Annotated in this window: 103 protein-coding genes, 5 tRNA genes, 1 pseudogene and 1 riboswitch (1 of these 110 cut by a window edge); of the genes and pseudogenes, 29 read left to right on the top strand and 80 right to left on the bottom strand. The window is 72.3% G+C overall.

Features of this window, described 5'->3' with window-relative positions:
• Nucleotides 1–1,045, bottom strand: partial view of a PucR family transcriptional regulator gene (locus ACIRQY_RS24550; protein ID WP_351787089.1) — the 5' portion only. It extends 509 nt beyond the left edge of the window; only the first 1,045 of its 1,554 coding nucleotides appear in the window; it begins with the start codon at nucleotides 1,043–1,045; its stop codon lies beyond the left edge, outside the window.
• Nucleotides 1,046–1,176: 131 nt separating this feature from the next.
• Entirely contained in the window at nucleotides 1,177–3,651 is a 2,475-nt protein-coding gene (locus ACIRQY_RS24545; protein WP_403929214.1) for an ATP/GTP-binding protein, read from the bottom strand.
• 242 nt (nucleotides 3,652–3,893) lie between these two features.
• Between ACIRQY_RS24545 and gabT the strand changes: the two genes are divergently transcribed.
• Nucleotides 3,894–5,228 (top strand): 4-aminobutyrate--2-oxoglutarate transaminase, encoded by a 1,335-nt coding sequence (gene gabT, locus ACIRQY_RS24540; RefSeq protein ID WP_351787095.1) that lies wholly within the window; start codon nucleotides 3,894–3,896, stop codon nucleotides 5,226–5,228.
• 99 nt (nucleotides 5,229–5,327) lie between these two features.
• Entirely contained in the window at nucleotides 5,328–6,077 is a 750-nt protein-coding gene (locus tag ACIRQY_RS24535; RefSeq protein WP_403929211.1) for a phosphatase PAP2 family protein, read from the top strand.
• Here ACIRQY_RS24535 and ACIRQY_RS24530 read toward each other — a convergent pair.
• The 8 genes from ACIRQY_RS24530 to ACIRQY_RS24495 all read right to left on the bottom strand — a co-directional run bounded on the left by ACIRQY_RS24530 (nucleotide 6,028) and on the right by ACIRQY_RS24495 (nucleotide 15,823).
• Nucleotides 6,028–7,827 (bottom strand): chitinase, encoded by a 1,800-nt coding sequence (locus ACIRQY_RS24530; RefSeq protein ID WP_403929208.1) that lies wholly within the window; start codon nucleotides 7,825–7,827, stop codon nucleotides 6,028–6,030. The genes ACIRQY_RS24535 and ACIRQY_RS24530 overlap by 50 nt on opposite strands.
• Nucleotides 7,828–8,054: 227 nt before the next feature.
• Nucleotides 8,055–8,525 (bottom strand): hypothetical protein, encoded by a 471-nt coding sequence (locus ACIRQY_RS24525; protein ID WP_403929206.1) that lies wholly within the window; start codon nucleotides 8,523–8,525, stop codon nucleotides 8,055–8,057.
• 113 nt (nucleotides 8,526–8,638) lie between these two features.
• The gene (locus tag ACIRQY_RS24520; protein ID WP_403929203.1) at nucleotides 8,639–10,057 is read right to left on the bottom strand and encodes an NAD(P)/FAD-dependent oxidoreductase; all 1,419 of its coding nucleotides are present in this window, start codon (nucleotides 10,055–10,057) and stop codon (nucleotides 8,639–8,641) included.
• Nucleotides 10,058–10,095: 38 nt separating this feature from the next.
• On the bottom strand, nucleotides 10,096–10,890 hold the full coding sequence (locus tag ACIRQY_RS24515) for an ABC transporter permease (protein WP_351787110.1): 795 nt from the start codon (nucleotides 10,888–10,890) through the stop codon (nucleotides 10,096–10,098).
• Nucleotides 10,890–11,822 carry an ABC transporter permease gene (locus tag ACIRQY_RS24510; RefSeq protein WP_351787113.1) on the bottom strand — a complete coding sequence of 311 codons (933 nt, stop codon included), beginning with the start codon at nucleotides 11,820–11,822 and terminating at the stop codon, nucleotides 10,890–10,892. Before ACIRQY_RS24510 ends, ACIRQY_RS24515 begins: the two co-directional genes overlap by 1 nt.
• Entirely contained in the window at nucleotides 11,819–12,967 is a 1,149-nt protein-coding gene (locus tag ACIRQY_RS24505) for an ABC transporter ATP-binding protein (protein WP_403929200.1), read from the bottom strand. Before ACIRQY_RS24505 ends, ACIRQY_RS24510 begins: the two co-directional genes overlap by 4 nt.
• A gap of 43 nt (nucleotides 12,968–13,010) precedes the next feature.
• On the bottom strand, nucleotides 13,011–14,258 hold the full coding sequence (locus tag ACIRQY_RS24500; RefSeq protein WP_403929197.1) for a PotD/PotF family extracellular solute-binding protein: 1,248 nt from the start codon (nucleotides 14,256–14,258) through the stop codon (nucleotides 13,011–13,013).
• Between the two features lie 50 nt (nucleotides 14,259–14,308).
• Nucleotides 14,309–15,823, bottom strand: coding sequence for a gamma-aminobutyraldehyde dehydrogenase (locus ACIRQY_RS24495; RefSeq protein WP_403929194.1), 1,515 nt, complete (start codon nucleotides 15,821–15,823; stop codon nucleotides 14,309–14,311).
• 175 nt (nucleotides 15,824–15,998) lie between these two features.
• Here ACIRQY_RS24495 and ACIRQY_RS24490 point away from each other — a divergent pair, with 175 nt between their 5' ends.
• Nucleotides 15,999–16,547, top strand: coding sequence for an NADAR family protein (locus ACIRQY_RS24490; protein ID WP_403929191.1), 549 nt, complete (start codon nucleotides 15,999–16,001; stop codon nucleotides 16,545–16,547).
• Nucleotides 16,548–16,619: 72 nt separating this feature from the next.
• On the opposite strand, the gene ACIRQY_RS24485 is transcribed toward ACIRQY_RS24490, so the two are convergent.
• Nucleotides 16,620–17,318, bottom strand: a complete 699-nt coding sequence (locus ACIRQY_RS24485) for a DUF4190 domain-containing protein (protein WP_403929189.1) — start codon at nucleotides 17,316–17,318, stop codon at nucleotides 16,620–16,622.
• Between the two features lie 75 nt (nucleotides 17,319–17,393).
• On the opposite strand from ACIRQY_RS24485, the gene ACIRQY_RS24480 reads away from it, so the two are divergent.
• The 6 genes from ACIRQY_RS24480 (at nucleotide 17,394) to ACIRQY_RS24455 (ending at nucleotide 23,156) form a co-directional block, all read left to right on the top strand.
• Nucleotides 17,394–18,425: an adenosine deaminase gene (locus tag ACIRQY_RS24480; RefSeq protein WP_403929186.1), complete on the top strand. Its 1,032-nt coding sequence runs from the start codon at nucleotides 17,394–17,396 to the stop codon at nucleotides 18,423–18,425.
• A gap of 19 nt (nucleotides 18,426–18,444) precedes the next feature.
• Entirely contained in the window at nucleotides 18,445–19,134 is a 690-nt protein-coding gene (locus ACIRQY_RS24475) for a glycerophosphodiester phosphodiesterase (protein ID WP_403929183.1), read from the top strand.
• Complete coding sequence (locus ACIRQY_RS24470) at nucleotides 19,131–19,916, top strand: SAM-dependent methyltransferase (RefSeq protein WP_351787133.1); 786 nt, start codon at nucleotides 19,131–19,133, stop codon at nucleotides 19,914–19,916. Before ACIRQY_RS24475 ends, ACIRQY_RS24470 begins: the two co-directional genes overlap by 4 nt.
• Nucleotides 19,916–21,106 carry a sensor histidine kinase gene (locus ACIRQY_RS24465; RefSeq protein ID WP_403929179.1) on the top strand — a complete coding sequence of 397 codons (1,191 nt, stop codon included), beginning with the start codon at nucleotides 19,916–19,918 and terminating at the stop codon, nucleotides 21,104–21,106. The genes ACIRQY_RS24470 and ACIRQY_RS24465 overlap by 1 nt, the downstream gene beginning before the upstream one ends.
• Nucleotides 21,103–21,825, top strand: coding sequence for a response regulator (locus ACIRQY_RS24460; protein ID WP_403929177.1), 723 nt, complete (start codon nucleotides 21,103–21,105; stop codon nucleotides 21,823–21,825). The genes ACIRQY_RS24465 and ACIRQY_RS24460 overlap by 4 nt, the downstream gene beginning before the upstream one ends.
• A 95-nt stretch (nucleotides 21,826–21,920) precedes the next feature.
• Complete coding sequence (locus ACIRQY_RS24455; RefSeq protein ID WP_403929174.1) at nucleotides 21,921–23,156, top strand: serine hydrolase domain-containing protein; 1,236 nt, start codon at nucleotides 21,921–21,923, stop codon at nucleotides 23,154–23,156.
• A 109-nt stretch (nucleotides 23,157–23,265) separates the two neighbouring features.
• Here the strand turns inward: ACIRQY_RS24455 and ACIRQY_RS24450 are convergent, their stop codons facing one another.
• Entirely contained in the window at nucleotides 23,266–24,429 is a 1,164-nt protein-coding gene (locus tag ACIRQY_RS24450) for a PotD/PotF family extracellular solute-binding protein (protein ID WP_403929332.1), read from the bottom strand.
• 143 nt (nucleotides 24,430–24,572) lie between these two features.
• Entirely contained in the window at nucleotides 24,573–26,009 is a 1,437-nt protein-coding gene (locus ACIRQY_RS24445; protein WP_403929172.1) for a gamma-aminobutyraldehyde dehydrogenase, read from the bottom strand.
• A gap of 205 nt (nucleotides 26,010–26,214) precedes the next feature.
• Between ACIRQY_RS24445 and ACIRQY_RS24440 the strand changes: the two genes are divergently transcribed.
• From ACIRQY_RS24440 to ACIRQY_RS24425, 4 genes are all read left to right on the top strand, one after another.
• The gene (locus ACIRQY_RS24440) at nucleotides 26,215–26,706 is read left to right on the top strand and encodes an Lrp/AsnC ligand binding domain-containing protein (protein ID WP_017235908.1); all 492 of its coding nucleotides are present in this window, start codon (nucleotides 26,215–26,217) and stop codon (nucleotides 26,704–26,706) included.
• Complete coding sequence (locus ACIRQY_RS24435) at nucleotides 26,703–28,064, top strand: aspartate aminotransferase family protein (RefSeq protein WP_403929169.1); 1,362 nt, start codon at nucleotides 26,703–26,705, stop codon at nucleotides 28,062–28,064. The genes ACIRQY_RS24440 and ACIRQY_RS24435 overlap by 4 nt, the downstream gene beginning before the upstream one ends.
• Nucleotides 28,065–28,269: 205 nt before the next feature.
• A complete protein-coding gene (locus ACIRQY_RS24430) occupies nucleotides 28,270–28,998 on the top strand; it encodes an ABC transporter ATP-binding protein (RefSeq protein ID WP_403929167.1) in 729 nt (242 codons plus the stop codon).
• Complete coding sequence (locus tag ACIRQY_RS24425) at nucleotides 28,980–30,128, top strand: hypothetical protein (RefSeq protein WP_403929164.1); 1,149 nt, start codon at nucleotides 28,980–28,982, stop codon at nucleotides 30,126–30,128. The genes ACIRQY_RS24430 and ACIRQY_RS24425 overlap by 19 nt, the downstream gene beginning before the upstream one ends.
• A gap of 185 nt (nucleotides 30,129–30,313) precedes the next feature.
• Here the strand turns inward: ACIRQY_RS24425 and ACIRQY_RS24420 are convergent, their stop codons facing one another.
• The 10 genes from ACIRQY_RS24420 to rpsB all read right to left on the bottom strand — a co-directional run bounded on the left by ACIRQY_RS24420 (nucleotide 30,314) and on the right by rpsB (nucleotide 40,876).
• The gene (locus tag ACIRQY_RS24420) at nucleotides 30,314–30,961 is read right to left on the bottom strand and encodes a dihydrofolate reductase family protein (RefSeq protein ID WP_351787156.1); all 648 of its coding nucleotides are present in this window, start codon (nucleotides 30,959–30,961) and stop codon (nucleotides 30,314–30,316) included.
• Between the two features lie 82 nt (nucleotides 30,962–31,043).
• The gene (locus ACIRQY_RS24415) at nucleotides 31,044–32,069 is read right to left on the bottom strand and encodes an ABC transporter ATP-binding protein (RefSeq protein WP_403929161.1); all 1,026 of its coding nucleotides are present in this window, start codon (nucleotides 32,067–32,069) and stop codon (nucleotides 31,044–31,046) included.
• On the bottom strand, nucleotides 32,069–33,700 hold the full coding sequence (locus tag ACIRQY_RS24410; RefSeq protein ID WP_403929329.1) for an ABC transporter permease: 1,632 nt from the start codon (nucleotides 33,698–33,700) through the stop codon (nucleotides 32,069–32,071). The genes ACIRQY_RS24415 and ACIRQY_RS24410 overlap by 1 nt, the downstream gene beginning before the upstream one ends.
• A 38-nt stretch (nucleotides 33,701–33,738) precedes the next feature.
• A complete protein-coding gene (locus tag ACIRQY_RS24405; protein WP_403929158.1) occupies nucleotides 33,739–34,839 on the bottom strand; it encodes a thiamine ABC transporter substrate binding subunit in 1,101 nt (366 codons plus the stop codon).
• 65 nt (nucleotides 34,840–34,904) lie between these two features.
• A riboswitch (TPP riboswitch) is annotated at nucleotides 34,905–35,015 on the bottom strand.
• A gap of 29 nt (nucleotides 35,016–35,044) precedes the next feature.
• Nucleotides 35,045–36,157 carry a 23S rRNA (adenine(2503)-C(2))-methyltransferase RlmN gene (rlmN, locus tag ACIRQY_RS24400; RefSeq protein WP_351787164.1) on the bottom strand — a complete coding sequence of 371 codons (1,113 nt, stop codon included), beginning with the start codon at nucleotides 36,155–36,157 and terminating at the stop codon, nucleotides 35,045–35,047.
• Between the two features lie 167 nt (nucleotides 36,158–36,324).
• A complete protein-coding gene (locus ACIRQY_RS24395) occupies nucleotides 36,325–37,428 on the bottom strand; it encodes a phosphatidate cytidylyltransferase (protein WP_403929154.1) in 1,104 nt (367 codons plus the stop codon).
• Entirely contained in the window at nucleotides 37,428–37,985 is a 558-nt protein-coding gene (frr, locus tag ACIRQY_RS24390) for a ribosome recycling factor (RefSeq protein ID WP_351787170.1), read from the bottom strand. The genes ACIRQY_RS24395 and frr overlap by 1 nt, the downstream gene beginning before the upstream one ends.
• 94 nt (nucleotides 37,986–38,079) lie before the next feature.
• Nucleotides 38,080–38,847: a UMP kinase gene (pyrH, locus tag ACIRQY_RS24385; protein WP_351787173.1), complete on the bottom strand. Its 768-nt coding sequence runs from the start codon at nucleotides 38,845–38,847 to the stop codon at nucleotides 38,080–38,082.
• Between the two features lie 163 nt (nucleotides 38,848–39,010).
• Nucleotides 39,011–39,847 carry a translation elongation factor Ts gene (gene tsf, locus ACIRQY_RS24380; protein WP_351787176.1) on the bottom strand — a complete coding sequence of 279 codons (837 nt, stop codon included), beginning with the start codon at nucleotides 39,845–39,847 and terminating at the stop codon, nucleotides 39,011–39,013.
• 102 nt (nucleotides 39,848–39,949) lie between these two features.
• On the bottom strand, nucleotides 39,950–40,876 hold the full coding sequence (rpsB, locus tag ACIRQY_RS24375; RefSeq protein ID WP_351787179.1) for a 30S ribosomal protein S2: 927 nt from the start codon (nucleotides 40,874–40,876) through the stop codon (nucleotides 39,950–39,952).
• A 255-nt stretch (nucleotides 40,877–41,131) separates the two neighbouring features.
• Here rpsB and ACIRQY_RS24370 point away from each other — a divergent pair, with 255 nt between their 5' ends.
• Entirely contained in the window at nucleotides 41,132–41,764 is a 633-nt protein-coding gene (locus tag ACIRQY_RS24370; protein ID WP_403929150.1) for a M23 family peptidase, read from the top strand.
• A 210-nt stretch (nucleotides 41,765–41,974) separates the two neighbouring features.
• Here ACIRQY_RS24370 and ACIRQY_RS24365 read toward each other — a convergent pair whose 3' ends face one another.
• From ACIRQY_RS24365 to ACIRQY_RS24285, 17 genes are all read right to left on the bottom strand, one after another.
• Nucleotides 41,975–42,556, bottom strand: a complete 582-nt coding sequence (locus tag ACIRQY_RS24365; RefSeq protein WP_351787359.1) for a helix-turn-helix domain-containing protein — start codon at nucleotides 42,554–42,556, stop codon at nucleotides 41,975–41,977.
• A 53-nt stretch (nucleotides 42,557–42,609) separates the two neighbouring features.
• Nucleotides 42,610–43,446 (bottom strand): RNA polymerase sigma factor WhiG, encoded by an 837-nt coding sequence (whiG, locus tag ACIRQY_RS24360; RefSeq protein ID WP_351787185.1) that lies wholly within the window; start codon nucleotides 43,444–43,446, stop codon nucleotides 42,610–42,612.
• A 239-nt stretch (nucleotides 43,447–43,685) separates the two neighbouring features.
• A complete protein-coding gene (dprA, locus tag ACIRQY_RS24355) occupies nucleotides 43,686–44,825 on the bottom strand; it encodes a DNA-processing protein DprA (protein WP_403929326.1) in 1,140 nt (379 codons plus the stop codon).
• 482 nt (nucleotides 44,826–45,307) lie between these two features.
• Complete coding sequence (locus ACIRQY_RS24350; RefSeq protein WP_403929147.1) at nucleotides 45,308–46,921, bottom strand: YifB family Mg chelatase-like AAA ATPase; 1,614 nt, start codon at nucleotides 46,919–46,921, stop codon at nucleotides 45,308–45,310.
• A 1-nt stretch (nucleotide 46,922) separates the two neighbouring features.
• Complete coding sequence (locus ACIRQY_RS24345; RefSeq protein ID WP_403929322.1) at nucleotides 46,923–47,399, bottom strand: YraN family protein; 477 nt, start codon at nucleotides 47,397–47,399, stop codon at nucleotides 46,923–46,925.
• 270 nt (nucleotides 47,400–47,669) lie between these two features.
• Complete coding sequence (locus ACIRQY_RS24340) at nucleotides 47,670–47,978, bottom strand: DUF2469 domain-containing protein (RefSeq protein WP_005311352.1); 309 nt, start codon at nucleotides 47,976–47,978, stop codon at nucleotides 47,670–47,672.
• A gap of 55 nt (nucleotides 47,979–48,033) precedes the next feature.
• Entirely contained in the window at nucleotides 48,034–48,639 is a 606-nt protein-coding gene (locus ACIRQY_RS24335) for an NUDIX hydrolase (RefSeq protein WP_403929144.1), read from the bottom strand.
• Nucleotides 48,636–49,406 (bottom strand): signal peptidase I, encoded by a 771-nt coding sequence (lepB, locus tag ACIRQY_RS24330; protein ID WP_351787212.1) that lies wholly within the window; start codon nucleotides 49,404–49,406, stop codon nucleotides 48,636–48,638. Before lepB (ACIRQY_RS24330) ends, ACIRQY_RS24335 begins: the two co-directional genes overlap by 4 nt.
• Before the next feature lie 72 nt (nucleotides 49,407–49,478).
• The gene (gene lepB, locus ACIRQY_RS24325; protein WP_403929319.1) at nucleotides 49,479–50,420 is read right to left on the bottom strand and encodes a signal peptidase I; all 942 of its coding nucleotides are present in this window, start codon (nucleotides 50,418–50,420) and stop codon (nucleotides 49,479–49,481) included.
• Entirely contained in the window at nucleotides 50,353–51,372 is a 1,020-nt protein-coding gene (gene lepB / locus ACIRQY_RS24320) for a signal peptidase I (RefSeq protein ID WP_351787218.1), read from the bottom strand. Before lepB (ACIRQY_RS24320) ends, lepB (ACIRQY_RS24325) begins: the two co-directional genes overlap by 68 nt.
• On the bottom strand, nucleotides 51,365–52,147 hold the full coding sequence (lepB, locus tag ACIRQY_RS24315) for a signal peptidase I (protein WP_403929141.1): 783 nt from the start codon (nucleotides 52,145–52,147) through the stop codon (nucleotides 51,365–51,367). Before lepB (ACIRQY_RS24315) ends, lepB (ACIRQY_RS24320) begins: the two co-directional genes overlap by 8 nt.
• A gap of 69 nt (nucleotides 52,148–52,216) precedes the next feature.
• A complete protein-coding gene (gene rplS / locus ACIRQY_RS24310; RefSeq protein WP_053644504.1) occupies nucleotides 52,217–52,567 on the bottom strand; it encodes a 50S ribosomal protein L19 in 351 nt (116 codons plus the stop codon).
• A gap of 130 nt (nucleotides 52,568–52,697) precedes the next feature.
• The gene (gene trmD / locus ACIRQY_RS24305; RefSeq protein ID WP_403929138.1) at nucleotides 52,698–53,519 is read right to left on the bottom strand and encodes a tRNA (guanosine(37)-N1)-methyltransferase TrmD; all 822 of its coding nucleotides are present in this window, start codon (nucleotides 53,517–53,519) and stop codon (nucleotides 52,698–52,700) included.
• Nucleotides 53,516–54,145 carry a ribosome maturation factor RimM gene (rimM, locus tag ACIRQY_RS24300; protein WP_403929135.1) on the bottom strand — a complete coding sequence of 210 codons (630 nt, stop codon included), beginning with the start codon at nucleotides 54,143–54,145 and terminating at the stop codon, nucleotides 53,516–53,518. Before rimM ends, trmD begins: the two co-directional genes overlap by 4 nt.
• A 121-nt stretch (nucleotides 54,146–54,266) precedes the next feature.
• Nucleotides 54,267–54,506 carry an RNA-binding protein gene (locus tag ACIRQY_RS24295; RefSeq protein WP_014153811.1) on the bottom strand — a complete coding sequence of 80 codons (240 nt, stop codon included), beginning with the start codon at nucleotides 54,504–54,506 and terminating at the stop codon, nucleotides 54,267–54,269.
• Nucleotides 54,507–54,508: 2 nt separating this feature from the next.
• On the bottom strand, nucleotides 54,509–54,952 hold the full coding sequence (rpsP, locus tag ACIRQY_RS24290) for a 30S ribosomal protein S16 (RefSeq protein WP_351787233.1): 444 nt from the start codon (nucleotides 54,950–54,952) through the stop codon (nucleotides 54,509–54,511).
• A gap of 155 nt (nucleotides 54,953–55,107) precedes the next feature.
• Complete coding sequence (locus tag ACIRQY_RS24285; RefSeq protein WP_351787236.1) at nucleotides 55,108–55,701, bottom strand: hypothetical protein; 594 nt, start codon at nucleotides 55,699–55,701, stop codon at nucleotides 55,108–55,110.
• A gap of 406 nt (nucleotides 55,702–56,107) precedes the next feature.
• Between ACIRQY_RS24285 and ACIRQY_RS24280 the strand changes: the two genes are divergently transcribed.
• Entirely contained in the window at nucleotides 56,108–56,851 is a 744-nt protein-coding gene (locus ACIRQY_RS24280; RefSeq protein ID WP_403929131.1) for a class I SAM-dependent methyltransferase, read from the top strand.
• Nucleotides 56,852–57,133: 282 nt separating this feature from the next.
• Here ACIRQY_RS24280 and ftsH read toward each other — a convergent pair whose 3' ends face one another.
• From ftsH to ACIRQY_RS24250, 6 genes are all read right to left on the bottom strand, one after another.
• Nucleotides 57,134–59,062 carry an ATP-dependent zinc metalloprotease FtsH gene (gene ftsH, locus ACIRQY_RS24275; RefSeq protein ID WP_351787242.1) on the bottom strand — a complete coding sequence of 643 codons (1,929 nt, stop codon included), beginning with the start codon at nucleotides 59,060–59,062 and terminating at the stop codon, nucleotides 57,134–57,136.
• Nucleotides 59,063–59,434: 372 nt separating this feature from the next.
• Nucleotides 59,435–60,988, bottom strand: coding sequence for a signal recognition particle protein (ffh, locus tag ACIRQY_RS24270; RefSeq protein WP_403929128.1), 1,554 nt, complete (start codon nucleotides 60,986–60,988; stop codon nucleotides 59,435–59,437).
• A 99-nt stretch (nucleotides 60,989–61,087) separates the two neighbouring features.
• Complete coding sequence (locus tag ACIRQY_RS24265) at nucleotides 61,088–63,541, bottom strand: [protein-PII] uridylyltransferase (RefSeq protein ID WP_403929125.1); 2,454 nt, start codon at nucleotides 63,539–63,541, stop codon at nucleotides 61,088–61,090.
• Between the two features lie 74 nt (nucleotides 63,542–63,615).
• Complete coding sequence (locus tag ACIRQY_RS24260) at nucleotides 63,616–63,954, bottom strand: P-II family nitrogen regulator (protein ID WP_015036464.1); 339 nt, start codon at nucleotides 63,952–63,954, stop codon at nucleotides 63,616–63,618.
• Nucleotides 63,951–65,297 (bottom strand): ammonium transporter, encoded by a 1,347-nt coding sequence (locus ACIRQY_RS24255; protein ID WP_403929122.1) that lies wholly within the window; start codon nucleotides 65,295–65,297, stop codon nucleotides 63,951–63,953. Before ACIRQY_RS24255 ends, ACIRQY_RS24260 begins: the two co-directional genes overlap by 4 nt.
• A gap of 438 nt (nucleotides 65,298–65,735) precedes the next feature.
• Entirely contained in the window at nucleotides 65,736–67,229 is a 1,494-nt protein-coding gene (locus ACIRQY_RS24250) for a hypothetical protein (RefSeq protein ID WP_351787254.1), read from the bottom strand.
• Nucleotides 67,230–67,639: 410 nt separating this feature from the next.
• Between ACIRQY_RS24250 and ACIRQY_RS24245 the strand changes: the two genes are divergently transcribed.
• Nucleotides 67,640–68,290 carry a bifunctional DNA primase/polymerase gene (locus ACIRQY_RS24245; protein WP_351787257.1) on the top strand — a complete coding sequence of 217 codons (651 nt, stop codon included), beginning with the start codon at nucleotides 67,640–67,642 and terminating at the stop codon, nucleotides 68,288–68,290.
• 67 nt (nucleotides 68,291–68,357) lie between these two features.
• Here the strand turns inward: ACIRQY_RS24245 and ftsY are convergent, their stop codons facing one another.
• Nucleotides 68,358–69,581, bottom strand: coding sequence for a signal recognition particle-docking protein FtsY (gene ftsY / locus ACIRQY_RS24240; RefSeq protein ID WP_351787260.1), 1,224 nt, complete (start codon nucleotides 69,579–69,581; stop codon nucleotides 68,358–68,360).
• 231 nt (nucleotides 69,582–69,812) lie between these two features.
• Between ftsY and ACIRQY_RS24235 the strand changes: the two genes are divergently transcribed.
• Complete coding sequence (locus tag ACIRQY_RS24235) at nucleotides 69,813–70,784, top strand: LLM class flavin-dependent oxidoreductase (RefSeq protein ID WP_403929117.1); 972 nt, start codon at nucleotides 69,813–69,815, stop codon at nucleotides 70,782–70,784.
• 121 nt (nucleotides 70,785–70,905) lie between these two features.
• On the opposite strand, the gene ACIRQY_RS24230 is transcribed toward ACIRQY_RS24235, so the two are convergent.
• The 4 genes from ACIRQY_RS24230 to ACIRQY_RS24215 all read right to left on the bottom strand — a co-directional run bounded on the left by ACIRQY_RS24230 (nucleotide 70,906) and on the right by ACIRQY_RS24215 (nucleotide 77,124).
• Complete coding sequence (locus ACIRQY_RS24230) at nucleotides 70,906–72,336, bottom strand: sugar porter family MFS transporter (protein WP_351787266.1); 1,431 nt, start codon at nucleotides 72,334–72,336, stop codon at nucleotides 70,906–70,908.
• Nucleotides 72,337–72,477: 141 nt separating this feature from the next.
• The gene (smc, locus tag ACIRQY_RS24225) at nucleotides 72,478–76,020 is read right to left on the bottom strand and encodes a chromosome segregation protein SMC (protein ID WP_403929114.1); all 3,543 of its coding nucleotides are present in this window, start codon (nucleotides 76,018–76,020) and stop codon (nucleotides 72,478–72,480) included.
• Between the two features lie 212 nt (nucleotides 76,021–76,232).
• Entirely contained in the window at nucleotides 76,233–76,451 is a 219-nt protein-coding gene (locus ACIRQY_RS24220; RefSeq protein WP_015036455.1) for a hypothetical protein, read from the bottom strand.
• A gap of 391 nt (nucleotides 76,452–76,842) precedes the next feature.
• On the bottom strand, nucleotides 76,843–77,124 hold the full coding sequence (locus tag ACIRQY_RS24215) for an acylphosphatase (protein WP_351787273.1): 282 nt from the start codon (nucleotides 77,122–77,124) through the stop codon (nucleotides 76,843–76,845).
• A 207-nt stretch (nucleotides 77,125–77,331) separates the two neighbouring features.
• On the opposite strand from ACIRQY_RS24215, the gene ACIRQY_RS24210 reads away from it, so the two are divergent.
• Complete coding sequence (locus ACIRQY_RS24210; protein WP_403929110.1) at nucleotides 77,332–78,246, top strand: CAP domain-containing protein; 915 nt, start codon at nucleotides 77,332–77,334, stop codon at nucleotides 78,244–78,246.
• 156 nt (nucleotides 78,247–78,402) lie between these two features.
• Here the strand turns inward: ACIRQY_RS24210 and ACIRQY_RS24205 are convergent, their stop codons facing one another.
• A complete protein-coding gene (locus tag ACIRQY_RS24205; protein ID WP_403929107.1) occupies nucleotides 78,403–78,903 on the bottom strand; it encodes a YfbM family protein in 501 nt (166 codons plus the stop codon).
• 95 nt (nucleotides 78,904–78,998) lie between these two features.
• Nucleotides 78,999–79,583, bottom strand: coding sequence for a flavodoxin family protein (locus ACIRQY_RS24200; protein WP_403929105.1), 585 nt, complete (start codon nucleotides 79,581–79,583; stop codon nucleotides 78,999–79,001).
• A 128-nt stretch (nucleotides 79,584–79,711) separates the two neighbouring features.
• Here ACIRQY_RS24200 and ACIRQY_RS24195 point away from each other — a divergent pair, with 128 nt between their 5' ends.
• Nucleotides 79,712–80,095, top strand: a complete 384-nt coding sequence (locus ACIRQY_RS24195; RefSeq protein ID WP_351787285.1) for a helix-turn-helix domain-containing protein — start codon at nucleotides 79,712–79,714, stop codon at nucleotides 80,093–80,095.
• A 274-nt stretch (nucleotides 80,096–80,369) separates the two neighbouring features.
• Here ACIRQY_RS24195 and mutM read toward each other — a convergent pair whose 3' ends face one another.
• From mutM to ACIRQY_RS24150, 9 genes are all read right to left on the bottom strand, one after another.
• Nucleotides 80,370–81,233, bottom strand: a complete 864-nt coding sequence (gene mutM, locus ACIRQY_RS24190) for a bifunctional DNA-formamidopyrimidine glycosylase/DNA-(apurinic or apyrimidinic site) lyase (RefSeq protein WP_403929101.1) — start codon at nucleotides 81,231–81,233, stop codon at nucleotides 80,370–80,372.
• Between the two features lie 125 nt (nucleotides 81,234–81,358).
• Nucleotides 81,359–82,171, bottom strand: a complete 813-nt coding sequence (gene rnc, locus ACIRQY_RS24185; protein WP_403929099.1) for a ribonuclease III — start codon at nucleotides 82,169–82,171, stop codon at nucleotides 81,359–81,361.
• Between the two features lie 20 nt (nucleotides 82,172–82,191).
• A complete protein-coding gene (gene rpmF, locus ACIRQY_RS24180; RefSeq protein ID WP_015036448.1) occupies nucleotides 82,192–82,365 on the bottom strand; it encodes a 50S ribosomal protein L32 in 174 nt (57 codons plus the stop codon).
• 2 nt (nucleotides 82,366–82,367) lie between these two features.
• Nucleotides 82,368–82,988 (bottom strand): YceD family protein, encoded by a 621-nt coding sequence (locus ACIRQY_RS24175; RefSeq protein WP_403929096.1) that lies wholly within the window; start codon nucleotides 82,986–82,988, stop codon nucleotides 82,368–82,370.
• Between the two features lie 191 nt (nucleotides 82,989–83,179).
• The gene (locus tag ACIRQY_RS24170; protein WP_403929093.1) at nucleotides 83,180–84,253 is read right to left on the bottom strand and encodes a cell division initiation protein; all 1,074 of its coding nucleotides are present in this window, start codon (nucleotides 84,251–84,253) and stop codon (nucleotides 83,180–83,182) included.
• 110 nt (nucleotides 84,254–84,363) lie between these two features.
• On the bottom strand, nucleotides 84,364–84,843 hold the full coding sequence (gene coaD / locus ACIRQY_RS24165; protein ID WP_351787367.1) for a pantetheine-phosphate adenylyltransferase: 480 nt from the start codon (nucleotides 84,841–84,843) through the stop codon (nucleotides 84,364–84,366).
• A 26-nt stretch (nucleotides 84,844–84,869) separates the two neighbouring features.
• Nucleotides 84,870–85,454, bottom strand: a complete 585-nt coding sequence (gene rsmD, locus ACIRQY_RS24160) for a 16S rRNA (guanine(966)-N(2))-methyltransferase RsmD (RefSeq protein ID WP_351787300.1) — start codon at nucleotides 85,452–85,454, stop codon at nucleotides 84,870–84,872.
• Nucleotides 85,455–85,543: 89 nt separating this feature from the next.
• Nucleotides 85,544–87,733, bottom strand: a complete 2,190-nt coding sequence (gene recG, locus ACIRQY_RS24155) for an ATP-dependent DNA helicase RecG (protein WP_403929090.1) — start codon at nucleotides 87,731–87,733, stop codon at nucleotides 85,544–85,546.
• A 40-nt stretch (nucleotides 87,734–87,773) separates the two neighbouring features.
• Nucleotides 87,774–89,492, bottom strand: coding sequence for a DAK2 domain-containing protein (locus tag ACIRQY_RS24150; protein ID WP_403929087.1), 1,719 nt, complete (start codon nucleotides 89,490–89,492; stop codon nucleotides 87,774–87,776).
• 236 nt (nucleotides 89,493–89,728) lie between these two features.
• Between ACIRQY_RS24150 and rpmB the strand changes: the two genes are divergently transcribed.
• A complete protein-coding gene (rpmB, locus tag ACIRQY_RS24145; protein ID WP_003957616.1) occupies nucleotides 89,729–89,914 on the top strand; it encodes a 50S ribosomal protein L28 in 186 nt (61 codons plus the stop codon).
• Between the two features lie 149 nt (nucleotides 89,915–90,063).
• On the opposite strand, the gene thiD is transcribed toward rpmB, so the two are convergent.
• Together thiD and ACIRQY_RS24135 are read right to left on the bottom strand one after the other, a co-directional pair.
• Nucleotides 90,064–90,864, bottom strand: coding sequence for a bifunctional hydroxymethylpyrimidine kinase/phosphomethylpyrimidine kinase (thiD, locus tag ACIRQY_RS24140; RefSeq protein WP_351787309.1), 801 nt, complete (start codon nucleotides 90,862–90,864; stop codon nucleotides 90,064–90,066).
• Nucleotides 90,861–91,823: a thiamine-phosphate kinase gene (locus ACIRQY_RS24135; RefSeq protein WP_073819075.1), complete on the bottom strand. Its 963-nt coding sequence runs from the start codon at nucleotides 91,821–91,823 to the stop codon at nucleotides 90,861–90,863. The genes thiD and ACIRQY_RS24135 overlap by 4 nt, the downstream gene beginning before the upstream one ends.
• A 233-nt stretch (nucleotides 91,824–92,056) precedes the next feature.
• Between ACIRQY_RS24135 and ACIRQY_RS24130 the strand changes: the two genes are divergently transcribed.
• Nucleotides 92,057–92,290, top strand: a complete 234-nt coding sequence (locus ACIRQY_RS24130; protein ID WP_189949729.1) for an Lrp/AsnC family transcriptional regulator — start codon at nucleotides 92,057–92,059, stop codon at nucleotides 92,288–92,290.
• Between the two features lie 23 nt (nucleotides 92,291–92,313).
• Nucleotides 92,314–92,793, top strand: a complete 480-nt coding sequence (locus ACIRQY_RS24125; protein WP_351787370.1) for a DUF3515 domain-containing protein — start codon at nucleotides 92,314–92,316, stop codon at nucleotides 92,791–92,793.
• A gap of 33 nt (nucleotides 92,794–92,826) precedes the next feature.
• Here the strand turns inward: ACIRQY_RS24125 and ACIRQY_RS24120 are convergent, their stop codons facing one another.
• From ACIRQY_RS24120 to ACIRQY_RS24110, 3 genes are all read right to left on the bottom strand, one after another.
• A complete protein-coding gene (locus ACIRQY_RS24120; protein WP_403929083.1) occupies nucleotides 92,827–93,966 on the bottom strand; it encodes a D-alanine--D-alanine ligase family protein in 1,140 nt (379 codons plus the stop codon).
• A gap of 96 nt (nucleotides 93,967–94,062) precedes the next feature.
• Nucleotides 94,063–95,064, bottom strand: a complete 1,002-nt coding sequence (locus ACIRQY_RS24115) for an NAD(P)H-dependent glycerol-3-phosphate dehydrogenase (protein ID WP_351787315.1) — start codon at nucleotides 95,062–95,064, stop codon at nucleotides 94,063–94,065.
• Entirely contained in the window at nucleotides 95,061–95,813 is a 753-nt protein-coding gene (locus tag ACIRQY_RS24110) for a lysophospholipid acyltransferase family protein (RefSeq protein ID WP_351787318.1), read from the bottom strand. The genes ACIRQY_RS24115 and ACIRQY_RS24110 overlap by 4 nt, the downstream gene beginning before the upstream one ends.
• A gap of 117 nt (nucleotides 95,814–95,930) precedes the next feature.
• Between ACIRQY_RS24110 and cofC the strand changes: the two genes are divergently transcribed.
• Together cofC and ACIRQY_RS24100 are read left to right on the top strand one after the other, a co-directional pair.
• Entirely contained in the window at nucleotides 95,931–96,605 is a 675-nt protein-coding gene (gene cofC / locus ACIRQY_RS24105; RefSeq protein ID WP_403929079.1) for a 2-phospho-L-lactate guanylyltransferase, read from the top strand.
• A 10-nt stretch (nucleotides 96,606–96,615) separates the two neighbouring features.
• Nucleotides 96,616–96,825 carry a hypothetical protein gene (locus ACIRQY_RS24100; RefSeq protein ID WP_351787324.1) on the top strand — a complete coding sequence of 70 codons (210 nt, stop codon included), beginning with the start codon at nucleotides 96,616–96,618 and terminating at the stop codon, nucleotides 96,823–96,825.
• Nucleotides 96,826–97,072: 247 nt separating this feature from the next.
• Here ACIRQY_RS24100 and ACIRQY_RS24095 read toward each other — a convergent pair whose 3' ends face one another.
• From ACIRQY_RS24095 to leuC, 4 genes are all read right to left on the bottom strand, one after another.
• The gene (locus tag ACIRQY_RS24095) at nucleotides 97,073–97,780 is read right to left on the bottom strand and encodes an HU family DNA-binding protein (RefSeq protein WP_351787327.1); all 708 of its coding nucleotides are present in this window, start codon (nucleotides 97,778–97,780) and stop codon (nucleotides 97,073–97,075) included.
• 143 nt (nucleotides 97,781–97,923) lie between these two features.
• Entirely contained in the window at nucleotides 97,924–98,151 is a 228-nt protein-coding gene (locus tag ACIRQY_RS24090; RefSeq protein ID WP_351787330.1) for a hypothetical protein, read from the bottom strand.
• Nucleotides 98,152–98,255: 104 nt separating this feature from the next.
• Nucleotides 98,256–98,849 (bottom strand): 3-isopropylmalate dehydratase small subunit, encoded by a 594-nt coding sequence (gene leuD / locus ACIRQY_RS24085; RefSeq protein WP_351787333.1) that lies wholly within the window; start codon nucleotides 98,847–98,849, stop codon nucleotides 98,256–98,258.
• A 6-nt stretch (nucleotides 98,850–98,855) separates the two neighbouring features.
• Nucleotides 98,856–100,280: a 3-isopropylmalate dehydratase large subunit gene (leuC, locus tag ACIRQY_RS24080; protein WP_351787336.1), complete on the bottom strand. Its 1,425-nt coding sequence runs from the start codon at nucleotides 100,278–100,280 to the stop codon at nucleotides 98,856–98,858.
• A 140-nt stretch (nucleotides 100,281–100,420) separates the two neighbouring features.
• Here leuC and ndgR point away from each other — a divergent pair, with 140 nt between their 5' ends.
• Nucleotides 100,421–101,137 (top strand): IclR family transcriptional regulator NdgR, encoded by a 717-nt coding sequence (ndgR, locus tag ACIRQY_RS24075; RefSeq protein ID WP_317875038.1) that lies wholly within the window; start codon nucleotides 100,421–100,423, stop codon nucleotides 101,135–101,137.
• A gap of 126 nt (nucleotides 101,138–101,263) precedes the next feature.
• Here the strand turns inward: ndgR and ACIRQY_RS24070 are convergent.
• The 9 genes from ACIRQY_RS24070 to ACIRQY_RS24030 form a co-directional block, all read right to left on the bottom strand.
• Nucleotides 101,264–101,336 (bottom strand) — tRNA-Glu (locus tag ACIRQY_RS24070).
• Between the two features lie 42 nt (nucleotides 101,337–101,378).
• Nucleotides 101,379–101,450 (bottom strand) — tRNA-Gln (locus ACIRQY_RS24065).
• 14 nt (nucleotides 101,451–101,464) lie between these two features.
• A tRNA-Glu gene (locus ACIRQY_RS24060) sits at nucleotides 101,465–101,537 on the bottom strand.
• Nucleotides 101,538–101,621: 84 nt separating this feature from the next.
• Nucleotides 101,622–101,694: transfer RNA gene (locus tag ACIRQY_RS24055), tRNA-Glu, on the bottom strand.
• A gap of 45 nt (nucleotides 101,695–101,739) precedes the next feature.
• Nucleotides 101,740–101,811, bottom strand: a tRNA-Gln gene (locus ACIRQY_RS24050).
• A gap of 93 nt (nucleotides 101,812–101,904) precedes the next feature.
• Nucleotides 101,905–102,627, bottom strand: coding sequence for an HAD family hydrolase (locus ACIRQY_RS24045; protein WP_403929072.1), 723 nt, complete (start codon nucleotides 102,625–102,627; stop codon nucleotides 101,905–101,907).
• Nucleotides 102,628–102,653: 26 nt separating this feature from the next.
• Nucleotides 102,654–104,126, bottom strand: coding sequence for a glutamate--tRNA ligase (gltX, locus tag ACIRQY_RS24040; protein WP_403929069.1), 1,473 nt, complete (start codon nucleotides 104,124–104,126; stop codon nucleotides 102,654–102,656).
• Complete coding sequence (locus tag ACIRQY_RS24035; RefSeq protein WP_351787345.1) at nucleotides 104,119–104,913, bottom strand: fumarylacetoacetate hydrolase family protein; 795 nt, start codon at nucleotides 104,911–104,913, stop codon at nucleotides 104,119–104,121. The genes gltX and ACIRQY_RS24035 overlap by 8 nt, the downstream gene beginning before the upstream one ends.
• A 132-nt stretch (nucleotides 104,914–105,045) precedes the next feature.
• Nucleotides 105,046–105,258 carry a hypothetical protein gene (locus ACIRQY_RS24030; protein WP_366443903.1) on the bottom strand — a complete coding sequence of 71 codons (213 nt, stop codon included), beginning with the start codon at nucleotides 105,256–105,258 and terminating at the stop codon, nucleotides 105,046–105,048.
• 569 nt (nucleotides 105,259–105,827) lie between these two features.
• On the opposite strand from ACIRQY_RS24030, the gene ACIRQY_RS24025 reads away from it, so the two are divergent.
• From ACIRQY_RS24025 to ACIRQY_RS24010, 4 genes and pseudogenes are all read left to right on the top strand, one after another.
• A complete protein-coding gene (locus tag ACIRQY_RS24025) occupies nucleotides 105,828–109,904 on the top strand; it encodes a nitrate- and nitrite sensing domain-containing protein (RefSeq protein ID WP_403929065.1) in 4,077 nt (1,358 codons plus the stop codon).
• A 9-nt stretch (nucleotides 109,905–109,913) separates the two neighbouring features.
• Nucleotides 109,914–110,327 carry a roadblock/LC7 domain-containing protein gene (locus ACIRQY_RS24020; protein WP_030496942.1) on the top strand — a complete coding sequence of 138 codons (414 nt, stop codon included), beginning with the start codon at nucleotides 109,914–109,916 and terminating at the stop codon, nucleotides 110,325–110,327.
• Between the two features lie 159 nt (nucleotides 110,328–110,486).
• Nucleotides 110,487–110,891: a DUF742 domain-containing protein gene (locus ACIRQY_RS24015; RefSeq protein WP_017235980.1), complete on the top strand. Its 405-nt coding sequence runs from the start codon at nucleotides 110,487–110,489 to the stop codon at nucleotides 110,889–110,891.
• Nucleotides 110,872–110,938 (top strand): annotated as a pseudogene (locus tag ACIRQY_RS24010) (ATP-binding protein); the annotation flags it as partial. The gene ACIRQY_RS24015 and the pseudogene ACIRQY_RS24010, both read left to right, overlap by 20 nt.

Here is a 110,938-nt window from a genome sequence, read left to right as displayed (position 1 = left end):
GCTGGGCGCTCTCGGGCACGGTGAGGACGGCCTCCCCGGCGCGGGCGGCGGCGGCCTCCAGGTTCTCGGCGAGCAGCGGGAGCGGGGGTTCCCCGGCGGGTTCGGGCCCGGCGGACTCGGCGACGAGCAGCCGGAAGGGGGCGTCGAGGAGTCCGCCGTAGACATCGCCCGCGACCGCGCGGGCGTGGTCCGGCTGGCCCGCGAGCAGCATCCGGAGGATCGCCGCGCCGAGGCGCTGCTCGGCCGCCTGGAGGGAACGGGAACGTTCCGTCGTGAGGGTGAGCAGGGCGATGGCCGAGTGCACGGCGTACCGCTCGCCGGTGCCGAGGGGGGCGCCGGTGCCGACGGCGAGGGCGCCCCGGACGCGGCGGCCGGTGCCGAGCGACTGGAGTTCGACGCGGTCCTCCGTACCTCCGACGACGGCGCTGGCGGGCGCTGGGCGGTCCCGGAGCCGTTCCACGTCGGAGGTGAGCCGGGCGGCCCTGCGGGCGGCCCAGTCGGGTGAGACGGCGACGACGGTGCCGGAGGTGTCGTAGAGCGCGGCCCAGCCGTCGAGGTGTGCGGCGAGCCGGGCGACGACGGCTTCGGGCCCCTCGGCGAGGGCGGCCCTGGTCAGTTCGCGCTGTACCTCGAAACCGGCCGTGACGTCCCGGTACTGGTCGGCGGAGATCGCCGCTGAGACGGCCTTGCTGATGGCGAGGAACGGGGTCCTGCGGGGCACTTCGAGGAGCGGCAGGTGCTCCTCGCGGGCCGCGTCGAGGAGGGCGGGCGGGATCTCCTCGTAATTGACGCCCACGGCGAAGCCGAGTCCGACGACGCCCGCGCCGACCAGCCTGCGCACATAGCGGCGCATCGCCTCCAGGTCCTCCGCGTCGAGGGTGAGCGCGGTGGTGAGGAGGAGTTCGCCCCCCTCCATGTACGGGACGGGGTCGGCGAGCTCGCTGACGTGCGCCCAGCGGACGGGGGTGTCGAGACGGTCCGCGCCGGCCCGGACGACGAGCTTGAGCGAGGAGTGCTGGACCAGCGAGGCGAGGGTGGGCGGCATTGGGGACCGTCGGACCTTTGGGAGGGGGGCGCCGCTCAACCGAGCGGCGCCCCCGATTGTGCCAGGGCCGACGTCCACCCGCTCAGCCGAGCGGGCGGGCGCGGGTCCGGCCGGGGGTGCGGCCCGTCGGTTCAGTCCGTCAGCTCCACGAGCAGCGGCGGGGTGTGCTCCCCGCGTACGTGGGTGAGCGACAGGACGGCGTGGCCGGGCGGCACGGCGTGCGCGAGGTCGGACGCCGACCACCGCTGCCGCTCCACCTCCCGGACGGTGACGGCCTCGGTGGTGACGGCCTTGCCGGTGACGAGTTTGCGCAGGGCGTGGAAGGCGCGGGTCATCGGCTGGTCGGCGAAGACGGTGTGGTGGGCGGTCTCGGTGGTCTCCACCCGTTCGGTGCCCCAGGCCTCGGCGAAGGCCCGGCCGTCCCAGGTGGGCAGCCCGGCGAAGGCCATCCGGCAGCCGACGCCCGCGAGCAGCGGGCCGTGCAGCGGCTCGGGGACCTCCGCGAGGGTGCGGAGGGCCAGCAGGACGCCCGCGTTCTGCGGGCGGAGCCGCTGGAGGCCCCGGACGGTCCCGGCGGTCAGGGCCCCGGCGGCGTCGTCGAGGACCAGGCAGGCGAAGTGGCCCCGGCCCGGCCGGTCGCGGGTGACGGACTGGAACTGGGCGAGCAGCAGCCGGTTGAGCAGCCGTGCGGCCTCCTCGTGGCCGCCCTCGGGGAGGGCGATCCTGACCCGCATGGGGTGCTGGGCGACGGCCCGCAGCGAGAAGGGCCGGGTCTCGCGTCCGCCGCCGAAGAAGGCGGCGAAGACCGGCCGGTCGAGGGCGGCGAGCCGGTCGGCGAGCAGGGGGCCGACGTCGGTGGCGGTGCCGACCTGGCGGATGCGGGAGTCCAGTTCGCGGCGCATGGCCGGGTGCCCGTCCTCCGGGAGCAGGTCGAGCAGGGCCCGGAGGGTCTCGGGGCGGGCTTCGAGCAGTTCGCGCAGGACCGGGACGGTCGGGAAGCCGCCGTACGCGGCCCGGTAGGGGCCGATGAGCTGGGCGAGGACGGTGGCGGCGCGCCGGGTCTCGACGCCCTCCATGTCTCCGACGAGCCCCTCGGCGAGGAAGGCGGCGGCCTCGTCCGGGTCGGTGGCCCCGGCGTAGAGGTCCAGGTCGTAGCGGGAGGCGGGGTCGCCGAGGCGGACGACGACGTCGTACGCCTCGTCGGGGCCGAGCGGGGCGGCGGCCGGGCCTACGGCGACGACGGAGCAGGCGCCGGTGAGGGCCTGGAGGACCAGCGTCTCGACGACGGGTGCGACGAGGTGCCGGGTCTTGCCCGCGCCGGAGGGGCCGACGGCGAGGAGGGAGGTGCCGAGGAGGCCGGGGTCGAGGGCGAGCCCGGCGCCGTGGTAGGCGTCCGGGGTCCGCTCGGCGGGTGCGTACCGGCCGACGCGGACCTGGCCGAGGAGCAGGTCGTGGGTGGCGCGGCGGCCGGGCAGGTCGCGGGCGCCGGAGGGGTGCGCGGCGGCTCCCGCGCCCTCCTTGAGGAGGGTGTCGGTGACGGCGGCGCGGCGGGCGGGGTCGCGGCCCGCTTCGCGCCAGAGGCGCTGGACGCGGGCGCAGTCGACGTCGTTCATGCGTCCGGTGAGGAGTTCTCCGGCGAGCAGGTCGGCGGCGCGGTGGGCGCCCGCCTCGCGCAGTTCCGGCCATCGGGAGCGGGCCGTGTCCGGCGCGGGGGCGGGGGCCGTGGGCGGGGCGGTGGCGCGGCGGGCGCGCAGGAGGGGGAGCCAGCCGCCGACGCGGGCGAAGGGGCGGACGACGAGCGCGGTGACGGCGGCGTAGAGCGGATAGACGAGGAAGGGGGAGCTGAGGGCGTCGTAGCCGCCCGCGACGAGGGCGGCGAGGGAGAGGACGGGGGTGACGACGGGCAGCGGGTCCCAGCCGAGGCCGAAGAACTCGGGCCAGACGAACGTCAGGGTGATCAGGGCCCCGGCGGCGGCGACGGCCGCGCGGACGGGCGGGCTGAACCGGTCGAGGTAGAAGCGGACGATCCTGCCCCAGGAGCCGACGGCGGCGACGGCGCAGACGAGCCCGACGAAGACGGCGCCGCCGAAGACCTCGTGGGCCGCCTGTCCGTGCCAGTCGCGCGGGGTGGTGCCGAGGGAGTACCACCAGTCTCCGGGCGTGAGGGTCTTGAGCACGGCCCACATGTAGGGAAGGGTGCCGCGGCGGAAGGCCGACCAGATGAGCAGTCCGACGGCGACCGGGACGAGCATCCCGACGACGGTGACGGGGGAGAGCCGCCGGTCGGCGGCGGGCGGCGGCGGGACGTGCCGGAACCGCCAGATCCCGAGGCCTGCCCGGGGGCGCGGGGCGTCCAGCCAGTCGGCGGCGGGCGGGCGGGCGCCGGGTGCCCGGGGGGGCCTCGGCGGCGCGGCCGGGGCGCCGACGGGGAGGGGCGGGGTGACAGGGGGTGCGGGGGCGGGCACCACACCGGTCGTCGGGAGGGCGGGGGGCGCGGGGCGGGCCGGTGTCCGTCCGTCCCGCGACGGGCCCCCGGGCGGCCCTCCGGGTCGCGGCACCCCGCCCCCCTTCGTGTCGCGTGACTCGTACGTGCCGTCGGTCTCCATCTACCCCTGCCCCCTGACCAGCCAGGTCGCCGCGTCTGTGCCTTCGTCAATCTAGTGGGCGCGGGGCTTCCCGGAGGGGTTTCGGGGGCCCGTGCGGCGGGGGCGGAAGCGGAACCTTCATGTCCATCCCGGACAACGACACACCCGCCACCACTCCCGATCGGTGCATGCCCCGGGCCGTCTCCCGCGCCTAGCCTGCGGAGGAACCCGCCCGTGCGTCCAGAACATCCCAGGAGCCCCGCATGAACGCTGTCCCGCAGGAGCGGCGCGTCGTCACCGCCATCCCCGGTCCGAAGTCGCAGGAGCTTCAGGCCCGCCGTCTCGACACGGTCGCCGGTGGCGTCGGCTCCACGCTCCCCGTGTTCACGAAGCGGGCCGGCGGGGGCATCATCGAGGACGTCGACGGCAACCGTCTGATCGACTTCGGCTCGGGCATCGCGGTGACCTCGGTCGGCGCCTCCGCCGAGGCCGTGGTGCGCCGTGCCGCCGCGCAGCTCCAGGACTTCACGCACACCTGCTTCATGGTGACGCCGTACGAGGGTTACGTGGAGGTCTGCGAGGCGCTGGCCGAGCTGACCCCGGGCGACCACGCGAAGAAGTCCGCGCTGTTCAACTCGGGCGCCGAGGCGGTCGAGAACGCGGTCAAGATCGCCCGGTCGTACACCAAGCGCCAGGCCGTCGTCGTCTTCGACCACGGCTACCACGGCCGGACGAACCTGACGATGGCGCTGACGTCGAAGAACATGCCGTACAAGCAGGGCTTCGGTCCGTTCGCGCCCGAGGTCTACCGGGTGCCGGTGGCGTACGGCTACCGCTGGCCGACGGGTGCCGAGAACTGCGGCCCCGAGGCCGCCGCCCAGGCGATCGACCAGATCAGCAAGCAGATCGGCGCGGACAACGTCGCCGCGATCATCATCGAGCCGCTGCTCGGCGAGGGCGGTTTCATCGAGCCGGCCAAGGGCTTCCTGCCGGCGATCGTGAAGTTCGCCAACGACAACGGGATCGTCTTCGTCGCCGACGAGATCCAGTCGGGCTTCTGCCGCACCGGCCAGTGGTTCGCGTGTGAGGACGAGGGCATCGTCCCGGACCTGATCACCACCGCCAAGGGCATCGCGGGCGGTCTGCCGCTGGCCGCCGTGACGGGCCGCGCCGAGATCATGGACTCCGTCCACGGCGGCGGTCTGGGCGGCACCTACGGCGGCAACCCGGTGGCCTGCGCCGCCGCGCTCGGCTCCATCGAGACGATGCGGGAGCTGGACCTCAACGCGCGGGCCCGGCGCATCGAGGAGGTCATGAAGGCCCGTCTCACGGCGATGCAGGAGAAGTTCCCGGTCATCGGTGACATCCGTGGCCGTGGCGCGATGGTCGCCATCGAGCTGGTGAAGGACCCGGCGACCAAGGAGCCGTACGCGGAGGCCGCCGGTGCGCTGGCGAAGGCCTGCCACGCGGAGGGTCTCCTGGTCCTGACCTGCGGCACCTACGGCAACGTGCTGCGTTTCCTGCCGCCGCTGGTGATCGGCGAGGACCTGCTGAACGAGGGTCTCGACATCATCGAGAACGCGTTCGCCGGGATCTGATCGCGTACCGTCGGTCCGTGTGAAGACTCTGTGGGGGGCCGATGGCGGGATGCGTTTCCCGCTGTCGGTCCCCTCTTCTCTGCCGTACGGTTTCCGCAGATGAGAGAAACACCCCGGGCGGAGCCTCCCCAGCCCCGCCCGCACCGTGCGGTCACGCACACCACCGGGACTTCGGGTCCCGGAACTCCTCACCGATCGGATGGCCGCCCGCCCCACACCCCCCGGGGCGTGCGGCGGCCCGATCCTCACGGCCGTCCTGGAACCACCCCCCCTGTTCCAGGGCGGCCGGCTCTCTTCTCGGCGCTCGTCGCCCTCGCCCTCATGACCTGGCAGGTGCTGGTCCACGGCCCGCTGACCGGGCTGGACGAGCGGGTCTCCCGGGCCCTGGTGGACACGGTCCCCCGGCCCCTCTCGGAGCTGGCCTCCGACCTCGGGAACATGACGGTGGCCCTGCCCGTCCTCGGCTGCGCGATGGCGTACGCGGTGTGGCGCGGCCGTCGGGCCGCCGCCCTGTACGCGGGGCTCGCGATGGCGGCGGTGCCGCTCCTGGTGATTCCGCTGAAGGAGTGGACGGCCCGGCCGGGGCCGCTGGAGCCGTGGGCGCAGGGCTACTACCCCTCGGGTCATACGGCGACGGCCGCGGTGGCCTATTTCGGCGCGGCCTTCCTGGTCTCGAACCGGCTGGTCCCCGTCGCCGCCGTGCTGACGGCGGTGACGGGGACCGGTCTGGTGCTGCGCGGCTACCACTGGCCCCTGGACGTGCTGGCCAGTCTCTGTCTGAGCCTGCTGGTGCTGGGGGTCAGCTCCAGTTGTACGCGTCGAAGTTGTTCGAGAACTGCCACTGGTTGAAGCGGTCCCAGTTGATCGACCAGGTCATCAGGCCGCGCAGGGCGGGCCAGGTGCCGTGGGTCTGGTAGGTGCCGCAGTTGGTCTTCTTGGTGAGGCAGTCGAGGGCCTTGTTGACCTCGGCGGGGGTGGTGTGGCCGTTGCCCGCCTGGGTGGAGGCGGGGAGGCCGATGGCGACCTGGTCGGCGCGGAGGGCGGGGAAGAAGCGGTCGGCGTTGCCCGCGACGGGGAAGCCGGTGAGGAGCATGTCGGTCATCGCGATGTGGAAGTCCGCGCCGCCCATGGAGTGGTACTGGTTGTCCAGGCCCATGATCGGGCCCGAGTTGTAGTCCTGGACGTGGAGCAGGGTCAGGTCGTCGCGCAGGGCGTGGATGACCGGCAGGTAGGCGCCGGCGCGCGGGTCCTGGCCGCCCCAGGGGCCGGAGCCGTAGAACTGGTAGCCGAGCTGGACGAAGAAGGTCTCCGGGGCCATGGTGAGGATGAACTTCGGGCCGTACTTGGCCTTGAGGGTCTTGACGGCCTGGATCAGGTTGACGACGACCGGGCTGGTCGGGTTGCGGAAGTCGGTGTCACCGGTCTGGAGCGACAGGGAGTGGCCCTCGAAGTCGATGTCGAGGCCGTTGAGGCCGTAGTCGTCGATGATCTTCGAGACGGAGCTGACGAAGGTGTCGCGGGCGGCGGCGGTGGAGAGCTGGACCTGTCCGTTCTGGCCGCCGATGGAGATGAGCACCTTCTTGCCCGCGAGCTGCTTGGCCTTGATGGCGGCCTTGAAGTCGGCCTCGGACTCGACGGTGGGGCACTCCGCGACCGGGCAGAGCTTGAAGCGGATGTCGCCCGAGGTCACCGAGGTCGGTTCGCCGAAGGCCAGGTTGATGACGTCCCAGGAGGCGGGGACGTCGGCCATCCGGGTGTAGCCGGAGCCGTTGGCGAAGCTGGCGTGGAGGTAGCCGACGAGGGCGTGCGCGGGCAGTTCGGTACCGCCTCCGCCGCCGCTCGTCGTGGTGGCGTTCACGAGGGCGGACTTCGGGGACTCGCCCGCGCTGTTCGCGGCGGTGACCTGGAAGGTGTACGGGGTGGAGGCGGTGAGTCCGGTGACGGTGGTGGAGGTGCCGGTGACCGTCTGGACCTTGGTGGCGCCCTGGTAGACGTGGTACGAGGTGGCACCGGAGACGGCGGCCCAGGTGAGCGGGACCGTGGTGGAGGTCGGGCTGCCCGCCGCGAGGCCGGTGGGGGCGGTGGGGATCGTGGCCGGGTCACCCCCGGGGCCGTACAGGGAGAGGTCGTCGGCCTGGTAGGCGGGGGTGCCGTACCAGCCGTGGGTGTAGATGGTGACCGAGGTGGTGGCGGCGCCCGTGGTGAAGGTGGTGCTGAGCTTCTGCCAGTCGGGGGCGGAGTTCGTCCAGGTGGAGACGTCGGTGGTGCCGGTGCCGGTGGCGCCGAGGTAGACGTAGCTGCCGCGGACCCAGCCGCTGAGCGTGTACGTCGAGCCGGGCTTGACGGTGACGGTCTGTGAGCAGCGGGCGTTGTCGCTGCCCGCGGGGGTGGCCTGGAGCGCCTTCGTACCGCTGTGGGTGGGGGTGGCGACGACGGCGCCGCTGCCCGCCGAGCAGTTCCAGCCGTCGAGTCCGGCCTCGAAGCCGCCGTTGCGGGCGAGTTCGGAGTCGGCGGCCTGGGCGGTGGGGGTGAGCGCGGCGAGTCCGCCGGCGGCGAGGACGCCCGCGAGGAGCAGGGTCAGGGGTCTGGCGCGGTCCACAACTGCCTCCGGGTGGGGGGAATCGAGGTGCGAGCCCGCCACAGCATGGTCCAGACCAATCGAGTGGTCAAGACCTCTGTCCCCGGCGTCCGCACGGCGGACGGAGCGGTCCGCACACCGTACGGACCACGCGCCCGGCCGGGCCCGGAAGGGGCGGTCCGGGGCGTGTTCCGAAGCCCCGTCCACACCTGCCCTCCGGGCGGACGGCCCCCCTTCCGCGACACCCTTCAGGCGTCACGCCCCGGCCGCCCGAGCCGCCCCGCGGCCTCGTGCATCGCCATCTCCAGGAGGGTGGCGTCGGTGAGGGTGCCGGTGCCGTCCGGCGGCACCAGCCAGTGGACCCCGCCGGTCGCGCGACCGGGGTACGGCACCACGATCCAGGTGCCGGTGCCCGCGCCGCGCACCCCGGTGCCGAGCCAGCGGGCGGCGGTGCCGGGCGGCACGAAGAAGCCCGTCCGGGCGTCGCCGAAGTCCGCGAGGACCGGCCCCGGCCTGCTCACCAGACGCGTCAGCACATCGAGCGTGGGGCGGCCGAGCTCCCCCGGCAGGATCAGGACGTCCCAGCGCCTGCCGGCGGGCAGCAGCGCGACCCCGTGCGGGTTGCGCTCCCACTCCCACCGGCAGGCGTCGGGGTCGGGTGCGACCGATGCCAGCCATTCCACCGCGCTCTTGGTGCCCGAGGCCCCCGTACCAGTCATCGCAACGATCTCCTTCCGTGTGGACACGGTGTCCGTACGGAGAGAGCGGGCGCGGGGGCTTCTCTTACGCGACTTCAGCTACTCATCAGTTGTGATGTGGATCACAGGGGTGCTCAGCTGTCGAAGCCGAGGCCCACCCGGTCCATGGCCTTCAACCACAGATTGCGCTTCCCGCCGTGCTCGTCGGCGCGCGCCAGGGACCACTTGGTGATCCCGATGCCCGCCCAGGCGATCGGCTCGGGCGGGAACGGCAGCGGCTTGGAGCGGACCATCTCCAGCTCCGTGCGCTCGGTCCGCTCCCCCGCGAGCAGGTCCAGCATCACGTCCCCGCCGAAGCGGGTCGCGCCGACCCCGAGACCGGTGAAGCCCGCCGCGTACGCCACCCTGCCCTTGTACGCCGTACCGAAGAAGGCGGAGAAGCGGGAGCAGGTGTCGATCGCGCCGCCCCAGGCATGGCTGAAACGCAGACCCTCCAGCTGCGGGAAGCAGCGGAAGAAGTGCTCGGCGAGCTTGAGGTACGTCTCGGGGCGGTGGTCCATCTCGGCGCTGAGCTTCCCGCCGAACGGGTAGATCGCGTCGTAGCCGCCCCACAGGATGCGGTGGTCGGCGGTGATCCGGAAGTAGTGGAACTGGTTGGCGGAGTCGCCGAGTCCCTGCCGGTTCTTCCAGCCGATCGAGGCGAGCTGCTCGGGGCTGAGCGGCTCGGTCATCAGCGCGTAGTCGTAGACCGGGACGGTGTACGGGCGGACGCGCTTGACCAGCGACGGGAAGACGTTGGTGCCGAGGGCGACCTTCCGGGCGACGACCCGGCCGTACGGGGTGCGCACGCCCATGCCCGCGCCGACGGAGAGCAGATCGAGGCCCGGGGTGTTCTCGAAGATCCGCACGCCGAGGTCGAGACAGGCCCGCTTGAGGCCCCAGGCCAGCTTGGCCGGGTTCAGCATGGCGACGCCCCGCCGGTCCCAGAGACCGCCCAGGAAGGTCGGCGAGTCGACCTCGGCGCGCACCGCGTCCCGGTCGAGGAGCTCCAGACCGTCGGCGAGACCGAGCCGCTCGATCTCCTCGTACATCTCGTGCAGCTCGTCGACCTGGTACGGCTCGGTGGCGACGTCGATCTCGCCGGTGCGCTCGAAGTCGCAGTCCAGGGAGTAGCGGGCGACCGCCTCCTCGATGCCGTCGAGGTTGCGCTCGCCGAGCCGCTCCAGCTGGGGCAGCTCGCCCGGCCAGCGGGCGAGTCCGTTGCCGAAGCCGTGGGTGAGGGAGGCCGCGCAGAAGCCTCCGTTGCGGCCCGAGGCGGCCCAGCCCACCTCGCGCCCCTCGATCAGCACCACGTCACGGGAGGGCTCGCGCTCCTTGGCGAGGAGCGCGGTCCACAGGCCGCTGTAACCGCCGCCGACCACGAGGAGGTCGCACTTCTCGGTGCCCGTGAGGGCGGGCAGGGCGGCGGGCTTGCCCGGGTCTTCCAGCCAGAAGGGGACGGGCTGGGCGTCGGAGAGAGATTGGGCGGCGAGACGCATGGCGACTGGGGCCATGGTTTCCAACTCCTTCAGTGGCTGAGCTGCTTCATCGCTCAGGCCGTTGCTGTTTTCTTGCGCCGGTTCGTAATGATTTGCCCGGCCACCACCATCAGTACCGCGAGGACGAACATCCCGGTGCCGATGACGTTGATCTGAACGGGGGTTCCTCGCTGCGCCGAGCCCCAGACGAACATGGGGAAGGTCACGGTGGAGCCCGCGTTGAAGTTGGTGATGATGAAGTCGTCGAACGAGAGGGCGAAGGCCAGCAGGCCACCGGCGGCGATGCCGGGGGCCGCGATCGGCAGGGTCACCCGGAGGAAGGTCTGCGCGGGGCTCGCGTAGAGGTCGCCCGCGGCTTCTTCGAGGCGCGGGTCCATGGACATGACCCGGGCCTTGACCGCCGTCACGACGAACGACAGACAGAACGTGATGTGGGCGATGAGGATCGTCCAGAAGCCCAGCTGGATGCCCATGTTGAGGAAGAGCGTGAGCATCGAGGCGGCCATCACGACCTCGGGCATCGCCATCGGCAGGAAGATCAGCGAGCTGATCGCGCCGCGCGCCCGGAAGCGGTAGCGGACCAGGGCGAAGGCGATCATCGTGCCGAGGACGACCGCGCCGAGGGTGGCCCAGGCGGCGATCTGGAGCGACAGGGAGAGCGACTCGCACATGTCGGCGACGCCGCAGGGGTCCTTCCAGGCGTCGAGCGAGAACTCCTGCCAGGCGTAGTTGAAGCGGCCCTTCGGCCTGTTGAAGGAGAACGCCATCACCACGAGGTTCGGCAGGATCATGTACGCGAGCGTGAGCAGGCCCGCGATGACGACGAGGTTGCGTCGTATCCAGCGCATCAGACCAGGTCCTCCGTTCCCGCACGGCGGATGTAGACGGTGACCATGACCAGCACGATCGCCATGAGGATGAAGGAGAGCGCGGCGGCCGTCGGGTAGTCGAGGACCCGCAGGAACTGCGACTGGATGACGTTTCCGATCATCTTGGTGTCGGTGGAGCCGAGCAGTTCCGCGTTGACGTAGTCACCGGCCGCCGGGATGAAGGTGAGCAGGGTGCCGGAGACGACGCCGGGCATCGACAGCGGGAAGGTCACCTTGCGGAAGGTGGTCGCCGGGGAGGCGTACAGGTCCCGCGCGGCCTCGTGCAGCCGGCCGTCGATCCGCTCCAGGGAGGTGTAGAGGGGCAGGATCATGAAGGGCAGGAAGTTGTACGTGAGGCCGCAGACGACGGCCATCGGGGTGGCGAGCACCCGGCTGCCCTCGGTCCAGCCGAGCCAGCTGGTCACGTCGAGGACGTGCAGCGCGTTCAGGACGTCGACCACGAGGCTGTCGTCGGCCAGGATCGTCTTCCAGGCCAGCGTCCGGATGAGGAAGCTGGTGAAGAAGGGCGCGATGACGAGGACCAGCAGCAGATTGCGCCAGCGTCCGGCCTTGAAGGCGATCAGATACGCGAGCGGGTAGCCCAGCAGCAGACAGAGCAGGGTCGCGGTGCCCGCGTACAGCAGGGAGCGGACGAACTGCGGCCAGTACTCCCGGAAGGCGTCCCAGTAGGTCGGGAAGTGCCAGGTGACCTGGAAGCCCTGCTCCAGGGAGCCGGTCTGGACCGAGGTCGAGGCCTGGTAGACCAGCGGCAGCGCGAAGAAGACGAGCAGCCAGAGGATGCCGGGCACCAGCAGCCAGTAGGGGACGAGCCGCTTGCGGGTGGAGGGCTTGCGCGGCACGGGTTCCGCCGCCGGGTCCGCCGTCTCCTCGGCGAGGGTGGTCGCGCTCATCCGGCGTCCTCCACCGTCTCCACGCCCGCGTCGATGGCCTGGGCCGCGTCGAGCCCGAAGGTGTGCGCCGGGTTCCAGTGCAGGACGACCTCGGCGCCGGGGCGCAGCCGGGTGTCGCGCTCGATGTTCTGCTCGTAGACCTGGAGGCCGCTGCCCGCGGGGCCGTCCACCACGTACTGGGTGGAGACGCCGATGAAGGAGGAGTCGGCGATCCGGCCGGTGACCCGGTTGCGGCCGTCGGCGACGGTGGCCGCGTCGTCGGCGTGGGTCAGCGAGATCTTCTCGGGGCGGACGCCCACGAGCACCTTGCCGCCCTGGCGGACGGCGGTCGTACAGCGGTCACCGGGGACCCGGAGCCTGCTGCCGCCCGCCGTGACGAGGAGGTCGCCGCCGGTCTCCAGGACCTCGGCCTCGATGAGGTTGGAGGTGCCGAGGAAGTTGGCGACGAAGGTGGTCCGCGGGTTCTCGTAGAGGTCGGCGGGGGCGCCGAGCTGCTCGACCCGGCCGCCGTTCATCACCGCGACCTGGTCGGCCATGGTCATGGCCTCCTCCTGGTCGTGGGTGACGTGCACGAAGGTGATGCCGACCTCGGTCTGGATGCGCTTGAGCTCCAGCTGCATCTGACGGCGCAGCTTGAGGTCGAGGGCGCCGAGCGGCTCGTCGAGGAGGAGGACCTGGGGGTGGTTGATGAGGGCGCGGGCCACCGCGACGCGCTGCTGCTGGCCGCCGGAGAGCTGGTGCGGCTTGTGGCGGGCCTTGTCGCCGAGCTGGACGAGTTCCAGCATGTCGTCGACCTGCTTCTGCACGGACTTGACGCCGCGCCGGCGCAGCCCGAAGGCGATGTTCTCGGTGATGTCCATGTGCGGGAAGAGCGCGTAGGACTGGAAGACGGTGTTGACCGGCCGCTTGTACGGGGGGAGGTCGGTGACGTCCCGGTCGCCGAGGAAGACGGTGCCGGTGCTGGGGTCCTCCAGCCCGGCGATCATGCGGAGCGTGGTGGTCTTGCCGCAGCCGGAGGCGCCGAGGAGGGCGAAGAAGGAGCCCTGCGGGACGGTCAGGTCCAGCGGGTGGACGGCGGTGAAGGAGCCGTAGGACTTGCTGATCCCGGTGAGACGGACGTCGCCGCCGGTGTTCTTGTCAGTCATGGGTTGCGGTCCCAGGGGAGTGAGAGAGGTGGACGGCGTGGCCTCAGGCGCCGATGAGCTTGGCGAACTTCTCCTCGTACGCCGTCTCCTCCGCGCTGCTGAGCGAGCGGAAGGAGCGCGACTTCTTGGCCATGGCCTTGTCCGGGAGGATCAGCGTGTTGTCCGCGAGCTCGGGGTCGATCCTGGCCAGCTCGTCCTTCACCCCGTCGACGGGGCACACGTAGTTGATGTACGCGGCGAGCTGGGCGGCGACGGGAAGCTCGTAGTAGTAGTCAATGAGCTTCTCGGCGTTCGTCTTGTGCCGGGACTGCGCGGGGACGAGCAGGTTGTCCGTGGAGGTGATGTATCCGGCGGACGGGATGGCGTACCGGATGTCCGGGTTGTCGGCCTGGAGCTGGATGACGTCACCGGCCCAGGCGAGACAGGCGGCGAGGTCGCCCTTGCTGAGGTCCGAGGTGTAGTCGTTGCCGTGGAAGCGGCGGATCTGCTGGGTGTCGACGCCCTTCTGGAGGCGTCCGACGGCCGCGTCGAAGTCGGCGTCGGTGAACTTCCCGGGATCCTTGCCGAGGTCGAGCAGGGCCATGCCGACGGTGTCGCGCATCTCGGTGAGGAAGCCGACGCGGCCCTTGAGGGCGGGGTCGTCCAGGAGCTGGCTGACCGAGTCGACCTTCCTGCCGCCGGTCGCCTTCACGTTGTAGGCGATGACGGTGGAGATGCCGGTCCAGGGGTACGAGTAGGAGCGGCCCGGGTCCCAGTCGGGGCGGCGGAACTGGGCGGAGAGGTTGGCGTAGGCGTTGGGGAGGTTCGCCGGGTCGAGCTTCTGGACCCAGCCGAGCCGGATCATGCGGGCGGCGAGCCAGTCGGTGACGCAGATCAGGTCGCGGCCGGTCTCCTGTCCAGCGGCGAGCTGCGGCTTGATCTTGCCGAAGAACTCGACGTTGTCGTTGATGTCCTCGGTGTACTTGACCGCGATCCCGGTGCGTTCGCGGAACGCCGCCAGGGTGGGGCGGGACTTGCCGTCCTCGCCGATGTCCATGTACTCGGTCCAGTTGGAGAAGGCGACGGTCCTCTCCTTGGCCGACACGTCGGTGGACGCGGGCCCCTGGCCCTCCCGCTTGGCCGGCGGGATGCCGCAGGCGCTCAGCCCGGCGAGACCGCCGAGGGTGAGCGCCCCGACACCTCCGGCGCGCAGCACCGAACGGCGGCTGAGGGCACTCCGGCCGCTCGTCAGGCTGCGGCGTATCGCGGCCGTCTGCGCGGCCGACAGGCCGTCGGGCTCGTACTGCTCCATGCGCTGTGCCCTTTCGGGAGGTTGGTGCGTCGCCGGTCAGCGACGAGCTGCTATCGGTCCCCGAAGATCGTGCGGTGCCAGTCCTTGGCCGCCACCGCGGTGTTGTCGAACATCACGTGCTTGACCTGGGTGTACTCCTCGAAGGAGTACACCGACATGTCCTTGCCGTAGCCCGATGCCTTGCTGCCGCCGTGCGGCATCTCGCTGATGATCGGGATGTGGTCGTTGACCCAGACGCAGCCGGCCTTGATCTCCCGGGTGGCGCGGTGGGCCCGGTAGACGTCCCGGCTCCAGGCGGAGGCGGCCAGGCCGTAGGGGGTGTCGTTGGCGAGCCGGATGCCCTCGTCGTCGCTGTCGAAGGGCAGGGCCACCAGGACCGGCCCGAAGATCTCCGACTGCACGACCTCGCTGTCCTGCGGGGCTCCGGTGATCAGGGTCGGCCGGTAGTACGCGCCGTCCTTCAGGTCGCCGCCCGGGATCTCGCCGCCGGTGACGACGGTGGCGTAGGCGCGGGCGCGCTCCACGAAGCCCGCGACGGCGTCGCGGTGCCGGTGGCTGACGAGCGGCCCGAGGTCGGTGGCCGGGTCGAAGGGGTCGCCGAGGCGGACGGTCTCCATCAGTTCGGCGACCCGGGCGACGAAGGCGTCGAAGAGCGGGCGCTGGACGTAGGCGCGGGTGGCGGCGGTGCAGTCCTGGCCGCTGTTGATGAGGGAGGCGGCGACGGCGCCGTGCGCGGCGGCCTCCAGGTCGGCGTCGTCGAAGACGACGAAGGGTGCCTTGCCGCCGAGTTCGAGGTGGAGGCGCTTGACGGTGGCGGTGGCGATCTCGGCGACGCGCTTGCCGACGGGGGTGGAGCCGGTGAAGGAGGTCATGACGACGTCGGGGTGGCCGACGAGGTGTTCGCCGACGGTCCGTCCGGCGCCGCTGACGACGTTGATCACTCCGTCGGGGATGCCCGCGTCGGTGGCCGCCCGCGCGAACATCAGGGAGGTCAGCGGGGTCAGCTCGGCGGGCTTCAGGACGATCGTGTTGCCCGCGGCGATGGCCGGGAGGATCTTCCAGGCCGCCATCTGGAGCGGGTAGTTCCAGGGGGCGATGGAGCCGATGACGCCGATCGCCTCGCGCCGGACGTACGAGGTGTGGTCGCCGCTGTACTCGGCGGCCGACTGGCCCTGGAGGTGGCGGGCGGCCCCCGCGAAGAAGGCGGTGTTGTCGACGGTGCCCGGTACGTCGAACTCGGTGGTCAGCTTGAGGGGCTTGCCGCACTGGAGGGACTCGACGCGGGCGAAGTCGTCGGCCCGTTCGGCGAGGACGGCGGCGAAGCGGTGGAGGGCGTCGGAACGCTCTCCGGGGGTGGCGCCCGACCAGCCGGGGAAGGCCGCCTTGGCGGCGGCGACGGCGGCGTCGACGTCGGCGGTGGAGGCCAGCTCGTACGTGTGGACGCTCTCCCCCGTCGCGGGGTCGACCACGCTGTGCCGCTGACCGGAGGTTCCGGCACGGAGCCGTCCGCCGATGTACTGTGCGCCGTCCGCGAAGCGGTCCGTCACCTGGAAGCGGTTGCCCATGACGCTCTCCGTTGTCCCAGCTCGAATTGAGTGCCGATCCTGACATGGCGAAAGGGGGTCAACAAGTGATTCCGTTGTTGCCTTTTGGTTACGCGACGGAATCGGTCGACCATGTGTCGAGGCGGCCGGAAAATCTCCGTACGTATTGTCCGTGGTGAATGCCACACTGCCGTGCATGAGCGGTATCGAGACACTGACACAGCAGGTCAGCAGGGGTGAGCGGGTGAAGTGGCTGCACTTCTGGGGTCACCGTCCGCATCCGGACGGTCGCCTTTCCGCGAGCTGTCTGAGCCAGTGGTGGCCCGCGCCCTTCGTGACCGACGGTGTGGCGTACGCGACCGCCGAGCACTGGATGATGGCGGCCAAGGCCCGTCTCTTCGGGGACGCCGACGCCGAGCGGGCCGCCCTGGCCGCCCGTACGCCCGCCGAGGCCAAGGTCGCGGGGCGGCTGGTCCGGGGCTTCGACGAGGCCGTGTGGGAGCGGGAGCGCCTCGGGATCGTCGTCGAGGGCAGCGTCCACAAGTTCTCCTCGGACGAGGGGCTGCGCGCCTATCTCCTGGGGACCGGCACCCGGGTCCTGGTGGAGGCCAGCCCGATGGACCGCGTCTGGGGCATCGGGCTGACGGCCGACGACCCCCGTGCCACCGACCCGGCCCGCTGGCGGGGCCTCAACCTGCTGGGCTTCGCCCTGATGGAGGCACGGGAGCGGCTGCGGACGGAGTGATTCCCGCCGGTACGGGCCGGGGCCCCGCACCTGAGCAGGTGCGGGGCCCCGGCCTTCGGGCGCGGCCGTCGGTCAGTCGCCCCGCTCGATCTCCAGGACCGAGGCGTAGGGGTCGCCGCTGCCGGACTCCTCGAAAGTGCCCGGGTCCTGGACGACCGCCCAGACGATGAACGCCACGAAGACCGCGCTGACCAGGGTGCCGATGGAGCCGAGCACGATGCCCGCGATGGCCATGCCCCGGTTGGTCGCCTCGCCCCGGCCGGCCTTCTTCAGCCCGATGACGCCGAAGATCAGCGCCAGGATGCCGAGGACCATGCCCAGGCCGTACAGACAGAAACCGGCCACGGCGATGATGCCGAGCACCATCGAGGCCGTGCCCATGCCGTTGGACGGCTGCTGCGGCCAGCCGGGCTGGCCGGGGTAGCCGCCGCCGTACGGCGACGAGGTGTCCGGGTAGCCGGGGTAGCCGTATCCGGAGGCGGCGGGGGCCGCCGGGCTCGCGGCCGTCGGGTAGCCGTATCCGCCGGCGGCGGGCTCCGCCGCCGGATAGCCGTACGTGCCGGGCGCGGCCGCCGGGCCGCCGGGCGCCACCGGTGGCGGCGGCACGGCCGCCCCGGGCTCCGGCGTGACCGGCACGGACGTGACGGTCTGCTGGTCGTGGACCGGCGGGGGCGTCGCCGCCTTGCTCAGTTCCACCCCGTCACGGTTCGGCGGAGCCCACGGGTCCGCCGGGTCGAATCCGCCCCGCGACTGGTCTTGGTTGTCAGACATGGGCCTCCCCCATCATGGTCCCGCCATGCTAAGGCCTCCCCCCTGTGCGGGACCCGACCGGCCTACGATGATCGGATGACCGATCTCCGTCCGTTCATCGCGGGCCTCCCCAAGGCCGAGCTGCACGTGCACCACGTCGGCTCCGCCTCGCCCCGGATCGTCGCCGAGCTCGCCGCCCGGCACCCCGACTCGAAGGTCCCCACGGACCCGGAGGCGCTGGCCGACTACTTCACCTTCACCGACTTCGCCCACTTCATCGACGTCTACCTGTCCGTCGTCGACCTGGTCCGCACCCCCGAGGACGTCCGGCTGCTGACCTTCGAGGTCGCCCGGGACATGGCCCGGCAGAACATCCGGTACGCCGAGCTGACCGTCACCCCCTACTCCTCGACCAGCCGGGGCATCGACGAGCGCGCCTTCATGGCGGCCATCGAGGACGCCCGCAAGGCCGCCGAGGCCGAGTTCGGCACGATCCTGCGCTGGTGCTTCGACATCCCCGGCGAGGCCGGGCTCGTCTCCGCCGAGGAGACCGCGCGGCTCGCCACCACCGACGCGCTGCGCCCGGAGGGCCTGGTCTCCTTCGGTCTTGGCGGCCCGGAGATCGGGGTGCCGCGCCCGCAGTTCAAGCCGTACTTCGACCGTGCGCGGGCCGCCGGACTGCGCTCCGTCCCGCACGCGGGCGAGACCACCGGACCGCAGACGGTCTGGGACGCGATCCACGACCTGGGCGCGGAGCGCATCGGGCACGGCACCACCTCCGTCCAGGACCCGGCGCTCCTCGCCCACCTGGCCGAGCACCGGATCGCCCTGGAGGTCTGCCCGACCTCCAACATCGCCACCCGGGCGGTCGCCACCCTGGACGAGCACCCGATCCGGCGGATGGTCGAGGCGGGCGTCCTCGTCACGGTCAACAGCGACGACCCGCCGATGTTCGGCACCGACCTCAACAACGAGTACGCGGTCGCCGCCCGGCTCCTCGGCCTCGACGAGCGCGGTGTCGCCGCCCTCGCCAAGAACGCGGTCGAGGCCTCCTTCCTCGACGCCTCGGGCAAGGCCGTGATCGCCGCCGAGATCGACGCCTACACCGACGGGTGGCTGGCGCGCTGACGGCGGTGAGAATGGGGTCATGCGCCCTGTCACTGCCGTAGGCCATCGCGGCGACCCGTACCGCGTCCGTGAGAACACCCTCCGCTCGATCTCCTCGGCGATCGAGCGGGGGGCGGACGCCGTCGAGATCGACGTCCGCCTGACGAAGGACGGGGTGCCCGTCCTCCTCCACGACGACACCCTGAAACGGCTCTGGGGCCACGACCGGCGGCTCGCCGACCTCACCCGCGCCCAGGTCGCCGAGGTGACCCGGGGCGGCGTCCCGACCCTGCGCGAGGCCCTGCTCACCGCCGGGGACAGGCGGCTGATGGTGGACCTGCCGGGCGGCGACGAGAAGTCGGTGCGGACGATCGTCGGAACGGTCCGCGAGTGCGGCGCCGGGGAGCGCGTCTACTACTGCGCCGGGGCCGTCGCCATGCTCCAGGTGCGGGCCGCCGACCCGGCCGCCGAGATCGCCCTGACCTGGAACTCGCTCGTCCCGCCCCGGCCTGCGCTGCTGGACGCGGTCCGGCCGCGCTGGCTCAACTACCGCTTCGGCCTGGTGAGCGGGGAGCTGACGGAGCGGCTGCACCGGGACGGCCTGCTGGTCTCGGTCTGGACCGCCGACACCCGGCGCACCATGCGTAAGCTGATCATGAAGGGGGTCGACTCGGTCACCACGAACCGCGTCGACGCGCTGACCGACGTCCTGCGAAAGGCTCGCGCATGAAAGACCGCATCAGGACCGACATCGCCCACAACGCCCGGGTGTGGAACTACTGGCTGGGGGGCAAGGACAACTACCCGGTGGACCGCGCGGTCGGCGAGCAGGTCACCGGTTTCTACCCCAGCATCGGCGAAGTGGCCCGCGCGGACCGGGCGTTCCTCGGCCGGGTGGTGACGTTCCTGGCCGCCGAGGAGGGCGCCCGCCAGTTCCTCGACATCGGTACGGGTCTGCCGACCGTCGACAACACCCATGAGGTCGCCCAGCGTTCGGCGCCGGACGCCCGGATCGTCTACGTCGACAACGACCCGATCGTCCTCACCCACGCCCGCGCGCTCCTGACCAGCGCGCCGGAGGGCGTCACCGAGTACGTGGACGCCGACGCCCACGACCCCCGCGAGATCGTCGCGGCGGCGGGGAAGACCCTCGACTTCTCCCGGCCGGTCGCGGTGATGATGCTCGGCATCCTCAACTTCGTGCTGGACACCGACGAGGCACGGTCGATCGTCCGGACCGTGATGGACGCCGTCCCCTCCGGCAGCCACCTCGTCCTGACCCACCCCACCCTGGAGCCGGAGCTCGGCGGCGAGGGCAACAAGGCCGCGATGGCCTTCTGGAACGAGAACGCGACCCCGCCGATCACCGCCCGCAGCCGCGCCGAGTTCACCTCCTTCTTCGAGGGCCTCGACCTCCTGGAGCCGGGCATCGTCTCCTGCTCACGGTGGCGGAACGATTCCGCGGGGGCGCCCGTGGTGGCCCAGTTCGGCGCGGTGGGCCGCAAGCCCTAATGGACGTACGGGGGGAGGCGCGGGTCCGCCGGGAGCGGCTGCGCGCCTGGGGCGCGGCGAACCCCTGGGCGGTGGACCTGGGGATCGCGCTGCTGGTCCAGGCGGCCCTGACCATGCCTTTCGTGGTGCCGCGCGCTCCCGACCTCCCACCGGCGACCTGGGGCGCGTACGGGCTGACGACGCTCACCGCGCTGCCGTTGGTGCTGCGGCGCCGCGCACCGCTCCCGGTGCTCCTCGCGGTGCTCGCGGCGAGCGCCTCGTACGAGCTGGCGCTCGACGGGCCGGGGCAGCCGCTGCCGTACACCGGGCTCGTCGCGGTCTACACGGTCGCGCTGCTCGCGCCGCCGTGGCAGCGGCTCCTGACCACGGTCCTGCTGCTCGCCGCGGTGCCGGTGTCGGTGTGGCTCAACACCCGGTCGGCCCGTGAACTGACCTTCTCCCTCTTCGTGTTCGGCGCCGCCTATGTCTTCGGGCGGCTCCAGGACGCCCGGCAGCGCGCCCACCGGGTCGAGGCCGAGCGGGCCGCCGCGCGCGAACGGGCCAGGATCGCGCGGGAGATGCACGACATCCTGTCGCACGCGGTGAGCCTGATGGTGGTCCAGGCGGAGGCCGGTCCGGTGGCGGTGCGGACGGCGCCGGAGCGCGCGGAGGCGGCCTTCGACGCGATCTCGGAGACGGGCCGCGAGGCGATGGTCCAGCTGCGGCAGATGCTGGGGCTGCTGCGGGACGGCAACGGGGAGGCCGGTGGCGGCGCGGCCCCGCGCGCTCCGCAGCCCGGCCTGGACGGCGTCCCCGAGCTGCTGGACCGGGTCAGGGCGGGCGGGCTCGCCGTGGCGTACGAGACGGCGGGCGGGGTACGGGCGCTGCCCGCGTCCACCGGCGCCCAGGTGTACCGGATCGTGCAGGAGGCGCTGACCAATGTGGTCCGGCACTCCGGGGCGCGCCGGGCCGAGGTGCGGCTGGTCCACGCGGACGGCGTCCTGCGGGTCACGGTCACCGACGACGGGCGGGGCCCGGGGACGGGCCGGGCACGGCCCCGCCGGGGCGGTCCCGGGCACGGTCTCACCGGGATCGGGGAGCGGGCCGCCGCGCAGGGCGGGACGGCGGAGACCGGCCCCGGGCCGGACGGCCGGGGGTTCGAGGTGCGGGTGGTGCTGCCCGTGCCGTCCACGGTGGAGGCGGGGGCGTGAGGACGGTCCGGGTGGTGGTGGCGGACGACCAGGAGCTGGTCCGCAGCGGTTTCGCGATGATCCTGGACGCGCAGCCGGACATCGAGGTGGTCGCGGAGGCGGGCGACGGGGCGGCGGCGGTCGAGGCGGTGCGGCGGCACGCGCCCGACGTGGCCCTCCTGGACATCCGGATGCCGGGGACCGACGGGATCGAGGCGTGCCGGACGATCGCGGCCGGGTCCCGCTGCCGGACGGTGATCCTGACGACCTTCGACACCGACGCGTACGTGTACGAGGCGCTGCACGCGGGCGCGTCCGGCTTCCTCCTGAAGGACGTGCGGCGGGACGATCTGGTGCACGCGGTCCGGGTGGTGGCGGCGGGCGAGTCGCTGCTCGCGCCGTCGGTGGCCCGGCGGCTGGTGGAGCAGTACACCCGGGGGGCGGGCGCCGGGCCGCGCGGGACGGGCCCGGACCCCCGGCTCGATGTGCTCACGGGCCGGGAGCGGGAGACGCTGCTGCTGCTCGCACGCGGTCTGTCGAACGCGGAGATCGCGGCGGAGCTGGTGGTCAGCGACCACACGGTGAAGACGCACGTGGGCAACGTCCTGGCCAAGCTGGGACTGCGGGACCGCGTCCAGGCGGTGATCTGCGCGTACGAGACGGGGCTCGTCGCGGCGGGCTCTCCCCCGCCCGGGGGAGACCGGTCCCCGGGGTCCTCCCCCGGGCGGGGGAGGAACTGACCCCGGAGGACCGCCGGTGCGGGCGATCCGCGCGGGGCCCCCGGTCCGGAGGATGGAGCCATCGAGAACGACGGCCCACACCCACGGAGTTGACCATGAGGAAGTCCGTCCGCACGCTGCTCGCCGCCGCCCTGGTACTGGGGGTGGCGGCCGGTCCGGCGGTCGTCCCGGCCGTCGCGGCGGCGCCCCCGGGGGCCGGTCCGGCCGGGGCGGTGTCCGGCCCCGGTCCCGCCGGGTCGGTCCCGGCGCCGGGTCTGTCCGAGGCGATGCCGGCGCCGGGTCTGGCAGAGGCGATGTCGGCGGTCGTCGCGGGGCTCCCCCGCGCCGACGCCACGGCCGCGCTCGTCCGGGTCGGCGGCGCGGAGGGGGTCTGGCGGGGCGGGGCGGGCGTCCACGACCTGGAGTCGGGGGCCCCCGCCGATCAGGGGGCCCGGTTCCGGGCGGGTTCGGTGACGAAGGTGTTCACGGCGGCGACCGTGCTCCAGCTGGCCGCCGAGGGGCGGATCGGCCTGGACCGCACGGCCCGTTCGTATCTGCCGGAGCTGATCCCCGGCCGGTACGCCCGGGTGACGGTCCGCCAGTTGCTGAACCACACGCACGGCATCCCGGCCGCCGGGCTGCCGGGCACGACGGTGGAGGAGTGGTACGCCCACCGCTTCGACACGTACACGCCCCGGGAGCTGGTGCGTTCGGCGGTGGCGAAGCCGCGCGAGTTCCGGCCGGGCACCCGTCAGCACTATCTGAACATCGGCTACACGGTCGCGGGTCTGATCGTGGAGCGGGTGACCGGCGACGACTTCGAGGACCAGGTGGAGCGGCGGATCCTGCGCCCGCTGGGGCTGCGGGACACCTACCTCCCGCGCGGCGCGGCCGAGCTGGTGGGCCCGTACAACCACGGCTATCAGACGATGCGGCTCGACGACGGGACGACCGGGCTCCGTGACGTGTCCGTCTGGGGGACCTCGGAGGCGTGGGCGGCGGGCGATCTGGTCTCGACCACCGCCGACCTGGAGCGTTTCGTCCGGGAGCTGTTCGCGGGCCGGGTGGTGCGCGGGCCGCTCCTGGCGGAGATGTTCACCCTGCCGGGGGTCACGGACCTGACGACCGGCGCCCCCGCCGCGTACTCCGCCGGGCTGTCGATGAAGCGGCTGGGCGGGCGCGAGGTGTGGGGGAAGACGGGTGGCCGCTGGGGCTACAACACGGCCGTCGCCTCGACCCGTGACGGCGCGCGCACCCTGGTCTACAGCGTCAACTCCACGGACGCGAAGGGCCAGGACATGAACCGGACCGCGCTGGGCCTGATGGTGGCGGCGTACGGCCTGCCGGACTGATCACCGGCGGACCCGGTGGCGGGTCCCGGCCGGTCGCGGGCCGCCGGGGGCCGGGGCCGGCCGGTACGGGGTCCGTGAGGGGCGCCGGGCCGTACCGAGGCCGGGACCGTCAGAGGCCGACGATCGCGTTCCACTTCTTGGCGAACTCCTGGCGTTCGTCGGAGCGGATGTCCCGCATGATGGTGAGCCGGGAGCGCATGTCGGCGTCGGGGAAGATCAGCGGGTCCTCGGCGAGGGCGACGAGTTCCTCGTCGCCGGAGTCGGCGAGGACGTTCTGCGCGGCGGGGACCGGGCAGACGTAGTTGACCCAGGCGGCGAGTTCGGCGGCGACCTCGGGCCGGTAGTAGTGGTCGACGAGCTTCTCGGCGTTGCTCTTGTGCTGGGCGAGGTTGGGGATCATCAGGGACTCGGCCCAGAGTTCGGCGCCCTCCTCGGGGACGACGAACTCGATGTCCGGGTTGTCGGCCTGGAGCTGGATGACGTCTCCGGAGTACGCCTGGCAGGCCAGGACGTCGCCGGTGGAGAGGTCCTTGATGTAGTCGTTGCCGGTGAAGCGGCGGATGTGCTTGCGGCGGACGAGGCCCTCGATCCGCTCGCACACGGCGTGGAAGTCGTCGGCGGTCCAGCGGGTGACGTCGACGCCGTCGCCCTGCAGGAGCAGGGACAGGGACTCGTCGAGCCCGGACAGCAGGGTGACCTTGCCGCGCAGGTCGTCGGCCCAGAGTTCTTCGGTGGAGCGCAGTTCCCGGCCGAGCCTGCGGCGGTTGTACGCGATGCCGGTGATCCCGGACTGCCAGGGCACGCTGTGCAGCCGTCCGGGGTCGAAGGCGGGGGTGCGCAGCTGGGCGGCGAGGTTCTTCGCGACGTTCGGCTGGGCGGCGCGGTCCATCTCCTGGACCCAGCCGAGGCGGACGAAGCGGGCGGCCATCCAGTCGCTGATGACGATCAGGTCGCGGCCGGTCTCCTGGTGGTTCATCAGGGAGGGGCTGATCTTCCCGAAGAACTCGTCGTTGTCGTTGATCTCCTCGGTGTACCGGACGGCGATCCCGGTCTCCTCGCGGAAGGCGTCGAGGGTGGGGCGCTTCCTGGGGTCCTCGTCGTCGGTGTCGATGTAGAGCGGCCAGTTGGCGAAGTCGAGGGTGCGGTCCCGGGCGGAGAGGTCGCGTCCGGCGCGGGCGCCCTCCTCGACGTAGGCGGCGGGGACTCCGCACCCGGCCGCGAGCAGGGTGGCCCCGGCGGCGACGCTGCCGCGCAGCAGGGACCGGCGGGACATGTACTTCCTGGTCGCTCTCACCCGTGCAGCATCGCGGTGGTCCGTGGCCGGGGGCAATGGACGGTCCGTCGAGCGACGGAGCGCGGCCCCGACACCCTGTCGATCAAGGGGGTCGGGGCCGCGGTGACGGGCCGGGGCGGGGATCAGCCCAGGGACGTCATGACGTGCTTGATGCGGGTGTAGTCCTCGAAGCCGTAGGCGGAGAGGTCCTTGCCGTAGCCGGACTTCTTGAAGCCGCCGTGGGGCATCTCGGCGACCAGCGGGATGTGGGTGTTGATCCACACGCAGCCGAAGTCGAGGGCCTTGGACATGCGCATGGCGCGCGCGTGGTCCTTGGTCCAGACGGAGGAGGCCAGGGCGTACTCGACGCCGTTGGCGTACTCCAGGGCCTGGGCCTCGTCCGTGAAGGACTGGACGGTGATGACGGGGCCGAAGACCTCGTTCTGGACGATCTCGTCGTCCTGCCGGAGGCCGGAGACGACGGTGGGGGCGTAGAAGTAGCCCTTGTCCCCGACGCGCCGGCCGCCGGCCTCGACCTTGGCGTGGGCCGGGAGACGGTCGATGAAGCCGCTGACCTGCTTGAGCTGGTTGGCGTTGTTGAGGGGGCCGTAGAGCACGTCCTCGTCGTCCGGCTGACCGGTCTTGGTCTCGGACGCCGCCTTGGCGAGGGCCGCGACGAACTCGTCGTGGATCGACTCGTGGACGAGGACGCGGGTGGCGGCGGTGCAGTCCTGCCCGGCGTTGAAGAACCCGGCGACGGAGATGTCCTCGACGGCCTTCTCGATGTCGGTGTCCTCGAAGACGACGACGGGGGCCTTGCCGCCCAGCTCCAGGTGGACGCGCTTGACGTCCTTGGCGGCCGACTCGGCGACCTGCATGCCCGCGCGGACGGAGCCGGTGATGGAGGCCATCGCCGGGGTCGGGTGCTCGACCATGGCCTTGCCGGTCTCGCGGTCGCCGCAGACGACGTTGAAGACGCCCTTGGGGACGATCTGCCCGATGATCTCCGCCATCAGGACGGTCGACGCGGGGGTCGTGTCGGAGGGCTTGAGGACGACGGTGTTGCCCGCGGCGAGGGCCGGGGCGAACTTCCACACGGCCATCATCATCGGGTAGTTCCAGGGCGCGACCTGGGCGCAGACGCCGACGGGCTCGCGGCGGATGATGGAGGTCATGCCCTCCATGTACTCGCCGGCGGAGCGGCCTTCGAGGAGCCGGGCGGCACCCGCGAAGAAGCGGATCTGGTCCACCATCGGCGGGATCTCCTCGCTCGCGGTGAGGGCGATCGGCTTGCCGGTGTTCTGCACCTCCGCGGCGATCAGTTCCTCGGCGCGCTCCTCGAAGGCGTCGGCGATCTTGAGAAGTACCTTCTGGCGCTCGGCGGGGGTGCTGTCGCGCCAGGCGGGGAAGGCGGCCGAGGCGGCCTCCATGGCGGCGTCGACGTCGGCCTGCCCGGAGAGCGGGGAGGTCGCGTAGACCTCGCCGGTGGTCGGGTCGACCACGTCGATGGTGCGGCCGTCGGCCGCGTCGCGGAACTCCCCGTTGATGTAGTTACGCAGCCGGCGCAGCTCGGTGGTCACTTGCCACCCCTCCTGTCACGTTCTGTCGTCGCACGTCCCTGTGCGGTGTCCCGATGGGCGAGACACCTCAGCCTAGTGGTTCGGCTGACGCTTTCAACAGGCCCAACCCCCCGCTACTTCGGATTCAGTAGCTCAGAGGCCCTTGCGCAACGAATTACATCGATCTGGGGTTGCGAGACCGACGAGTCTCGGTGCACAGTGAGGTGTGGCCAGTCGAAGCACAGACTCCAGAACCGGAACCGGTTCGTCCCCGACGATCGACGCCGTCTCCCTGGCGATCATCGAACAGCTCCAGGAGGACGGACGCCGTCCCTACGCGGCGATAGGCAAGGCCGTGGGCCTCTCCGAGGCCGCCGTGCGGCAGCGCGTCCAGAAGCTGCTCGACCAGGGCGTCATGCAGATCGTCGCCGTCACCGACCCGCTCACCGTGGGTTTCCGACGGCAGGCGATGGTCGGCATCAACGTCGAGGGCGATCTGGATCCGGTCGCGGAAGCACTGACCGCGATGGCCGAGTGCGAGTACGTGGTGATGACCGCGGGCTCCTTCGACCTGATGGTGGAGGTCGTCTGTGAGGACGACGACCACCTGCTGGATGTGATCAACAAGCGCATCCGCACCCTCCCGGGCGTGCGCTCCACCGAGAGCTTCGTCTACCTCAAGCTCAAGAAGCAGACCTATATGTGGGGAACTCGATGACCCAGGACCTCTCCAAGACTGCCTACGACCACCTGTGGATGCACTTCACCCGCATGTCGTCGTACGAGAACTCGCCCGTTCCCACCATCGTGCGTGGTGAGGGCACCTACATCTTCGACGACAAGGGCAAGCGCTACCTCGACGGTCTCGCGGGTCTCTTCGTGGTCAACGCCGGACACGGCCGTGAGGAACTGGCCGAGGTCGCGTACAAGCAGGCCAAGGAACTCGCGTTCTTCCCCGTGTGGTCGTACGCGCACCCCAAGGCCGTCGAGCTCGCCGAGCGCCTCGCGGACTACGCTCCCGGCGACCTCAACAAGGTCTTCTTCACCACCGGTGGCGGCGAGGCCGTCGAGACCGCCTGGAAGCTCGCCAAGCAGTACTTCAAGCTCCAGGGCAAGCACACCAAGTACAAGGTCATCTCGCGCGCGGTCGCCTACCACGGCACCCCGCAGGGCGCCCTGTCCATCACCGGTCTCCCGGCCCTCAAGGCCCCCTTCGAGCCGCTGGTCCCCGGCGCGCACAAGGTGCCGAACACCAACATCTACCGCGCCCCGATCCACGGCGACGACCCCGAGGCCTTCGGCCGCTGGGCCGCCGACCAGATCGAGCAGGAGATCCTCTTCGAGGGCGCCGAGACCGTCGCCGCCGTCTTCCTGGAGCCGGTGCAGAACGCCGGCGGCTGCTTCCCGCCGCCGCCCGGGTACTTCCAGCGGGTCCGCGAGATCTGCGACCAGTACGACGTGCTCCTCGTCTCCGACGAGACGATCTGCGCCTTCGGCCGCCTCGGCACGATGTTCGCCTGTGACAAGTTCGGCTACGTGCCGGACATGATCACCTGCGCCAAGGGCATGACCTCGGGCTACTCCCCGATCGGTGCCTGCATCGTCTCCGACCGCATCGCGGAGCCGTTCTACAAGGGCGACAACACCTTCCTGCACGGCTACACCTTCGGTGGCCACCCGGTGTCGTCGGCGGTCGCCATCGCCAACCTCGACATCTTCGACAAGGAAGGCCTCAACCAGCACGTGCTGGACAACGAGGACGCCTTCTTCTCCACCCTGAAGAAGCTGCACGACCTGCCGATCGTCGGCGACGTCCGCGGCAACGGCTTCTTCTACGGCATCGAGCTCGTCAAGGACAAGGTCACCAAGGAGTCCTTCACGGACGAGGAGACCGAGCGCGTGCTCTACGGCTTCCTCTCCAAGGCGCTCTTCGAGAACGGCCTGTACTGCCGTGCCGACGACCGTGGCGACCCGGTCATCCAGCTGGCCCCGCCGCTGATCGCCGACCAGGGCACCTTCGACGAGATCGAGGGCATCCTGCGGTCGGTCCTCACCGAGGCGTGGACCAAGCTGTAGAGGTCCCCACCAGCGGGCGGCACGCCGCCCTCACGGCGTGACACCCCGGCCCGGGAGGCGTCCATCCGAGTGGATGGACGCCTCCCGGGCCGCGTGCCGTCCGTACGAACCGATCCGAATCCTTACGGTGCCCAGTGACCGACAGGCCCGTCCTTCGTTCCCCCGGACGGGGGGCACAGATCGGATCGACATCGAGGTGTACGCGATGGCCCCACCGGACAACGACGTGCTCTGGGCGCGCTCCCTGCACTGCGCCCTGGGCGGCACCGACGCCCTCGGCGACATCTCCCTCGGCGTCCGCGAGGGCGAGATCCTCGCCCTCGCCGGACCGCGCGGCAGCGGCAAGACCACCCTCCTGCGCTGCCTGTCCGGGCAGCTCGTCGCCCAGCGGGGCGAGGTCTGGTTCGAGACCTTCCCCGTCCACGCCCTGGGCACCGCCGACCGCGAACGGCTCCGCCGCGACCGCTTCGGCTGGATCGACCCCTCCCCCGGCCTCGTCCCCGAACTGACCGGCTGGGAGAACGCCGCCCTGCCGCTGCTGCTCCGCGGCGCCTCCCACCGGGCCGCGAGGAGCGCCGCCGTGGAATGGCTGGAACGCCTCGACATCGGCGACTGCGCCCGCAGGCGCCCACACGCCCTCAGCCACGCCGAGTGCCAGCGGATCGCCGTCGCCCGCGCCCTGATCACCACCCCCTCGGTGGTCTTCGCCGACGAACCCACCGCCGCCCTGCACCGCGCCGACGGCGCCCAGCTCCTGCGCACCCTGACGGCCGCCGCCCGCTCGCACGGCATCACCGTGCTCCTCGCCACCCACGACACCGAGGTCGCCGCCCTCGCCGACCGCACGGTCGGCCTCCTGGACGGGCGCCGCACCGACGGCCCGCCCCCGGCCTCCGGGGCGGAGGGCGTCGCCGCGTGCTCGCTCTCCGTCTAGCCCGCGGGTCCCACCCCCTCGTCCAGACCCGGCGGCTCCTCGTCGCCACCGCCGCCGCCGGGGTGGGCTTCCTGCTGCTCTGCACCCTCGGACACGCCGTCGGGCACCCCGACCGCTCGGGCGCCGCCGCCCTGCGTCTGCTGTGGTGCGCCCTGCCCCTCGCCGCCACCGTGCAGTTCGCCGTCGCGGTGGCCCGTACCGACCCCAGCACCCGCCCCAGGACCGGGCTGTCGGCCGTCGGCCTCGGCCCCGCCCGGCTCACCGCCATCGCCGCCGCCTCGACCGCCGTCGCCTGCGCCCTCGGCTCCGCCGTCGCCCTGCTGTGCTACCTGCACCTGCGCGGCGACCTCACGGGGCTGCCCTTCGACGGCGCCGCCGCGGAGCTCCTCGCCGCCGACCGGCCGCTGCCGCTCGCCGCCGCCCTCACCCTGCTGGCCGTCCTCCCGGTCGCCGCCGCCACCGCCGCCGGGCTCGCCCTGCGGCCCCGCACCGCGCCCGTCCCGCCGGAGGGCGCCGAACGGCCGCTGCCCACAGGACTGCCCTGGGGCATCGCCCTGGTCGCCGTCGGCCTCGCCGCCGAGACGTACGCGGGACGCGGCGGCGGCACGGGGCTCCCGCTGCCCGGCCGCTTCGACGGCAACCCGGCGGGCGTCCTGGCCGGCTGGGTCCTCACCGCCGTCGGCCTCGCCCTCGCGGGACCCGGCCTCGTTCACGGCTGCGGGCGGCTCCTCCAGGCCGTCCGGCCCGGCGCCGTCCGGCTCCTCGCGGGCCGGGTCCTCACCACCGAGTCCCACCGCCTCGGCCGCCCCCTCGGCGTGGTCGCCGCGGTCCTCTCCGGCACCTACGCGGGCGCCGCCCTGTACGCCTCGGGCCCGGCCTCCGGCGCCGTCGGACCGCTCACCGGTCTCGGCGCGGCCCTCGTCCTCGCCTGCACCACGGCCACCCTCCTGACCGCGGCCCTGGAGACCCGGCAGAGCCGGGCGGAGACCACCGGGGCCCTGCTCCGCACCGGCGCCCCGCCGAACGCCCTGCGCAAGGCGGCCCTGCTGAGGGCCGCCGCCCTCGTCGCCGTCTTCGCCCCCCTCACCTGGGCGGTCGCCGAACTGGCGGCGCTGCCGCTGAAGGGCTGACCCCACCGGGCCGCGCCGTGCCTGGCCGCGCCTTGTCTTACCTCCCCTTGCCTCGCCTCGCCTCGCCTCGCCGAGAAGGAGCCCCGTCGGGGACGGCGCCGACCGCGCCGCCCCCGACGGGGCTCCCGGCAGCCGTCCCGCTCCCGCCCGTGGCCTCCCCGCTCCAGCTACTTCCGCTGCTTCCCCTACTTCCGCCAGAACAGGTGGTGGGTCACCTCACCCCCCGGGCTCGGCACCACATCGCAGTGGTACCGGTCGTACAGCTCCTCCGGCGACTCCCACAGCCGCGACCCCGACCCCAGGACCACCGGCGACACCGCCACGTGCAGGGTGTCCACCAGGCCCGCGTCCAGGAACTCCCGGACCGTCGCCGCCCCGCCCCCGAGCCGGACGTCCTTCCCGCCGGCCGCCTCCCGCGCCATCCCGAGCGCCGTCTCCGGGTCGACGTCCACGAAGTGGAACGTGGTGTCGGAGAGCGTGAACGACGGACGCGGATGATGGGTCAGGACGAACACCGGGGTACGGAACGGCGGCTCGTCGCCCCACCAGCCGCGCCACCGCTCGTCCGGCCACGGCCCGCGCTGCGGCCCGAACTTGTTCCGGCCCATGATCTCGGCGCCGATGTTCCGGGAGTAGTCCCTGGTCAGATAGTCGTCGAGGCCCCGGCTGCCGCCCGGGTCGGTCCGCATCGGCCAGCTCGCCGTGGCCCCCGCCCAACGGAACATCGTCCCCGGGTCCGCGTGCCCGAAGGGCCGCTCCAGGCTCTGCCCCTCCCCCGCCCCGAACCCGTCCGACGAGACGTTGAAGTTCTGCACTCTGAGCAACTGCGCCACGGTTCTTCCTCCCGCGCGGTCGGCACGACGCCGACGGTCAGGAGACAGACTGCCCCGCCGCCCGGAACTCATCGCGCCCGGCTCACCCGTCCGGGCCCAGCACCACCACGTCCTCCACCCGGAACTCCACCCCGACCTCGGCGCCCTCCTCCGGCGCCTCCCGCAGCGGCAGCTCCGCCTCCAGCGAGGGCCCGTCCCCCGGACACAGCCGTACGGCCACCCGGCTGCCCCGGAACGTCCGCGAAGCCACCCGCCAGCCCACGCCCTCCGGCGCGGCCACGATCCGCACCCCGCCCGGCCTGACGAGGAGCCGCCGCTCCCCCTGCGGCGAGCCCTCGGGCACCGGCATCCTCCCCCACACGGTGTCCGCGGCCCGCCCGCTCACCCGCGCCGCCACCACGTTGTCGAAACCGAGGAACCGGGCCACGAACTCCGACGCCGGACGCGCCCACACCTCCACGGGCGCACCCGTCTGGGCGATCCGCCCGTCCCGCATCACCACCACCCGGTCGGCCAGCGCGAACGCCTCGCCCTGGTCGTGGGTCACCGCCAGGACCGTCGTGCCCAGCCGCCCGAACAACTCCCGCAGCTCCACCACGAGCCGCTCCCGCAGCCCCCGGTCCAGCTGCCCCAGTGGTTCGTCCAGCATCAGCAGCCGGGGGCGCGGCGCCAGGGCCCGCGCGAGCGCCACCCGCTGCTGCTCGCCGCCGGAGAGCGCGGCCACGGAGCGCCGCCCGGCGCCCGGCAGCCCGACGAGGTCGAGCAGTTCCGCGACCCGTTCCGCCCGCTCGGTCCGGGGGACGCCGTGCATCCGCAGGCCGAAGCCGACGTTCCCGGCGACGTCCCGCTGCGGGAACAGCTGGTGGTCCTGGAACATCAGGCCCACGCCCCGCCGGTGCACCGGCACCCCGTCCTGGTCGGCCCCGGCAAGCAGCACCCGGCCGCCGTCCAGCGGCTGGAGTCCGGCCACCGCCCGCAGCAGTGTCGACTTGCCGCTGCCGCTGGGCCCGAGCACACAGACCGTCTCGTGTTCGGCGACCGCCAGGTCCACCGCGTCGAGCACGGCCCGCTCCCCGAACCGTACGGTCGCCCCTTCCAGTCTCAGCATCAGAACTCCCCGGAGGTCCGGTCGTTCCGGAGCCGTTCGAGCACCAACAGGGACACCGCGCACACCACCATGAGGATCGTCGAGAGGGCCATGGCCTGGCCGTAGTTGAGTTCGCCCGGACGTCCGAGCAGCCGCGCCACCGCCACCGGCAGCGTCGGGGCGTCGGCGCGGGCGATGAACACGGTCGCGCCGAACTCGCCCAGCGAGACGGCGAACGCGAACCCGGCGGCGACCAGCAGCGCCCGCCACACCAGCGGCAGGTCCACCTCGCGCCAGGCCCGCCACGGCGACGCGCCGAGCACCGCCGCCGCCTCCCGCAGCCGCTCGTCCACCGCCCGCAGCACCGGCAGCATCGTCCGTACCACGAAGGGGACACCGACCAGGGCCTGTGCGAGCGGTACGAGGATCCAGCTGGACCGCAGATCGAACGGCGGCTCGTCGAGCGTGATCAGGAAACCGAAGCCGACGGTCACCGCGGACACCCCGAGCGGCAGCATCAGCAGGGCGTCGAAGCCCCGGACGAGCCGCGCGGCCCGCCCGGCCCGCCCGCTCCGCCAGGTCAGCGCCGCCGCCGCGAGCCCGCCGACGAGAACCGCGATGCCGGTCGCCGCCGCCGCGTACCGCAGCGAGTTCCCGATCGCCTCCAGCGGCGGGACGAGGAAGGTGCCGGACTCGTCCAGCGTGCCGAGGGCCCGGTAGTAGCCGAGGCCGTACCCGTGGGGTCCGGCGAAGGACCGCTCCACCAGCACCCCCAGCGGCAGCAGGATCAGCAGCGCGACCGAGAGCAGCACCCCGCCGAGCAGCGTCCACTGTCCGGCGCCGCGCGGCCGGCGCGCGGTCCGCTCCGGCGGTACGAGCCGCAGCGCCGTCTCCCGGCGCCGTACCGTCCGGGCGTGCACGGCCAGGATCAGGCCCACCGCCACGAACTGCGTGAGCGTCAGGACGGCGGCCGTCGGCAGGTCGAGCAGCCGCGCGGTCTGCCGGTAGATCTCCGCCTCCAGGGTGGAGTACGCGCCCCCGCCGAGGATCTGCACGATGCCGAAGGAGGTGAACGTGAACAGGAAGACCATCAGCGCGGCGGCGGCCACCGAGGGCACGAGGGCGGGCAGCGTCACCGTCCGCCACGCCGTCCACCGCGAGGCGCCGAGGACCCGGGCCGCCTCCTCCTGGCGCGGGTCCAGCTGCGACCAGAGCCCGCCCACGGTCCGTACGACCACGGCGTAGTTGAAGAACACATGGGCGAGGAGGATCGCCCAGACGCTGGTGTCGAGCCGCAGCCCCCACAGCTCGTCCGTCAGCCCGTTCCGGCCGACGAGCGCGAGGAACGCGGTGCCGACGAGGACCGTGGGCAGCACGAACGGGACCGTGACCACGGCCCGCAGGACGCCCTTGCCCGGGAAGTCGAAGCGGGCGAAGACGTACGCCCCCGGCAGCGCGACGAGCAGGGTCAGCGCCGTCGACGCCAGCGCCTGCCAGAGCGTGAAGCCGAGGACGTCGAGGATCTCCGGGCGGGCCAGGGTGTCCCCGATCCGGCCGAGCCGCCAGCTGCCGTCGGGCCGCAGTCCCCGGTCCACGATCGACACGACGGGCCAGGCGAAGAAGACCGCGAAGAACGCGACGGGCAGGGCCATCAGGCCCAGCCGCGTCACGTTCCCTCGGACGTCGCGCCCTACTTCACGGCCAGCGACGACCACTGCTGGATCCACCCGTCACGCTTCGCGGCGATCTTCTCCGGCGCCATCGTCTCCGGCTTGTCCACGACCACGCCGTGCTTCGTGAACAGCTCGGGCAGCACCGCGTCCGTCACCACCGGGTTGACGAACATCTGGAGCGGCATGTCCTCCTGGAACGTCTTCGAGATCAGGAAGTCGATCAGCGCCTTGCCGCCCTCGGGGTTCTTCGCCCCGGTCAGCAGCCCCGCGAACTCGGTCTGCCGGAAGCAGGTGCCGGTGGACACCCCAGTCGGCGCCACCTTCGGCTGCGGCTCCCCGTAGAGCACCTCGACCGGGGGGCTGGAGGCGTACGACACGACGAGCGGCCGGTCGCCCTTGGCCTGCTTGCCCCCGGCCGAACCGGAGAACTCCTGGTTGTAGGCCAGCTCCCAGCTGTCGACGGTCTTCACGCCGTTGGCCCTGAGCTTCGACCAGTAGCCCGGCCAGCCGTCGTCGCCGTACTTGGCGGCGGTGCCGAGCAGGAAACCGAGCCCCGGGGACGACCGCTCGGGGTTCTCCACCACGAGGAGGTCCTTGTAGGCGGGCTTCACCAGGTCGTCGAAGGTGACCGGCGGCGCCAGCTTCCTGTCCGCGAAGTACTTCTTGTCGTAGTTGACGCAGATGTCCCCGGAGTCGACCGGGGTCACCCGGTGCTCCTTGTCCAGCCGGTACGCGGCCGGGACCCGGTCCAGTCCCTTCGCCTCGTACGGGACGAAGATCCCGTTGTCGAGGGCGCGGGACAGCAGCGTGTTGTCGACGCCGAAGAAGACGTCACCCTGCGGAGAGCCCTTGGTCAGGATCTCCTTGTTCACCGCCTCGCCCGCGTCCCCGCTCTTGAGGACCTTCACGGTGAATCCGGTCCGCTTCGTGAACTCCGCCAGCACCTCCTTGGAGGCGTTGAAGGAGTCGTGGCTCACGAGGGTCACGGTCTTCGGCGCGGGCGCGCCGGACTTCCCCGCCGCCTCGCGGGCGTCGTCCGCCCCGCACGCGGCCAGCGTGGTGACGCCCAGCGCCGCGACGAGCGCGACGGCGGCCGCCTTCTTGGTGCTCACTGACATTCCTCCTGGGTGTGACCAGGAAGAGACGCGGCCCCGCCCACCCGGAGGTGGGCAGGGCGCAACAGCTCGAGTTACGACCGAACTTCCTACCCAGAATGACCTGGGCGAGGTTCAGAGGGTCTGCGGCCTGACGGTCACCGCACTCTCAGCGCTGTGGCGCTCCCCTGTCGGAATATGAAGATGTGTTCGACCTCAGAGTACAAGGTCAGCGCTCGGCGGCCGCCAGCTGTCCACAGGCGCCCTCGATCTCCTGGCCCCGGGTGTCCCGCACGGTCACGGGCACCCCGTGCCGGGCGATGGCCTCGACGAACGCCTTCTCGTCCTCGGGACGGGACGCGGTCCACTTCGAGCCGGGCGTCGGGTTCAGCGGGATGAGGTTGACGTGCACCCGCTTGCCCTTGAGCAGCCGTCCGAGGAGGTCACCGCGCCAGGCCTGGTCGTTGATGTCCCGGATGAGGGCGTACTCGATCGAGATCCGGCGACCGGACTTCTCCGCGTACTCCCAGGCGGCGTCCAGGACCTCCCGCACGTTCCAGCGGGTGTTCACCGGCACCAGGGTGTCGCGCAGCTCGTCGTCGGGCGCGTGCAGGGAGACCGCGAGACGGCACTTGAAGCCCTCGTCGGCGAAGCGCAGCATCGCGGGGACGAGCCCGACGGTGGAGACGGTGATCCCGCGCTGGGAGAGGCCGAGCCCGTCCGGCTCGGGGTCGGTCAGCCGCCGGATGGCGCCGACGACCCGCTTGTAGTTGGCGAGCGGCTCGCCCATTCCCATGAACACGATGTTCGAGAGGCGGGCGGGCCCGCCGGGGACCTCGCCGTCGCGCAGCGCGCGCATCCCGTCGACGATCTGGTGCACGATCTCGGCGGTCGACAGGTTCCGGTCGAGGCCCGCCTGTCCGGTCGCGCAGAACGGGCAGTTCATCCCGCATCCGGCCTGCGAGGAGATGCACATCGTCACCCGGTCCGGGTAGCGCATGAGCACCGACTCGACCAGCGTGCCGTCGTGCAGCCGCCAGAGCGTCTTACGGGTGGTGTCGTCGTCGCAGGACAGGTGCCGCACCACCGACATCAGGTCGGGCAGCAGCTCGCCGGCCAGCTTCTCCCGCGAGGCGGCGGGGATGTCGGTCCACTCGGCGGGATCGTGCGCGTACCGCGCGAAGTAGTGCGCCGACAGCTGCTTGGCGCGGAAGGGCTTCTCACCGATGGCGGCGACGGCTTCCTTCCGCTCGGCGGGCGACAGGTCCGCGAGGTGCCGCGGCGGCTGCTTGGCACCGCGCGGGGCGACGAAAGTGAGTTCTCCGGGGGTCGGACGGGCCACGACGGGCGTCTCCTCAGGACGACGAGGTCTGGCACCACCCGACGGGCGGGGAACCACGGCGGCACACTGCCGGAGCCGGGACCTCAGGATCACCCCCGCGGCAGCGGGGCGTACGAAGGGCTCGCGACGCGGTGCGCCACGAGCCCTTCCAGAGTACCCGCTGTCCGTCAACCCGTTCCGACGAAGAGCGCGAGCAGCAGCCAGACCACCGGCGCCGTCGGCAGCAGCGAGTCCAGCCGGTCCATGATGCCGCCGTGACCGGGCAGCAGCGTGCCCATGTCCTTGATGCCCAGGTCACGCTTGATCATCGACTCGCCGAGGTCGCCGAGCGTCGCGCTCGCCGCCACCGCGAGGCCGAGGACCAGACCCTGCCACCAGACGCCGTCGTCGATCAGGAACTGCATGCACAGCGCGCCCGCCGCCATCGCGAACGTCACCGCGCCGACGAGCCCCTCACGGGTCTTTCCGGGGCTGATCCTCGGGGCCAGCTTGTGCTTGCCGAACCGCCAGCCGATCGCGTACGCCCCGGTGTCGCTGACCACGGTCAGGAGCAGGAACGTGAGGACCCGCTGCGGACCGTCGTCGGCGGCGAGCAGCAGCGCCACGAAGGTCGCCAGGAACGGCACGTAGAACGCGGCGAACACCCCCGCCGTGACGTCCCTCAGATACCCCTCGGGGGGCTCCGTCATCCGCCACACGAGCACCGCGAGCGCCGTCAGGGCCATCGCCACCCAGGCGCCCTCGGCACCCCGGAGGTAACCGGCGACGACCATCGCCGCGCCACCGACCGCGAGCGGAACCAGCGGCGCCTTGATGGCCTTGCGCTCCTGGAGACGGGAGGTCAGCTCCCACAGGCCCACGACCACGGCGACCACGAGCACGCCGACGAACGCCGGCTTCCAGAACAGCGACGCGATGATGACGACGCCGAGTCCGACCCCGACCCCTATGGCAGCGCCCAGATCGCGCCCCGCGCTCTTCTTCTGCCGGGGCTCCGACGGCGGCCCGGACGGCGGAGGCGGGGTGGGGCTGGGCATGGGCTCCTGCGGGTGCTCGTGCGGCGTCTCGTCACGGAACAGGGGACCGCTCGGGTGAGCGGCCCCCCGGCCGTGATCGTCCTGGAATCCGCCGGCGGGAACGTCGGGCACGATGGGCATGGGGCGAGTCTGCGGTGCCCCGTGCCGATCGTGTGCGGGACCCGCCGGGACGGGCCCCTGGTCGGGTCCCCCACGGCCGGAACCGGCCGGGGCCCCCCAGGATGAGTCGTTCATCAGACCTCGAGCAGCTCGGCTTCCTTGTGCTTGAGCAGCTCGTCCACCTGCGCGCCGTACTTCGCGGTGGTGTCGTCGAGCTCCTTCTCGCCGCGGCGGCCCTCGTCCTCGCCGACCTCGCCGTCCTTGACGAGCTTGTCGATGGTCTCCTTGGCCTTGCGGCGGACCGCGCGGATCGAGATCTTCGAGTCCTCGGCCTTGCCCTTGGCGACCTTGATGTACTCCCGGCGGCGCTCCTCCGTCAGCTCGGGGAACACCACCCGGATGATGTTGCCGTCGTTGCTCGGGTTGACCCCGAGGTCCGAGTCGCGGATGGCCTGCTCGATGTTGCGCAGCGCGCTCTTGTCGAACGGGGTCACCACGGCCATCCGGGGCTCCGGGACGGAGAAGGAAGCCAGCTGGTTGATGGGGGTGATGGCGCCGTAGTAGTCCGCCACGATCTTGTTGAACATCGCCGGGTGCGCACGGCCGGTGCGGATCGCGGCGAAGTCCTCCTTGGCGACCACGACGGCCTTCTCCATCTTCTCCTCGGCCTCGAGGAGGGTCTCTTCGATCACCACTTGCTCCTGCGTGTCGTCGCGTTGGGTCCTGCACGGTGTACGACCGGCAGGGCTCTGTCCATCCCCTTGCGGGGGGTTTCCCCGGTTCGGGTCAGGCCCGGGTGCCCTGGTCGCTCACGAGCGTGCCGATCTTCTCACCCTTCACCGCGCGAGCGATATTGCCCGCGGTGAGGAGTTCGAAGACGAGGATCGGGAGGTTGTTGTCCCGGCACAGCGTGATGGCGGTGGCGTCCGCGATCTTGAGGTCGCGGGAGATCACCTCGCCGTACTCCAGCGCGTCGAACTTGACCGCGTCGGGGTTGGCCCTGGGGTCGGAGTCGTAGACGCCGTCCACGCCGTTCTTGCCCATCAGCAGGGCTTCGGCGTCGATCTCCAGGGCACGCTGGGCGGCGGTCGTGTCGGTGGAGAAGTACGGCATGCCCATGCCCGCGCCGAAGATCACGACGCGCCCCTTCTCCAGGTGGCGCACGGCGCGCAGCGGGATGTACGGCTCGGCGACCTGCCCCATGGTGATGGCGGTCTGGACGCGGGAGTCGATGCCTTCCTTCTCCAGGAAGTCCTGGAGGGCGAGGCAGTTCATCACGGTGCCGAGCATTCCCATGTAGTCGGAGCGGGCCCGGTCCATGCCGCGCTGCTGGAGCTCGGCGCCCCGGAAGAAGTTGCCACCGCCGATGACCACCGCGATCTCCGCGCCGTCGCGGACCACGGCCGCGATCTCACGCGCGACCGCGTGCACGACGTCGGGGTCGACGCCGAGGCCGGTACCGCCGGAGAATGCCTCTCCTGACAGCTTCAGCATGAAGCGGCCGGTCCTGCTACCGGTGCCGCTGTTGTCGCCCTGTACGGCGCCCTGGTTCATGGAGATCTCCTCGTGCACATACGAAGGAGGCCATTGCCTTGGGTCCTCGCGGTATCCCGTGCGGCAATGGCCTCCTCGTCAGATCTGCGGTCGTCCTGCGCGGGCGCGGACGACTGCTTCAGACCCTATCGGGGTCCGGTGTCCGTCGCGTTCGCGGACGGACTCAGATGCCGACCTTGATGCGGGTGAAGCGCTTCAGGGTGACACCGGCCTCGTCCAGGATCTGCTGGACCGACTTCTTGTTGTCCAGGGCGTACGCCTGGCCGAGCAGCGTGGCGTCCTTGAAGAAGCCGTTGACGCGACCCTCGACGATCTTCGGGAGCGCGGCCTCGGGCTTGCCCTCGGCGCGGGTGGTCTCCTCGGCGACGCGACGCTCGGTCTCGACGACCTCGGCCGGGACGTCCTCACGGGTGAGGTACTTCGGCGCGAAGGCGGCGATGTGCTGGGCGACACCCTTGGCGACGTCGGCGTCGGCCTTGTCGAACTCGACGAGGACACCGATCTGCGGCGGCAGGTCGGGCATCGTGCGGTGCATGTACGCGTAGACGAAGCCGTCGGCGTACTGCGCGAAGCGGTCGAGGACGATCTTCTCGCCGAGGTTGGCGTTGGCCTCGTCGACGTACGCCTGCACGGTCTTGCCGGCCTCGATCTCGGAGGCGAGCAGCGCCGCCAGATCGGCCGGGGCGGTGGCGGCGACGTGCTTGGCGAGCTCGGCGGCGACGGCCTGGAACTTGTCACCCTTGGCGACGAAGTCCGTCTCGCACTTCAGCTCGACGAGGACACCGGAGGTGTTGTCGTCGGCGATGAGGGAGACCACGGCGCCGTTCTCGGCAGAGCGGCCCTCGCGCTTGGCGACGCCCTTCTGACCCTTGATGCGCAGCGCCTCGACGGCCTTGTCGACGCTGCCGTCGGCCTCGTCCAGGGCCTTCTTGCAGTCCATCATGCCGGCGCCGGTGAGCTCGCGGAGCTTCTTGACGTCAGCGGCGGTGTAGTTCGCCATGAGTCTGTTTCTCTCTCGAAGTCTGAAAGATCGGGCGGGTCCACGGGTGGACGGCGGGGGCTTCGTGGGCCCCCGCCGTCACCACCCGAAGGTCCTGAAGGGTCAGGCCTGCTCGGCGTCGGCGGCCGGAGCCTCGACGGCCTCGACGGCGGCCGGGGCCTCGGTGGCCTCGGCGTCCGCGACCTTCTCGGTCTCGGCGGAGGTCTGGACCTCGGCGACCTCAGCGGCCTCGACGGTCTCGTCGGCCTTCTTGTCGCCCTCGAGCAGGTCGCGCTCCCACTCGGCGAGCGGCTCGCCCGCGGCCTTCTCGCCCGGCTTCGAGTCACCGGTCGCGGCACCGGAGCGGGCGATGAGGCCCTCGGCGACGGCGTCGGCGATCACGCGGGTGAGCAGGGTGACGGAGCGGATGGCGTCGTCGTTGCCCGGGATCTTGTAGTCGACCTCGTCGGGGTCGCAGTTGGTGTCGAGGATCGCGACGACCGGGATGCGGAGCTTGCGCGCCTCACCGACGGCGATGTGCTCCTTCTTGGTGTCGACGATCCAGACGGCGCTCGGGACCTTCTGCATCTCGCGGATGCCACCGAGGGTCTTCTCGAGCTTGGTCTTCTCGCGGGAGAGGACCAGGAGCTCCTTCTTGGTGAGGCCGGAGGCGGCCACGTCCTCGAAGTCGATCTGCTCGAGCTCCTTGAGGCGCTGCAGACGCTTGTAGACGGTCGAGAAGTTGGTGAGCATGCCACCGAGCCAACGCTGGTTGACGTAGGGCATGCCGACGCGCGACGCCTGCTCGGCGATGGCCTCCTGCGCCTGCTTCTTCGTACCGACGAACATGATCGAGCCACCGTGCGCGACGGTCTGCTTGACGAACTCGAAGGCGCGGTCGATGTACGACAGCGACTGGAGCAGGTCGATGATGTAGATGCCGTTGCGCTCGGTGAAGATGAAGCGCTTCATCTTCGGGTTCCAGCGACGGGTCTGGTGACCGAAGTGGACGCCGCTCTCCAGCAGCTCCCGCATCGTGACGACGGCCATGGCCATCTCCTTGGTTTTCTCGGTTGTTTTGTCCTGACGCCCCGGCGCGCCATGCCCACGAGGGACCGAAAGGCGCTGCCACGGCCGGTGAGGGCAGTGGCGGGGCGTGCGAAGTCGACCCGGTGACCCGGGTCGCCATAGGAAGTGTACGGGACCGGTGGAGCAGCGGGTGACGGCGCTGTCCACAACGGGTGGGCGGTCCACAGGAACCGCCGGGGCCCGGCGGAGGGCGGGACGGGACGGGAGCCTGGCTCCATGTCTCTCACCACCGCGGTCCTGACCCTCGCCCTGACCCTGCCCCTGCCCTCCGGGCTCCTGGGGCCCTTTCCCGGCCCGATGGGGCACGGCTCCGGCGCTCCCGGATACGGCTCCGGCACTCCGGGGTTCGGCTCCGGCTCTCCGGGGTTCGGCTCCCCCGGGCCCGGCTCCGTGTGGCCGGTGGGGCCTCCGCCTCCGCCGGTCCTGCGGGGCTGGGAGCCGCCGCCCGGTCCCTACGCCCCCGGCCACCGCGGGGTGGATCTCGCCGCCGTGGCGGGCACCCCGGTGCTGGCGCCGGTCGCGGGCACGGTCTCCTTCGCGGGCCCCGTGGGCGGCCGGGGCGTCCTCACCCTGACGCTGCCGGCGGGGGCTGGGACGGGGATGGGGACGGGGCCAGGGGTGCCCCCACTGCGCACCACGTTCTCGCCGGTGGTTCCCCTGGTGGCGGTGGGTGACCGGGTCGCTCCCGGCACTCCGGTCGCCCGGGTCGCCCCCGGCGCCCACTGCGCGCGGGACTGTCTCCACTGGGGCCTGCTGAGGGGCGAGCGGTATCTGAACCCGCTCGTCCTCATGGAACGCGAACCGTCCCGCCTGCTACCGCTCCCGCCCCTGCCCCCGTACGCCGACTGAGACCGATGGCAGGGATGCTCCTGAGAGGGATGGCTCGTGGGGCTGGGGGCTCACGGTGTGGTGCCCGGTGAAAGCTCCGGGGTCCTGTGGCTCTGGAGGCTCGCAACGGGACGAAGCCCCGTAATGCCCCGTGATGCCCCCTTGCCCCGGACGGCCCGGCCCGTCGATGGGCTCTCTCCCCGGAGGAGGGAGCGTCCGGTGCCGACCGGCTCAGGCCGCGGAGCCGCCGTCGGCGACCCCGTTGACTCCGTGCAGGGCCATGGCGACCGCCGCCTCGGCGATCTCCGTCGGATCCTCGGCCACGCCGAGTTCGATACGGCGGACGGCCGCGTCGACGACGCCCTGGAGGAGCATGGCACCGAGGCGGGGCTGCCGCTGGCCCAGCTCCGCGAGGGCCTCGACGATCATCGCGACGAGACCGCCGTGGGCGGCCCGGATCTTCTCGCGGGCTCCGTCGTCCAGCTCGCTGGCCGAAATGGCGACGACCGCGCGGTGACGCCGGTCGCCGACCAGTTCCAGCTGGGTGCGGACGTACGCCTCGACCTTGCCCTGCGGGGTCCCGGCACCGTCCATGGCCAGCTCGACCTCGGCGGCCCAGACGGGGAAGTCGACGGCGCACAGTTCCTCGACCACGGCCGCGCGCGACCGGAAGTACTCGTACACGGAGGAACGGGCCAGGCCCGTCCGCTCGGCGAGGGCGGGGAAGGTCAACGCCTCCGTACCACCCTCGGACAGCAGGGATCGCGCGGCGTCCAGGAGGGCGCCGCGCTGCATCGTCCGGTGCTCGGCCACCGAGGCCGCTCGAATCCTGGGCACGGGTCCACTGTACGACCGGCCGGCGGCGGTCAGCGTCCGACGTCGGCCAGCTTGGCCCGGAGCTGGAGGACGGACTTGGTGTGGATCTGGCTGACACGGCTCTCGGTGACGCCGAGGACATGGCCGATCTCGGCCAGGGTGAGGCCCTCGTAGTAGTAGAGCGTGACGACGGTCTTCTCCCGCTCGGGGAGCGTGTTGATGGCGCGGGCGAGCAGTCGGCGCAGTTCGCGGCCCTCGGCGACCTCGACCGGGTTGTCGGCGGCCGTGTCCTCCAGGGTGTCCATCAGGGAGAGCCGGTCGCCGCCCTCGCCGCCGACGTGCAGGAGCTCTTCCAGGGCCACGACGTTCGCCAGGGACAACTGGCTGAAAACCGCGTGCAGTTCCTCCAGCGTGATGTCCATCTCGGCGGCCACCTCGCTCTCCGAGGGGGTACGCCTGAGCTGGGCTTCGAGGGTGGCGTAGGCGCGCTCGACGTTGCGCGCCTTCTGGCGCACCGAGCGGGGGATCCAGTCGAGAGCGCGCAGTTCGTCGATCATGGCGCCGCGGATCCGGGTGATCGCGTAGGTCTCGAACTTGATGGCACGCTCGACGTCGAACTTCTCGATGGCGTCGATGAGGCCGAAGACCCCGGAGGAGACGAAGTCGGCCTGTTCCACATTGGACGGGAGGCCGACACTGACGCGTCCGGCGACATATTTGACGAGCGGCGAGTAGTGCAGGATCAGCTGCTCCCGCAGGCGCTCGTCTCCCGTGTCCTTGTACGACCGCCAGAGCTCGTCGAGGGAGGTCGGTGCGGGTGGTCGCACGGTGCCCCGGGCTGCTGGGGGCACCGCAGCGCGGTCAGACCCGGAGGTGTGCTGGGGCATGTGTTGCCTTGAGCCGTTCTGCTGTCGGATGTGCAGATGTGGGTGTCCTGGGGGGAATCCTGGTGAGCGTAGCGTGAGTGGGCCGTAGCGGTGAGCGAACGTCGGTGGATCGCGCCGCGCCGGGGGACCACCGTCGTTCATGCCTTCGAACCCGGGCCGTGGCGCGCGTCGGCCCTCCGGGTGCCGCCGAGAGAACTCGCTTGTTCATCTCCATCACCCTTTCACCCGAATGCTCCGGGTCAAGTACCGCCTCGCCGCGCGTTCGACGTCAGGGTGGCGGTGTTCGTCAACCGCCAGCCCTCCCCGTGCCGTTGCACGAAGCCCAGGGAGTGCAGTTCGTAGAGCCTGGCGAGGGTGTCGTCGGGGGCGGTCCCGGCCCGCCGGGCGATGACGGTCGCGGGAGTGGGTCCACCGGCGGGCACCGCTTCGAGGACCTGCCGGGCGGCGGGGGCGAGGAGGTCTCGGGGAAGGACGGGCCCCCGGCGTGTCGGGGCGAGCTGCCCCATGGCTCCCACGAGTTCGACGACCTCGTCGGCGTCGCTGACCAGGGTGGCCTCGCCCCGCAGGAGTTCGTGGACTCCGGCGGAGAGCCCGCTGGTGACGGGGCCGGGGACACCCATGGTGTGGCGGCCCAGACGCGCGGCGACGCGGGCGGTGACGAGGGAGCCGCTGCGGTGCCGCGCCTCGATGACGACGGTCCCCCGGGTGAGGGCGGCGATGAGCCGGTTGCGGAGGATGAAGCGGCTCGGCGTGGGATGACTCCCCGGCGGCAACTCCCCCACCACCAGGCCCTGTTCGGCGATACGATCGATGAGCTGCTGATGGCCCCGGGGGTAGGCGGTGTCGACGCCGCAGGCGAGGACGGCGACGGTGGCGCCGCCCGCGGCGAGCGCGCCCCGGTGGGCGGCGCCGTCGATGCCGTAGGCAGCTCCGGAGACGACGACCCAGCCCTGGCGGGCGAGGCCCGTGGCGAGGTCGGTGGCGGTGTGGGCGCCGTACGGGGTGCAGGCGCGCGCGCCGACCAGGGCGACCGACCGGAGGGCCCAGGTCCGCAGGTCGGCGGGGCCCCTGACCCAGAGGCCGAGGGGGCGGGTGTCTCCGAGGTCGTCGAGTTGACGCGGCCATTCGATGTCCCCGGGGACGACGAACCGGCCACCGAGCCGGTGCACGGCGTCGAGGTCACGGACGGGGTCGGCGGAATTGGCACGGATACGCCAAGACGCGACGCGTTTCGCCCCGGTCCCGGGGAAGGGGTCGTCGCCCGGCCCCGGGAACGCACCGCTCATGGCCGATGCCAGAGCCGATGCCAGAGAGGTGTGCGTGAGGGATGGGGCCCTGGTGGCACCGGCGGAACCTGCGGCATCCGGGACAGCCGGGATACCGGGGAGAACCGGGACAGCCGGGATACCGGGGAATACCGGGACAGCCGGAATAGCCGAAAGGCCAGTGGCACCGGGGACGCCCGGCCTCCCGGCGGCCTCCCGGGCCCTGCTGCCACCCGAGACGTCCGGGGCGCCGTAGGCATCCGAGACGTCCGGGGCGCCAGAGCTGCCCAGAGCACCTGAGCTGCCTGAGCCGCCTGAGCCGCCTGAGCCGCCTGAGGCATCCAAGCGGCCCGGGATGCCCGAGACATCTGCGGCGCCTGAGGCGTCCAGGGCGTCCGGGCCGCCCGTGAGGTACCGAGCGGTGTGGGGTTCCCGGTCCTCCCCGGCGCCGGGTCGGGCCGGTGTCCCGAGGAGGTGGGCGAGGAAGCCGATGGCTCCGTACCGGCGGAGCCATCGTCCCGCGTGTTCGTCGCCGGGCTCGACGGCCCGGCTGAGGGCGGCGCGGGCGAGCCGCTCGTCGGTGGAGGGCCGGAGGGTCATGAGCGCTCCCCCGTCGTGACGGGAACGCCCCGGGGGACGCCGGTGCGCAGTTCGAGGGCGAGGGCGACGTCCTGGTGGTCGGGCCGGTCGTGGCCCGCGAGGTCCGCGAGGGTCCAGGCGACCCGGAGGACCCGGTCGATCCCCCGGGCGGTGAGCAGCCCGCGCTCCATGTCGCGCTCCGCCTCGACGAGGGCCCCGGAAGCCGCCGGGTACCGGGTGCGCAGTTCGTGGCCGGGGATCTCGCTGTTGACCCGCCAGGGGGTGTCGGAGAGGCGCGCGGCGGCGCGGGCGCGGGCCTCTCCGACACGTTCGGCGACGGCGGTGGTGCTCTCGCCCCGGCCGCCCCTGCCGAGGAGGTCGGCGCGGGTGACGGGTTCGGCTTCGATCCGGAGGTCGACGCGGTCGAGGAGGGGTCCGGAGAGACGCGCCTGGTAGCGGCGGACGACAGCGGCGGTGCATTCGCAGCCGGAGCCGTGCCGGGTGTGGCGCCCGCAGGGGCAGGGATTGGCCGCCAGGGCGAGGAGGAAGCGGGCGGGGAGCCGGACGACTCCGGCGGCGCGGGCGATGACGACGTGTCCGGACTCCAGGGGCTGGCGGAGGGCGTCGAGTGCCTTTCCCGAGAATTCGGGAGCTTCGTCCAAGAAGAGGATGCCCCGGTGGGCGAGGGAGACGGCGCCGGGTCGTGGGAGGCCGTTCCCGCCGCCGACGAGGGACTGCATGGTGGCGGAGTGGTGGGGTGCGCAGTAGGGGGCGCGGCGGACGAGGGGCTGGCCCGGCGGGAGGAGGCCCGCGACGGAGTGGACGGCGGTGACTTCGAGGGCTTCCTGTCGGGTGAGGGGCGGGAGGATGCCGGGGAGCCGCTCGGCCAGCATGGTCTTCCCCGCGCCGGGCGGGCCGGAGAGGAGCAGGTGGTGGCTGCCCGCCGCGGCGACTTCGAGGGCGCGGCGGGCCCGGTGCTGTCCGGCGACGTCGGCCAGGTCGGGGCCTTCGGCCGGGTCGGCGTCGAGTCCGGTGCCGAGGCCCGCGCCGGGGACGAGGAGCCCGGCGAGCATGGAGTCCGGGCGGCCCTCCTCGGTGGGTTCCTCCTCGGGAACGGGTTCGTCGGTGAGGACCGCGATGAGCTGGCGGAGGCTGCGGATGCCGAGGACGGAGACGCCGGGGACGAGGGACGCCTCGCCTGCGGTCTGTTCGGGGACGACGACCTGCTGGTACCCGGCGTCGGCCGCGGCGAGGACGGCGGGGAGGACGCCGCGGACGGGCCGGACGCGCCCGTCGAGTCCCAGCTCGCCGATGAGGACCAGGTCGGCGATGGTGCGCGGGTCGATCCGTTCGGCCGCGGCGAGCACCGCTGCGGCGACGGCCAGATCGAATCCGGAACCCCCCTTGGGGACGGACGCCGGGCTGAGGCCGACGGTCAGCTTCTTCTGGGGCCACTCGGCGCCGGAGTTGGCGACGGCGGCGCGGACACGGTCACGGCTCTCGGTGAGGCTCTTGTCGGGGAGACCGACCAGGGTGAAGGCGGCGACGCCCGGTTCGAGGTCGGCCTGGACCTCGACGACGACGCCTTCGACGCCGACGAGGGCCACGGAGCAGGTGCGGGCGAAGCCCATCTCAGGCCACCCCCCGGGCGTGGGTGAGGACGGGGGCGCCCCGCCGGGGAAGGACGATGCCGACGAGGTCGATCCGGATGCCGCCGTCGGGCGCGGGGGTGTCCGTGCGGTCGAGCCAGCAGTCGGCGAGGCGGCGCAGGCGCGCGGCCTTGCGCGGTGTGACGGCGGCCATCGGGTGCTCGTAGGCGCCGTGGCGTCGGGTCTTGACCTCGCAGATCACCAGGGTGTCGTGATCCCGGGCGACGATGTCGATCTCGCCGGTGCGACCGCACCGCCAGTTGCGGGCGAGGATGCGCAGTCCGGTGGCGGTGAGCCGTCGGGCCGCCAGCTCCTCGCCGTACCGCCCGAGGGCCCGGGTCGCGTGTGACCTGCCCGTCCCGCCCGGCGGCCGGACCGTGCCGCTCGTCGGGGCCGTACCCCGTGTCCCGTGCGCGGGGCACGTGCGGTCCGCCGGGCAGGTGCGGTCCGCCGAGGGCACCCGCCCCGTGCGGGGCGCCGGGTCCGTGCCGGATTCCTGGTCCGCGGGTCCGGCGCGATCCGCGGATCCGTGGAAATCGGTGGGTCCGGTGCGAGCGGTCGGTCCGGTGGGTCCGGTGCGATCCGCAGGGCCCGTGCGGCTGGTCTCGTGGGTCGTGTTCATGTGACCACCTCCGTCACCGACTGTGACGGAGGCAGGCGGATCGTGTGCGGCGCTGTGGACGGCCGGAGACCTGTGGAGAACCCGCTCACCCGGGCGGGTGAGGCGGGGTCAGCTGCCGGGCAGTTCGAGGTCGCTCTTGTTGAGCTCCTCGATGTTCACGTCCTTGAAGGTGAGGACACGGACCTGCTTGACGAACCTGGCCGGCCTGTACATGTCCCAGACCCAGGCGTCGGCCATGCTCACCTCGAAGAAGACCTCGCCCTGGACCGAGTGGACCTGCATCTCGTAGTCGTTGGTGAGATAGAAGCGCCGCTCGGTCTCGATCACGTATTTGAACAGCCCGACGACGTCGCGGTACTCCCGGTAGAGCTTCAGCTCCATCTCGGTCTCGTACTTCTCGAGGTCCTCGGCGCTCATGGCATGTTCCCCTTCAGCCGTGCGTCCCCCCATTGTGCGCCAACCGTCCGCGCCCCTAGACGATTTCAGGGGCGAGGACCACCGGCGCACTCGGAGGTCCCTCGTCGAGCAGCGTGCGCAGCAGCTCGGCGAGTCTGGTCGGGTACACCGTCTCATGGGCCGCGGACAGTTCGGCGGAGGTCCACCATCTGAGGCCCGTGACGCTGCGCGTCTCCAGCTCGGTGAGCGCCTCGGGCCGGGGCTCGGCCTCGGGTCCCCGGGTGCGGGCCAGGTAGTACCACTCGTCCTGCTCCCAGCGCCGCCCGTCGAAGGGGAAGGCGCAGTACCGCTTCCAGAGCACCGGGCCGAGGTCCACCTCGGTGATGCCGGTCTCCTCGGCGAGTTCGCGCCGGGCGGCCTCCTCGTGGCTCTCGGTGCCTTCGAGACCGCCGCCGGGGGTGAACCACCAGGTGTCCCCGGGGTCGTCGGGCTCCCGTCCGTGCATGAGGAGGACCCGGTCGTCGGGGTCGAGGAGGATCACCCGCGCGACCCTGCGCCGGGCCACGTCCCCGCCCCCGGACTCCGTCGTCCCTTCCCCGCCCCCGGACTCCGTCGTCCCTTCCCCGCCTCCGGGCCCCACCGGGCCCGTGGTCACGTCGGTCCCGCCGTCCGTCTCCGTCATGTCCCCACCCTCTCGCGCCGCCCGGCCGTCCGGGGGTCCGTCGGGGGCCGCTTCGTGAAGAGCCGGGCGACCGGTCCGTACGCGGCCCCGAGGAGGATCAGGACGGCTCCGGCGACGACGGCGGTGAGGAGGGGGCGTACGGGCCCCGGTTCGGAGACACCGCCCGGCAGTCCGGCGAAGCCCGTGGGCCGGTCCAGCAGTCCCTCGGCGGGCCAGACGACCGCGTCGACACGGGCGACGACGGCGGAACGGGGCACGGAGCCCTGCCCGGCGTCCTGGAGGTGGGTCCGGGAGTCCAGGGAGGTGAACCGGTCGTCGCCGAGCAGGAAGAGCGCGTCCCCCGGGACGGTGGCGGAGAAGCGGGTGGCGGAGGCGACGACCCGCCCGCCGGGGCCGGGGCTCAGATAGGGCTCCCGGACGGGTGTGCCGTCGACGGTGAGGCGGCCGTCGCGGTCGCAGCAGGCGACGGTGTCCCCGCCGACGGCGACGACCCGCTTGACCATGGGTGAGTCGCCCCAGAGCGGGTCGTGGAAGACGACGACGTCCCCCCGGCGCACCTCGGCGCCGTCGACGCGTTCGGCGAGGACGCGGGAGCCGACGTCGAGGGTGGGGGTCATGGAGTCGGTGGGGACGGTGTACGGCCGGTAGGCCAGGGCCCCCCAGACGAATCCGCCGAGGAAGAGCACACAGCCGACGGCCACGGCCAGTCCCGACAGCACGCTGCCGGAACGACCGTGGCCGCCCTTCGTCCGTATGTTTCCGCTCATGTGCGCATCCCGGGGTTCGGTGACGGGTGCCGGTCCGTCGACGGTCCGGGACGGCACCCTACCCGCGGGGCGCTACTCGGCGGTATGCCGGTCGGCGATCTTCTTCCTGCGCCACAGGAGCAGCGGCAGGGCTCCGGCGACGCTCACCGCGCCGAGCGGGGCGACGGCCATGGCCTTGTTGAGCTCGGCGTTGTCGAAGATGCCCGGTACCGGCAGGGTCGCCCAGCGGGTCACCGGCCAGGCGATGACCACGGCACGGCCGACGACCTCGTCGCTGGAGACGGTGCCGCCGCCGGGGAGCTGCTGGTGGAAGCGGGAGTCCAGGGAGTTCTGCCGGTTGTCGCCCATGACCCAGATGCGGCCCTCGGGGACCTTGATCGGGCCGAAGGAGTCCTGGCAGGGCAGCGAGCCGGGGTAGAGGTACGAGGTCTCGTCGAGCGCGACGCCGTTGAGGACGACCTTGCCGCCCTCCTTGCAGGAGACGGTGTCACCGCCGACGGCGATGACGCGCTTGATGAGGTCCTTCTCCTCGGCGGACGGCATGAGTCCGATGAAGCTGAGGAACTTCTGGACCACGTTGGGCTCGGGGGCCGTCTGGCCTTCGAGCCAGCCGCCCGGGTCGTGGAAGACGACGACCTCGCCGCGTTCGGGCTCGGAGCCGAACCAGGGGGTGAGCTTGTCGACGAGGACCCGGTCGCCCTTCTGGAGGGTGTTCATCATCGATTCCGAGGGGATCGAGAACGCCTGGACCAGGAAGGTCTTGATCAGCAGGGCGAGCACGAGGGCGATGCCGACGAGGAGCGGCAGTTCCTTCCAGAAGGAACGCTGCTTCTTGGGGCCCCTGCCGGCCCCGCCCGCCGTGTCGTCGTCCCCGGGGGCGCCGCCGCCCGGTGTGCCGCCGTCCGGCTGCGTCTGCTCGTCACCCGTCACGTCGTCACCCGTCGTGTCATCGCGGAAGGCCCCGTCGGCCCCCTTGTCGGGCCCATCGTGTCCGGATCGTGCGCCGACGGCCAAATCCCCCACATCCACTCCTCAGTCCGTGCGAACGCCCGCCCCGGAACAGGGACAGGCCCACCACTCCCATAACGAGCAGAAGTTCCGCAGGGGTCGGGAGTCCGGGGAATCCGTTCAGATTCCGCTGGGACACACTATGCGACAGATCGTTCATGGAATCGGAACTCGTACGGTTGTCCGGGACGGTGGCGAAGGTGTCCCGTTCCTCCAGGCTCCGCCAGTGTCCGAAGGGCCAGGCGATCACCACGGCACGCCCCACGACCTGCTCCTCGGCGACGGTTCCGTGGTCCTTCCCGTCGAGGTGGAAACGGGAGTCCGCCGAGTCGGAGCGGTGGTCGCCGAGGACGAAGATCCGGCCCCGGGGGACCTCGACCGCGAACGGGATGCTGGACGGCGGGTTCCCCGGATGCAGGTACGGCTCGTCCAGGGGTACGCCGTTGACGGTGAGGCGGCCGTCCTTGTCGCAGCAGACCACCCGGTCGCCACCGACGCCGATCACTCTTTTGATGAGGTCGCGGTCGTCGGCCGAGGGGAGCAGCCCGATGAAGGTGAGGGCCTGCTTGGCCTGCTTGACGCCGACGGGGTCGTCGGCGGGCGGGACGGTGTCCGGCGGGAGCCAGCCGCCGGGGTCCTTGAAGACGACGACGTCGCCGCGCTGGGGGCGGGAGCCGAACCAGGGGGTGAGCTTGTCGACGAGGACCCGGTCGGAGATCCGGATCGTCTGCTCCATCGAACCGGAGGGGATGACGAACGCCTGGACCAGGAAGGTCTTGAGGACCAGCGCGATCAGCACCGCCACCGTGACCAGGACGGGGATCTCCCGGAGCGCGGAGCGCTGCCGCCGTCGCTTGACCTTGCGGGCGAGCCTGCGCCGGTCGGCCCGGCCCGGCAGCACCTGACCGCCGTCCGGTTCGGCGGCGCGACCGCCCGGTGGCCGCCCCCGGCTACCCATGGGCGCCCGTTCCGTGCCCGCCCGGGGGCGGACCCGGTACGGCGTCGAAGGCTCCGCTGCCCGCCACGCCGGACCAGCGGCCGAAGGGCCAGGCGATCCAGTCGGCCCGGCCGATGACCCGGTCGACGGGGACCATGCCCCCGCCGGGGCTGCCGAGGTGGTCGCGGGAGTCGCTGGACTGGCCGCGGTGGTCGCCCATCATCCAGAGCCGGTCGGGCGGGACCACGATGTCGAAGGGCACGCTGGACGGCTGGTCGCCGAGCATCACGTACCGCTCCTGGACGGGAACGCCGTTGACGGTCAGCCGGCCGTCCTTGTCGCAGCAGACCACCCGGTCGCCGCCGACGCCGATCACCCGCTTCACGAAGTCGGTCTCGTCGGGCTCGGCGAGCCCCAGGGCGGCGGCGCCGTCGCGCAGGAAGCCGGTGACCGGATCGCCCTGCGGCTGTTCCCGTACGAAGGAGCCGGTGCCGTCGAAGACGACGACGTCCCCCCGGCGCGGCTCGTCGCCGAAGCGGTACGCCAGTTTGTTGACCAGGATGCGGTCGCCGACCTGGAGCGTCGGCTCCATGGAGCCGCTCGGGATCAGGAAGGGCTGGAGCACGAAGTGGCTGAGGAGCAGCAGGAAGACGACGCAGGCGCCCCCCACGAAGGCCGTGCGCCGCCGGGAGGACGGGGGTCCGGGCTCGGGGTCCCCGGAAACGCGCGCGGAGCGCGACCCGTCCTCCGTCTCGGAAGAAGGGTCGCGCTCCGTGGGCTGTGCTTCGGTGTCCATCGCTGGCAGAGCCTATCCGGCCTGCCTGTGCGGGGCCCCGGAAGCTCAGGGCGTGCCGGGAGCCGGGGCTCAGCGGTCGCGCTTCTCCTTGATCTTGGCAGCCTTGCCGCGCAGCTCGCGCAGGTAGTAGAGCTTGGCGCGACGGACGTCACCGCGGGTCACGAGCTCGATCTTCTCGAAGATCGGGCTGTTGACCGGGAAGGTGCGCTCGACACCGACGGAGAACGAGACCTTGCGGACCGTGAAGGTCTCGCTGACGCCCGAGCCCTGACGGCGGATGACGACACCCTTGAACTGCTGGATGCGGGAGCGGCTGCCTTCGATGACGCGCACGTGGACGTTCACGGTGTCGCCGGGGCGGAAGGCGGGGAGGTCGGAGCGGAGCGAACCCGCGTTGACCTGGTCGAGCAGGGAGGCCATGGAGGTCTCTTTCCTCGCTGATGCCACAGGCCATCAGCGGTGCGTTCGAAGATGATGATGTGATGTCGGCCGTTTCGGGCGACGTCGTTCCCCCTGTGGCAGGGGCGCACGCCGGACGGACGACAGCGGCCTATTCTTCCACGTCGTGGAGCCTGCGCCAAAATCGGCCACCGGGCTCGGGGGCCCAGCCCAGGATCGAGAGGATCTCCCGGTCCTTCTTGTCGAAGGCCGAGGGGTCGCAGCGCTCGATCAGATCGGGCCGGTTCGCGGCGGTGCGCCGGAAGGCCTCGTCGCGCCGCCAGCGGGCGATCCTGCCGTGGTGGCCGCTGACGAGGACGTCCGGGATGCCCCGGCCGCGCCACTCGGGGGGCTTGGTGTAGACGGGCCCTTCGAGGAGGTCGGCCATGGCGCCGGGCGCGAAGGAGTCGTCCCGGTGGGACTCGGCGTTGCCGAGGACCCCGGGCAGGAGACGGGCGACGGCCTCGGTGACGACGAGGACGGCGGCCTCCCCGCCCGCGAGGACGTAGTCGCCGATGGAGACCTCGTAGACGGGCATCCGGGTCGCGTACTCGTCCATGACCCGGCGGTCGATGCCCTCGTAGCGGGCCGGGGCGAAGATCAGCCAGGGGCGCTCGGACAGCTCGACGGCGAGTTCCTGGGTGAAGGGGCGGCCGCTGGGGGTGGGGACGACGAGGACGGGGCCGTGGGCGCCGCCCTCGTAGCCGTCGGCGAGGGTCTGGTCGAGCGCGTCGCCCCACGGGTCGGTCTTCATGACCATGCCGGGTCCGCCGCCGTACGGGGTGTCGTCGACCGTGTTGTGCCGGTCGTACGTCCAGTTCCGCAGGTCGTGGACGTGCACGTCGAGCTGTCCGCGCGCGCGGGCCTTGCCGACGAGGGAGACGTTCAGCGGTTCCAGGTACTCGGGGAAGATCGTGACGACGTCGAGCCTCATGCCTGGCCCTCACCGGAATCGTCACGGGTCTTGTCACGGGACTCGGCCGCGGTCCTGTCGCCGCTCTCGTCGCCCGTCCGCTCATCGGACTCCTCGCGGGAGGAGACGATCTCGGCGGCGTCGTCGATGAGGCCGGGCGGGGGGTCGATGACGGCCCGCTGGGCCTCCAGGTCGATCTCGGTGACGATCTCCCCGACGAAGGGGATCATCAGCTCGGTGCCGTCGGGGCACTCGACGATGAAGAGGTCCTGAGAGGGCAGGTGGGAGATCTCGGTGATGCGGCCGATCTCGGTGCCGTCGGCGAGGACCACGTCCAGGTCCATGAGCTGGTGGTCGTAGTACTCGTCCTCCTCCTCGGGCATCTCCGTGGGGTCGACCTCGGCGATGAGGAGGGTGTTGCGCAGGGCCTCGGCGCCGGTGCGGTCGCGGACGCCCTCGAAGCGCAGCAACAGACGGCCGCTGTGCACCCGGCCGGTCTCGATGGTCAGCGGCCCGACGCCCGCCGGTTCGGTCAGCAGTACGGCACCGGGGCCGAGCCTCAGCTCGGGCTCGTCCGTCCGCACCTCGACGGTGACCTCGCCCTTGATGCCGTGGGCGCGGCCGATCCGCGCGACTACCAACTGCACTGCTCCACACTCTCCTGTCACACAGCTCGTACGACCTGCTCGTACGACAACGGGCCGGGGCGGGCTCTTCAGCCCTCCCCGGCCCGTGCCGGCACAACTCAAGGAATAACTGCCGACCTGCTCAGCGGACCTGGTCCACGTCGACGAGGTCGACCCGGATGCCGCGGCCGCCGATGGCGCCCACGACCGTACGCAGCGCACGCGCGGTGCGGCCGTTGCGGCCGATCACCTTGCCGAGGTCGTCGGGGTGGACCCGGACCTCCAGCACGCGACCACGACGCAGGTCGCGCGAGGCGACCTGCACATCGTCGGGATTGTCGACGATGCCTTTCACGAGGTGCTCGAGAGCCTCCTCGAGCATGATCAGGCCTCGGTCGACTCGGTGGACGCGGCCTCGGCCTCGTCCGCCTTCTTGTCGGCCTTCTTGGCCTTCGGGGTGATGGCCTCACCCTTGTCGTCGCCGCCCTCGAGGGCCTTCGCGAACTCGTCGAACGACGCGCGCCTGGCCTCCTTGGTCGCCGGGACGAGCAGGGCCTTCTCCGGGGCCGGGAGGCCCTTGTGCTTCTGCCAGTCGCCCGTGAGCTTGAGGATGGCGAGAACCGGCTCGGTCGGCTGCGCGCCGACGGACAGCCAGTACTGCGCACGCTCGGAGTCGACCTCGATACGCGACGGGTTGTACGTCGGGTGGTAGAGGCCGATCTCCTCGATCGCGCGACCGTCCCGACGGGTGCGGGAGTCGGCGACGACGATGCGGTAGTGCGGCTGGCGAATCTTGCCGAGGCGCTTGAGCTTGATCTTGACTGCCACTGGAGTGGTGTCTCCTGGTCTTGACGTGGTTGGGCACTTTGAGATGCCACGTGGGGTTGCGGTACTCGGATGCCCGATGGACGCGTCAGCCGGAGGAGAGAGGGGTCCTGTGCGACTGTCGAGTACAGCTAGCCATTGTGCCACACACCGCGAGGTCAGCTCGCGGCGCCCACGGCCTCCGGGATGCGGAAGGGCTTGCCGCAGCCGCCGCAGACGATCGGCGCCTGGGCCAGCACCGAAGGCACCACCCGGACGTTCCGCCCGCAGTCGCAGACGGCCTTCACGCGCACGCCGCCGCCGGAGGAGCCGTGCCGGGCCGCCGGGCCCCGGAAGGAGCGCTTGGTGTCAGCCGCCGTGGCGACCGTGTGCGCCTTGAGGGCGCGCTGGAGCCGCTCGATGGTGGGCCGGTAGCGGCGCCTGGCCTCGGGGTTGAGCGTGACCAGGGAGAAACCGCTGCTGGCGTGCGGCTCCTCGGGGTGGTCGAGGCCCATCTCCTCGGCGATCGCGAGGAATCTGCGGTTGTGGTACCGGCCTGCGCGGGAGGTGTCGCGGACCCCCCGGGCGGCGGCGATGCCGTGGACTGCCTCGTGGAGCAGTCGTTCGAAGGAGAGCTCGGCGCCGCAGGCGGACGAGGACTCTCCGATCAGGGACTCGGGCGCGGCAAGGTCGGGCAGCTCGGGGTGGTGCCGCTGAATGTCGGCCCACGCCTGTGCCAGCTCTGCGGCGAGAACAGGTGGTGTCGTGCTCACGTCGCTTACAACGAGCCGAAGCGCCCTCGGGTTCCATTCCGGGGCATCCCAAATATTTTGCACGTACCCGTCAGTTGCCGTTGATGCGTCGGGACGAGGGCCAGTGCGCAGATCTATGGAGAAGTCGCGCAGGGCACGTCAAGCCGGTGCGTAGTGGCGCATACGCCCCCGCGTGCGGCGGAGGCTCGCGCGCCCCCGAGGGGCGGGTTCCCCGCACCGGGCCCGGCGGACGGGCGGGGAGCGTGGCAGGGACCTTACCGGGTCCCCGAGCGCGGGCGCGCACCGCCCCCGTCCCGGCGGCCCCTCCGGGCGAACCGGTCCGGCGCGAGCACTGGACGCGGCCCCGGAAGCGCAGTTCCCTGACTACGGGGGGCAGTCGTCCGCATACGGATTGGAGCGCTTCTCCATGGCATCCGCGACACCCGCGACATCCGCACTCGTCCCGCACCACCCCGCGCGTGACTGGGCCGAGATCCAGGAACGGATGCTCGTCCCGCTCTACGAGGCGGTGTACGAGCGCCTCGGTGTGGGTGCGGGGTCCCGGGTCCTGGGGCTGGGCTGCGGTTCCGGCCTGGCGCTCCTGATGGCGGTGGCCAGGGGCGCCCGGGTCACCGGCGCCGACCGGGACCACGCGCGCGTGGAGCTGGCCAGGGCGCGGCTCCCGAAGGACGTCAGGGTGACCCCGGAGGCGCCGGAGGCCGGTGCCCACGACGTGGTCACGGCCTTCCACGCGACCGCCGGGCTCCTTCCCGAGCTGGTGGCGCTCACCCGTACGGCGCAGCCCGGGACGACCGTCGTCCTCGCGGGCTGGGGGCCGCCCGAGCGGTGTGCGGCGGAGCGGGTGCTGCGGGTCGCGGCGCGGCTCGCGGACCGGGCGCCGGAGGCCGGGGCCGATCCCGACCGGCTGGCGGCGGCGGCCGGGCTGCGGCCTGCGGGTTCGGGGCGGGTGTCCTGTCCGTTCGGGTACGCGAGCGGGGCCAGCGCGGTGCGGGGGCTGCTGTCGACGGGGGCGTTCGACGAGGCGGTCCGGGTGGCGGACCCGTCCCGGGTGGAGAAGGAGATCGAGGAGGCGCTGGCCCCGTACGTGCGCCCGGACGGCACGGTGTGGATGGCGAACGTCTTCCGGTACGTGGTGGCGCGCGTGGCGTAGCCCGACCGCCCTCGGTGCGCGCCCCGGCGGCCGTACGCGCTCCACCCGCTCACGGGTGTGCGCCCCGCCCGCAGAGGTGCCCGGTGGGTCGTGCGCCCCGGCGGCCTGCCTGCGGCCGTGCGCGCCGCGCCTCCCCGTGGCCGTACTCCTCCGGTCCGCGCCGGGTCTCCGGCGGCCGTACGCCCCCGGCACCCGTCGGCCCGTGCGCGGTCCGTCTGCCCGACGGGTCCGCCGTACCGCCCGCTGTCCCCTGCCGTCGTGGCCGCTCCCCTGTTCGGCTGTTCAGCTCCCGCCGTCCTCCTTGCGCAGGCGGGGGATGCCCGCCGCGCGGTAGGCGGCGGCCTCGTCCAGGGTCTCGTTCTCCAGGAGCGCGGCGGCCAGCGCGTCCAGGCGGCCCCGGTTCTCGCCGAGCTGCCGCAGGGCGCTCTCGTAGCACTCGTCGACGATCCGGCGCATCTCCGCGTCGACGGTGTCGAGGGTCGCCGGGGCGGCCGAGAGCCCGTACGCCTGCTGGGCGTCGGCCGGGATCGCGGTCAGCCGGCCGACGGTCTCGCTCATGCCCCAGCGGCCGACCATGCCCCGGGCGATGTTGGTGACCTGCTCCAGGTCGCTCTCCGCGCCGGTGGTGACGACCCCGTAGACGACCTGCTCGGCCGCCATGCCGCCGAGGGCGCCGATGATCCGGCCGCGCAGGTACTCCTCGGTGTACGCGTACCTGTCGGCGTCGGGGGTGGAGAGGGTGACGCCCAGGGCCCGGCCGCGCGGCACGATGGTGATCTTGCGGACGGGGTCGGCGCCGGGCTGGAGCATCCCGAGGAGGGCGTGCCCGCTCTCGTGGTAGGCGGTCCTGCGCCGCTCCTCGTCGGGCATGACCAGCGGTCGTTCCGCGCCGAGCTGGACCTTCTCCAGGGCGTCGGACAGGTCGGACTGGGTGACGGCCTTCTGCTGCCGCTTCACGGCGAGGAGCGCGGCCTCGTTGGCGAGGTTGGCGAGTTCGGCGCCGGTCATGCCGGGGGTGGTGCGGGCCACCTGCTCCAGGTCGACGTCCCCGGCGAGCGGGATCTCCCGGGTGTGGATCCTCAGGATGGCCTCGCGGCCGCCCCGGTCGGGCGGGTTGACGTGGACGACCCGGTCGAAGCGGCCGGGCCGGGTGAGGGCCGGGTCGAGGACGTCGGCCCGGTTGGTGGCGGCGAGCACGATGACGCCCTCGGAGCCGGTGAAGCCGTCCATCTCGGTGAGGATCTGGTTGAGGGTCTGCTCGCGCTCGTCGTGGCCGCCCATGCCGGAGCCGCCGCCCCGGGCCCGGCCGATGGTGTCGATCTCGTCGATGAAGATGATCGCGGGGGCGACCTTGCGGGCCTCGGCGAACAGTTCGCGCACCCGGGAGGCTCCGACGCCGACGATCATCTCGATGAACTCGGACGCGGAGGCGGAGAAGAACGGCACCCCCGCCTCGCCCGCGACCGCGCGGGCGAGCAGCGTCTTGCCGGTTCCGGGCGGTCCCGCGAGGAGGACGCCCCGGGGCATCTTGGCGCCCATCTCCCGGTACGCCTGCGGGTTCTTGAGGAAGTCGACGACGTCGTTGAGTTCGCCCTCGACCTCGTCGATGCCCGCGACGTCGGCGAAGGTGGTGCGCTGCTCGCCTTCGAGCTCGACCGGTTTGGGCGGGGTCTTGCGGCCGAGCATTCCGCCCGCGCCGCCCATGCCCGCGCTCATCCGGCGGGCGATGAACACCCACAGCACGACGAGCAGCAGCATCGGGGCGAGGGAGATGAGGAGGTTGGCGAGGAAGCTGCGCTCCTGGACGACGGGCTCGGCAGTGACGGTGACCTTCTGCTGGGTCAGCTGGGCCCAGAGGTTGTCGTCGGCGAAGGCCGGGCGCTGGGTCTGGAACCTGGTGTAGTCGCCCTTGCCGTCGGGGACGGGCTGCTTGTTCTTCAGCTCTCCCTGGATCGCGTCGCCCTTGGAGTAGATCTTGGAGACGTTCCCCGCGGCCACCTGCTTGTCGAACTCGGTGTACGAGATCGTCGGGCCGCCGCCCTCGTTGAAGAACGACAGGACGATGTTGGCGAGCAGATAGACCACGAGCGCGGTGAGTACCAGGCTGCGCCAGCCGCCCGGCATCCGGCGCTTGGGCGGCGGGGGCGGCGGTGCCCCTTCCGAGCGCCAGGGCTGGTCGGTCCGGTCGCGCGGGGGTACGGGGTTGGCCACGTGGCTCTCCTCGGGGCGGCAGTGGCCCCAGTATCGAAGAGCGGGCGGTGGGCGGCACGGCGGACGGTCCCGAGGGGTGACGGGGGGCCGGGGGCGGTCGCGCACGGGCGAAGGGCGGTCGGCACCGCCCCGGAAGGCGAAGGGCGGCCCGGACCGTCGGAGGAGGCGGAGAGCGGACACCCGGCCGCCCCGGAGAAGGCGGAGAGCGGACACCCGGCCGTCCCGGAGGAGGCGGAGAGCGGACCCGGCCGCCCGGGCAGAGAAGAGGGGCCCGCGACGGCTGCGTACCCCGTCCCGGGCCCCTCCCGCTCGGGGCCTCGCGGCCTCGTCGCGTCTCATGACCTCGCGGCCCGGTCCCACGGGCCGCACGGGTCACTGCATGAACTTCTTGAACTCGTCCGGCAGCTCGAAGTCCTGCGGGGTCTGCCCGGCCGCCGGGAGGCCGAACGCGCCGCCCTGCTGCGCCTGCTCGCGGCGGTCGGCCGCCGCCTGCTCCTCCGCCTTGCGCTTCATCGGGTTGCCGCTCTTGCGCTTGCCCTTGGCCTGCTTGATCTGCTTCTTCTGCCGACCGGGCCCGCCGCCCATGCCGGGCATGCCCGGCATACCGGGGAGACCGCCGCCCTGCGCCATCCGGGACATCATCTTGCGGGCCTCGAAGAACCGCTCGACCAGGCTCTTGACCGCGCTGACCTCGACGCCGGAGCCCTTGGCGATACGGGCGCGGCGGGAGCCGTTGATGATCGTCGGGTCCTGGCGCTCGGCCGGGGTCATCGACTTGATGACGGCGGCGGTGCGGTCGACGTCCCGCTCGTCGATGTTGGCGATCTGCTCCTTCATCTGGCCCATGCCGGGCAGCATCCCGAGGAGCTTCGAGATGGAGCCCATCTTGCGGACCTGCTCCATCTGCGCCAGGAAGTCGTCGAGCGTGAACTCCTGGCCCTGCTTCGAGGCGAGCTTCGAGGCCATCTTGGCGGCCTCTTCCTCGTCGAAGGTCTGCTGCGCCTTCTCGATGAGGGAGAGCATGTCGCCCATGCCGAGGATGCGGGACGCCATGCGGTCCGGGTGGAACGCGTCGAACTCGTCCAGCTTCTCGCCGTTGGAGGCGAACATGATCTGCTTGCCGGTGACGTGCGCGATGGAGAGCGCGGCACCGCCGCGGGCGTCGCCGTCGAGCTTGGAGAGCACCACGCCGTCGAAGCCGACGCCGTCGCGGAAGGCCTCGGCGGTGTTGACCGCGTCCTGGCCGATCATGGCGTCGACGACGAAGAGCACCTCGTCGGGGCTGACGGCGTCGCGGATGTCCGCGGCCTGCCGCATCAGCTCCTGGTCGATGCCGAGGCGGCCGGCGGTGTCGACGACCACGACGTCGTACATCTTGGTCCGCGCGTACTCGATGGAGTCCTTCGCGACCTGGACCGGGTCGCCGACGCCGTTGCCCGGCTGGGGGCCGTAGAAGGCCACGCCCGCGCGGTCGGCGACGACCGAGAGCTGGGTGACGGCGTTGGGGCGCTGGAGGTCGCAGGCGACGAGCAGCGGGGAGTGGCCCTGGCCCTTGAGCCAGAGGCCGAGCTTTCCGGCGAGGGTGGTCTTGCCGGCGCCCTGGAGACCGGCGAGCATGATCACCGTGGGCGCGGTCTTGGCGAACCGCAGCCGCCGGGTCTCGCCGCCGAGGATGGAGACGAGCTCCTCGTTGACGATCTTGATGACCTGCTGGCTGGGGTTCAGCGCCTTGGAGACCTCGGCGCCGAGGGCCCGCTCCTTGACCCGGGAGATGAACGCGCGGACGACCGGCAGGGCGACATCGGCCTCGAGGAGGGCGATACGGATTTCCCGGGCCGCGCTGTCGATGTCCTGCTCGGTGAGGCGGCCCTTGCCCCGGAGGGACTTGAAAGTCGCGCTGAGGCGGTCGGAAAGCGTATCGAACACGGTGGTCGCGGTCCTCGGGTCGGGGCGGATGGTCGCCCCCAGACTATCCGGCCCGGGGGCGGGGCGGCCCGCTACGGTCGGACCGGGCCCGCGGGACCCTCAGCGCAGGGCCGTCTCCAGGGCGCGGGCCAGGTCGATCGCCTCCTCGTCGGGGAGCGGGGTGCCGTCGGGGCGGGTCACGTACAGGGTGTCCACGGCGTTGGCGCCGAGGGTCGAGACATGGGCGCTGCGGACCCGTACCGCCGCTCCCTCCAGGGCGCGGCCGACGCGGTGGAGGAGGCCGGGGGCGTCCTGGGCGCGGACCTCGATGACGGTGGCGAGGCGGGAGCCCTCGGCGGCCACGGTGACCCGGGGCGGCGGGGCGGCGAGGCCCCGGCGGCGGGGGTGGGCCGCCTCGCGTTCGGCGAGGCGGGCGGCGATGTCGAGGGTGCCGTCGAAGGCGCGGACGAGGTCGGCGCGGAGCCGGGCGGCCTCGGGCAGGGAGCCGTACTCGGCGGCGACCCGCCAGTCCAGGACGACGACGGTGCCGGTGCCGGTGCCGAGCACCCCGGGGAGGGCGACGGCCCGCAGGTCGGCGGCGCGGACGGTGAGCCGGTGGAGGGCGAGGACCCCGGCGACGGCGGGCAGGACGCCGGGCCGGTCGGGGACGGCGATGAGGAGTTCGACGCCGACGGGTTCGGGGGTGTCGGGGTCGAGGGGCTGCTCGGCGCGGGTGCGCAGGGTGAGGACGGGTTCGCCGGTGCGCAGGGCCTCGACGGCGAGGCGTTCCTGGTCGGCGCGGGGGGCGGCGGCCTCGGGGTCGGGCGGCTGCTCGCCCGCGAGGACTCCGGTGACCCTCTTGACCAGGTCGTCGACGAGCTGGGCGCGCCAGGCGGACCAGGCGGCGGGGCCGGTGGCGAGGGCGTCGGCCTCGGTGAGGGCGTGCAGGAGTTCCAGGGTGCCGAGGGTGCCGACGGCGGTGGCGACGGCGTGGACGGTGGCGGGGTCGTCGAGGTCGCGTCGGGTGGCGGTCTCGATCAGGAGGAGGTGGTGGCGGACGACGGTGGCGAGGGTGGCGGTGTCGGCGCGGTCGAAGCCGATGCGGGCGGCGAGGTCGCGGGTGATGGTCTCGCCCGCGACGGAGTGGTCGCCGGGCCAGCCCTTGCCGATGTCGTGGAGGAGGGCGGCGACGAGGAGGAGGTCGGGGCGGCCGACGCGGCGGGTGAGGGAGGAGGCGCGGACGGCGGTCTCGACGAGGTGGCGGTCGACGGTCCAGGTGTGGACGGGGTTGCGCTGGGGGCGGCAGCGGACGCGTTCCCAGTCGGGCAGGAGGCGGGTGACGAGCCCTTCGGCTTCGAGGGCCTCCCAGACGGGGACGGTGGCCTCGCCCGCGCCGAGGAGGGTGACGAGTTCCTCGCGGGCCTCGGCGGGCCAGGGCACCGGGAGGGGTGCGGCGTGGGCGGCGAGGTGGCGGACGGCGTGCGGGGAGAGGGGCAGGGCGGACTGGGCGGCCGCGGCGGCGGCGCGCAGGGTGAGGACGGGGTCGCGTTCGGGCCGGGCGGTCCTGGCGAGACCGGCCTCGCCGTCCGTCTCGACGACGCCTTCGGCGAGCGGGGTGCGGGCGGCGGGGGCCCGGCCGGGGGCGCGGGTGCCGAGGAGGGCCCGGAGGCGGGGCCGGGCGGAGCGGGCCTTGAGGACGCGGTGGACCTCGCGCCAGGTGACGTCGGAGGCGTACGAGATGGTCCGGGCGGCCTCGTAGACCTCGCGGAGCAGGGTGTCGGCGTCGAGGAGGCCGAGTTCCCCGGCGACGGCGTCCTGTTCCTGGAGGGCGAGCCGGTCGGTGGCGCGGCCGGTGGTGAGGTGGAGGGCGTCGCGGGCGTCGAGGAGGCGGCGGCGGGCGGTGTCGAGGCCCTCGCGGGGGGCGTCGGCGAGCCAGGAGGCGGCAACGGCGCGGAGGGCCTGGGCGTCGCGGAGGCCGCCGCGGGCCTCCTTGAGGTCGGGTTCGAGGAGGTGCGGGAGCTCTCCGGCGCGTTCGGCGCGCTCGCGGCAGAGGGCGTCGAGTTCGGGGAGGCGGCGGGGGGCCTGGTTGCGCCAGTCGGCGAGGACGGTGGTGCGCAGGGCGGCGACGAGCCCGTGGTCCCCGGCGACGGTCCGGGCGTCGAGGAGGCCGAGGTGGACCTTGAGGTCGTCGGCGGCCGCGGCGCGGGCCTCGGCGGGGGTGCGGACGGAGTGGTCGAGGGCGATGCCGAGGTCCCAGACGGGGTACCAGAGGCGGTCGGCGAGGGCGGCGAGCGCGGCCCGGTCGGCGCTGCCGTCGTGGAGCAGGAGGAGGTCGAGGTCGCTGCGGGGGGAGAGTTCGGCGCGGCCGTAGCCGCCGACGGCGACGAGGGCGGTTCCCCGGGGTGGTGCGGCGGCGGCGAGGAGTCCGGCCAGCCAGTCGTCGGTGAGGCGGGCGAGGGCGGCGCGGCGCGGCGGCCCGGACCGCTCCTTCTCGTGGAGGAGGAGCAGCCGGGCCGCCGCGTAGCCGTCGGGTGCCGTGGGTTCGGTGTCGTCGCTGGCGTGGGGGGTGCTCATCCGGCGGCTCCTTCGGGTGCAGTTGGGTGCCTGCCCGGAAAGTAGTGCCCCGGGCGGTTCTTTCCGGGGATGCCCTACAGGGCGTCGGGGCCGCGTTCGCCGGTGCGGACCCGTACGGCGGTCTCGACGGGGACGCTCCACACCTTGCCGTCGCCGATCTTGCCGGTCCTGGCGGCCTTGACGACGACGTCGATGAGCTGTTCGGCGTCCTCGTCCTCGACGAGGACCTCGATGCGGATCTTGGGGACGAGGTCCACGGTGTACTCGGCGCCCCGGTAGACCTCGGTGTGGCCGCGCTGGCGGCCGTAGCCGCTGGCTTCGGTGACGGTAAGGCCGTGGACGCCGAAGGCCTGGAGGGCCTCCTTGATCTCGTCGAGCCGGTGCGGCTTCACGACCGCGGTGATGAGCTTCATGCGTCCACCTTCTTGTTCTGCGTGACGGCCGGGGCGGCGGGGGCGGTGGAGCGGGAGGAGGCTCCGCCGCCCGCGCCGCTGAAGTCGTACGCGGTCTCGGCGTGCTCGACCTGGTCGATGCCGGAGACCTCGTCGTCCTCGGGGACCCGCATCCCCATCGTCCGGTCGATGACCAGGGCGAGGAGCGCGGAGGCGACCAGAGAATAGGCGAGGACGGCGACGACGCCGATGGCCTGCTTGCCGAGTTGTTCGAGGCCGCCGCCGTAGAAGAGGCCCTTGGCGTCGGACTGGACGCCGCCGGTGGCGAAGAGGCCGACGAGGAGGGAGCCGAGGACACCGCCGACGAGGTGGACTCCGACGACGTCGAGGGAGTCGTCGTAGCCGAACCGGTACTTGAGGCCGACGGCCAGGGCGCAGGCGAGTCCGGCGACGGCGCCGACGGCGATCGCGCCGAGGGGGCTGACGGAGCCGCCGGCCGGGGTGATGGCGACGAGGCCCGCGACGGCGCCTGAGGCGGCGCCGAGGGTGGTGAAGGCGCCGTGGCGGATCTTCTCGTAGGCGAGCCAGGCGAGCATGGCGGCGGCGGTGGCGACCTGGGTGTTGACGAACATGACGGCGCCGACGCCGTCGTCGTTGCCGAGCCAGGAGCCCGCGTTGAAGCCGAACCAGCCGAACCAGAGGAGTCCCGCGCCGAGCATGACGAGGGGGAGGCTGTGGGGGCGCATCGGGTCCTTCTTGAAGCCGACGCGCTTGCCGATGACGAGGATGACGCCGAGGGCGGCGGCGCCCGCGTTGATGTGGACGGCGGTGCCGCCCGCGAAGTCGATGACGCCCATCTCGAAGAGCCAGCCGCCCGCGCCCCAGACCCAGTGGGCGACGGGGAAGTACACGATCGTGGCCCAGAGGGTGACGAAGAGGGCCCAGGCGGTGAACTTGACGCGGTCGGCGAGGGCGCCGCTGATGAGGGCGGGGGTGATGACCGCGAACATCAGCTGGAAGACGGCGAAGACGTACACCGGGATGGTGTAGCCGTCCCAGAGTTCGGTGATGCCGATGCCGCTGAGTCCCACGTAGTCGGAGGACCAGCCGACGAGGGAGCCGATGTCGGTGCCGAAGGCGACGCTGAAGCCGAAGAGGACCCAGAGGATCGTGACGATCCCCAGGCTGATGAAGCTCATCATCAGCATGTTGAGGGTGGATTTGACGCGGACCATGCCTCCGTAGAAGAAGGCGAGTGCCGGGGTCATCAGCATGACCAGGGCGGAGCAGATGAGCATGAACCCGGTGTTGGCGGCGGACAGCCCCGGGGCTTCTGCTGCCAGGGTCGTGACGGCTGGTGCCATCGGCGTCTCCTCGTCGTCGGTGCGGCCGGGGCGGCGCGGGCCGGTGGGGGGCGGCCCGGCCGCGCGGAGTGGCCGGTTATGCGCCAGAGGTTGGCGCAGCGCGGTTTCCGTCGATGCCGCAGGGTGTTTCGGAGCCGTGACGAAGGGGCGGGGAGTGTTACGCGGCGGTGAACGCCCGGGGCGCGGGCGGGGCCGGTACGACGGGCGGACCGGGCGCGGTGGGAGGCGGCGGGCGGGCGGGGCGCCGAGGGCGGGCGGGCCGGGGGCGGGAGTGTCGGGGCTTCGGGCGGGGACGCGAACCGGCCGCGTCGGCGTCCGTGTGACCTCGCGGCGGGGGAGCCGGGTCGGGCGGTACGGGACGTCCGGCGCGGCCGGGGTCTGGGGCGGCCCGGTGGCCCGAGTGGGGCTGGTGGGGCTGGTGCGGGGTGGCCGGTGGGCTCAGACGGCTTCGGCGGACTCCGGGAGCAGCTGGGTGAGCCGGTCGGTGAGCTGGACGACCTCGGCGATGTCGCTGTAGTTGCGGGCGGCGTGGTCGACGGTCTTGCGGAGCCTGGTGTTGACGCGTTCGGAACGGATGCTGCGGGCGACGCCGAGGGCCTTCTCGGCGAGGACGACGGACTGTTCCGGTTCCCGCTTGAGGAGGTGGACGGTGGCCATGCCGATCAGGTTGAGGGCGTAGGACCGCTGGTGGTCAGGGTCCTTCCCGAAGAGTTCGACGGCCCGTTCCATGACGGGTTCGGCGAGCGAGGCGTAGGTCGGGGAGCGTCCGGCGACATAGGCGAGGTCGCGGTAGGAGTGGGAGTTCTCGCCGTTGAGTTCGGCCTCGGAGAAGAAGCGGATCCAGTCGGGCTCGGGCTCGCCGTCGAGGCCCACGTCGGCGAAGGTGTCCTCGGCCATCCGGACGGCCCGCTTGCACTTGGAGGGCTGGCCCATGTTGGCGTAGGCGCGGGCCTCCATCGCATACAGCATGGCCTGGGTGCGGGGGGTGGCGCAGTCCCGGCTGCCGTACTGGGCGAGGTGGATGAGTTCGAGGGCGTCGTCGGGGCGGCCGAGGTGGATCATCTGGCGGCTCATCGAGGACAGGATGTACGAGCCGAGGGGCTTGTCGCCCGCTTCCTTGGCGGCGTGCAGGGCCAGCACGAAGTACTTCTGGGCGGTGGGCTGGAGGCCCACGTCGTAGCTCATCCAGCCGGCGAGTTCGGCGAGTTCGGCGGCGCAGGTGAAGAGCCGTTTGGCGGTGGCGGCGGGCTGGGGTTCCTGGAGGAGGTCGGTGACCTCGTGGAGTTGGCCGACGACGGCCTTGCGGCGCAGTCCGCCGCCGCACTGGGCGTCCCACTTGCGGAACATGGCGGTGGTGGACTCCAGGAGGTCGAGTTCGATCTCGGAGAGCCGGTTGGGGCGGCGGGCGTCGGCGCCCGGGTCGGGGCGCTCGGTGTCGGCGCCGGGGGTGGGGACGAGCCAGCGCTGCATCGGTTCGATGAGGGCGGGCCCGGCCGCGAGCGAGAGGGAGGAGCCGAGGAAGCCCCGGCGGGCCAGCATCAGGTCGCTGCGCGAGAAGTCGCTGAGCAGCGAGACGGTCTGGGGACCGGCCCAGGGCAGGTCGACGCCGGAGACGGAGGGCGACTGGTGGGCGGCGCGCAGGCCCAGGTCCTCGACGGCGACGACGGAGCCGAAGCGCTCGGAGAACAGCTCGGAGAGGATGCGCGGGATGGGTTCGCGGGGCTGCTCGCCGTCGAGCCAGCGCCGGACGCGGGAGGTGTCGGTGGAGATGTGGTGCGCGCCCATCTGGCGCGCCCTGCGGTTCACCTGCCGCGCGAGTTCGCCCTTGGACCAGCCGCTGCGGACGAACCACGAACCGAGTTGCTCGTTCGGGCGCTTCCCGGCAGTCGAACCGTCCGCGCCGCCGTTGCCGCCCACTGGAACGCCCCCCATCACCTGATTGCCTGTCGTGCGAACCCCTACCAGAATGCCGTGTCGTACGGCACCCGTCCGGCGTTCGTACTCCTTCGAACTGGAAACCGGGTTGCCTCCGGCATACCCACGCGCGCATGTGTTCCAGGGGATCGCGTACCGAAAGTAACCCCACGATCACCTCCCCACGAGGGCGATTCAAGAAACGCCACCATTCGCCACCCCTTCGAATGAACTCGCCGCCCGTGGAACGCGATTCACTTGACATGCGACGAACCGGAGACGGCGGACGGATGCGCGGAGAGGCGCGCGCACCGGCCCGCGCCACCCCGCACACAACAACGCGCCGGGTTCGATCACGGACCGTGACGAAGGGCGAGGCCGGTGCTCCGGGTCGTAACCACCGGCGCGCTCTACCCGTTGGAGGGGACATGGGTTTCACGATCGGCATTCGTGAGATGCGGTCCGGCGCACGCCGCCGCGTACGCACCACGGAGTGCACCGCGGTGGCGGAGTACACGGGACTGTGGGGCTGGGACGTGGTGCCCGGCGCGCGGGCCGTCTCCGGCCGGTGTTCCTGCGGCGAGGCGTCGTGTACGGCTCCGGGCGCGCACCCCCTCTCCTTCGCCCGGCCCGTCCCGGCCGGCGCGGGTCTCGACGACGCGGCCAAGGCCTGGTCGGAGTACCCGGGGGCGGCCGTACTGCTCCCGGTGGGCCGCAGCTTCGACGTGATCGAGGTCGCGGAGGCGGCGGGCCGCCGGGCGCTGGTGCGTCTGGAGCGGATGGGGCTGCCGCTCGGCCCGGTGTGCGCGACGCCGACCGGCCGGGCCCGGTTCTTCGTCGCCCCGGGGGCGGCGGCCGAGCTGCCGCAGCTGCTGTACCGGATGGGCTGGGACGACGCCGATCTGGACCTGCGGGGCCTGGGGCCCGGCAGTCACATCACCGCTCCCCCGTCGGACCTGGGCGGTCTCGGTCCGGTGCGCTGGCTGCGCCCGCCGACGCTGGACACGGCGGGGGCGCCGCCGCAGGCACGGTTACTGCTGGGCACCCTGGCGTACATCTGCCACCGCACCCACGACTGACCCGTCACGCGCGAAAGGGCCCCCGTCACCGAAGTGGCGGGGGCCCTCTCGTGCGCGGGAGACGCGGTCAGTCGCCGATCAGGGCGTCCACGAAGGCGCCCGGCTCGAAGGGGGCCAGGTCGTCCGGGCCCTCGCCCAGACCGATCAGCTTCACCGGGACGCCCAGCTCGCGCTGGACGGCGACGACGATGCCGCCCTTGGCGGTGCCGTCCAGCTTGGTCAGGACGATGCCGGTGATGTCGACGACCTCGGCGAAGACCCGGGCCTGGATCAGACCGTTCTGGCCGGTGGTCGCGTCGAGGACGAGGAGGATCTCGTCGAGCGGGCCGTGCTTCTCGACGACCCGCTTGACCTTGCCCAGCTCGTCCATGAGGCCGGTCTTGGTGTGGAGGCGCCCGGCGGTGTCGATGAGGACGACGTCGGCGCCCTCCGCGATGCCCTCCTTGACCGCGTCGAAGGCGATCGAGGCCGGGTCGCCGCCCTCGGGGCCCCGGACGGTCCGGGCCCCGACGCGCTCGCCCCAGGTCTGGAGCTGGTCGGCGGCGGCGGCGCGGAAGGTGTCGGCCGCGCCCAGGACGACGGACTTGCCGTCGGCGACGAGGACCCGGGCCAGCTTGCCGGTGGTGGTGGTCTTGCCGGTGCCGTTGACACCGACGACCATGACCACGCCGGGCACGTCCGCCGGGCTGTCGGTCCGCACCGCACGGTCGAGGTCGGGGTCGAGGAGGGTGATCAGCTCCTCGCGGAGCAGTCCGCGCAGCTCCTCGGGGGTGCGGGTGCCGAGCACCTTGACCCGCTCGCGCAGCCGGTCGACGAGCTCCTGGGTCGGGGCGACACCGACGTCGGCGGTGAGGAGGGTCTCCTCGATCTCCTCCCAGGTGTCCTCGTCGAGGTGCTCGCGGGACAGCAGCGTCAGCAGCCCCTTGCCGAGCGAGTTCTGGGAGCGGGCGAGGCGGGCCCGGAGCCGTACGAGACGGCCCTCGGTGGGCTCGGGGACCTCGATCTCGGGGGCCGCCGGTTCGGCGACGACGGGATCCTCGACGGCCGCGGGCGCCTCGGCGGCCCCCTCGGCGGGGAGCGGGACCTCCTCGACCGTGCGGCGTGGTTCCTCCCGCGGCGTCTCCGCCTCCTCGCCGACGTGCGGTTCGGCGGGCGGAGCGGTGATGGTCGGCGTGGTGGACGGCGGCTCGGCGGGCGGCAGCTGCTTCTTCTTGCGGCCGCTGATCACGAGCCCGCTCGTCACGGCGACCGCGACGACCAGAGCGATGACTACAGCAAGGATGAGTTCCATAACCCGACCAGTATCGGCCACGCGGGCGCCGGAGGCGGAGCACCCGGGACCGGACGGTTCCCCCGCGTCCGCGCGGAGCGCCCCGGGGCCCCCGCCCGCCGGAGCGCGGTCCGGCACTCCGGCGGGCGCCCGCCGGAGCGGACGGAGGGCGGCCGGAGTGCCGGAACCGTTCCCAACTGACGCATCGTCAACTACCGTCCTCCCCGCCACCCACCAGCGAAGGGGGACCCCATGCCGTTCAGCGTCGTACGGTTCAACCTCGTCGATCCCCGCGCGACCCCCGGCTCCCTCTCCGCCCGCTACCGGGCCGCCGTCGCCATGGCCGCGTACGCCGACGGACACGCCGTCGACACCGTGCAGACGGAGGAGCACCACGGTGTCGAGAACAACTGGCTCCCCTCCCCCTTCGCCTTCGCGGGCGCGGTCTTCGGGGCGACGACGCGGATCGCGGTGACCGTCTCGGCGATCATCGGGCCGCTGCACGACCCGCTGCGGCTCGCCGAGGACATCGCGGTCCTGGACCTGCTGAGCGGGGGGCGTCTGGTGACGGTGGCCGGAATCGGCTACCGGCCGGAGGAGTACGAGGAGCGCGGGGTGGACTGGGGGCGGCGCGGCAGGCTCCAGGACGAGCTCCTGGAGACCCTGCTCGCGGCCTGGACCGGGGAACCCTTCGAGCACCGGGGCCGTACGGTACGGATCACTCCGCGCCCCTTCACCAGCCCGCACCCGCTGCTCCTGGTCGGCGGGTCGTCCCGGGCGGCGGCGCGCCGGGCGGCCCGGCTGGGGCTGCCGTTCTTCCCCAGCGCGCACCTGCCGGAGCTGGAGGCGTACTACCGGGAGCGGTGCGCGGAGTACGGCACGGAGGGCTGGACGATGATGCCCGCCGAGGAGACCCCGCTGCTGCACCTGGCGGAGGACCCGGACCGGACCTGGGCGGAGTACGGGGAGCACTTCCTGCACGAGGCGCGGACGTACGCCTCCTGGCAGTCGAAGGACATCCGTTCGGCGGTGCGGTCGACGGCGACGACGGTGGCGGAGCTGCGCGCGGAGGGGGTGTACCGGGTGGTCACTCCCGAGGAATGCGCGGCGCTGGGCCTGGAGAGCCTGGTGCTGCACCCGCTGTGCGGCGGGATGCCGGTCGAGGAGGGCTGGCGGAGCCTGCGGCTGTTCTGCGAGGAGGCGCTGCCCCGGCTCGCCGGGTAGGGCCGGGACGGGGCGGCGGACCTACGAGGAGACCGGGGCGGGCGTCCGGGAGGACGGGAGCGGGGGCCGAGGGCAGGGGGCGGGGGCCAGGGGCGGGAGCGGGGGCTGGGGGGCGGGCCCGTCAGCCCATCTCCTCCAGCGTCTTGCCCTTGGTCTCCTTGACGTACCGCAGCACGAAGGGGATCGAGAGCACCGCGAAGGCCGCGTAGATGATGTACGTGCCGGAGAGGTTCCAGTCCGCGAGGGACGGGAAGCTGGCGGTGATGGCCCAGTTGGCGATCCACTGGGCGGAGGCGGCCACGCCGAGCGCGGCGGCACGGATGCGGTTGGGGAACATCTCGCCGAGGAAGACCCAGACCACCACACCCCAGGAGAGAGCGAAGAAGAGCACGAAGACATGGGCGGCGATCAGGGCCACGGTGCCCTGGGTGTTGGGGAGCTTGCCGTCCACGAGGTCGGCGGAGAAGGCCCACGCCTCGAAGGCGAGGGCGATCGCCATGCCCGTGGAGCCGACGAGGGCGAGCGGCTTGCGGCCGACGCGGTCGACCAGGACCATCGCGATCACGGTGCCGATGATGTTGACGATCGACGTGGTGAACGAGTAGAAGAACGAGCTCGACGGGTCGATGCCGACGGACTGCCAGAGGGTCGCCGAGTAGTAGAACGCCACGTTGATGCCGACGAGCTGCTGGAAGACCGAGAGGCCGATGCCGACCCAGACGATGGGCAGCAGCCGGAACCGGGAGCCCTCGGCGAACAGGTCCCGGAAGGTCGACTTGTGCTCGCGGCGCATGGCCCGGTCGATCTCGGCGACGCGCGCGTCGAGGTCGACGCCCTTCCCCTCGACCTCGGCGAGGACCTCCTTGGCCCGTTCGGTCCTTCCGACGGAGATGAGGAAGCGGGGCGACTCGGGGATGGCGAAGGAGAGCATCCCGTAGAGGAGCGCGGGCACGACCATCACGCCGAGCATCCACTGCCAGGCCTCCAGGCCGCCGATCTTGCCGCGCTGGTCGCCGTCGGCCAGCTGGAGGATGCCGTAGTTGACCAGCTGGGAGATGGCGATGCCGATGACGATCGCCGCCTGCTGGAAGGAGCCGAGACGGCCCCGGTAGGCGGCCGGGGCGACCTCGGCGATGTACGCGGGGCCGATCACCGAGGCCATGCCGATGGCGAAGCCGCCGATGATCCGCCACAGGGCCAGGTCCCACAGGGCGAAGGGCAGCGCGGAGCCGACCGCGCTGACCGCGAAGAGGACCGCGGAGATCTGCATGCAGCGGATGCGTCCGATGCGGTCGGCGATCCGCCCGGCGGTGGCGGCGCCGACGGCACAGCCGATCAGGGCGATGGCGATGACCTGCGCGAGGGTGGCGGAACCGATGTCGTAACGGTCGCGGATCGCCTCGACGGCGCCGTTGATGACGGAGCTGTCGTAGCCGAAGAGGAAGCCGCCCATCGCGGCGGACGCCGTGATGAAGATGACGTGGCCGAGGTGGTCCGGATGGGCCGCCCGGCCCTCCGGCGACGGCGGGGGCGCCTGCGCGGTGCTGGTCACATGGGCTCCTCGGGGCGACGGTCCTTCCACCGGGCGTCCCGGGCCTCCGGTGGCTCTCTCCGGACGTCCGGGGTCTCCGGGGCTTCCAGTGGCGCACACCTTCCCGCCGTCCACCACTTCAACCGCGGCCCGTTCACCGCTTCAGCGCAGCCGCTGGCCGATCACCTTCGAGACGCCGTCGCCCTGCATGGACACCCCGTACAGCGCGTCCGCGACCTCCATCGTGCGCTTCTGGTGGGTGATCACGATCAGCTGCGAGGACTCCTGGAGCTCCCGCATGATCCCGATCAGCCGCTGGAGGTTGGTGTCGTCGAGCGCCGCCTCCACCTCGTCCATCACGTAGAACGGGCTGGGCCGCGCCTTGAAGATGGAGACGAGCAGGGCCACCGCCGTCAGGGACCGCTCACCGCCGGAGAGCAGGGAGAGCCGCTTGACCCTCTTGCCCGGGGGGCGGGCCTCCACGTCGACGCCCGTGGTGAGCATGTCGTCGGGGTCGGTGAGGACCAGCCGCCCCTCGCCGCCCGGGAAGAGCCGCGAGAAGACGCCCTCGAACTCCCGGGCCGTGTCCCGGTAGGCCTCGGTGAAGACCTGCTCGACCCGCAGGTCGACCTCCTTCACGACCTGGAGCAGATCGGTACGGGTCTTCTTGAGGTCCTCCAGCTGCTCGGAGAGGAAACGGTGCCGCTCCTCCAGGGCCGCGAACTCCTCCAGGGCCAGCGGATTGACCTTGCCCAGCTGGTGGAACGCGCGTTCCGCGGACTTCAGCCGCTTCTCCTGCTCCGAACGGACGAAGGGCCGCGCCCCGGCGGCCCCCGCCTCCTCCCCCTCGGGGGCCGCCGGGGGCGGGACGAGCTGGTCCGGGCCGTACTCGGCGACCAGGTCGGCCGCCTCCACCCCGAACTCCTCCAGGGCCTTCGTCTCCAGCTGCTCGATCCGCAGCCGCTTCTCCGCCCCCAGCACCTCGCCCCGGTGCACGGAGTCGGTCAGCCCGTCGAGCGCGGACTTGAGGTCCCGGCCCCGGGCGCGGGCGGCGGCGAGGCCCTCCTCGCGGGCGGCCCGCGCCGCCTGGGCCGCCACCCGCTCCCGCTCGGCACGGCCGAGCGAGACCTCGGCGTGGGCGAGGAGCTGCCGGGCACCGGAGGCGACGGCGCCCGCGACCCGCTCCTCGTGGCGCAGCCGGTCCCGGTGCCGCTCGGCACGCGCGCGGGCCTCCCGTTCGGCGCGGGCGGACCGGTCGAGCGAGTCGGCCCGCCCCGCGAGCGCCCTGGCCCGCTCCTCGTGCGTACGGAGCTGGAGCCGCGCCTCCATCTCGTTCTGGCGGGCGTGGGAGCCGTCGGCGGCGAGGCGGTCGCGGACGCCGGTGTCGGGTTCCCCGGACCCGTCGTCCCCGGCGTCGGCCGCCTCCTCGGCGACGAGCAGCCGCTCGGCCAGTTCCTCGGCCTCGGTGGTGGCCAGCTCCAGGGCCTCCTGGGCGCGGGCGACGGCCGCGGCCGTCCGCTCGGCCTCCCCGGCCGCTCCCCTGGCCTGTCCCGCGAGCCGTCCGAGCCGCTGGGCCACGTCGGACTTCTCCCGGTCGGCGGTACGGCGCAGGGCGTCAAGTTCCTCGGTGAGCGCGGCTGCGGTACGGCGCCGCTCCTCGGCCTCGCTCCAGGCGGCGGCCGACTCCTCGCAGCGTACGGCCAGTTCGTCGAGCTCGGCGGCGGCCTCGGCCACCGACGCCTGGACTTCGAGGAGGCTGGGCGCGCCCGCCGAGCCGCCCTGCGCGAGGTGCGCCCCGAGCAGGTCGCCCTCGGCGGTGACGGCGGTGAGCGCGGGCCGGGTCCTGACCAGGTCGGCGGCCTCGTCGAGGTCGGCGACGACCACCACCCCGGCGAGCAGGCTCCGGACGGCGCCGAGGAGTTCCTCGGGGCCGCGTACCAGCTCGGCGGCGCGCGGGCGGCCCTCGGGGACCGGGACGGGCTCCGGTGCGGGGGCACCGGCCAGGATCAGGGAGGCCCGTCCGGCGTCCTGTTTGCGGAGCAGCCGGAGCGCTTCGGCGGCGGCGCGGGGGCCGGTGGCGGCGACCGCGTCGGCGGCGGCGCCGAGGGCGGCGGCGACGGGGACCTCGTAGCCGGGGGTGACGGTGAGGAGTTCGGCGACGGGGCCGAGGACGCCGTCGAGTCCGGCGGAGAGCAGGGTGCCGGTGCCGTCCTTGCGGCGCAGTCCGAGGGCGAGGGCGTCGTGCCGGGCCAGGGTGGCGGCGCGGCGGCGTTCGGCGGTGGCCGCGGCCTCGCGGGCGGCGCTCAGTTCGGTCTCGGCCTCGGCGAGTTCGCGGCGGGCGGCCCCGTACCGCTCGTGCTGTCCGGCTTCGGCCGCGTCGAGTTCCTCGACCTCGGCCCTGAGCCGCTCGTACTCCTCCTGGGAGGTGACGGCCCGGTCCCCCGCCTCGTCCCGGGCGGCGGCGAGCCGGTCGATCTCGGCGCGCGCGGAGGCGGCGCGCGAGCGGGCCGCGTCGGCCCGGCCGCGCAGCCGGGCGAGGCCCTCACGCCGGTCGGCGTGGGCGCGGGCCAGGTCCTTGAGGCGGCGGTCCTCGGCGGCCAGGGCCTCTTCGAGCCCGGCCCGGTGGGCGACGGTCTCCTCCAGGGCGCTCTCCGCCGCTTCCAGGGCGGCCGCGAGTTCGGCCTCCTGGCCGCGGACCCGGGCGGCCTCGCGCTCCAGGTCCTCCGGGTCGCGGCCGCGGCGTTCCTCGGCGGGGGCGGTGGTGGCGCTCTGCACGCGCGCGTCGGCGAGCGAGACGGTGCCCCGGACGCGTTCGGCCAGCTGGGAGAGGGCGTACCAGTTCTGCTGGGCGCTCTCCAGGCGGGGGACGAGGTCCCGGGCCTCCGCCTCCAGGCGTGCCTCGTGGGCGAGGGCGAGGGCCAGTTCGCCCTCGGTGGTCTCCTTGCGGGCGAGCAGGGCGGCCTCGTCGGCGACCTCGGCGGTGAGGGCGCCGCGGAGCAGGACGAGGTCGTCGGCGAGGAGGCGGAGGCGGGCGTCCCGGAGGTCGGCCTGGATGACCACGGCGCGGCGGGCGACGGCCGCCTGCCGGCCCAGCGGCTTGAGCTGGCGGCGGAGTTCGTCGGCGAGGTCCTGCACACGGGCAAGGTTGGCCCGCATCGCGTCGAGCTTCCGCAGCGCCTTCTCCTTGCGCTTGCGGTGCTTGAGGACGCCCGCCGCCTCCTCGATGAAGGCACGGCGGCCCATCGGGTCGGCGTGGAGGACGGAGTCGAGCTGCCCCTGCCCGACGATGACGTGCATCTCGCGTCCGATGCCGGAGTCGGAGAGCAGGTCCTGGAAGTCGAGCAGTCGGCAGGTGTCGCCGTTGATCTGGTACTCGCTGCTGCCACCGCGGAACATGACGCGGGTGAGGGTGACCTCGGCGTAGTCGATGGGCAGCGCGCCGTCGGAGTTGTCGATGGTCAGGGAGACCTCGGCGCGGCCCAGCGGGGGGCGGCCGGTGGTTCCGGCGAAGATGACGTCGTCCATCTTGCCGCCGCGCAGCGACTTCGCGCCCTGCTGGCCCATCACCCAGGACAGGGCGTCCACGACGTTGGACTTGCCCGATCCGTTGGGTCCCACGACACAGGTGATGCCCGGCTCGAAACGCAGGGTGGTGGCCGAGGCGAACGACTTGAATCCGCGGAGGGTCAGGGCCTTGAGATGCACTCCGGGGACTCTACCGGGGCCTTCGCGTTTCACCCGCGAAGGCGCAGGGCAGATCCCCGGGTGAGAAGGGGTGGGACGCGGGGGAAACAGCGGGTGAAGAGGTAGGGGGAAAGAGTGAAGGGACGCCGAAGCGCCCCTTGCGTGTCCAGCTGTGCCGGTTACGGCTGCGCCGGGCGTGAGTGTTTCCCACCTGGCCCCGGGGGGCTGGGTTGTCAGGTGAGCGCAGGCTCCGCCTGGGGTACGTCGAGATCGATGCTGTTCAGCAGCGACTCTCCCTGGTGCTGAGCGGCGGCAGCTGCGAGCGAGTCGTTCTCGGACTGAATCCTTACCAGCTCGGATTCGAGGTCCTGGACGCGCTGCTGAAGCCGTCGCATCTCGGCGAGGAGTCGCGGGTCGGAGCCGCCGACGTAACCGAGAAGCGCCTTTGCCATGATGGATGGTCCTCCACAATGAGTGACCGACCGAAGCGGTGTGGGTCGTGAGGGATTCGCACCCGCGGTGCTCGGCAGTACTGCTTGTCGTGCCGGTTCCACTGCCAAACAGCTAAGGTGCGCGGGGCTTCCAGAGTCTCACCAAAAAGTTTGACGGTCAACACGATCACGCCCCGTTCCAAGGGGCGACCGAGGAGTGCGGGCCGACGCGAGGGGCGTCGGGGGCTCTCGGACTCGGTGCCTCGGGGCGTCGCGATCATCCTTACCCGGCAGCCTTCCACGGTGGGCGCTTCTTGGCAACCACCAGGAGGTTTCCCCCTCCGCACCCCCGTTACCGACCGTCCGCCCGGGGTCCCTCGCGGTCACCGGGCGGAGTCGTGGCGCGGACGTGTCAGCGGATCGCGAAGCCCTCGTATCCACCGCGCGGCGTGGCCCAGATCTCAGTGACACCGTCCACGCGTCCGGGCGTGTCGGCGGAGTGGAGCCAGGCGAGCAGACGGTGGCAATTCTCACGCGGGCCCTCGGCCACCACTTGGACCCGGCCGTCGTCGAGGTTCAGGGCGAAGCCCAGAAGGCCGCCGATCTCCAGCGCGTTTGCCCTGGTGAACCAGCGGAAGCCCACTCCCTGTACCCGGCCGCGCACCCAGGCGGTCATCCGTACGTCGTCGCTCATGACTGCACGCTAACGGGCGGATCACCAGATGAGCACATCGCCCCGGCGGCGCATGGACTACAGTCCCGACCGAACACGCCTCACCCGTTCGGGCGCGCGCCGTTCGGCCTCACCCGTTCGGGCGCGCGCCGTTCGATCGACGGGCCGGGGCGATACCGACAGCAAAGCCCAGCAAAGGCCGACAGGACCAGCAGGAAGGCAGAGCAGATGGGACGCCACCGTCGCGCCGGAGCCGCACCCGCGGTGGAGGACCACGCGGCCGGTGCGGAGCCCCGGCACCGGGGTGCCCGTCGCAGGCGGCGCCCCGTGCGCACCGGTCTGCTCGGCGCCTCCGCCGCCGTCGCGCTCGGTGCCGCCGCCGTCGCCTCGGGCCTGCTGCCCGGCGGGGAGACCTTCACGATCGGCGGCGCGGGCGGCGAGCGGCCCGCCGAGTCCCGGCAGGCCCCCGAGCTGACCACCCAGGGCGGGGCGACCCGGACCCCGGCGGGCGACGCGGCCACCACGGCGGGCACCACGAGGACCGCCACGCCCTCCGGCACCCCCACCACGAAGCCCACTCCGCCCCCCACCCCCACCACGAAGCCCACTCCGTCGGCGACCCCGCCGAAGGCCCAGGCGCCGACGAAGCCCGCCGCACCCCGGACCACGGCCGCTCCGGCCACGAAGGCACCCGCGCCGAAGCCGGCCCCGACCACCGAGGCCCCGGTCGACGAGCGGCCCCCGGCCCCTTCGACCGCCGACCGGAGCGCCGCCGCCGAGGCGGAGGTCCTGCGGCTCGTCAACGTCGAGCGGGCCGCGGTGGGCTGCGCCCCGGTGAGCGCGAACGCCCGACTGGCTTCGCTGGCCGGGGCGTTCAGCGCGGACATGGCGGCGCGCGGCTTCTTCGACCACACGGACCCGGACGGCGACACCCCGTGGACCCGCGCGGAGCAGGCGGGCGTCACGGGCATGGGCGGCGAGAACATCGCGCGCGGCCAGGCGGACGCGGCGGCGGTGATGGAGTCGTGGATGAACAGCGACGGCCACCGCGCCAACATCCTGAACTGCGACTTCACCTCCCTGGGCGTCGGCGTCCAGTTCGGCGACGGCGGCCCCTGGTGGACCCAGGACTTCGGCTACTGAGCCACCCCCTCCGGACGACCGCACTCAGCCACCTCCTCCGGATATCCGCGCGGAGACCGGGGCCGTAGGACGTACGGCCGACGGGAACCCGCCGCCGTCAGGGACGCTCGCGGGCCTCAGGGACGTGCCGAGAACCGGGCCCGGACCTCTCCGGGGTCAGTGCACCCAGAGGATGACGGCGTCGCCGTCCCGGGCGGCGGCCCTGAAGTACAGCCTGAGGCCGTCGAACCAGTACCGGCCCCATTCGAGCGCCTCCCGGTCGTTCCAGGACGACGGGTAGACCTCCGCCACGACGAGTTCCGCCGGGTCCACCCCGTCGAGGAGCCGGTCGTACGTCAGCGCCTCCAGCGCCTCGGCGGCGCGGCGGACCCGGTCGGGGGCGAGGTGGTGCGGCGGACCGTATCCCCAGTCGCCGCTCTCCCCCAGCGGCGCCTCCCCGTGGACGACGTCCACCGGAAAGCCGGAGCGCTTCAGCAGGAAGTCCAGCAGGTGCCAGGACTTGTACGTGGAGAAGTGCCGGGCCCTGGCCGGTGGGGGATCGGCTTCCGCCTCCGCCTCCAGGACCTCCTCGATGTGCGCGAGGGCACCGTCCGGGTCATCCAGCGCCCGCGCCAGCCCGGCGGCCGTCACACGGAAGTACGCACCGATCATGCTCATGCCCGGATACTAGGCGCGCCCTCCGACAGGGGGCCGTCCGGTCCTGCCGGGCGTCGGGACCCGGCACGACCGGTGGCGAGGACCAGCGGCGCGGCTCAGGCGGCGGCACGGCCCAGCACGAAGGTCGCGGCGGTGTCCGCGACACGGCGGCCGAGGTGTTCGGCGGTGGCGATGTCCGCCTTGTGGACGCCGTCCGGGCCCCGGTCGGAGTCGGTCTGGGCGGCGGCTCCGGTGAAGAACCCGAGCCGGTTGAGGTCGTTCTCGGAGGCGTCGCTGCGGTTCCAACCGGGCTTGAGGCCCAGGTTGACCCAGGTCATGCCGTGCTGACCGGCGAGGATCTGGAAGTACTGGAGGGTGTGCAGCTTGTCGCCGCTCTTGGAGCCGGAGTTGGTGAACCCGGCGGCGAGCTTGTCCTGCCAGGCACCGGTGAACCAGCGCTTCGAGGAGTCCTCCGCGAAGCGGTGGAAGGCGCCGGAGGCGGTTCCCATGTAGGTCGGGGAGCCGAAGACGATCGCGTCGGAGGCGTCGAGCAGGTCCCACTCGGCGTCGGTGAGGGTGCCGACGTCGATCAGATGGACGGTGGCGCCCGTGTCGGCGGCACCGGCACGGACCGCCTCGGCCAGGACGGCGGTGTGCCCGTAGCCGGAGTGGTAGGCGACGGAGACGACGGGGGTGGTCACAGGAGTGCTCCTAGGAATCGGAGATCGGCGGGGTGATGACCGAAAGCAAAGCACTAACTTTTCGATAGCGCAAGCCATGAGATAGCGCCATCATGGCGGTAAGCGCTGTACGGGAGTACGGTGGGGGCATGACTGACGACCTCGCCTACGACGTGTTCGCGCGGGCCTGTCCCTCGCGCGGAGCCCTGGAACACGTGACGGGCCGCTGGGGCAGCCTGACCCTGGGCGCCCTGTACGACGGGACGTTCCGCTTCAACGAACTGCGGCGCCGGGTCGACGGCGTGAGCGAGAAGATGCTGTCGCAGACCCTCCAGGCACTGGAGCGCGACGGACTCGTCCACCGGGAGGCGCAGCCGACGAACCCGCCCCGGGTCGACTACCGGCTCACCCCGCTCGGCCGCGAGATCGCGGAACGCCTGATCGGTCTGATCGAGCTGGTCGAGGGCCGGATGCCCCAGGTCGAGGCGGCCAGGGAGAGCTACGACACGGAGCGCGCGACGGCCTCGGTCTGAGTCTCGGGAGCGGGCCGCGAGGTCCCTGGGAACGAGAAGTGCCCGAGAGGCTGACCTGCCTCTCGGGCACTCGGGCTCTCGGGCGCGCCTCAGGGGCCGAGGAAGGCCCGGCGGCCTGATGAACGCTCGGGTCGAGAAGGGTGCGACGACCCCATGAGGGATCGGGTCCGATGAAGGCTCGGGCGGCCGGAAGACGACCCGGAAGCCGAAGAGCGCCGGGGCCGTCGGTCGAAGCGCGCCCCAGCCGGCCGGTCCGGTCGGGCGGGCCCGCCCGTCAGCCCGTCGTCGGGCGGGGCGGGCGCTGGCAGCGGGGGCAGAAGTAGCTGGAGCGGTTCATCCAGGGACGGCGGCGCATCGGCGTACCGCAGCGGTGGCAGGGCTCGTCCTCGCGTCCGTACGCGTCGAGCGAGCGGTCGAAGTAGCCCGACTCCCCGTTGACGTTCACATAGAGGCTGTCGAAGCTGGTGCCACCGGCGTCGAGGGCGGCGTTCATCACGTCCCGGACGTGTCCGAGCAGTTCGGCCGAGCGCGGACGGGTCAGGGTGGCCGTCGGACGGTCGTAGTGCAGCCGGGCCCGCCAGAGCGCCTCGTCGGCGTAGATGTTGCCGACGCCGCTGATCAGGGACTGGTCGAGGAGCGCCCGCTTGACGGTGGTGCGCCGCAGCCGCAGCGCGCCCTGGAAGGCGTCGTCGTCGAACTCCGGGTCCAGCGGGTCGCGGGCGATGTGCCCGATGACGTCCGGAAGCCCGTCGGGCGTCTGGTCGTGCAGCGAGAGACCGCCGAAGGTCCGCTGGTCGACGAAGCGCAGCTCGGTGCCGTCGGAGTCGTCGAAGCGGACCCGGACGCGCAGGTGCTTCTCGTCGGCGGAGTCCTCCGGCTGGACGAGCAGCTGACCGCTCATGCCGAGGTGCCCGAGGACGGCGGTGCCGGAGTCGGCGAGCGGCAGCCAGAGGTACTTGCCGCGCCGCCTGGCCGCCTCGAACCGCTGTCCCGTCAGCCGGGCGGCGAAGTCCGGGCCGCCCGCCACGTGCCGCCGGACGGCCCTGGGGTGCAGGACCTCGACCTCGGTCACGGTCCGCCCGGCGACCCAGCGCTCCAGTCCGCGCCGGACGACCTCGACCTCGGGCAGCTCGGGCACGGGACTCCTCCGGACGTCTTCGGATCGGACTGCCAGCGTACCGCCGGGGGATCACCCGCGAGGCCCGGTGAGAACGCGGAAACCCCGCCCTGGGGCGGGGTTTCCGGGAAGCGAGGGACCGGCCGTCAGGCCGATGCCCGGTGGGGGGCCGGAGAGGAGGTGGTGCCCTCCGCCGGTCCTGCCTCGGCCGCGGCCTTCGCCGCCGCCGCGCGTGCGTCGGCGGCCGCGTGGATCTCGCGCCACGCGGACTCCGCCGCCTGCTGTTCCGCTTCCTTCTTGCTGCGGCCGGTGCCGGTGCCGTACGAGACACCACCGACGCGGGCGGCAGCAGTAAAGGTCTTCTCGTGGTCCGGGCCCTCTTCGGAGACGAGGTACTCCGGGACACCGAGGCCCTCGGCCGCGGTGAGCTCCTGGAGACTGGTCTTCCAGTCCAGGCCCGCACCGAGGTTCGAGGACTTCTCGATCAGCGGATCGAAGAGCCGGTGCACCAGCTCACCCGCCGCTTCGAGACCCTGGTCGAGATAGACCGCGCCGATCACCGCTTCGAGGGTGTCGGCGAGGATGGACGCCTTGTCCCGGCCACCCGTGCCCTCTTCGCCCCGGCCGAGCCGGATGAAGGAGCCGAGTTCCAGTTCGCGCCCCACGTCCGCCAGCGCACGCGAGTTGACCACCGCGGCCCGCAGTTTGGCCAGCTGGCCTTCCGGCAGGTCGGGGTGAGTGCGGTACAGCGTGTCCGTGACCACCAGGCCGAGCACGGAGTCCCCGAGGAACTCCAGCCGCTCGTTGGTGGGCAGACCGCCGTTCTCGTACGCGAAGGAACGATGGGTCAGCGCACGCACCAGAAGGGCGGACTCGAGCCGATAGCCGAGCCGCCCTTCCAGAAGCGTGTGGGACGAGGCATGGTCCGTCTTGTCGTCCGTCTTGCGGGACTCAGACATTGCGCCTCTCACCAGCCCAATCAGACCGAGAGGACCTGGCGCTTGTTGTAGGTGCCGCAGCTCGGGCACGCGATGTGCTGGAGCTTCGGCTCCTGGCAACGCTCACACGAAACCAGGGTGGGGACCGCAGCCTTCCACTGCGACCGGCGGTGGCGCGTGTTGCTGCGCGACATCTTCCGCTTCGGAACAGCCACGGCTACTTCTCCTGCTTCTCGGCGGCGCTTCGGACGTCCCCGTCAGAGGCTTTGCCGCTCATGTTGTCCTTCTCATCGGTTCCGAGCGAACCGGCGAGTCCCTGCAGTGCCGCCCAACGGATGTCGACGGCGTCATGGTGGTGGTCCGGGTTCTCGTTCAGGCTGGCTCCGCACTGGGAACACAGACCCGCACAGTCCTCCCGGCACACCGGCTGCATCGGCAGTGCGAGCACCACCGCATCACGCAGCATGGGTTCGAGGTCGAACATGCCGTCCTCGAGGGGGGTCATGCTCTCGTCTTCCTCGGCTTCGTCGTCCGCGACCGCCTTCGAGCGGCCCCGGTCGTCGGAGTCGGGGTACGAGAACATCTCCTGGAAGTCCACGTCGAGATCGAGCTCGACGGGCTCCAGACACCTTACGCACTCCCCCTCGGCCGATGCACGGGCGGTGCCTGTGACAAGCACCCCTTCCATGACCGACTCAAGACGGAGATCGATGTCGACCGAAGAGCCCTCGGGCACTCCGATCACTCCCTCGACGCCGAGGTCCTGGGGGGCCTCGATCGAACGCGAGAGCCGCTGGAGGGAGCCAGGACGCCGCCCCAGCTCGTGTGTGTCGAACACGAGGGGGTTGCGGTGGTCGAGGCGCGTGCTCAGGGCTCTTCCTGCTTTCGGATCGTGCTGCGTCGGGGGGAGGCTGCCGAACGTGGGCAGCGTGGATCGCGGAATACGCGCGACCGAAGAGCCAGGATACTGGACGCTTCGCCCAGGGCCCAATCGGGGGCTTGCGCCCCCCGATGTCCCTTTGCGGCCGGTCAGTGCCCCTGCTCGTACCGGCGCAGCTGCTCCAGATCGATCATGCCGGTGTCGAAGAAGCTGGTCTCGTCGAGCCCCCCGTTCTGCTGGGGCTGCTGGTGCTGCGGGTGCTGCTGGCCGGGCTGCTGGTAGGCGGCGTAGGGGTCCTGCTGGGGGTAGCCGTACGGGTCGGCCTGCTGCGGCTGCTGGTAGGCGTAGGGGTCGGCCTGCGGTACCTGCTGCGGGTATCCGTACGGATCGGCCTGCGGGACCTGCTGCTGCGGCATCTGCTGGTAGGCGTACGGGTCGGACTCCGGGGCCTGCTGCCGGTCCCGCGTCCTGGCCGGGACGCGGCCCGGCTCGGGGTCCGCGAGCTCCGCGAGTCCGGCCAGGTAGTCGGCGTCGCTGGTGTGCGTGGAGCCGCCGAGGCCGTCCTGCGCGGCCATGTGCTCGCCGAGGTCGTCGCTGGCGATCCGGCCGTGCAGCTTCTGCCGGCCCCGGCCGACGGCCTCCAGGGTCGTGCTGAGGACCGCCTCGAAGGCGCCGAGCTTGGCGTCCACGTACGCGTCGGCCCGGTGGATCAGGGTCTGGGGGTCGGAGCTGTGCTCCGGGGCGTCCTCGTCCGCGTAACCGTCCGGGTCGAGGCCCGGACCCCGGCCGAGGAGCTTCTCGCGGCCCCGGTCGACCGAGCCGATCGTCTTGTTGAGGACGACCTCGAAGTTGGCGAGCTTGGAGTCGACGTAGTCGTCGGCCTCGGCGCGGACCTCCTCGGCCTCGCGGCGGGCCTCGGAGAGGATGCGGTCGGCCTCCCCCTGCGACAGCCGGGCGACCTGGGTGTCGGAGACGATCGAGCCCCGCTCGGCGTGGGCGGCCTCGATGATCCGGTCGGCCTCCTGGCGGGCCTGCTCGACCACCTGCTCGCGGCCCCCGATCAGCTCCTGGGCCTGGGCGAGGGAGCCGGGCAGGGCCTCCCTGACCTCTTCGAGCAGGGCGAGCAGCTCGGCCCGGTTGACCACGCAGGATGCCGACATCGGCATGGAGCGGGCGCCCTGCACGGTCGCGACGATCTCGTCGAGCTTCTTCTGCACGTCCACCTGGTGCTCGCCACTCTCTACAGCTGGATGGAGACGGACGGGACGACTGTAAGGGCAGTCGGCGCCCGCCCGACACCAGGTGACGGAGCGTCAGCGGGGGTGGCCGCGCGTCACTTCCGCGTCAGGCGCTCGGTGAGGTGCCCCAGGACCGTCGGCGGGACCAGGTGGGAGACGTCACCGCCCCAGGCGGCGACCTCCTTGACCAGCGAGGAGGAGAGGAAGCTGTACGTGGGGTTGGTGGGGACGAACAGGGTCTCCACGCCCGTGAGGCCGTTGTTCATCTGCGCCATCTGCAGCTCGTAGTCGAAGTCGCTGACGGCCCGCAGGCCCTTCACGATGGCGGGGATGTCCCGCTGCTTGCAGAAGTCGACGAGGAGTCCGTGGAAGGACTCCACCTCGACGTTGCCGAAGTCGGCGGTCACCTCGCGGATCAGCTCGATCCGCTCGTCGACCGTGAACAGGCCCTTCTTCGACTGGTTGATCATCACCGCGACGTGGACGACGTCGTAGAGCTTGGAGGCTCGGGCGATGATGTCGAGGTGTCCGTTGGTGATGGGGTCGAATGACCCCGGACAGACGGCGCGGCGCAATGTGGGTCCCTCGCTCTCCGGTCCGGTCATCGTGCGTCTTCGCACGTGGGGGCGGCGCGACCGTACCAAAACGTTCCCTCGCCGTAGCGACGGGCCCGCAGTGGCTCGAAGCCGTCGGGCCAGCCGAACTCCCCGCCCCTGGTGCTGCGCTCCACGGTGACGAGGGCGTCGTCGGTGAGCCAGCCCCCCGCGCGGAGTGTGAGGAGGATCTCGCGCAGCTCCTCGTCGGAGACCGCGTACGGCGGGTCGAGGAAGACCAGGTCGTACGGCTCGGCCGGGGCCGGTCCCGCCGCGATCTGCTCGGCCCGGCCGCTGCGGGCCTCGGCGCCGGGCAGCCCCAGCGACCGCACGTTCTCCCGGATCGTCTTCGCCGCGCGCGGCTCCGCCTCGACGAGCAGGGCGTGGGCGGCGCCCCGGGAGAGCGCTTCGAGGCCGACGGCGCCGGAGCCCGCGTACAGATCGGCGACCCTGGCTCCGGTGAGGCTCCCGAGGAACGCCTCCCAGGTGGAGAAGAGCCCCTCGCGCGCCCGGTCGGAGGTGGGTCGGGTGCCGTTGCCCGGCGGTACGGCCAGGCGCCGCCCGCCGGCCGTACCGGCGATCACGCGGGTCATCGTGTCCTCGTCTTCCCTGAGGGGGTGCCTACGCCCCGGGTCTTCCCTGAGCGGGTGCTCACACCCCAGCTTATGGCCGCCCGCCGTGGTCAGCCCTTCTCCAGGTACTCCTCCCGGTCCTTGTCGAGCAGGGCGTCCAGCGCGGTCCGCAGCGCCGGGTGGGCGGCGAGGTCCGGGTCGGCGAGGACCAGCGCGGTGGCCTCCTCGCGGGCGGCGGCGATGACCTCCTCGTCGTCGATGACGGTGAGGACCCGCAGCGAGGAGCGGACGCCGGACTGGGCCTGGCCCAGGACGTCGCCCTCCCGGCGCTGCTCCAGGTCGATCCGGGACAGCTCGAAGCCGTCGAGGGTGGAGGCGACGGCGCCGAGCCGCTGCCGGGCCGGGCTCGCCCCGGGCATCTCGGTGACCAGCAGGCACAGGCCGGGGGCCGAGCCCCGGCCGACCCGGCCGCGCAGCTGGTGGAGCTGGGAGACGCCGAACCGGTCCGCGTCCATGATCACCATGGCGGTGGCGTTGGGCACGTTCACGCCGACCTCGATGACGGTGGTGGCGATGAGGACGTCCAGCTCGCCCGCGCCGAAGCGGCGCATCACGCCGTCCTTGTCGTCGGGGTGCATCCGGCCGTGCAGGACGGCGATCCGGAGCCCGGCGAGGGGTCCCGCGCCCAGCTTCTCCGCCATGTCGAGGACGGCGAGCGGGGGCCGCTTCTCGGCCTCGTCCCCGGCCAGACCGGCCTTCTTCTTCTGGTCCTCCTCGTCGCCGATGCGGGGACACACCACGTACGCCTGGTGCCCCTTGGCGACCTCCTCGCGGACCCGCTCCCAGGCGCGGACGAGGAAGTGGGGTTTGTCGGCGGCGGGGACGACATGGCTGGCGATCGGGGAGCGTCCGGCGGGCAGCTGGTCCAGGACGGAGGTCTCCAGGTCGCCGAAGACCGTCATGGCGACCGTCCGGGGAATGGGGGTGGCGGTCATCACGAGGAGGTGCGGGGGCTGCTTGCCCTTGCCCCGCAGGGCGTCCCGCTGCTCGACGCCGAAGCGGTGCTGTTCGTCGACGACGACCAGGCCCAGGTCGTGGAACAGGACCTTGTCCTCGATGAGGGCGTGGGTGCCGATGACGAGGCCCGCCTCGCCGGTGACCAGGTCGAGGAGGGCCTGGCGGCGGGCGGCGGTGCCCATCGAGCCGGTGAGCAGGACGACCTTGGTGGCCCGCTCGGCGCCGCCGAGCATGCCCCCCTCGGCCAGCTCGCCCATCATCTCGGTGACCGAGCGGTGGTGCTGCTGGGCGAGGACCTCGGTGGGAGCGAGGAGGGCGGCCTGTCCCCCGGAGTCGACGACGGCGAGCATGGCGCGCAGCGCGACCATCGTCTTTCCCGAGCCGACCTCGCCCTGGAGGAGCCGGTGCATGGGGTGCTCGGTGGCGAGGTCGTCGAAGATCTCGCGGGAGACCTTGGTCTGGCCGTCGGTGAGGGTGAAGGGGAGCTTGGCGTCGAAGGCGTCGAGGATGCCGTCGGGGGCGGGGCGGCGGGCGACGGCGGGCAGTTGGGTGTCGGCGTGGCGGCGGCGGGCCAGGGCGACCTGGAGGACGAAGGCCTCGTCCCACTTGAGCCGGTCCCGGGCGGCCGCGATGTCGGCCTTGGTACGGGGGCGGTGGATCAGCCGCAGGGATTCGGGGAGTTCGGCCAGGCCACGGCCCTCGCGGAGCGCGTCGGGGAGCGGATCGACGGCGTCGGCGGCGCTCGGCAGGACCGCGTCGACGGCCTTGGCGATCTTCCAGGACTCCAGTCTGGTGGTGGCCGGGTAGATCGGGATGAGGGCGCCCGCCCAGACGTCCACGGACTGTTCTCCGTCGCCGCGCAGGAGTTCGTACGCGGGGTGGGCGAGCTGGAGGCGCCGGTTGAAGAGCGACACCTTGCCGGAGAACATCGCGCGGGTGCCGGGCAGCAGGTCCTGGTGCGGTTTGTGCACGCCCTTGCCGAAGAAGACCAGCTGGAGGCGGCCGCTGCCGTCGGTGATGGTCACTTCGAGGCGCTGGCCGCGCCCCTTGGAGCCGTTGAAGGTGAGGACACGGGCGTCGGCGACCTGGGCGACCACGGTGACGTGCTCGTCGAGCGGCAGGTCGGAGAGGGTGGTCAGCTCGCCCCGCTCGGCGTACCGGCGGGGGTAGTGGTGGAGCAGGTCACCGACCGTGTGCAGGCCGAGGGCCTCGGCCATGACCTTGGCGGTGGCGGGGCCGAGGGACTTCTTGAGTGGTTCGTCGAACGCGGGCACGCGTTCCATTGCACACCACGGCACCGACAGGCGCGTCCGACACGGCGTCTCACTCCACGCCGATGAGCAGCGGCGGGGCTCCGGCGCCCGCGTGGTAGGTGGTGGTGTCGACGGCCAGGTAGCCGCGCCTGACGTGGTGTTCGAGGTCGGGGGCGAGGCCGGGCGGGGTGTCGTCGGCGACGACGAGGGTGACGAGTTCCCCACCGGCGGAGAGCATCCGGTCGAGGACGGTACGGGCGGTCTCGGTGAGGTCCTTGCCGATGACGGCGACATCGCCCTCGATGAGCCCGAGGACGTCGCCCGCCTGGCAGACGCCGGCCGAGGTGAAGGAGCGGTGTTCGGCGACGGCGAGTTCCGCGTAGCGGGTGGCTCCGGCGGCGGCGGTCATGGCGACGACGTCCTCGTCGAAGCGCCGGTCGGGTTCGTGGACGGCGAGGGCGGCGATGCCCTGGACGGCGGCCCGGGTGGGGATGAGGGCGACGCGGATGCCTTCGGCCCTGGCGCGTTCGGCGGCTTCGGCGGCGGTGCCGCGCAGGTCGGTGTCGTTGGGCAGGAGGACGACCTCGCGGGCGTGGGCGCGGCGGATGGCGTCGAGGAGTTCGTCGCCCTCGGGGACTTCGCCGGGCCGGGTCCGCACGGTGGTGGCGCCCGCCTCGGCGCAGAGTCCGGCGAGGCCCTCGCCGGGGACGACGGCGACGACCGCGCGCTGGGCGCGTTCGGTGCGTTCGGTGCGGCCGGGCGTGGTGGCGGCGTCGGCGGCGAAGTGACTGATGCGGATGCGGTGGGGGCGGCCCGCCTCGACGCCCGCCTCGACGGCGGCTCCGGGGTCGTCGACGTGGACGTGGACGTTCCACAGGCCGTCGCCGCCGACGACGACGAGGGAGTCGCCCAGGGCGTCGAGCCGGGCCCGCAGCAGGGCGACGGCGTCGTCGTCGGCCTCCAGGAGGTAGATGACCTCGTAGGCGGGGCCGTCCTCGGGGAGGCACGTCCCGTCGGGTGCGGGACCGAGGCCGGGCGCCGGGCCCGGGGCGCCGCCGGGGGACCGTACGGCTCCACTGTCCGGCACGGCCCGTACGTCTCCGGTGACCGGTGCGGCCCGTACGGCTCCGGTGTCCGCCGCGGGCGGCTGCGGGGTCCCGCCCGTGACGGTCTCCACGAGGGCGCCGAGGACGGCGACGAGTCCCCGGCCGCCCGCGTCGACGACTCCGGCGCGGGCGAGGACGTCGAGCTGGCCGGAGGTGGCGGCGAGGGCGGTCGAGGCGCCCGCGTGGGCGGCCCTGGCCACCTGGGCGAGGGGGCCGCCGCCCGCGCAGGCGACGGCCGCCGCGGCGGCGACGGTGAGGATGGTGCCGTCCACCGGGCGGGCGACGGCCTGCCGGGCGGCGGCGGCGGCCTCGGCGAGGGCGCGGGCGAGGTGATCCCCGTCACCTCCCTCGGCGAGGACCCCGGCCATACCGCGCAGGAGCTGGGAGAGGATGGTGCCGGAGTTGCCCCGGGCGCCGAGCAGGGCGCCGTGGGCCATGGCCCGCGCGGTCTCGGCGGTGTCGGGCGCGGAGGCCGCGAAGACGGCTTCGACGGCCTGGTGGGCGGCTTCCGCCGTGAGGTAGAGATTGGTGCCGGTGTCCCCGTCCGCGACGGGGTAGACGTTGATCGCGTCGATCTCCTCGCGCTCCCTGCCGAGGGCGTCCAGCGTCCGCGCGGACCAGGTCCTGAGCGCCGCTGCGTCGAGCTCGGCGAGCTCCTCGGAGGGCTGAAGGGCTCGCGGCAACGGGGGTCCTCCTTGGGCGGTGAGCTCACCGCAGGGTAGACCCGGGGTGCCCCTCCGGTGACCGGGGCCCGGGGCGAGGTCCACGCAGACCATGGTAGTTTCGTTCCACCGAGGCAGGCGTTGTATGCTGCTTCGGTTGCCCGGTCCACACCGGGCCGTTCCCCGGCAAGCCACTTCAGACTCCTGATTCCGGTGCGCCGGATTTCACTGTAATTCTGAAGTCTTTGGAGTGACCCGTGGCTGCCAACTGCGACGTCTGCGGCAAGGGGCCGGGCTTCGGCAACAACATTTCGCACTCGCACCGCCGTACGTCCCGTCGCTGGAACCCGAACATCCAGCGCGTGCGTGCCGTGGTCGGTCGGACGCCGAAGCGGCTCAACGTCTGCACCTCGTGCATCAAGGCCGGCAAGGTCTCGCGCTAATTGCGACGTTCTGTCGTAGCGCAGCCCCTGCGGTTGCCTTGAAAGGCCGGTTCACCTAGGTGAACCGGCCTTTTGCCGTACCCGGATCCCTTGCCGTACCCGGAGCCGGGTGAGCGGACGGCCCCCGGTGCCGGAGGGCCGTCCGGTCCTCAGCTCCTGAAGCGCCAGCCGTGGTCGACCGGGCCGATCCCCGCCCCCAGGGCGAACCCGGCGCCTATGGCCCCCGTCACGTACTCCTTGGCCCGTCGTACGGCCTCCGGGACGGCGAGGCCCAGGGCGAGCCCGGCGGCGACCGCCGAGGCGAGGGTGCAGCCGGTCCCGTGGGTGTGCCGGTTGTCGTGGCGCGGGGCGCGCAGCCAGTGCTCCTCGGTGCCGTCGGTGAGCAGGTCGACGGCCTCCCGGCCGGTGGGCAGGTGCCCGCCCTTGATGAGCACCCACTCCGGGCCGTACGAGAGGACCGCCTCGGCCGCGACCCGCAGATCGGCCTCGTACACGACGTGCACGCCGGTGAGCTGTGTCACCTCGTCCAGGTTGGGGGTGGCGACGGTGGCCCTGGGCAGCAGCTTCGTACGGACGGATTCGAGGGCGCTGCCGGGCAGCAGCGGGTCGCCGTGCTTGGAGACGCCGACGGGGTCCACGACGACCGGTGCCGGGGTGTCCGCGAGGAGCGCGGCGACGGTCTCGACGAGTTCGGCCGAGGCCAGCATCCCGGTCTTGACGGCGTGGACGCCGATGTCGTCGACGACGGAACGGTACTGGGCGCGGACGGCGTCCACGGGAAGTTCCCAGACGCCCTGGACGCCCCGGGAATTCTGGGCGGTGACGGCGGTGAGCACGCTCATGCCGTGGACGCCGAGCGCCAGCATCGTCTTGAGGTCGGCCTGGATGCCCGCGCCGCCGCCGGAGTCGGAGCCGGCGACGGTCAGCACCAGCGGCGGCGCGTCGCTCACTCCGTCTCCCCGAAGTGGTCCCAGCCGCCGACGCTGTGCCAGGGCGCGCCGTCGACGGTGACCTGGGGCAGCGCGGAGGGGTTGAGGACCTCGCCGATGACCTTCCAGCGGGCGGGGAGCTTCACGTCGGGCGGGAAGGTGGCCACGATGGCGTGGTCCTCTCCCCCGGTGAGCACCCACTGCATGGGGTCGACGCCGACGGCCTGGCCGATGTCGTTCATCTGGGTGGGGATGTCGATGAGGCCGGAGCGCAGGTCGATGCGGACCTTGCTGGCCTCGGCGATGTGGCCGAGGTCGGCGATGAGGCCGTCGCTGACGTCGCACATGGCGGTGGCACCGAGTCCGGCGGCGGCGGGGCCCGCGTGGTACGGCGGCTCGGGCCTGCGGTGGGCCTCGACGAAGGCGCGCGGGGAGCGGAAGCCCCGGGAGAGGACGGCGTATCCGGCGGCGGACCAGCCGAGCCAGCCGGTGTAGGCGACGACGTCGCCGGGCTGGGCGCCGCCCCGGGTGACCGGGTCGTGGTTGCGGAGGTCGCCGAGGGCGGTGATGGACACCATGATCGTGTCGCCGCGCACGACGTCGCCGCCGACGACGGCGGCGCCCGCGACCTGACATTCGTCGCGCAGGCCGTCCATGAGTTCGGTGGGCCAGGTCACGGGGAGTTCCGCGGGGACGACGAGGCCGAGGAGGAGCGCGGTGGGGACCGCGCCCATGGCGGCGATGTCGGCGAGGTTCTGCGCGGCGGCCTTGCGGCCGACGTCGTACGCCGTCGACCAGTCGCGGCGGAAGTGGCGCCCTTCGAGGAGGATGTCCGTGCTGGCCACCACGCGCCGGTCGGGGGCGGAGACGACCGCGGCGTCGTCACCGGGTCCGATCCGTACCGCCGGGGTGGACGTGAGCCGGGACGTGAGCTCCCTGATGAGCCCGAACTCGCCGAGCTCTCCGACTGTGCCCTTCACCGCGCCTCACCTCGTGTCTTCGTGCCGTCCTGCGGGTGGCGGCGCGTCCGTGCGCGCCGCGGGTCGCGGGCCGGCACCGTGCTGGGTACCGTCAAGTAGACCGTCAACTTCTGTCCTGTGTGCGCCACCGGGTGGGCGCCTCGGGTGGCGCGGGTCTCCCCGTGGCCCGTGGCGACGCGGTACCGTGGCGTCCCTTTCTCCCACAAGATCCTCGTGGTCGCCCTGGAGGTTCCGTGGTTCAGGCGTACATCCTCATCCAGACCGAGGTGGGCAAGGCGTCGTCCGTCGCCGACACCATCTCCAAGATTCCGGGGGTGATCCAGGCGGAGGACGTGACCGGGCCGTACGACGTGATCGTGCGCGCGCAGGCGGACACGGTCGACGACCTCGGCCGCATGGTGGTCGCGAAGGTCCAGCAAGTGGACGGCATCACGCGCACCCTCACCTGCCCGGTCGTTCATCTGTAGCCCCCGTCTACGCTTGGCCGGTGATGTCATCCCACCGGCCCTTCGGCCTGCCCGCCGCCGTCACGGCAGCCGTGCTGCTGTCGGCCGTCACCGGCTGTTCCCCGTCGGACGCCTCGGCTTCCGTCGTGGTGCCCAGTCCTCCGGCGGCCGAGGCCGCCGTCTGCCGGGCCCTGGCGAAGGAGCTGCCGGACACCGTCGCGGGACTCGGACGGAGCGACCCGGAGCCGGGCTCCGAGCTGACCGCCGGTTGGGGTGACGGTGCGATCGTACTGCGCTGTGGGGTCCCCCGGCCCGAAAAGATGAGCGATCCGAAGGCGCGGGCCGTGGAGGCCGACGGTGTGAACTGGATGCTGGAGGACTCCGGGGGGAGCGGGCCGCGTTTCACCTCGACGTACCGCGTGACGTACGTGGAGGTGAGCTTCGGCGAGCGCTTCGCGCACGACGCCACGCCGCTCGCCGACCTGGCTCCGGCCGTGCGGAAGACCGTGCCGTCGAGCCTGTGAGGGCCGTCGGCACGGTCTCCGGGTGGGACCGGGTCAGCGCAGTCCGGTGGAGCGGGTCAGCGCCGCCTGGACGAGCCGGTCGACCAGCTCGGGGTAGCTCACGCCGCTCTCCTGCCACATGCGCGGGTACATGGAGATGGGCGTGAAGCCCGGCATGGTGTTGATCTCGTTGATGACGAAGTCGCCGTCCTCGGTGAGGAAGAAGTCGGCGCGGACCAGGCCCTCGCAGGACACCGCCTCGTAGGCGGCGACGGCGAGGCGCTGGACCTCGGCGGTGGCCTCGTCCCCCAGGGGGGCGGGCACGATGCCGGAGGCCGAGTCGATGTACTTCGCCTCGAAGTCGTAGAAGTCGTGGTCGGTGACCGGCGGGATCTCGGCGGGCACGCTGGCGCGCGGGCCGTCCTCGAACTCCAGGACGCCGCACTCGATCTCCCGGCCGCGCAGCAGCGACTCGACGAGGATCTTCGGGTCGTGGCGGCGGGCCTCCTCGACGGCCTCGTCGAGGCCGGAGAGGTCGTCGACCTTGGTGATGCCCATGGACGAGCCGCCGCGGGCGGGCTTCACGAAGAGCGGCCAGCCGTGCTCGGCGGCGAACTCGACGATCTTCTTGCGGGCCGCGGCCGGGTTCTGCTCCCACTCACGGGGCCGGATGACCTCGTACGGGCCGACGGGCAGGCCGAAGGAGACGAAGACCCGCTTCATGTACTCCTTGTCCTGGCCGACGGCGGAGGCGAGGACGCCCGCGCCGACGTAGGGGACACCGGAGAGCTCCAGGAGGCCCTGGAGGGTGCCGTCCTCGCCGTACGGTCCGTGCAGCACCGGGAAGACCACGTCCACCTCGCCGAGGGCCCTGGGCACGCTGCCCGGCTCGGAGAGGACGACCTCGCGGTTGGCGGGGTCCACGGAGAGGACGACGTCGCCCTTCTCGGACTCGGCCAGGTCGCCGACGTTCGGCAGGGCGCGGTCGGCGATGGCCATGCGCTCCGGGGCGTCGGCGGTGAGCGCCCAGCGCCCGTCCGTCGTGATGCCGATGGGCAGCACGTCGTACTTGTCCCGGTCGATGGCGCTCAGGACGGCGCCCGCCGTGACGACGGAGATGGCGTGCTCGGAGCTGCGGCCGCCGAAGACGACGGCCACGCGCGGCTTGCGGGGGCTCTGGGTGTTCTCGCTCATATCGCGTTGAGAGTACCTTGCGGTTCCCGAACTCCTGAGCGCCCCGCTGCCGCCGCGCGCGTACGGCGCAGTGCCGTGCCGCGCGCCCGGGACCGGTCAGCGGCGCTCGGGCTTGGCGCTGCGGGACATCAGTTCCTTGAGGGCCACGACCGGCGGCTTCCCGTCGTGGACGATGGAGACGACGGTCTCGGTGATGGGCATGTCGACGCCGTGGCGGCGGCCCAGATCGAGCACCGACTCGCAGGACTTGACGCCCTCGGCGGTCTGCCGGGTGGCCGCGATGGTCTCCTGGAGGGTCATCCCCCGGCCGAGGTTGGTGCCGAAGGTGTTGTTCCGGGAGAGCGGCGAGGAGCAGGTGGCGACGAGGTCGCCGAGGCCCGCGAGACCGGAGAAGGTCAGCGGGTCGGCGCCCATGGCGAGGCCCAGCCGGGTGGTCTCGGCGAGGCCCCGGGTGATGAGCGTGGCCTTGGAGTTGTCGCCGAGGCCCATGCCGTTGGCGATGCCGACGGCGAGGCCGATGACGTTCTTCACTGCGCCGCCGAGCTCGCAGCCGACGACGTCGGTGTTGGTGTACGGGCGGAAGTACGGGGTCATGCAGGCGGCCTGGAGCCGCCGGGCGACCGACTCGTCGACGCAGGCGGCGACGGCGGCGGCGGGCTGCCGGCTCGCGATCTCCATGGCCAGGTTGGGTCCGGTGAGGACGGCGACCCGCTCGGCGGGCACGTCCGCGACCTCGATGACGACCTCGCTCATCCGCTTGGCGGTGCCGAGTTCGACGCCCTTCATCAGGGAGACGAGGACGGTGTCGGGGGCCAGCAGCGGGGCCCAGGCGGCGAGGTTGCCGCGGAGGGTCTGGGAGGGGACGACGAGGACGGTGAAGTCCGCGTCCGAGGCGGCCTCCGCCGCGTCGGCGGTGGCCGTGATCCGCCCGGGGAGCTCGACGCCCGGCAGGTAGTCCGGGTTGGTCCGGGTGGCGTTGATCTCCTTCGCGAGTTCGGCGCGGCGGCCCCAGAGGCTCACCTCGCACCCCGCGTCGGCGAGCACCATGGCGAAAGCCGTGCCCCAGGATCCGTTGCCGAAGACAGCTGCCTTGGTCACTTCGTGCCCTCCCCCGCGGCCCTGCGCCGCTGTTCGAGTCGCGCCCTGCGGTGGTCGTACGGCTCGGCGGGAGCCTTCTCGCCGCGAACCTCCTCCAGGAGGGCGGTGATGGCGGCCATGATGGTCTCGGTGGCCTCGCGGAGCACCTCGGGCGTGGGTTCGAGGCCGTCGAAGCGCGAGAGGTCCACGGGCGGACCGGCCTGCACGATCAGCGTCTTGCGGGGGAACAGCCGGAACTTCTTCTCCTCGGCGTACGGCGGCATCGCCAGGTTCGCGCCCCACTGGGCCACCGGGATGACGGGGGCCCGGGTGACCAGCGCGACACGGGCGGCCCCGGTCTTGCCCGCCATGGGCCACATGTCGGGGTCGCGGGTCAGGGTGCCCTCGGGGTAGAAGGCGACGCACTCGCCGCGCTCGACGGCGTCGACGGCGGCGCGGAACGCGTCGAGGGCGTTGGTCGTCTCCCGGTAGACCGGGATCTGGCCGGTGCCGCGCAGCATCATGCCGACGAAGGGCGTCCTGAAGAGGCCGGCCTTGGCGAGGAGGCGGGGGACGCGGCCGGTGTTGTACTGGTAATGCGCGTACGACAGCGGGTCCAGGTAGGAGTTGTGGTTGACGGCGGTGATGAATCCGCCGTCGGCCGGAATGTGCTCCGTTCCGCGCCAGTCCCGGTTGAACAGAACCACCAGGGGGGGTTTGGCGATGACCGCCGCGAGGCGGTACCAGAAGCCGATTCTGCGGCGGGGCACGCGGACACCTTTCTCCGGGACGGGCTGGCAGGGGGTCAAGTGTCGCCCCCCGCTCCTGCTGTGTCGAGTGACACCGTACGCCCCGGACCCTGGGACGGACCGGGTGGGCGGGACAGAATGAATCCGATGAACCCGACGTACCCGACGCACCCGGACGCGGCCGACGGCTGGTCCCTGGTCGTGCCCCTGAAGCCGCTCTCACGGGCGAAGAGCCGCCTGGCCGCGACGGCCGGGGCGCTGCTGCGCCCCCGGCTCGCGCTGGCCTTCGCGGAGGACACGGTGGGCGCGGTCCTCGCCTGTCCGCGGGTACGGGATGTGGCGGTCGTCACGGACGATCCGGCGGCTACGGACGCGCTGGCGGCGCTGGGCGCGCGGATCGTGCCGGACCTTCCGGCGGCGGGGCTCAACGCGGCGCTCGCGCACGGGGTGCGGGCGGTGCGGCTCCGGCGGCCGTGCGCGCGGGTGGCGGCGCTCAACGCGGACCTGCCCGCGCTGCGCCCCGGCGAACTGGCCCGGGTCCTGGACGCGGCCCGGGATTTCCCGAGGGCTTTTCTCGCGGATGCCGCCGAAATAGGTACGACATTCCTCTCGGCGGGTCCGGGAGTGGAATTGGAACCCGCATTCGGAGGCGCGTCGAGGCTTCGGCATTTGTCTTCGGGAGCGAGGGAAATCAGGCTCGCCGGAGTGGATTCCGTACGCCGGGACGTGGACACCGGCGAGGATCTGGCGGCGGCGCAGGCACTGGGGCTCGGTCCCCGGACGTCCGCCAGGTGGCTGCCCGCGGCCGGATAGGCTGCGGTCCATGCAGGCGACCGCGTTCACGTACGACCCCGAGACCCGCAGCGGCAGCGTGCTGCTCGACGACGGCACCCCCGTGGAGTTCGGGGCGGCGGCCTTCGAGGCGGGCGGGCTGCGGCTGCTGCGGCCGGGGCAGCGGGTGCGGATCGAGACCGCGCCGGGGCCCTCGGGGGCCGCCCCGGCGATCACCCTGGTGACACTGCAGACCTTCTGAGCCCCACGGGGGGCCTGCCGACGGCCTTCCCGGGCCTCTCCGGGCTTCGGCCTCCGGCGCACTTCTGACGTACTCCTGACGTACTTCCGAGGTTCTCGCGCGTATTTCCGAGGGCCCTCGGGGTCTGCCGATGCCTTTGTGGGGGCCTGCCGGAGCCTTCGCCAGGGTCCTTCCGCGGCCCGCCGGACGCGCCGCGGGCCGGGCTCCCCCTGAGGGAGCCCGGCCCGGCGGGTGTCCACCGTGGGTCCTACTTCTTGGCGGCGGCCTTCTTGGCGGTCGTCTTGCGCGCCGTCGTCTTCTTGGCGGGCGCCTTCGTCGCCGTGGCCTTCTTCGCGGCCGGCGCGGTCTTCTTCGCCGCGGCCTTGGTGACCTTCTTCGCGGCGGCCGTGGTGGCCTTCTTCGCCGCGGCCTTGGTCGTCGCCTTCTTGGCGGCGGTCGTGGCGGTCTTCTTCGCCGGGGTCGCCTTCTTGGCGGCGGCGGTCGTGGCCTTCTTCGCGGGCGTCGCCTTCTTCGCGGCGGCCGTCGTGGTCTTCTTCGCCGGGGTCGCCTTCTTCGCGGCGGCCTTCTTGGCGGTGGTGGCCTTCTTGGCGGCGGCCTTCTTCACGGTCGCGGAGGCGCCACCGGTCAGGCTGCCCTTGGGGGCCTTCTTGACGGAGACCTCGCCGCCCTTGGGGAGCTTCTTCGAGCCGCTGACCAGGTCCTTGAAGCCCTGACCTGCGCGGAAACGCGGGACGGAGGTCTTCTTGACCCGGACCCGCTCACCCGTCTGCGGGTTGCGGGCGTAGCGGGCCGGGCGGTCGACCTTCTCGAACGAGCCGAAGCCCGTGACCGAGACCCGGTCGCCCCCGACCACGGCACGCACGATGGCGTCCAGCACGTGGTCGACGGCTTCGGCGGCCTGCTGGCGACCGCCCATCTTGTCGGCAATCGCTTCTACGAGCTGCGCCTTGTTCACGTCTTCCCCTTCGGAGACATTGCCAGAACGAAAGTGTTCAAGCTTTTTCGCACGTTAGGCATGTATATACCGCAAATCAAACACGAAACGGTCTAATCACCCTAGTGCCGCAACGCGGAAGTCCCGTTGCGGAGTTCTCGGTGTCAGTCGTCCTCTGGGAATCGGCCCTCGTCGAGGTCCTTCATCAGCCGGTCCAGACGCGTTGCCGCGTCCTTGAGATCGTGCTTCGCCGCGGCCGTCACGACCAGCAGCTTCCGGGACAGCGCCATCCTTACGCCCTCCGGGACTTGCAGTGAGCGCACTCTTGTGTGCGCTTCCTTCAATCGGGCGGCGACTGCCCCATAGAGCTCGAGTTGGCTGTCGCGTTCCATGCACCGATTGTGCCATCTAGGGCGAGTTGTCGCCCGACAGGGTCTCAACAAGCGACTGCGCCCCCCACCGGACGGTGGGGGGCGCAGTCTTGGAAAAGCGCTGCTCAGGCCGTAATTGTACGGGGCTTGTGGGACGGCCTGACCGCCTCGAAGGCCGCGATGTCGGCTTCGTTCTGAAGGGTGAGGCTGATGTCGTCGAGCCCGTTGAGGAGCCGCCAGCGGGCGTTCTCGTCGAGCTCGAAGTCGGCGTCGATCCCGGTCGCCAGCACCTTGCGGCGCTCCAGGTCGACGGTGACCTCGGCGGTCGGGTCGGCCTCGGTCAGCTCCCAGAGGGCGTCCACCGTCTCCTGCGGCAGGACCACGGTCAGCAGTCCGTTCTTCAGCGAGTTGCCCCGGAAGATGTCCGCGAAGCGGGCGGAGATCACGGTCTTGAAGCCGTAGTTCTGGAGCGCCCAGACGGCGTGCTCACGGGAGGAGCCGGTGCCGAAGTCGGGGCCCGCGACCAGGACCGTGGCGCCCTGCCGCTCGGGGCGGTTGAGGACGAAGTCGGAGTCCCGGCGCCAGGCCTCGAAGAGGCCGTCCTCGAAGCCGTCGCGGGTGACCTTCTTCAGCCAGTGCGCCGGGATGATCTGGTCGGTGTCGACGTTGCCGCGGCGCAGCGGGACGGCCCGGCCGGTGTGCGTGGTGAAAGCTTCCATGGTTCCTCAGACCCCCGCGGGCGTAGCGACGTCGGACAGATCGGCCGGGGAGGCCAGATGGCCCAGGACGGCGGTGGCGGCGGCGACCTGGGGGGAGACCAGGTGGGTGCGGCCGCCCTTGCCCTGCCGGCCCTCGAAGTTGCGGTTGGAGGTGGACGCGGAACGCTCACCGGGCGCCAGCTGGTCGGGGTTCATGCCCAGGCACATGGAGCAGCCGGCGTGCCGCCATTCGGCCCCGGCCTCCTTGAAGACCTTGTCGAGGCCCTCCTCGACGGCCTGGAGGGCGACCCGGACGGAGCCGGGGACGACCAGCATGCGGACACCCTCGGCGACCTTGCGGCCTTCCAGCAGGTTCGCGGCGTTGCGCAGGTCCTCGATGCGGCCGTTGGTGCAGGAGCCTACGAAGACGGTGTCGACCCTGATGTCCCGGAGCGGCTGCCCGGCGGTCAACCCCATGTACTCCAGGGCCTTTTCGGCGGCGAGGCGCTCCGAAGCGTCTTCGTACGAAGCCGGGTCGGGGACGTTCGCCGAAAGCGGCGCACCCTGGCCGGGGTTGGTGCCCCAGGTGACGAACGGGGCCAGCGAGGGGCCGTCGATGACGACCTCGGCGTCGAAGACGGCGTCCTCGTCGGAGCGCAGGGTCTCCCAGTACGAGACGGCGGCGTCCCAGTCCTCGCCCTCGGGGGCGTGGGCGCGGCCCTTCAGATAGGCGAAGGTGGTCTCGTCGGGGGCGATCATGCCCGCGCGGGCACCGGCCTCGATCGACATGTTGCAGATGGTCATCCGGGCCTCCATCGAGAGTTTCTCGATGGCGGAGCCCCGGTACTCCAGGATGTAGCCCTGGCCGCCGCCGGTGCCGATCTTCGCGATGATCGCCAGGATGAGGTCCTTGGCGGTGACGTCCTCGGGCAGTTCGCCGTCGACCGTGATGGCCATGGTCCGGGGACGGGCCAGCGGGAGGGTCTGGGTGGCGAGGACGTGCTCGACCTGGCTGGTGCCGATGCCGAACGCCAGCGCGCCGAAGGCGCCGTGCGTGGAGGTGTGCGAGTCGCCGCAGACCACGGTGGTGCCGGGCTGGGTCAGGCCCAGCTGCGGTCCCACGACGTGGACGACGCCCTGCTCGACGTCGCCCAGCGGGTGCAGCCGGACGCCGAACTCGGCGCAGTTCTTGCGCAGGGTCTCCAACTGGGCGCGGGAGACCGGGTCGGCGATCGGCTTGTCGATGTCGAGGGTGGGGGTGTTGTGGTCCTCGGTGGCGATGGTGAGATCGAGGCGCCGCACCTGCCGGCCGTTCTGGCGCAGGCCGTCGAAGGCCTGGGGGCTGGTCACCTCGTGCAGCAGGTGCAGATCGATGTAGAGGAGGTCGGGCTCGCCCTCGGCGCGCCGGACGACGTGGTCGTCCCAGACCTTCTCCGCGAGTGTCCTACCCATCGCTTTCCCTCCGGCCGACGTCAGCGTCGGCACAACTAGAGACCCGTTCCGCGGGCCGTTGTGCGGCCGCCCCACCAGAGTGACAAGTTCCCGGGAAAATTGAACTTGCGTTTCACAGAGTGAGACGCGAATATCGTTGCATGGACAACTCTAGCGGCGTAGGCGTTCTCGACAAGGCAGCCCTTGTCCTGGGCGCCCTGGAGTCCGGTCCGGCCACCCTCGCAGGACTGGTCGCGGCGACGGGACTCGCACGACCCACGGCACATCGTCTCGCCGTGGCACTGGAACACCACCGCATGGTGGCGCGCGACATGCAGGGCCGGTTCATTCTCGGGCCCCGTCTCTCGGAGCTGGCCGCGGCGGCGGGCGAGGACCGTCTCCTCGCGACGGCGGGCCCGGTCCTGACGCATCTGCGGGACGTCACCGGCGAGAGCGCTCAGCTCTACCGTCGCCAGGGTGACATGCGGATCTGCGTGGCGGCCGCCGAGCGGCTCTCGGGTCTGCGGGACACCGTCCCGGTCGGCTCGACGCTGACGATGAAGGCGGGTTCGTCGGCACAGATCCTGATGGCCTGGGAGGAGCCCGAGCGACTGCACCGCGGTCTCCAGGGCGCCCGCTTCACGGCGACGGCCCTGTCGGGCGTACGGCGCCGGGGCTGGGCCCAGTCGATCGGCGAGCGGGAGCCCGGTGTCGCGTCCGTCTCGGCGCCCGTGCGCGGCCCGTCGAACCGCGTGGTGGCCGCCGTGTCGGTCTCCGGACCGATCGAGCGCCTGACGCGTCACCCGGGCCGTATGCACGCCCAGGCGGTCATCGACGCCGCCGCCCGCCTCTCCGAGGCGCTCCGCCGCACCGGCTGACACCCCCGCACCTTCTCGTACGGTCCCGGCCCACCGCTCCAACGCCGCAGCGGTGGGCCGGACTTGTGCGTACGGCCGGGAACAGCGAGGAAGCCCTCCCCCGAAGGGAAGGGCTTCCTCGTCTCGTACCCCCGACCGGATTCGAACCGGCGCTACCGCCTTGAGAGGGCGGCGTGCTAGGCCGCTACACAACGGGGGCCTTTGTGGATGTGATCCACGTTTTGCAGATGAGCTCTGCGAGCTGGCCTACCTGGACTCGAACCAAGAATGACGGTACCAGAAACCGTAGTGTTGCCAATTACACCATAGGCCATGGCGGTTAAACCGTACCCCCGACCGGATTCGAACCGGCGCTACCGCCTTGAGAGGGCGGCGTGCTAGGCCGCTACACAACGGGGGCCCTAGCGATCCCACCCAGCCGGAGCCGGGTGATGTCACCACGTTTTCACCGGGAGCTACCCAAGTGTTCCGCAGGATGGATCTGTACCCCCGACCGGATTCGAACCGGCGCTACCGCCTTGAGAGGGCGGCGTGCTAGGCCGCTACACAACGGGGGCCTTTGTGGATCTGATATCCACGTTTTGCAGATGAAGCTCTGCGAGCTGGCCTACCTGGACTCGAACCAAGACTAACGGAACCAGAAACCGTCGTGCTGCCAATTACACCATAGGCCACCGGGGCAACTTCCCCACCAGGGAGGATCTTGCTCGGCTTGCGCTTTCCGGGTTCTTGCCTTTCGGCTTGTTCCCCTCGGCGCAGGAAGAACATTACCCGAAGGTGGACGGTGCTCCAAAACGGGTATGGCCGCCGAGCAGGCCGGGGAGCTGGCGGAGGTCCGTGATCCGGTTCAGCTCGGGCCGTCCGCCGGTGTCGGCCCGGTCCAGCCAGATGCCCACCAGCCCCGCCTCCACCGCGCCCCTGGCGTCGATGTCGGGCTGGTCCCCGACGTACGCCACCTCCCCCGGACGCAGGTCAAGGGCCTCACAGGCGGCGTGGAAGGCCTCCGGGGCCGGTTTGGCCACCCCCAGCTCGGCGGCGCACAGCAGGGCCTCGAAGCGGTCCCGTACGCCGAGGACCCGCAGCTTGCGGTCCTGGTTGCGGAGGCTGGAGTTCGACAGGATCCCGTGACGGTAGTCATCGGCCAGGAGGTCCAGGACGGGCACGGTGTCGGGGAAGAGCTCCCAGGCCGCCTCGTAGTGGACCAGGTAGCGCCCGAACCAGTCGTCGGCCTCGGCGGCGGTGAGTCCGGGCGCCCCGAGGAAGTCGCGGATGCGGTCCCTGCGCTGGTCCTCGAACTCGATCCCGCCCGCCTCGAAGCGGCGCCAGTGGAGGGTGGTCAGCTCCCGCCAACGACCGAGGGCCTGGTGGACGGAGTCGAATCCGTCCACCAGGCCCTCGGCCGTCAGGTGCGCGTCCATGCCGGCGTGGTCGGCGCGCGCGTAGTCGAAGAGCGTGTCGTCGACGTCCCACAGCACCGCGCGGATGGTCATGCGTCGACCGTACCGCGCGGCGGGGGTCAGGCGGTGAGCTTCGCCAGAGCCGCGTCGATGCGGGCCAGCGTCCGCTCCTCGCCGAGGATCTCCAGGGACTCGAAGAGCGGCAGACCGACCGTGCGGCCGGTGACGGCGACGCGGACCGGGGCCTGGGCCTTGCCGAGCTTGAGGCCGTGGGCCTCGCCGGCGGCCAGGACCGCGTTCTTCAGGGACTCCGGGTCGCTCCAGTCGGCGGCGGCGAGCTGCTCCCTGGCGGTGGTGAGCAGGGCCACCGGGTCGCCCTTCATCGCCTTGTCCCACGAGGGCTGGTCCAGGACCGGCTCGGGCAGGAAGAGGAAGTCCACGTTGGCCGTGATGTCCGAGAGGACGGTCACCCGGGTCTGGGCGTGCGGCGCGATGGCGTCCCAGGCGGCCCGGTCGAAGTCCTCCGGCGCCCAGGGAGCACGCGGGGCCACCAGCCAGGGCTCGCAGGCCTCGGCGAAGGCCTTCGGGTCCAGCATCCGGATGTGGTCGGCGTTGATCGACTCGGCCTTCTTGAGGTCGAAGCGCGCCGGGTTGGCGTTGACGTCGGCGATGTCGAACTTCGCCACCATCTCGGGGATGGTGAAGATGTCCTGGTCCGCCGAGAACGACCAGCCGAGGAGCGAGAGGTAGTTCAGCAGGCCCTCGGGGAGGAAACCGCGCTCCCGGTAGAGGTTGAGGGAGGCCTGCGGGTCGCGCTTGGAGAGCTTCTTGTTGCCCTCACCCATCACGTACGGCAGGTGGCCGAAGGAGGGGATCTCCTTGGCGACGCCGAGCTCGATCAGCGCCTTGTAGAGGGCGACCTGGCGGGGGGTGGAGGAGAGCAGGTCCTCGCCGCGCAGGACGTGGGTGATCTCCATCAGGGCGTCGTCGACCGGGTTGACCAGGGTGTACAGCGGGGCGCCGTTGGCCCGGAGGATGCCGTAGTCCGGCACGTTCTCCGGGGTGAAGGTCAGCTCGCCGCGGACCAGGTCGGTGAAGGTGATCGGCTCGTCGGGCATCCGGAAGCGGACGATCGCGGTGCGGCCCTCGGCCTCGTAGGCGGCCTTCCGCTCGGCGGTGAGGTCGCGGCAGTGGCCGTCGTAGCCGGAGGGGCGGCCGGCGGCGCGGGCGGCGTCGCGGCGCTCGTCGAGCTCCTCGGTGGTGCAGTAGCAGGGGTACGCGTACCCGCCGGCGAGCAGCTTGTCGGCGACGTCCCGGTAGATGTCCATCCGCTGCGACTGCCGGTAGGGCGCGTGCGGGCCGCCGACCTCCGGGCCCTCGTCCCAGTCGAGGCCGAGCCAGCGCAGCGAGTCGAGCAGCTGCTCGTACGACTCCTCCGAGTCGCGCGCCGCGTCGGTGTCCTCGATGCGGAAGACCATGGTGCCCTCGTTGTGCCGGGCGAAGGCCCAGTTGAAGAGAGCGGTGCGGACCAGACCCACGTGGGGGTTGCCGGTCGGCGAGGGACAGAAACGGACGCGGATCGCGTTAGCCACGCTTGATCACCCTATTGGTGAGAGTGCCGATGCCTTCGATGGTGACGGCGACCTCGTCGCCGGCGTTGAGGGGGCCGACCCCGGCGGGGGTGCCGGTGAGGATGACGTCGCCGGGCAGCAGCGTCATGGCCTCGGTGATGTGGACGACCAGGTCCTCGATGGAGCGGATCATGTCGCTCGTCCGACCCAGCTGGCGCTGCTCCCCGTTGACCGTGGCCTGGAGGGTCAGGTCGCCCGCGGCGGCCACGTCCAGGCCGGTCTCGACCCAGGGGCCGAGCGGGCAGGAGGTGTCGAAGCCCTTGGCGCGGGCCCACTGGTTCTCGCGCTTCTGGACGTCACGGGCGGTGACGTCGTTGGCGCAGGTGTAACCGAAGATCACGTCCTGGACGCGCTCGCGGGGCACCTCGCGGCACATGCGGCCGATCACCACGGCCAGCTCGGCCTCGTAGTGCAGCTCCTGCGAGAAGGAGGGGTACTCGATGGCGTCGCCGGGGCCGATCACCGAGGTGGTGGGCTTGAAGAAGGCGACGGGGACGTCGGGGACCTCGTTGCCGAGCTCGGCGGCGTGCGCCGCGTAGTTGCGGCCGATGCCCACGACCTTGTTGGGGAGCACGGGCGGCAGGAGCCGGACCTTGCTGAGCGGGACCTTGGTGCCGCTGAGCTCGAAGTCGGTGTACGGGATGCCCTTGATGATGTCGAGGACGAGGCCGCCGGACTCGACGGTTCCCTCGCCCTCGACGGCGCCGAAGGCCACATTGCCGTCGATGGAGAATCTGGCGATGCGCACGAGTGCTGTCGCCCCTCACTTGGTGCTTGCTGGAGTCTGACGCTCCAGGCTAACGCGGCGCGGGGGCGCTCGACCTGCGATATCAGCGCCTCCCATGACACGCGTCACAGGAGGCGGGGACGCGCTACCGGGTCAGCGGGCGTACACGGCGTAGGGCTGCGGCTCGAACGGCGCGGGGGCCTGCATGAGGACGGTGCGGCGCGGGTTGGCCGTACGGGCGGGCAGCGCGGCCGGGTACTCCGGCCGGGCGCCCCGGTCGAGCTCCGCGGCGTCCGCGAGGTGGACGAGGGTGGAGCGGCGGGGGTTGGCCGTGGAGCCGGGCGTCGTCGTCTTCGTCGGGTTCATCGGGATGGTCTGACCCTGTTCCGGTACGGGCGCCCCGGAAGGGCGCGAAGGGGTGTAAAGCGTCAGGCTAAGCACGGGATTCCCCGGAGGAGCATGGCCAAGACATCGGGAAGAGTGTGAGTTTGCTCACCCATGGGTGAGCATTCCGGGCATTACGGGCAGCAGTTTGTCACCTCTGAAAGGTACATTCCGCCACTGAATATTCCATTCCGCTCCTGATCATGGCGACTGGGACACAGGGGTGCGCCCACTCATTGGAGTGGAAAAGTCCGAATCCTCCGCGATCATCGTCTACATGGGGTGACCCGCCGGGCACGGGTTGTCATTCCTCTCCCGGCACGGCACTCGGCCCTTGTTGGAGATCCTGCACTGTGCTGCAATTCCACGCACCGCCGCGGGTTTCGAAGCCGGCGCGCACGGGGCGCACCGCAGCGCCGGCCGAGTGGCGGGAAAGGGGGAGCTGCGCCGGTCACCGATGACCACCTGGGGCGTCACACACGCCCCGACGAAGCCGACACCGTCCTCTCCGTTCATCCGGAAGGACGCCTGGTCAAGAGGTTGCGACGCTAGTGCAGGGACGTTTCAAGAGGGATGGCTCGGGGTCTGCCCAGGCCCGCCAGGGCCGCGCGGATGCTCCGGCGGAGCAGGAACCGCGTGCCGGGACCGACCGCGGTCCCTCGGCCCCGCGCACCCCGAAGCAGGGCCAGGGCCCGTCCGGCGACGCCGGTGACGCGGGCAGGCGCCCCCACGCCGGTGCCGCCCCCGCCGAGTCCGCCGAGGTGCCCGTCAAGCCCCGCGCCGAGAACGAGGTCGGCCCGCGAATAGCCCTGCGCAACTGGCGCATCTCCACACGTCTGGTCGCCCTGCTCACCCTCCCCGTGGTCGCCGCGACCAGCCTGGGCGGCATCCGCATCAACGAGTCGCTCAAGGACATGGAGCAGCTCGAGCACATGCAGCTGCTCACCAAGCTGACCCGTGAGGCGACCGACCTCGCGCAGGCCCTCCAGGCCGAGCGCGACCTCTCCGCGGGACCGCTGGCCAACGGCCGCCCCGTCAGCGACTACCAGGTCGCCAACAACCGCCGGAAGACCGACCGCGAGTACAAGTCGTTCCTCGAGGCGACCGAGGACATCCCGGCCACCGAGGGCAACGAGGCGCTGCGCAGCATCCGCCAGAACGTCAGCCAGATCGCCTCGCAGGTCATCCAGCTCAACACGATCCGGGGAAACGCCTACTCCAAGAGCGCCCTGCACTCGGTGACGGTCGAGGCGTACAGCCGTCTCGTCCGCTCGCTGCTCAGCCTGTCGCAGGACATGGCGCAGGCGACCAGTAACCCCGACATGATCAAGCGGACCCGCGCGCTCGCCGCGTTCTCGTCCGCCAAGGAGTACGCCTCCATCCAGCAGGCGATCATCGCCGGTGCCCTCCCGCCGAGCGACAAGGCCAAGGGCAAGATCCTGGAGGGCGACCGCCTCTACGGCGAGGCCGCGCTCACCTCCGAGAGCGTCGAGCTCAAGTCCTTCCAGGCGATCTACGAGTCGACCGGTGGCGACGCCAACGAGCTGACCGCCTCCCTGAACAGCGGCAACCCCTCGATCCTCGCCGCCGAGAAGTACACCGAGAACGCGCTGCAGTCCGACAAGGGGTTGCCGGACGCCACCCCGCGGGGCCACCTCAACTTCACCGACGAGTACGGCACCAAGATCGCCGCCATGAACCGCATCGAGCGCGGTCTGCTCGGCGACATGGAGACCATGGCCCGTGAGCTGCGGCAGGAGTCGCAGCGCGAGGCCATCGTCAACGGTGCGCTGATCCTCCTCGTCCTCGGCGTCTCGCTCATCGGCGCCTTCGTCGTGGCCCGGTCCATGATCCGGTCGCTGCGCCGCCTCCAGGACACCGCGACCAAGGTCGCCCAGGAACGTCTGCCCGAGCTGGTCAAGCAGCTCTCGGAGTCCGACCCGCAGGACGTCGACACCTCCGTCGAGTCCGTCGGCGTGCACTCCCGGGACGAGATCGGCCAGGTGGCCGCGGCCTTCGACGACGTGCACCGCGAGGCCGTCCGCCTCGCCGCCGAGCAGGCCCTCCTCCGGGGCAACGTCAACGCGATGTTCACCAACCTCTCGCGCCGTTCGCAGGGCCTCATCCAGCGTCAGCTCTCGCTCATCTCCGAACTGGAGTCCCGCGAGGCCGACCCGGACCAGCTGTCCTCGCTCTTCAAGCTCGACCACCTCGCCACCCGTATGCGCCGGAACGGCGAGAACCTCCTCGTCCTCGCCGGTGAGGAGCCGGGCCGCCGCTGGACCCGCCCGGTCCCGCTGGTCGACGTCCTGCGCGCCGCCGCCTCCGAGGTGGAGCAGTACGAGCGCATCGAGCTGTCCTCGGTCCCCGCGACCGAGGTCGCCGGCCGGGTCGTCAACGACCTCGTGCACCTGCTCGCCGAGCTGCTCGAGAACGCGACCTCGTTCTCCTCCCCGCAGACCAAGGTCCGGGTCACCGGTCACGCGCTGCCCGACGGCCGGGTGCTCGTCGAGATCCACGACACCGGCATCGGTCTCTCTCCCGAGGACCTGGCGGCGATCAACGAGCGGCTCGCCTCACCGCCCACCGTGGACGTCTCCGTCTCCCGCCGCATGGGTCTGTTCGTGGTCGGCCGCCTGTCCCTGCGACACGGCATCCGCATCCAGCTGCGTCCGTCCGACTCGGGCGGCACCACCGCGCTCGTCATGCTCCCGGTGGACGTCGCCCAGGGCAACAAGAAGCCGATGCCCAAGCCGGGCGGCCAGGGCGCGATGCCGCCCGGCACCGCCCCCGGCGGCCGTCTCCCCGCGGGTCCCGGTGGCCCCGGCGGCGCACGGCCCGGCCAGGGCGGCGCGTCCTCGGCGGCCGGCCGGCTCGCCTCGGGCGCCGCGGCGGCGCGCGGCCAGGTCGGTACGGGCGCTCCCCGCCCGGCGCTGCCCGCCCGCGACGGCTCCCCGCTCCCCGGCGGCCCGCAGAACGCCCCGCAGCCGCAGAACGCCCAGCTCGACCAGACCGGTCAGCTGCCGCAGGTCTCCCCCGGCCCGCAGGCGCCCCAGGGCCAGCAGGCCCCGGGCCTCGACACGATGCGTCCCGGCGGCGGCCTCATCGGCGGCGCCGCGAGCGCCATCCCGTCCCGCACCGACGTGTGGGGCAACCAGGGGAACCAGGGCAACCGCGCCCACCAGGCACCGGCCGTCCCCCAGCAGCCCCAGCCGCAGCAGGGGAACCAGCCCGGCGGGTACGAGTTCCCGCGCGCCGAACTGCCCGGCGGCAACCCGCAGCAGCCGCGCCCGCAGGCCGCCAGCTGGGGCGACGACCCGGCGCAGTCGCCGGTCCGGCGTCCGCAGCAGGAGATGAGCCCGCTGGACGCCCCGCGCGGCCACGAGGAGCCCGAGACCACGGGCCCCTTCGGTGCTCCGCAGGGTCCCGGCTCCACGGGCCAGTTCCCGCGCCCGGACTTCGGCGCCCCGCAGGACCCGGCCTCCACCGGCCAGTTCGCCCGCCCGGACGCGCCCCAGGGTCCCGGTTCCACCGGCCAGTTCCCGTACCCCGACTTCGGCGCCCAGGCACCCCAGCAGCAGGGACTCCCCCAGCGGGCCCAGCAGCCGCAGGCGCCCCAGCCGTACCAGGGTGTCCAGGACCCGGCGGAGACCGCGCAGTTCCCCCGTCCGGACTTCGGCGCCCCGCAGGGTCCCGGCTCCACGGGCCAGTTCCCGCGCCCCGACCTCGGCACTCCGCAGGGACCCGGCTCCACCGGCCAGTTCCCGCGCCCGGACTTCGGCGCCCCGCAGGACCCGGCCGCCACCGGCCAGTTCGCCCGCCCGGAGTTCGACGCGCCGCAGGGGCCCGGTTCCACCGGCCAGTTCCCGCAGCCCGACTTCGGCGCCCAGGCACCCCAGCAGCAGGGACTCCCCCAGCGGGCCCAGCAGCCGCAGGCGCCTCAGCCGTACCAGCAGGGCGGTCAGCAGCAGTTCGGCCGGCAGCCCTACGTGCCGCAGGCGCAGCAGCAGGCCCCGGCCCCGCTCCAGCGTCCCGCAGGTGACTTCGGCGCCCCGCGTCCGGCCGACGAGCGACCGCTGGAGCCGCGTCAGCCGCAGCTCCAGCAGCCGCGACGGCCGGAGGCCCTGCCGCCGGCCGGTGGCTCGGGCGACGGCCGCACCCCGCTCTACGACACGCTGGAGACCAACTGGTTCCAGCAGCAGGAGCAGGCCCAGCGGCAGGGGCAGGCCCCGGACGCGACGCGCACCGGGCAGCCCCCGGCCGCCGCGCAGCCGCCCGCCCCCGCGGGCCGTCCGGGCGATCCGGCCGCCGACGGCCGCCAGAACGGCGGGGCCGCCTGGCGGACCTCGCCCAACGACGAGCTGGTGCGCCAGGCCGAGCGGGTGCGCAAGCCCGCGGCCGGCGGCGTCACCACCTCCGGTCTTCCCCGGCGCGTGCCGAAGGCCAACCTCGTACCCGGGACCGCCCAGGAGCAGGCGCACACCGCCGGCCCCCAGGTCTCGCGTGCACCCGACGACGTCCGCGGCCGGCTCACCAATCTGCGCCGCGGCATCCAGCAGGGCCGCCAGGCGGGCAACCCGACCACGGGTGGCAACCCCTCCGGTCCGAACCACCAGCAGGAGCGTTAGTTGAACGCGATGAGCCAGGCGGCGCAGAATCTGAACTGGTTGATCACCAACTTCGTGGACAACACCCCCGGGGTGTCCCACACGGTGGTGGTCTCCGCCGACGGACTCCTGCTGGCCATGTCCGAAGGATTCCCCCGCGACCGCGCCGACCAGCTGGCGGCGGTCGCGTCCGGACTGACCTCGCTGACCGCGGGCGCGTCCCGGATCTTCGAGGGGGGCCCCGTCGCCCAGACCGTGGTGGAGATGGAGCGCGGCTTCCTCTTCCTCATGTCGGTCTCCGACGGATCCTCACTGGCCGTGCTCGCCCACCCCGAGTGCGACATCGGCCTCGTGGGCTACGAGATGGCACTGCTGGTCGACCGGGCCGGCAGCGTCCTCACCCCGGATCTCCGTGCGGAGCTCCAGGGCAGCCTGCTGCACTGACGGGCGGTCCCCGGACCCAAGCCCCACCGCACCACCGCACGACCGGGCGGTACGCCCCTCCGTACCGCCCTTTGGCACCGTTCACCGTCCGGCCGCCCCATCCGGCCCCCCACCGGCCCCATCAGACGGCAGAAGTTTGCTGTCACGCCCGGAGGATTCATGACCCCGCCCCCCGCCTCTCACGATCCGTACGGCGCCTCAGTCGACGAGTACGGACACGAGGGCGACCAGCCGCTGGTGCGTCCGTACGCGATGACCGGCGGCCGGACCCGGCCGCGCTACCAGCTCGCCATCGAGGCGCTGGTCAGCACCACGGCCGATCCGGCACACCTCGCGACGCTGCTCCCCGAGCACCAGCGGATCTGCCACCTGTGCCGTGAGGTCAAGTCGGTGGCCGAGGTGTCGGCGCTCCTGTCGATGCCGCTCGGCGTCGCCCGAATCCTCGTAGCCGACCTGGCGGAGGCCGGCATGGTGGCGATCCACCAGCCGGGCAACGGAGAGACCGGCGGTACGCCGGACGTGACACTGCTCGAAAGGGTGCTCAGTGGACTTCGCAAGCTCTAGCGGCGGCGCGGCCCGTTCAACCACCAGCGCGAAGATCGTGGTGGCGG

It is taken from the genome of Streptomyces sp. NPDC101490 (assembly GCF_044767145.1).
Taxonomy (GTDB): Bacteria; Actinomycetota; Actinomycetes; order Streptomycetales; family Streptomycetaceae; genus Streptomyces.
Note: the sequence above shows the minus strand (reverse complement) of the source record. Positions and strands in the feature narration are given on the sequence as shown.

What these genes read in the sequence shown, in the direction of transcription:
- ACIRQY_RS24545 (WP_403929214.1), bottom strand. Translation starts at nt 3,651, where the DNA reads ATGGAGACCGACGGCACGTACGAGTCACGCGACACGAAGGGGGGCGGG.
- gabT (WP_351787095.1), top strand. Translation starts at nt 3,894, where the DNA reads ATGAACGCTGTCCCGCAGGAGCGGCGCGTCGTCACCGCCATCCCCGGT.
- ACIRQY_RS24535 (WP_403929211.1), top strand. Translation starts at nt 5,328, where the DNA reads ATGAGAGAAACACCCCGGGCGGAGCCTCCCCAGCCCCGCCCGCACCGT.
- ACIRQY_RS24525 (WP_403929206.1), bottom strand. Translation starts at nt 8,525, where the DNA reads ATGACTGGTACGGGGGCCTCGGGCACCAAGAGCGCGGTGGAATGGCTG.
- ACIRQY_RS24520 (WP_403929203.1), bottom strand. Translation starts at nt 10,057, where the DNA reads ATGGCCCCAGTCGCCATGCGTCTCGCCGCCCAATCTCTCTCCGACGCC.
- ACIRQY_RS24515 (WP_351787110.1), bottom strand. Translation starts at nt 10,890, where the DNA reads ATGCGCTGGATACGACGCAACCTCGTCGTCATCGCGGGCCTGCTCACG.
- ACIRQY_RS24510 (WP_351787113.1), bottom strand. Translation starts at nt 11,822, where the DNA reads ATGAGCGCGACCACCCTCGCCGAGGAGACGGCGGACCCGGCGGCGGAA.
- ACIRQY_RS24505 (WP_403929200.1), bottom strand. Translation starts at nt 12,967, where the DNA reads ATGACTGACAAGAACACCGGCGGCGACGTCCGTCTCACCGGGATCAGC.
- ACIRQY_RS24500 (WP_403929197.1), bottom strand. Translation starts at nt 14,258, where the DNA reads ATGGAGCAGTACGAGCCCGACGGCCTGTCGGCCGCGCAGACGGCCGCG.
- ACIRQY_RS24495 (WP_403929194.1), bottom strand. Translation starts at nt 15,823, where the DNA reads ATGGGCAACCGCTTCCAGGTGACGGACCGCTTCGCGGACGGCGCACAG.
- ACIRQY_RS24490 (WP_403929191.1), top strand. Translation starts at nt 15,999, where the DNA reads ATGAGCGGTATCGAGACACTGACACAGCAGGTCAGCAGGGGTGAGCGG.
- ACIRQY_RS24485 (WP_403929189.1), bottom strand. Translation starts at nt 17,318, where the DNA reads ATGTCTGACAACCAAGACCAGTCGCGGGGCGGATTCGACCCGGCGGAC.
- ACIRQY_RS24480 (WP_403929186.1), top strand. Translation starts at nt 17,394, where the DNA reads ATGACCGATCTCCGTCCGTTCATCGCGGGCCTCCCCAAGGCCGAGCTG.
- ACIRQY_RS24475 (WP_403929183.1), top strand. Translation starts at nt 18,445, where the DNA reads ATGCGCCCTGTCACTGCCGTAGGCCATCGCGGCGACCCGTACCGCGTC.
- ACIRQY_RS24470 (WP_351787133.1), top strand. Translation starts at nt 19,131, where the DNA reads ATGAAAGACCGCATCAGGACCGACATCGCCCACAACGCCCGGGTGTGG.
- ACIRQY_RS24465 (WP_403929179.1), top strand. Translation starts at nt 19,916, where the DNA reads ATGGACGTACGGGGGGAGGCGCGGGTCCGCCGGGAGCGGCTGCGCGCC.
- ACIRQY_RS24455 (WP_403929174.1), top strand. Translation starts at nt 21,921, where the DNA reads ATGAGGAAGTCCGTCCGCACGCTGCTCGCCGCCGCCCTGGTACTGGGG.
- ACIRQY_RS24450 (WP_403929332.1), bottom strand. Translation starts at nt 24,429, where the DNA reads ATGTCCCGCCGGTCCCTGCTGCGCGGCAGCGTCGCCGCCGGGGCCACC.
- ACIRQY_RS24435 (WP_403929169.1), top strand. Translation starts at nt 26,703, where the DNA reads ATGACCCAGGACCTCTCCAAGACTGCCTACGACCACCTGTGGATGCAC.
- ACIRQY_RS24430 (WP_403929167.1), top strand. Translation starts at nt 28,270, where the DNA reads ATGGCCCCACCGGACAACGACGTGCTCTGGGCGCGCTCCCTGCACTGC.
- ACIRQY_RS24415 (WP_403929161.1), bottom strand. Translation starts at nt 32,069, where the DNA reads ATGCTGAGACTGGAAGGGGCGACCGTACGGTTCGGGGAGCGGGCCGTG.
- ACIRQY_RS24410 (WP_403929329.1), bottom strand. Translation starts at nt 33,700, where the DNA reads ATGGCCCTGCCCGTCGCGTTCTTCGCGGTCTTCTTCGCCTGGCCCGTC.
- ACIRQY_RS24405 (WP_403929158.1), bottom strand. Translation starts at nt 34,839, where the DNA reads ATGTCAGTGAGCACCAAGAAGGCGGCCGCCGTCGCGCTCGTCGCGGCG.
- ACIRQY_RS24395 (WP_403929154.1), bottom strand. Translation starts at nt 37,428, where the DNA reads ATGAACGACTCATCCTGGGGGGCCCCGGCCGGTTCCGGCCGTGGGGGA.
- pyrH (WP_351787173.1), bottom strand. Translation starts at nt 38,847, where the DNA reads ATGAACCAGGGCGCCGTACAGGGCGACAACAGCGGCACCGGTAGCAGG.
- tsf (WP_351787176.1), bottom strand. Translation starts at nt 39,847, where the DNA reads ATGGCGAACTACACCGCCGCTGACGTCAAGAAGCTCCGCGAGCTCACC.
- rpsB (WP_351787179.1), bottom strand. Translation starts at nt 40,876, where the DNA reads ATGGCCGTCGTCACGATGCGGGAGCTGCTGGAGAGCGGCGTCCACTTC.
- ACIRQY_RS24370 (WP_403929150.1), top strand. Translation starts at nt 41,132, where the DNA reads ATGTCTCTCACCACCGCGGTCCTGACCCTCGCCCTGACCCTGCCCCTG.
- whiG (WP_351787185.1), bottom strand. Translation starts at nt 43,446, where the DNA reads ATGCCCCAGCACACCTCCGGGTCTGACCGCGCTGCGGTGCCCCCAGCA.
- ACIRQY_RS24350 (WP_403929147.1), bottom strand. Translation starts at nt 46,921, where the DNA reads ATGGGCTTCGCCCGCACCTGCTCCGTGGCCCTCGTCGGCGTCGAAGGC.
- ACIRQY_RS24340 (WP_005311352.1), bottom strand. Translation starts at nt 47,978, where the DNA reads ATGAGCGCCGAGGACCTCGAGAAGTACGAGACCGAGATGGAGCTGAAG.
- ACIRQY_RS24335 (WP_403929144.1), bottom strand. Translation starts at nt 48,639, where the DNA reads ATGACGGAGACGGACGGCGGGACCGACGTGACCACGGGCCCGGTGGGG.
- lepB (WP_351787212.1), bottom strand. Translation starts at nt 49,406, where the DNA reads ATGAGCGGAAACATACGGACGAAGGGCGGCCACGGTCGTTCCGGCAGC.
- lepB (WP_351787218.1), bottom strand. Translation starts at nt 51,372, where the DNA reads ATGGGTAGCCGGGGGCGGCCACCGGGCGGTCGCGCCGCCGAACCGGAC.
- lepB (WP_403929141.1), bottom strand. Translation starts at nt 52,147, where the DNA reads ATGGACACCGAAGCACAGCCCACGGAGCGCGACCCTTCTTCCGAGACG.
- rplS (WP_053644504.1), bottom strand. Translation starts at nt 52,567, where the DNA reads ATGGCCTCCCTGCTCGACCAGGTCAACGCGGGTTCGCTCCGCTCCGAC.
- trmD (WP_403929138.1), bottom strand. Translation starts at nt 53,519, where the DNA reads ATGAGGCTCGACGTCGTCACGATCTTCCCCGAGTACCTGGAACCGCTG.
- ACIRQY_RS24295 (WP_014153811.1), bottom strand. Translation starts at nt 54,506, where the DNA reads ATGCTCGAGGAGGCTCTCGAGCACCTCGTGAAAGGCATCGTCGACAAT.
- ACIRQY_RS24280 (WP_403929131.1), top strand. Translation starts at nt 56,108, where the DNA reads ATGGCATCCGCGACACCCGCGACATCCGCACTCGTCCCGCACCACCCC.
- ACIRQY_RS24265 (WP_403929125.1), bottom strand. Translation starts at nt 63,541, where the DNA reads ATGAGCACCCCCCACGCCAGCGACGACACCGAACCCACGGCACCCGAC.
- ACIRQY_RS24260 (WP_015036464.1), bottom strand. Translation starts at nt 63,954, where the DNA reads ATGAAGCTCATCACCGCGGTCGTGAAGCCGCACCGGCTCGACGAGATC.
- ACIRQY_RS24255 (WP_403929122.1), bottom strand. Translation starts at nt 65,297, where the DNA reads ATGGCACCAGCCGTCACGACCCTGGCAGCAGAAGCCCCGGGGCTGTCC.
- ACIRQY_RS24250 (WP_351787254.1), bottom strand. Translation starts at nt 67,229, where the DNA reads ATGGGGGGCGTTCCAGTGGGCGGCAACGGCGGCGCGGACGGTTCGACT.
- ACIRQY_RS24245 (WP_351787257.1), top strand. Translation starts at nt 67,640, where the DNA reads ATGGGTTTCACGATCGGCATTCGTGAGATGCGGTCCGGCGCACGCCGC.
- ftsY (WP_351787260.1), bottom strand. Translation starts at nt 69,581, where the DNA reads ATGGAACTCATCCTTGCTGTAGTCATCGCTCTGGTCGTCGCGGTCGCC.
- ACIRQY_RS24235 (WP_403929117.1), top strand. Translation starts at nt 69,813, where the DNA reads ATGCCGTTCAGCGTCGTACGGTTCAACCTCGTCGATCCCCGCGCGACC.
- ACIRQY_RS24220 (WP_015036455.1), bottom strand. Translation starts at nt 76,451, where the DNA reads ATGGCAAAGGCGCTTCTCGGTTACGTCGGCGGCTCCGACCCGCGACTC.
- ACIRQY_RS24215 (WP_351787273.1), bottom strand. Translation starts at nt 77,124, where the DNA reads ATGAGCGACGACGTACGGATGACCGCCTGGGTGCGCGGCCGGGTACAG.
- ACIRQY_RS24210 (WP_403929110.1), top strand. Translation starts at nt 77,332, where the DNA reads ATGGGACGCCACCGTCGCGCCGGAGCCGCACCCGCGGTGGAGGACCAC.
- ACIRQY_RS24205 (WP_403929107.1), bottom strand. Translation starts at nt 78,903, where the DNA reads ATGAGCATGATCGGTGCGTACTTCCGTGTGACGGCCGCCGGGCTGGCG.
- ACIRQY_RS24195 (WP_351787285.1), top strand. Translation starts at nt 79,712, where the DNA reads ATGACTGACGACCTCGCCTACGACGTGTTCGCGCGGGCCTGTCCCTCG.
- rnc (WP_403929099.1), bottom strand. Translation starts at nt 82,171, where the DNA reads ATGTCTGAGTCCCGCAAGACGGACGACAAGACGGACCATGCCTCGTCC.
- rsmD (WP_351787300.1), bottom strand. Translation starts at nt 85,454, where the DNA reads ATGACCCGCGTGATCGCCGGTACGGCCGGCGGGCGGCGCCTGGCCGTA.
- recG (WP_403929090.1), bottom strand. Translation starts at nt 87,733, where the DNA reads ATGGAACGCGTGCCCGCGTTCGACGAACCACTCAAGAAGTCCCTCGGC.
- ACIRQY_RS24125 (WP_351787370.1), top strand. Translation starts at nt 92,314, where the DNA reads ATGTCATCCCACCGGCCCTTCGGCCTGCCCGCCGCCGTCACGGCAGCC.
- ACIRQY_RS24120 (WP_403929083.1), bottom strand. Translation starts at nt 93,966, where the DNA reads ATGAGCGAGAACACCCAGAGCCCCCGCAAGCCGCGCGTGGCCGTCGTC.
- cofC (WP_403929079.1), top strand. Translation starts at nt 95,931, where the DNA reads ATGAATCCGATGAACCCGACGTACCCGACGCACCCGGACGCGGCCGAC.
- ACIRQY_RS24100 (WP_351787324.1), top strand. Translation starts at nt 96,616, where the DNA reads ATGCAGGCGACCGCGTTCACGTACGACCCCGAGACCCGCAGCGGCAGC.
- ACIRQY_RS24090 (WP_351787330.1), bottom strand. Translation starts at nt 98,151, where the DNA reads ATGGAACGCGACAGCCAACTCGAGCTCTATGGGGCAGTCGCCGCCCGA.
- leuD (WP_351787333.1), bottom strand. Translation starts at nt 98,849, where the DNA reads ATGGAAGCTTTCACCACGCACACCGGCCGGGCCGTCCCGCTGCGCCGC.
- leuC (WP_351787336.1), bottom strand. Translation starts at nt 100,280, where the DNA reads ATGGGTAGGACACTCGCGGAGAAGGTCTGGGACGACCACGTCGTCCGG.
- ndgR (WP_317875038.1), top strand. Translation starts at nt 100,421, where the DNA reads ATGGACAACTCTAGCGGCGTAGGCGTTCTCGACAAGGCAGCCCTTGTC.
- ACIRQY_RS24045 (WP_403929072.1), bottom strand. Translation starts at nt 102,627, where the DNA reads ATGACCATCCGCGCGGTGCTGTGGGACGTCGACGACACGCTCTTCGAC.
- ACIRQY_RS24030 (WP_366443903.1), bottom strand. Translation starts at nt 105,258, where the DNA reads ATGAACCCGACGAAGACGACGACGCCCGGCTCCACGGCCAACCCCCGC.
- ACIRQY_RS24020 (WP_030496942.1), top strand. Translation starts at nt 109,914, where the DNA reads ATGAGCCAGGCGGCGCAGAATCTGAACTGGTTGATCACCAACTTCGTG.
- ACIRQY_RS24015 (WP_017235980.1), top strand. Translation starts at nt 110,487, where the DNA reads ATGACCCCGCCCCCCGCCTCTCACGATCCGTACGGCGCCTCAGTCGAC.